This is a genomic window from Enterococcus sp. C102(2024) (genome assembly GCF_040888205.1).
Lineage (GTDB): Bacteria > Bacillota > Bacilli > Lactobacillales > Enterococcaceae > Enterococcus > Enterococcus faecalis.
Genome location: NZ_JBFOHH010000003.1, coordinates 115344 through 230686 on the forward strand (window position 1 = coordinate 115344; position 115343 = coordinate 230686).

Below are 115343 nucleotides of genomic sequence, written 5' to 3' on the forward strand. Positions count from 1 at the left end.
GGCTTGGTCCGCTCTTTTTTCTTCCAGCGATAGCTGTCGACTTTCGTCCCTCGTTTCGGTCTCCTCTTGAGCGATTAATGGTTCTGAATTGTAGTAACTGGCGCCCGCATAAGCCCCTAAGACTCCAAGACATACCAACTTCAAATATCTTGCCTTTCTTTTTTTCATCGCATTTCTCCTTCATTTACCTCTTTATTTCTGCTAATAATTGCTCTATCTGTTGGTACATTCCTGTTGATTCATTCTTGATTGTCAGCATTTGTTCACAATAAGCTTGGTACTCTCTTGCCACTTGCTTCATGCGTGTTAAAGTTGCTAAACGTTGTTCCATCTCTTCATGAACTGTTGCAACTTGTTGGTTAGCTTGGGCAATTGTTTCTTTTGCTTGACGTTTGGCTTCTAATAAGACTTCGCCAATTTCTTTTTGAGAAAGCGTAACGGCTGTGTCTAAATTCTCTTCACTGGTCTGTCTCTGTTGCATCTTTTCTTCAGACAATTGTTTCTGTAAAGAAGTGATAGTTGCTTCTTTATCACTTAACGTTTCTTTAACATCTTTAAGTTGAACATCTTTTTCGACTACTTGTTTTTGTAATGCTTCCACTTCATTGGTTTGCATTAATAATTGCTCCGTTAGTTTTTTTATGGATTGCTGATATAGTTGATTTTCTTCTTCTAGTTTTTCAGCAAAAGAAAACGATTCTTCCGACAGTTCAGTCGGCACTTCTTGCTTGACCTGCTTAACTTTTGCAGCTTGCTCTTTTGCATAAACGACCTCGTCATCAAAGATTGCTTCCTCTGTTACCTTTGGTTGTGCTTTCCCCGATTGTTCATTTTCAAAATCCGGCATCTTCTCATACTCCTCATCTTCATTGTTTTTAGTCAAAAATTGCCACATTTGTTTCTCCTCCTTCGTACCTTTTACACCGTTAACATATAGCCTTTTGAGCGAATTGTTTTGATATATTGTGGTTTGTTCACATCTTGTTCAATTTTTTTACGCAAATGGAAAATCACATTAGCGACACGATATTTTCGTTCATTCGCAGTATCTTTCCAGACATTTTTGTAGAGTTCTTCATATGTAATTGTTTGTCCTGCGTGTTTGTATAAATACTCTATTGTGAAAAATTCCAATTTTGTTAAAAGAATTTCTTCTCCATTTCCCAAGCAAACACTCAAATTTGGCGCAATTAAATACAATCTCTCAGAAAGATTCTTAGTAACTGTTTGTTCCTCGTTTGCACTAACTAATTTAGGATAAAAACGTCTTTTTACACGTTGCAATAAATTACTCATGCTTAACACGCATTCTTGGCGATCATAAGAATGATCAAAAACGCCATCTGCGCCTAATTGTAAATAAATAATTCGATTGACTTTACTAATTGCTTCTGTCCGAGAAAATAACCAAATTGGCAAGTCTGACTGCTTGCGAATTGTCATTAATAACTCACAACAAGTATTTACTTGCTGGTGATCAGTAACTTCAATCACTAATCCATCAATATGGTGCAAATGAAGAAGTATATTTGTTCCTTGGATGATCTGACATTCTACTTGATTACTAACAAACCAATTTTGACAGTATTCTTTTGTTTCAATTGTCAAAGGGACGACACCAATTGTATATTTTTCCATTTTTTTACCTCAATCTTCCTAATATTCTCCTTCAAAATATAATAATTTTTATTTATATTCTATTAATAAATAAAAATCACCAACTACTAATTTTTCAAAAAATGATTGTTATTACTAAATTTTATCGAATAAAAACAAGGCTGTCTAGCTAAAACGAGGCCTTTAAATTATCATCTTTTTTGTTAAATGAGTAAATATTTGAGAAAACACTACAAGTAAAGATATTATTTAGATTATTTATTCTTTATGTAAAAAAAGCTTACGATTTTTCAATCGTAAGCTTTTAGAATACTTTTTTATTTTTACATCATACCGCCCATGCCCATTGATGGATCCATCATAGGAGCTGGTGCAGCTGGTTCTGGTTTGTCTGCAACAACTGCTTCGGTTGTTAATAATAAAGCTGACACAGAAGCTGCATTTTGTAAGGCAGAACGAGTTACTTTTGTTGGGTCAACAATACCGGCTTCAACCATGTTTACCCATTCACCGTTAGCTGCATTGAATCCGATACCTAAGTCAACATTTTTTAGTTTGTCAACAATCACTGATCCTTCATAACCAGCATTTTCAGCGATTTGACGGATTGGTTCTTCTAATGCACGAACGACAATCTTGATCCCTGTTGCCACATCGCCTTCAGCTTCCAGCGCAGCGACTTTACCAATTACATTGACAAGTGCGGTACCACCACCAGAAACCATGCCTTCTTCTACAGCGGCACGTGTTGCGTTTAACGCATCTTCAATTCGTAATTTTAATTCTTTTAATTCTGTTTCAGTTGCAGCACCGACTTTAACGACAGCAACCCCGCCAGCTAATTTAGCTAAACGTTCTTGTAATTTTTCACGATCAAAATCAGACGTTGTTTCGCCGATTTGGTTTTTAATTAAATGAACGCGGGCATCAATGGCTTCTTTTGAACCAGCACCTTCAACAATTGTTGTGTTATCTTTGTCGACAACTACTTTGCTAGCATTTCCTAAGTTTTCAATGGTTGTGTCTTTTAACTCTAACCCTAAGTCGTCAGTGATTACTGTACCACCTGTTAAAATAGCAATATCTTCAAGCATCGCTTTGCGGCGGTCACCAAATCCTGGCGCTTTTACTGCGACAACATTAAATGTACCACGGATTTTGTTCAATACTAATGTTGGTAGAGCTTCTCCATCAACATCATCCGCAATGATCAATAGTGGACGGCTTTGTTGTAGAATTTGTTCTAATAAAGGTAAGATATCTTGAATATTTGAGATTTTTTTGTCGGTAATTAAGATATATGGATTTTCTAAAACAGCTTCCATTTTATCGTTGTCAGTAACCATGTATTGAGATAAATAACCGCGGTCGAATTGCATTCCTTCAACCACATCTAATTCTGTTTCAATCCCTTTTGATTCTTCAATGGTAATTACGCCGTCGTTACCAACTTTTTCCATTGCATCGGCAATTAATTGGCCGACTTTTTCAGAACCTGATGAAACAGCAGCGACTTGTGCAATCGCTTCTTTTGAATCAACTACAGATGAAATATTGTGTAATTCTTCTACTGCTGTTTTTGTTGCTAATTCAATCCCACGACGAATACCTAATGGGTTAGCTCCAGCAGTTACGTTTTTTAAGCCTTCACGAACAATGGCTTGTGTCAAAACAGTCGCTGTTGTTGTTCCGTCACCAGCAATATCATTCGTTTTAGAAGCAACTTCTGAAACTAATTTTGCGCCCATGTTTTCAAAATGATCTTCTAATTCAATTTCCTTAGCAATTGTTACCCCATCGTTAGTAATCAATGGTGAACCAAATGATTTTTCTAAAACAACGTTACGACCTTTAGGGCCTAATGTCACTTTCACTGTATCTGCTAATACATCTACTCCGCGTAGCATTGCTGCACGTGCATCTTCTGCAAATTTAATCTCTTTTGCCATGATTTCTTCACCTCATAATTTTTTTCTTCTATTATATTATTCTGTAAAAGTTGTTTATTATTCAACAGTGGCAATAATGTCTTTGGCTGATACAATTAAGTATTCTACGCCTTCGTATTTCACTTCTGTTCCTGAATATTTTTCAAACATTACTGTGTCACCAATTTTTACTTCCATCGGAACTTTTGTGCCATTTTCAAGCACACGACCTTCACCTACTGCGATAACTTCACCTGTTTGTGGTTTTTCTTTTGCAACGGATGCAAGAACAATTCCTCCAACAGTTTTTTCTTCTTCTTTCGCGACTCTAATTACGACGCGATCGCCTAATGGTTTTAACACAATAAATCCCTCCAAATAAAAAGTTTTCGCTTATTTTAGCACTCGGTACACAAGAGTGCTAACTCACACTATTTATAATACTCATTTCACTCTAAAAATGCAAGTCTTTTCTCTCTTTTTCTTGTCAATTATAAGATACGCATTTTTTATTGCGTATTCTTTTTTTCATGGAATGTTTTTCCAATCCTTTAATTCATGGTAAAATAAATTGACTACGATTGGAGGCGAATAAAATGAAACAACGTTTACTTACAGCACTAATAGCAACATTCGTTTATTTTGTGATAGCGAATTTAGGAAATCTTGTTTTCAGTGTCACAGAAGGAATTGTTTCGACACTTTGGGAATCTCTTTTCTTTTTCTTATTCGTTTTTCTTTTATTAGGATATCGCAATAATCGTAAAAAATAATTATAGAAAGGATTAACCATGACCTTAAGAAAATCAAGTTTATTTATTTTAGTCACATACATTATCGCTTTTTTCGGGCCGTTACTTTTTTCGGGTATTTCCCCCAATGCAGCGATTAATGTGACAACTGCTCTCTACATTATTGGCGCCCTTGTAATGATTGGCATCTTTTTAAAAACCACAGAACCTTCTCCTTTAGAGGAAACCGCAACCTTGAAATCACCTATTTTTATTTTTTTACTAGGTGTTAGTGGGATTTTCATTGCCATGCTGATTCAAGGGGTTACTTTTGCCATTGAAGTAGCCATCACAGGAGAACAAGCTACTTCTCAAAATACGCAAGCTATTGTAGCGGTAATTTTGGCAAATCCTTTATTTATTTTGGCAACTACTATCGGTGGTCCGATTATGGAAGAATTCGTCTTTCGTTATGCATTTATCCATTTAATCCAGCCTTTTACAAATTTCTGGATTGCGGCTACTGTTAGTTCGGCGATTTTTTCACTCGCACATGCCGATGGTCACTTTTTTGTTTATTTCTTTATGGGATTTTTCTTTGCTCTTTTGTACAAGCAAACTGGAAAAATTTGGACCTCAATTATTGCCCATTGTGGCATGAATACGATTGTGATTATTGTTCAACTACTTTTGCATAATGGTGCAATTCAATAAGAAAAGGGCCTTCGTCTAAACGACTAGGCCCTTTTCTTTTGCTTATTCTTCTTCGTCAATCAATTCGTTGTCATGATGTAAGAAATAAATTAATGTTTGTAATTCGTTGGTTAAGTCAACATTTTGAATTAATACTTCAGGTGGCGCTACTAAACGCGCAGCTGTAAAGTTTAGAATTCCTTTAACCCCTGCTTCGGCAAGTTTGTTTACAACTTCTTGCGCTTTGCGAGCTGGAATAGTTAAAATAGCTACTTCGATTTGTTGAACACGAATTTGTTCCATCATATCTTCCATTGGATAAACCGGAATACCGTCAACAATGCGTCCCACAATATCTTCATTCACATCAAATGCGCAACTTACACGAATACTGTTGCTTTGATGGAATTTGTACTTTAATAAAGCACTTCCTAAATTACCAACCCCGATTAATGCGACATTGGTTAACTCATCTTCATTCAATGTTTTTGCAAAAAAGTTCATTAAGTTTTCAACATCATAGCCGTACCCACGTTTACCTAATTCACCAAAATATGAAAAGTCACGACGAATAGTCGCACTGTCTACTTGTACCGCTTCACTTAATTCAGTTGATGAGACTTTATTTTTTCCTGTATCATGTAACATTCTTAAGTAGCGATAATATAAAGGAAGGCGTCGCGCCGTTGCTTTTGGAATAACTTGATCTTTCACAATTGGACCTCCAATACTTTCACTTAAATCTTATCCATTAACATAATAGCAGTTTTTCACAATAAAAAGCAATTCTATGGCTCAAAAATAGCATTTTTCTTCAAAAGTTTGTGATAAAAGGTATAAACCTTCACAAAGCATTTTTTGATACGTGCTATTTTAGCAGATTTTATGCTACACTAAGGGCAATGAATTTAGAAATGAGGACTACTGATGATTTTATTACAAGCAAATCAAGTTGCCCGGCATTTTGGCTCGGAAACATTGTTTGAAAACATACATTTAGAAATTGCAACAAAAAGTCGGATTGCCTTAGTTGGTCGTAATGGTGCTGGAAAATCGACTTTTTTAAAAATCATTGCAGGCATTGATGCTCCCGATAGCGGAACCATTGCCAAAAATAAAACTGCTACGTTAGGTTATTTAGCTCAAAATACCGGCTTAGAATCAGATAAAACCGTTTGGGAAGAAATGACAAAAGCCTTTGCTGACATCCTAGAAATGGAACGGCGTATGCGAGAATTAGAAACCAAAATTAGTGAAATGGAGCCAACCACTTCCGTTTATGAAGGAATTTTAAAAGAGTACGATCAATTGCAACATACGTTTTCTGAAAAAAATGGCTACGGCTATGAAAATGAAATTCGCTCAGTCCTTCACGGCTTTGGCTTTGATGAATCCTTTTACACGAAAGATATTCAAACCTTATCTGGTGGTCAAAAAACCCGGCTTGCATTAGCGAGAATGCTTTTACAAAAACCAGATATTTTAATTCTGGACGAGCCTACAAACCACTTAGATATCGAGACGCTTTCTTGGCTGGAATCTTATTTGCCAAGCTATGCCGGCGCCCTATTGATTGTTTCCCACGATCGTTATTTTTTAGATAAGGTAGTTAATGAAGTTTATGAACTGAGTCGCAAAAAAATGACTCACTACAAAGGAAACTATTCCAAATACTTAGAGTTAAAAGCAGAACAATTAGCCAGTGAATGGAAAGCGTATGAAAAGCAACAAGAAGAAATCAATAAGTTAGAAGATTTCGTTGCCAAAAATCTGGTTCGTGCATCTACAACAAAACGTGCACAAAGTCGCCGAAAAGTATTAGAAAAAATGGACCGTTTAGACCGACCTCAAGGAGATGAAAAATCGGCGCATTTTCTTTTCGATAGTGAAAAAGTCTCGGGAAATGTTGTTTTACAAGTCGAAGATGCCGCCATTGGTTACGACCCAGAACATATTTTATCCGAACCTATTCACTTGGATATTCGTCGCAAAGAAGCCATTGCCTTAGTCGGACCGAACGGAATTGGTAAATCCACTCTCTTGAAATCAATTATTGACCGCATTCCTTTCATTAAAGGAAGTAAAACTTTTGGCACCAATGTTTCTGTAGGTTACTATGACCAAGAGCAAGCCAATTTACATGGCAATAAAACGGTCTTAGCGGAATTATGGGATGAACACCCAACCACACCTGAAAAAGAGATTCGAAGTATTTTAGGCGGCTTTCTCTTCAGTGGAGATGATGTTGAAAAAACGATTCCTTTATTAAGCGGTGGCGAAAAAGCCCGTGTGGCATTAGCAAAATTAGCGATGGATCGTGACAATTTCTTGATTCTCGATGAGCCAACCAACCACTTGGATATCGATAATAAAGAAGTTTTAGAAAATGCGCTGATTGATTATGAAGGAACCATCCTCTTCGTTTCCCATGACCGTTACTTTATCAATCGAATTGCAACAAAAGTTGTTGAGCTTTCTGAAAAAGGCAGCAAACTTTATTTAGGCGACTATGATTATTATTTGGAAAAGAAACAAGAGGAAGAAGAAATCGCTGCCCTCTTAGCTAATGAAGAAGCGGCGAAAAAAACCGAACCAGTTACAGCCAAAAATACCTTTTATCAAAACAAGGAGCAACAAAAATTACTTCGTACTTTGCAGAGAAAAATAACACAAGTCGAAGAAAATCTTGCTCAGTTAGATACGACAATTGCACAATTAGAAGCACAAATGAGTCAACCAGACATTCTAGAAAATCATGTTGAATTGCTGGCTTTAAACCAACAATTAGATGACGCTCGTCAGCAACAAGATGAACTACTTGAGCAATGGGAAAATTTCAGTTTAGAATTAGAAGAAATGGAAAATAACAATTAACGGAGGGATTCACTATGGCTTCCAAAAAAATCAGTTTAACGAAGCCCAAATATCAACAAATCGCCGTTGATGTTGCGGAAAAAATTGCAGAAGGCAAATTACATGTCGGAGATAAAATCCATGCCCGTTCCACCCTAGCTAACCAATACCAAGTGTCGCCAGAAACAGCCCGCAAAGCCATTATCGTTTTAGTTGATTTAGAAATCGTTAAAGCCAAACACGGTAGCGGCTTCTATGTGGCATCAAAAGAAAAAGCGCAGGACTTTGTGACACAATATCAAGACGTTCAAACGATTGCTGAAATTAAAGAAGAATTGCTAGATAGCGTAGCGAAACAAAAAGAAGAACTTACTCATTTTTCTAGCATTCTAGATACTCTTGTTGAACAAACAAAGCGTTTTGATTCTTTCAATCCAATGAATCCTTATTCATTAGTTTTAACAGAAGACGCTGCTTATCTTGAGGCGACGATTAGCGAAATGAATTTCTGGCAAAACACTTCGGCAACGATTATCGCCATCAAACACAAAGAAGAGCTTCTGGTCTCACCTGGTCCATATGCAAAGATTTCTTTGAACGACACACTTTATTTTGTTGGACATGACGAATCAACCTTACAACGTGTCCAAAATTTCTTTTATCCTTAAACAAAAAAGTGACTACTTATCTTGCGGTAAATAGTCACTTTTTTTATTTATTATTTCTATTTTTCATAAAAAACCACTATAAAACCTAGTTAAAATACTGTTTTTCTTCATTTTTAGAAAGATTTTCATCTAATTTGACAAAGTGACAACTTTATAGTAATCTGATGTAGTCACTTTTTTTAATGAGGAGGAACAATGATTTGCCAAAAGTAAAAGTAAATCACCTTACCAAGATCTTTGGTAAGAAAACCAAACCGGCACTTGAAATGATTCGTGCCAACAAAAGCAAAACAGAAATTTTAGAAAAAACGGGTGCCACAGTCGGTGTTTATGATGTAAATTTCGAAGTTGAAGAAGGCGAAATTTTCGTTATTATGGGGTTATCAGGAAGTGGGAAATCAACATTAATTCGTTTATTAAATCGTTTGATTGAACCAACTTCAGGAAATATTTATATTGATGGACAAGATATTTCTTCTTTAGATAAAGAAGGATTACGTGAAGTACGTCGAAATAAAATGAGCATGGTTTTCCAAAACTTTGGTCTTTTCCCCCATCGAACTATCTTAGAAAATACGGAATATGGTTTAGAAATTCGTGGTGTTCCTAAAGAAGAACGCCAAGCAAAAGCTGAAAAAGCCTTAGAAAATTCTAGCTTAATTGCTTTTAAAGACCAATTACCAAGTCAATTATCTGGTGGGATGCAACAACGTGTCGGCCTTGCTCGTGCCTTGGCTAACGATCCGGAAATTTTATTAATGGACGAAGCATTCTCTGCTCTTGATCCGTTAATTCGTCGTGAAATGCAAGACGAACTATTAGATTTACAAGAAAATGTCAAAAAAACCATTATCTTTATCACACATGATTTGAATGAAGCTTTACGAATCGGCGACCGGATTGCCTTGATGAAAGATGGTCAAATTATGCAAATTGGGACTGGAGAAGAAATTTTAACCAACCCAGCCAACGAATATGTGCGAACCTTCGTGGAAGATGTGGATCGTTCAAAAGTCTTAACTGCCCAAAATATTATGGTACCTGCTTTAACTACTAACATTGAAATTGATGGCCCAACTGTTGCTTTAAAACGGATGCGTCAAGAAGAAGTGAGTATGTTACTTGCCGTGGATAAAAAACGCCAACTAAAAGGCGTTGTACGCGCAGAAAAAGCTTTAGAAGCGCGTAAAAACGGGACTTCTCTTGTAGAATGTGTGGATCCAGAAATTCAAACAATCGACAAAGATATGTTAGTGAATGATATTTTCCCACTGATTTATGATGCACAAACACCTCTTGCCGTGACTGATAACGGCAAACTATTAGGCGTGGTCATCCGTGGTAGCGTACTTGAAGCACTTGCAGAAACAGAGGTGAACGAACATGAATAAGTATCAATTACCTGTCGCATCTTGGGTTGAAAGTTTTACTGATTGGTTAACTTCAACATTTGCTGGATTATTCAGCTTTTTACAAACAATTGGTCAAAGTGTAATGGACAACATTACTGCATTACTAACAGCCGTACCACCACTTGTGCTGATTGTGCTATTAACGATTGCTGCTTTCTTTATTTCTAATAAAAAAATCGGCTTAAGTTTATTCACGTTTATCGGCTTAATGTTTATCTATAATCAAAACTTATGGAACGATTTAATGAGTACCGTTACGTTAGTTTTACTTTCTAGTGTTATTTCCATTATCATTGGTGTGCCACTAGGGATTTTAATGGCGAAAAGCGAAAAAGCCAAAAGTATCATTACACCGATTTTGGACTTCATGCAAACAATGCCTGGTTTCGTTTACTTGATTCCAGCCGTTGCATTCTTTGGAATTGGTATGGTTCCTGGGGTCTTCGCCTCTGTTATCTTCGCTTTACCACCAACCGTGCGCTTTACGAACTTAGGAATTCGACAAGTGCCAAATGAACTTGTTGAAGCAGCTGATTCTTACGGTAGTACTGGCTGGCAAAAATTATTCAAATTAGAATTACCTTTAGCCAAAAACACGATTATGGCTGGTGTTAACCAAACAACCATGCTAGCTCTATCAATGGTAGTTATTGCTTCAATGATTGGTGCGCCTGGATTAGGACGTGGCGTCCTTTCTGCTTTACAACGTGCGCAAGTCGGGAACGGTTTCGTAAATGGTGTGGCTTTAGTTATTTTAGCGATTATCATTGACCGTTTTACTCAACATTTAAATAATAAAAAAGCAGCCCCTAAAGCAGCTGGTGCCACCTCTAAAAAGAAAAAATACGGGATTATTGCAGCGGTTGTTGTAATTGTCGCTGGCTTAGTTGGTGCTTCAATTTTTACAACAACAAATGATAAGCAAATTTCCCTTTCTTATGTGGAATGGGATACCGAAGTAGCCTCCACACATGTGGTTGCCGAAGTCTTAAAAGATATGGGGTATGATGTTAAAACGACTCCTTTAGATAACGCAATTATGTGGGAATCTGTAGCTAAAGGTGAAACAGATGCCATGGTTGGTGCGTGGCTGCCAGGAACACACGCAGAGCAATATAAACAATATAAAGATAAATTAGACGACCTTGGTGAAAACCTTAAAGGTGCGAAGCTAGGAATTGTCGTCCCTTCTTATATGGATGTTGATTCTATCGAAGATTTATCTGATCAAGCTGGGAAAAAGATTACTGGAATTGAACCTGGGGCTGGTGTTGTTGCAGCAGCAGAGAAAACTAAAGAAGCTTATCCTAATTTGAAAGATTGGTCTGTTGAAACTTCTTCATCAGGTGCCATGACTGTCGCCTTAGGACAAGCAATTAAAAACAACGAAGACATCGTTATTACTGGCTGGTCTCCTCACTGGATGTTTGCAAAATATGATTTAAAATATTTAGCTGATCCAAAAGGCACTATGGGCGGCGAAGAAGCGATTCACACAATGGCTCGCCAAGGCCTAAAAGAAGATCAACCAGAAGCTTACAAAGTGTTAGATAATTTCCATTGGACCACTAAGGATATGGAATCTGTCATGTTAGAAATTAACGAAGGCAAAGACCCACAAGAAGCTGCACGTGATTGGGTTGATTCACATAAAGACCAAGTAGCAGAATGGAAAAAATAATTCTTAACAAATGACTTCCCCGTCTATTAAAAGAGGGCGTTGAACAAATTGTTCAACGCCCTCTTTTTTCGCAAAAAAAAACCACTCAGTTGGGTAGACTGAGTGGAAAGGAGTTATTTTTACTTGAGGAGTAAAAATGAAAAGTGTTTATGTTGGGTGTTTTGTTGGTATGCTTATATATTAACGAGAACCTGTGAATAATTTGTGACGAAAACCTTGGAAATTTGCTACGAATTACTTAAAAAAGTTTAAATGTGTCTCACCCTAGTTAATCAATACAGCGATTATTTCTTTTTAGCATTTTGGATGGCTTTAAATAATGTTGAAAATTGTCCTTTGAAAGACATCACATCATCAAAGATATCAACACCATCGTTTAACATTTTGACGGTAACCCAGCCAAGCGCTTCCGTAATTGCTACCGCAACTGAAGCATTGACCATGCCACCAGTCACAGTTCCGACAACAGGAATCACTTTTAGAATATTTCCGACTGCGCTCTTACCTAAACTAACCACTACTAATTCTTTGGTTAAACTTTTCCCTAAGCTTTCAGACCAAGACTGACCAAAAATTTTATGCAGCCGTGACATCATAGTTAATTGAACAGGTACCAGTAAAAAAGCATCCGAAAATGGAATTGGTGAAAACCCAATAATTGCTGCTGACAATGCAGCAAAATGAATCGTTTGATGACTTTTCTTTTTCACGTCAGGTGAAACACCAGCCAAAAATTCATCAAATACTTTGTCGAGTTGTGTTTGACTGTTCGTCACTAATTGTTCTGCTTTACCTTTAGAAGTTGCGAAAGCATTCATTATAGCCGTAGACGTTTTTTGTGGAAATTTTTTCAAGACATCTTGAAAAAAAGAACGAAATTCTGGGTCTTCGATTTCTTCATTCAATTGCTTAGTTTCTTGTTCTGCTAATTCTTGTTTTTCAATCTCTTCAAAAAGTTCTTGTTTCTTTTTGTTTTTATGTTTTTTTCTTCTCATCTCATTAACTCCCTTATCTATCAATATGTAGAAACAAAGTATAGCATAGCCCCTGATTGATTCTCTTTTAGATGATTTGAAAAGCCAGAACTTATCTGTTTTTTAAACAAATAGAAATGTTCCAGCTTTTCTCAAAAAATCAGCTATTTTGTTTGTTCTTCACCGCAATAGACCGTCAAGTGTTTAGGCAAAATTTCCAGCGTAATTGGCAAAGCAGCTCCTTCATCACCATCCACATTAGTGGTTAATTCTTCTTGGTTTTCTAAGGAGATTGTTCCTTCTTTAAAGGTTAGGTAAACTAAATTATCAGTGGACTGGTCGACGCCTTTTAACAAATCTGGGACTGCTTTTACTGCATCCCACAATGATTGATCTTTTAAATAAACTAAATGAAGTTTGCCATCATCCACTTGGGCCTCTGGTAATAATGTTTCAAACCCACCGATTGAATTCGTTAAGCCAACTAAAACGGTACTACTTTCAATGGTTTGTTCTTTTTGATCCAAGCTTAAATGAAAAGGATACGTTTGAGCATTCGCTAAATGTTTGGCACCTGAAATAAAATAAGCGAGTTTTCCTAACTTCGTTTTTTGTTCAACGTCCACGTCGTTAATTGACTCTGGAATCGTCCCAATCGCAACGACATTCATAAAGTAGTCGTCATTGATTTTCCCCACATCTAAAGCACTGGTTTTTTCTAAATTTAATTGTTGAATCGCTTCTTCAGGGTCCATCGGTAAATTCAAGGCTCGCGCTAAATCGTTCACCGTTCCTAAAGGAAAAAAGCCAAATTTTGGGCGGTAAGCTTGTTCTGCCAACCCGCTAATTCCTTCATTAACGGTTCCATCTCCCCCCATTACGAAAACACTGTCGAAGTGACTTTCCGCAGCTTCACGGGCAAATTGTTCTGCATCGCCGCCTTTTTCTGTTTGTTTCACTACAACTTCATCAAATAACTGCTTTAATTTTTCTTCTGCTAACGTTTCAAATTCTTTGGCTTTTTCACCACCAGAACTGGGGTTAACAATTAAAACTGCTTTTTTCACTGGCACCACTCCTCATTGATAACTAAATCGTTTGATTCCTTACAATTATTATAAAAGATATTTTTGATTCTGGCGAAAAATATGCTGACACTTGCTTAACAAACAAGCATTCCTGCTCCTCACTACTTTTCAAAACGTTCTTTAAAGCAATAGGCAAAATAATAGAACAATTTCCAAAAGTCTTGCCAAACTTTTGGATCCATCCCCGTCAATTCATGAATTCGTTTCAAACGGTAATTCAATGTATTTCGATGGATATGTAATACTTGTGATGTTTCATTGATGTTTAAGTTATGATTGGCGAAAAAAATAACGGTTTCATAGTATTCATCATAAATCGTCTGGATGGTTTCAAAAAAATCCAATTCAATATGAAAAGGAAAATTAAAAATTCCTTGAATGAAAAAATCTTCTGCTTGGTAAAACTTAGCCTTTTCTAATTGGAGAAACGATAGAAGTAAATACGTGTTTTGTGCCTCTTGGACCATTTGTTGAATCGTGGCTTTTTCCGAACTTATCACAAGGTATTCTGTTACTGGCTTTGTTATCTGAGGTTGTTCAGAAGTAATCACCAGATAACAATTTTCCCATTCAAATATTTCATGGCCAGGATAATAACTGGATAATAAGCGCTTGTCCTTGGTCAGTACACAATGATTCTGGTCATCTAATTGAAGGTTATATAGTTCCAACGCTTCAAATTTTAAGGCTTCTGAGTAAGCAGAATCAACATGCATTAAGTGCTGGATAAACTGATTTTTTTGTTTCTTCTTTTTTTCGCGTTCTTGTTGTGTATTTAATTCTTCTGTCAGTAAAAGAACAATCGAGCGCACAAGCTTGGTAAATTTGCGCACCTCGTCTGGTTCTCCTGAAATGCCTACGACACCTAAAATGTGATCATTCAAAATAATCGGTTCATTGGTGCCTTTTTTCTCTAAAGAAGTATCTTTATAAATTTCAATATTTTTTCGTTCATTGATGGCTCTTTCTGCACCACGATGGCGCTCCCCAATTCGAGCAGAATCTCCACTCGCAATAATTTTTCCTCGTTCATCCATAATATTGATGTTATAAGGAATATCTGCCATCAACTTTTCAACAATTTTATTTGCTTGGATTTTGTCTAATTTTAACATTGCTATCGCCAACTTTCTAAAAAGCGAGTAGCGTTTGGGACATAAGCCGCAATGACTTATGTCCCAAACGCTTAATTCTTCAGATCAACGACTGAACATTTTTATTTCAGCTTTCATTACTGATGATACCATGGTTAGTTCTTAGTCACAAGGCACCAGCTGTAATGTACGAGCAATATTTTCAACGGTTCTTTCTAAGTTAACTGGTCCATTTTTCAATGCTGCTTCCAATGGTTCGGCTTTGGCCAAAATTCCAAAAATAGCCGTCATCCCTTCTTCATAGAGGACATCCACATCTTTGCCGATATAGCCAGCACAAGCGAAAACCGGTTTTTGATACTTCTTGGCCAAACGTGAGACGCCATAAGGGGCTTTGCCGAATTTTGTTTGAAAATCCATCCCACCTTCACCAGTAAAGACATAATCAGCGGCTTTTATTTTTTCTTCTAATTGATTCACTTCTACGACAATATCAATCCCTGGGCGTAACTGAGCTTTTGTGAATGCTAGTAACCCTGCACCCAAACCACCAGCAGCTCCTGCGCCTGGCATCATCTCAATATCAATGCCGATTTCTTTTTTGATGATCGCTGCATAATGGGATAAGTTTTTATCTAATTGAGCCACCATTTCTTCTGTCGCACCTTTTTGCGGGCCAAAGACATGAGACGCCCCTGTTGGCCCTGTTAGTGGGTTATTCACATCACTTGCTACTAGAACTTCGGTAGCAAAAATACGTTGATCAAACTGTGTTAAATCGATCTGCGCCAGTTTATCTAATGCACCACCGCCACGTGTCAATTCTTGCCCTTCCTTGTCTAACAAACGCGCACCAAGTGCCTGAATCATACCTGCACCCCCATCATTTGTCACGCTACCGCCAATGCCGATAATGATTTTTTTTGCCCCATGATTGAGCGCATGTTGAATCATCTCTCCTGTACCATAAGTAGAAGTGATCAAGGGATTACGTTCTGCTGCTTTGACCAATTCAATTCCGTTGGCTTTCGCCATTTCAATGACCACCGTTTCTTGGTCACCTAATAAGCCGTAATAGGTTTCAACGATTTGATCAGGAAGCGGTCCTGCCACACGCACTGGTACTCTTGTGCCTCCTGTTGCATCCACTAAGGAATCCACCGTTCCTTCCCCGCCATCTGCCATCGGGACATGTTGAATGTCTGCATCTTTAAATACAGCTAAAATCCCTTTTTCCATTGCCAGACAGGCTTCTTTTGCACTCATACTTTCTTTAAATGAGTCTGGAGCCAAAACAAATTTTTTCGTCATCTTTTCGCGCCTACTTTCCAACTAGTTTAAAATAAAGCCATATAAAATGGTTGCAACAATCGTCATTACCCCACCGACACACATTTCATAAGGAATCACTCGAATTCTTTCTTTAATCGTCATATTCATACTTTGTGCCGTAATATGGAAATAATTGCCTTGAGGAACACTATCAATCACAGTTGCCCCAGTATGCACCATGACTGCTGCTGAAAGTGAAGATGTGCCCATATCTAAAATCGCTGGTCCAAAAGAACCTGTCGCTAAGATAACCGCTGTGGATGTTGAACCAACTGCTAAGCCCATTAAAATACCAGAAATCGGTGCCAAGAAGGTTCCAGAAATTCCCATAACAGAAATTAAGTGGACAATTTGTGTTGATAAATCAGAAACAGAAATTAATCCAGCAATTGCACCTGCACCAATTAAAATTAAAACGGTATCGGTTACTCTCTTCAAGCCAGAAGATGCATAAAAGGCCAGTTGTTTTGTTTGCCCAATCGCAATTGTCCCAACAACTGAAGCGAACGGCAAAATATACAGAGCATCAATATTCAAACTTTTGATGAAAGAAATATTTAAAACGGCGCCAATCGGATTAAGTAATAATAAGACAATCGCTAACACTGGCGCGATTAACGCCTTTTTCAAAGGTAATAATTCTTTTGTTTGTTCCTCTACAAGATCCGTTTCTTTGACCATTGATCCTTTGCTTCTCATGATATTTGCAAGAACAACAGCTGTAATTAAACCAAATACGGCTGGAATAAAGCCAGCAATCATAACGTCACTTAAAGGTAAATCAAAGCCGTTCGCCGCTGCAATAGTATTTGGATTAGGCGAAATAATATTGCCCGCTTTGCCACCACCAGATAAAGCAATCAATAATGATAACTTACTGATACCCGTACTTTTCCCAACGGATAGAGCAATCGGGGCAACAATCAACACTGCAACAGGAATGAATACGCCCACTGCTGTAATTACCATTGTGGATAATGCCAAAGATAAAATAGCTTTTTTCTCGCCAAGCTTTTGTACAATGGCGTTGGCAATTGATTCTGCCGCACCGGATTCCATCATCACACCCGCCAACATGCCGGCTGCTAAAACACGGATTGCGGTTCCCATAATACTTTGTGTTCCGTTTAATAGAACAGCGACTGTATCTGACAGGGAAGCGCCTCCAATAAGACAACCAACAATTGCACCAAAAAACAAGGAATACACAGGATTAAATTTTTTCAAAATTAATACTATCGCTACAACTAATCCTAAAATTGCAGCAACCCAAGATATTGTAATATCTGGCATTCAAAATCAGCTCCTTAAATTGTTTACGCTTTCATTCTATCAAAGTCCTTTCTTTTTAAAATTGTAAATTTAACAGGATTTATTGTTCAAATGCACAAAAAAACCGTTCTTAAAGAACAGTTTTTTGAAATCTTTTTCTATCTTTCTCAATAATGACCACCAATCCAACGAACAAAAGAACACTCACAATTAACAATACTGCCGTTTTATTATATCCATGAAATAGCGCTTCGCCTCCACATGCGTAAAGTATTGAGGAAGGAATTACACCAATGAATATAGCGGCTATTAAATTTTTTAATGGCAACTGCATAGTATCCGCAGCAAAATTAATCACAGAAGAAGGAATAATTGGAATCATGTAGCCCACCATAATCCCAATTTTTGGATGCTTCATCCGTCGAATGGACTGGACCCAATGATTGGTCTCCGTTTTTTTATCTAAAAATTTTATATGATGCATCAAAAAGATTGCAACTAAATTTCCCATACTATTCCCTAAAACGTTAATGAGTGTGCCGCTGAAGGGACCAAAACTCAATCCTGCAATCACACCAATTACTGAGGTTGGAATCCCTGGTACTGCACACATGATTGCGGTCAAAAAAACTAACAACAGCGCTGCTGAAAAACCATGTGAACGAATTCGCTCTAATAATTGTGTCTTACTGGCTTTAGGATTCAAAAATAATTGAATATCTGTTTGATATTCTAGATACAAACGGTAGCCAACCAGCAGGATTAAAATAAGCCCGCTACTGATTAGTAGTATTCGGATTGTTTTCCTCTTCATTTTCTTTGCTCCTTTTATGCTTTATACAAAGTGTAGCACAGGTTTCTTTGTGCCTCAATTAGAAGCTTGTATGAATAAAAGCCGCCCCTAAAAGTTAGACTAAAAATCTAACTTTTAGGGGCGATTCGAAAGTTACGAAGGTACTTTTTTATTTCCGATACATCTTGTTTAACAAACAATCTACAATTGATCTTAATTTAATAAGAGTTTCAATAACTATGGTCGAAATTTGGAAAATTAGTGTATTTAATTATTATTAACTTATTTTTATATATTGATAGTCAAAAAATTTTAGTCGATGTCAATATTATATAGGAAATTGTGTTTGCAAATAAATAAAATCTTTTTCTAACAAATAATTTTCAAGTATATTTAACAACCTTTTTATTCCATTAATCATATTTTTTTGACTTAGTCGGGTGAGAACATTAAACATACTCTCTATAAAAGCTTGACTAATAACAATATAATTTTTTCGTAATAAAATTTGAATCAAGTTAATAAGTATATCGAATTGCCATTCACAATATTCATCCATATGATGAATATAAGAGAACTCATATTCTCCTAATCTTATTCCATCGCTAGTTACTGCGCCTTCAAGGAAACCTAGATGTCTTGAAGCAATTTCCTTTCCACTACTCCCTAAGTTAAGTAATAAAAATGAAGTCGCTGTTTTTACAAATACATCTTTTTTAAGAAAATATTTAATCCAATTTTCTATTTCGCTCTTTTTCTCAAAATCTTCATTTTCAATTAAAATATTTAAAAATCTATAGAGAATTTTTTCTTTATACTCTATATTTTTATCTAGTGTAATTTTTGTGTCCTGTGGGTTTATCTTGTATATTAACATGATCAAAATATTATTTTGGCAAAATTCATCTGAAAATGCGTTGTCTTCAAGTAGTGAAATAGCTATTTCTTCAAAAAAATCCATTTTTTCATCTTGTTTCAAATTATATCTATGGCAGAATCCTATAAACATATTACTTGTCGGTTTTTCTATATTAAACTCAATTTGATTAATATTTCGTCCTATTAAATATTCTTTATATGGATTTTCCAAAGAATTTATTCCCTCTTCAATTGAGCTTGAATAAAATCTAAATACATACTCATCAATTTCCTCAACAATATTATAATACCTTCCTAATTCTGTATTAATAAAATCATTTAATTCTACAAAATCTGTTTTTTCTTTATTTAAGAAAATACTTTCCGTACTTAATAAATTAGGTTTAATGTCTTCAAACAATACACGGAAGACTGTATCATTAGTACTCTTATTATTTTTAGTCAAAACTTTTATAATTTTTTCCTGTTCGTAAGAAATATTAGTTATATCTTTAAAATTCATTTTTTCTAAAAAGGAGTCCGCTGTTTTTGTACTAATGTAATTGTTTTCTATTCCGGTCTCCAGCATTTTTGCTATAGAAGGAGTTAAATTAGTATACAATATCGGTTGGTTTATGACTTTTTCTAGAAAAATTTCATTAAATTGTTTATTTTCTTCCCAATTTGTTATTGGATTTAAAACTCTAATTATTTCTTCATTCTGTCCTTGTTTGCTTCGCTCGTTTAAAAAATTATCGTTAGATACCTGTGTTTCCCAATCAGGACAGTTATTCAATAAATCTACTAACACATCTACTTGAGATAAATTGGTTAATGGAGAAACTGGAATAAATGGATGAGTTTTTACCCATCCTCCTGTAACTGGTCCGATACCATCTATAAATTTTTGTTCTATATCTATGTTATGTTTCTTTACATAATCATTCATTTCTTTTCCATAAAGGTTATAATCCCAATCTATTAATTCATTTGTTTTTTTTATTAAACATTCAGGTATATCTTTTTCATCTAAATCAATATTTATAATTATTCTTTGAATAATCGTGATTTTCAAAAAATCATCAGGGTATCGGATCTCTCCATTAATCTTCAAAGATTGATCCTCAATAATTTTTGTTAGTAGCCCTACCGAAGTATGCTCTAACAAAAATGAAAAGTTATAAAATTTCCATGTTTCGCTTTGCTCTTTAATTATATTAATAAGTATCTTAAAAGTTTCTTGTGTATAATCAAAAGTTAAAGTCTGTCTTTTGTCAAAAAATGGTGACTTTTCTTTTGAGATTATCTCAAGTAAAAACGCACAATTAAAGAATCTATCTTTAATTCTATGATTAATATGTTGTGTATTCATAAATTTTTTCAAATAAGCACGATATTTTTGTATTTTTTCAACATCATCCATATTTTCAGTCATTTTGTTAATAATTGAAATAATCTCAATTTCTGTGCTAGAATTCCAAAAACTAATTTCTTTTATTTTTTCAAAAATTTTATTTCTTATCCTAATTTCTATGTCTTTAAATCTAAAGTTCAATATATGCCATAAATTACAGAATTTAATTGTGTTGCAAATATAATTATCTATAAATAATTGTGATTTGGTCAAATAGTCAAGTACAGTATTTAAATTTTTAACATTATATGTCCCATATTCTGAAAAAAATGAATCCAAAATATAAAAATCTCCGCGCTTTAAAGCTCTATTTACTTCGGTAATAAAAGTATCTTCATTGATCATTTATGGTTAACACCCTTCTTAATCTTTCTGGATCGCTTATAGAATTTTTTCTCTTATCTTTAAATTTTATTACGAATTTTTTTGTAAATTTTGCTAATCCTTCAAACTCTTTTCCAAACCATAGAATATCAACATTATGTTCATCCAAGTAGTAACTTTCTATAATCTTTTTCTTTCTATCATTTGCAACAGGAATAGAATGAATATCCTCTAACCTCATAAGAGCATAGGCTTTTAAACCTCCAACTCTAGATTCTTTTATTTTTTTCAACAACGCCAGTATTTCATCTTCCTCCATACTACAACCTACAAAAAGAAACACTGGAGATTCTTTTCCATCAAGTATTTCTAAAATTTTTTCTTGCTTATCACCTAGAAAATATATACCAGCGTATGATCGAGCAGAACTAACAAAATAATCTGGATTACATCCGGCATCAGGTACTCCATGAATATGTATTACAGTATTAGATTCAACAGCACCCTCAATTTCCTCGATACTATTTATTTTTTTTGGTTTTTTTGAAGTAGAACGTTCATAACTTTTTTCTATTTGATTATCATAATTAGTAGTAATAAAAATTGGTTCCAACTTAACTAATTCATCTAAAATGTCATTTTTAATTAATATAGGTTGGGTTTCAGTAAATATTTTTCTTTCAAAATCAAGAACATGTTCTTGGTATAATTCTAATGTTTTTTCACTTTCGCCAGTTTCACAATATTCTTTTAATAAAAAATTTACTAAATCAACTTTTCGTTTATTAGAGACGGGCATGCTGTGTAAAGACTCTAAAAATAAAGTGTCACTCATATCAACTTTATCTTTAACTGTTTCTTTTTTACTTGTTAATACATCTAAATGACCTTTCCAATAATCTATAAGTTGCTCTACATACTGATTCCAGTTCGGATATCCTTGTGATATTGAGACCCCCGCTCCAATAAAACAAATAAGCGAATTTTCATTTTTGGCCTCAACTAATTTTTCTATGAAAAATTGTTCTTTTTGAGCAGTGTTATATTTTGATATAATTATATTTTCTTCCATTTACTTCTCCATTTTTTATTTACATGTTATTCAACAATTTAATAATACTCTACAAACTAGAAAAAGTGAACTGTTTATCTATTTAAATTAGTTACAATAAAATAATTCTCCAATCACTTAAATTTGTTACCAATTTTATGATATTTTACTCAACTCTCCATATCAACTACAATTTTCGCTTGTTCATAAAATTTATATTTTTCCCAACATAAGAATATTTATTTCATTTTTTCTCTAATAGAGCAGGTCAAATAACAAAAAAAAGCGTCTTTTTAGACGCTTTTGGTAGAAAATTAGAAAACTGAACTTTCAAAAATACATAACAAAAGTTCTTTATCCATGAATTTTTCCCATTTTTGTGAGTTTTACCATTATTTCCGATACATCTTAAACTCCAAGAACAGATCGTTATAAATTCCTAAGTATTCTTGACCTAAATCTTGGTAAACTTCTAAATGTTTGATGGTTTCATCATCTGGATAAAATTGTTTATCTTCGGCAACTTCTTTTGGTAATAGTTTTTTAGCTTCTTTATTTGGTGTGGAATAACCAATATATTCTGCATTTTGTGCCGCATTTTCTGGTCGTAACATAAAATTCATAAATGCATAGGCGCCGTCTTTATTTTTGGCCGTCTTAGGCATCACAATGTTATCAAACCAGAGATTAGAGCCTTCACTGGGAATCACATAATGTAGATGTTCATTGTTTTCTAGCATTTCAGCAGCTTCACCAGAGAAAGTTACAGCAACTGCACTTTCTTCATTAGCCATGTACATTTTGATTTCATCGGCAACAATTGCTTTGACATTGTTCGTTAATCGGTTTAACTTATCGGTAGCCTGACGTAATTGTTGGTCGTTTTTACTGTTTAACGAATAGCCTAAACTGTTCAAAGATAATCCTAACACTTCGCGAGCGCCATCAATCAGCATGACATTATTTTTTAATTCCGGGCGCCATAAATCATCCCAATGTTGGATCTGACGGCCGTCAATAAATTTATCATTATAAATAATCCCCAACGTGCCCCAGAAGTATGGAACGGAAAACTTATTTTTGGGATCAAAGGATTGATCTAAAAAGCGTGCATCAATGTTTTCTAAGCCTTTTAATTTGCTGTGATCAAGTGGTAAAAGCATCTTCGCTTTCATCATTTTTTGAATCATATATTCAGAAGGAATGGCAATATCATAGGCTGTACCACCTTGCTGAATTTTTGTATACATAGCTTCATTAGAATCAAAGGTTTCGTAATTGACTTTATAGCCTGTTTCTTTTTCAAATTTCTTAATCAAGGCCGGATCTATATAGTCTCCCCAATTGTAAATGGTTAAGGTATCTGCTCCTGCCATGCCACTTGCTTTCTCCAATTGGCGCACGCCAAAAAACAAGATGACAATAATAGCGATAATTCCAATAAAAAGTGACTGTAATTTTTTCATTTTAACTTGGCCACCTCACTTTGTTCCCGACGCATTTTCTTTAAACGTTTTGGCGTATTGTCTTTACTGATAAAGTAATAACCGACAACTAGAATCATTGAGAATAGGAATACTAACGCACTTAAGGCATTGATTTCTAAACTAATTCCCTGACGTGCTCGTGAATAAATTTCAACAGATAATGTTGAAAAACCATTGCCTGTCACAAAGAATGTTACGGCAAAATCGTCCAACGAATAAGTAAAGGCCATAAAGTAGCCAGCAATAATTCCTGGCGCTAAAAAAGGCAATATAATATTTTTAATCACTTGAACATTATTGGCCCCTAAATCCCGTGCCGCATCTACCATAGAATCGTTCATCTCTTGTAGTTTTGGTAAAACCATTAAAACAACAATCGGAATACTAAAGGCAATATGCGACAATAATACACTTGTAAAACCTAAACTGATAAACCCTACTGCCGTGAAGAAAATTAAGAAACTGGCTCCAATAATAACATCTGGTGAAACGAGTAAAATGTTATTAAAGCTAAGCAACGTGTTCCGGTTTTTACGACGTTTTGTATAATAAATCCCCATCGCGCCAAATGTTCCAATGATGGTTGCTATTAAAGCCGATAAGAAAGCTAGCAAAAACGTATTTAGAACAATGGTTAACAAGCGTGTGTCTTCGAAAACGTTCCGATAATTATCTAACGTAAAACCAGTAAACTGATTCATCGTTTGCGTGTCGTTAAACGAATAAAAAATCAAATAAAAGATTGGTGCGTACAGTAGCGCAAAGACAACGAATAAATACACATAAGACCATTTAAACTTTTTCTTTTGCATTATTTGCCACGCCCTTTCTTCTTCTCACCCGTCAGCAACATCACAATAAACATGGCAACAATTAAAATCACACCAATTGTTGAACCCATGCCCCAGTTTTGCGTTACTAAGAAGTGCTCCTCAATCGCCGTCCCCAACGTAATCACCCGATTGCCGCCAATTAAACGTGTTAACATAAAGAGCGAGAGCGAAGGAATAAAGACAGCTTGAACACCACTTTTCACACCGTTCAGGGAGAGAGGAAAAATGACACGGCGGAACGTTTCCGCACTGCTAGCTCCTAAGTCCCGACTAGCACTAATCAATGAAGGATTCATCTCTTCTAAGGCATTAAAAATCGGCATAATCATAAATGGAATTTCAATATACGTTGCGACAAATAAAAAACTGAAATCTGTAAACAGAATTTGGTGCGTGCCCAAACCCATAAAACTCATAAACTGATTGATACTCCCATGAATACTGAAAATCCCAATAAAGGCATAAGCTTTTAATAATAAATTCACCCACGTTGGTAAAATAACAAGCATTAACCACAACTGTTTATGCTTGAGCTTTGTCAAAAAATAAGCCGTAGGATAACTTACCAATAACGTAAAAATGGTAATCAGAAAAGCATACCAAACCGAATTAATGGTCATACTTAAATACGTTCCTGATGTAAAATACGTTTGGTAATTCGCCAAGGTAAACTGGCCATTCATATCGAAAAATGATTGATAAATAATCATTAGCACTGGCGCAATGACGAATAAAAGTAACCACATTACATAGGGAATCGAATAAATTCGACGCATTGTTTTCATTTTATTTTCCCCTTTCGTTTACTCGTCGTAACTTTCTAAACGGGCATCAAAGTCTTCTTCTGATTCATTGAAGCGCATCACGTGAATATCTTCTGGCTCAAAAGAGAGCCCTACTTGAGCACCTTCTTTGGCTTTTCGAGTGGAATGGACCATCCATTCGTTTCCTTGTTCATCAAAACAAATAATTTCATAATGAACGCCGCGGAATAACTGCGTGTCCACCGTTACAGTTAGCTTGCCTTTTTCAAGCGTGGTAATCGTTAGGTCTTCTGGACGTAAAACGACTTCTACAGGTTCATTTTTCCGCATGCCGCCATCGACACATTCAAATTTTTTGCCCACAAATGAAACTAAATTATCTTCCAGCATCACGCCGTCCACAATATTACTTTCCCCCACAAAGTCAGCAACAAAGTGATTAATCGGTTCATCATAAATATCGACTGGTGTGCCACTTTGCACGATATGACCTTTATTCATGACAAAAATTTCATCACTCATCGCTAATGCTTCTTCTTGATCATGGGTCACAAAAATAAAAGTAATTCCTAAACGTTGTTGTAAATCACGTAGTTCATATTGCATCGCTGTGCGTAATTTCAAATCTAAAGCGGATAACGGCTCATCTAAAAGCAATACTTTTGGCTCATTGACAATCGCTCGTGCAATTGCGACCCGCTGACGTTGGCCCCCAGACATTTCACTAATTTCACGTGTTTCGTAGCCCGGTAATTGAACCAAACGTAATGCCTCTTTCACTTTTTTTTCAATTTCTGCTTTGGATAGTTTTTTGATTTTTAAACCAAATGCAACATTATCAAAAACATTCATGTGAGGAAACAAAGCATAATCCTGAAACACGGTATTGACTTGGCGTTTATTGGCAGGTACATCATTTATTCTTTTACCATCAAAATAAACATCGCCAGAAGTCACGTCATTGAATCCCGCAATAATACGCAAAATCGTTGTTTTACCACATCCTGAAGGTCCTAATAAGGTATAAAATTTTCCTTCTTCAATTTCAAAGCTGACATTTTTTAATACTGGTTCATCGTCAAATTGTTTGACAACATTTTCAAATGAAATCACATGGTTTCTCACTGGATAAACTCCTCCATTTCGTCCTTTATAAATACGATTCTGTCGCCACAATTAACGCACGACTTTTTCCTCGACCATTGTTGCTAATTTGGTGAGGTTCTGTTGCTTGGTAATACATGGTTTGACCTTTTTTAGCAATATACGTGGCTTCCCCTAATGTCAAACGAATGGAGCCATCAATCACATAAATAAATGTTTCTGATAGAGAAGGTTCAAACGTTTTGTATTCGCCATTTTTATCAAAAGTAATAATGACAGGTTCCATTTCTTTTTCATTTGAGGCTGGAATTAACCATTTTAGTTCATAGCCATGTTCTTCATCATAATAGAGGGTACTTTCTTCTTCATTGTAGACAATTTTCTGTTCAAGCGGTTGCTGACTAAAAAACTGCTCTGGCGTCACGCCTAGTACTTCTAAAATTGAGAAGAATGTTTCCATTGATGGTGAGCTTAAATCCCGTTCCAATTGGGAAATATAGCCTTTGGATAAATCCGTTCTTTCACCTAATTCTTCTTGTGTTAAATTTTTCTGAATGCGTAAATTTCTCAACTTCTCACCAATTTCCATGGCACACCTCGTTTCTATTTTCAGCTAATCTTTTCAACAAAAGTTTTGTAATACTAAACTTACAGTTTAGTTTTACCTTTTTTAGTATACGAACTTTTTGAAAAATTTCAACCATTTTTCTTTATTTTTCTAGTCTAATTGTCACACAATCTTTCTTTTCTGTATAACTTACTGTTTATAAGAAGAAAAATGATACGAAAAAATCAGAATATGATAAAATAAGACGAGTTGCTTTTTTACATAATTGGAAGGAGCGTTTTTATATGAATTCATTTCAAGCATTTACGTTAAGAGAACAAGATACATCTGTTATTGGTCAACTAGAAACCATTACTTTAGACGATTTATCAGAAGGCACTGTAGTAATCAAAGCAGCCTACTCCTCAGTTAACTTTAAAGACTCTTTAGCTTCAAAAAAAGACGGCGGTGTGATTCGCAATTATCCAATGATTCCAGGAATTGATGTCAGTGGCACTGTTGTCACATCGGAAGATCCTCGTTACAAAGAAGGCGATAAAGTGATCGTAACAGGCTATCAATTAGGGGTTAGTCATACTGGTGGTTATTCTGAATATGTGCGTGTTCCTGGCGATTGGGTAGTTCCACTTCCTGAAAAAATGAGTCTCAAAGAAGCAATGATTTTCGGAACTGCTGGCTTTACGGCCGGATTATCTGTCACAGCTTTAGAAGACGATGGCTTACGAGACGACAAAGAAGCCCCCATTATTGTAACTGGTGCGACAGGCGGTGTTGCGACATTGTCTATTGCGATGTTGCATCAATTAGGCTACACTTCAATCACTGCATTAACTAGAAAGCCAGATTCTTTTGAGCTTTTAAAAGAGTTAGGTGTTAGTGAATGCTTATTAGTAGAAGATTTCTTAGCAACTCCTGTTAAAGCATTGATGAAACAGCGTTTTGCTTTTGCAATTGATACCACTGGTGGGGAAATTACTTCTGCTGTTTTACCACAACTTCGTTATGATGGCCGTTCAGCCATTTGTGGCCGCGCTGCTGGAATTACATTAGAGACAACCGTTTTACCCTTTATTTTACGGGGCGTTCATTTATTGGGCATTGATTCGGTTAATGTTGGTATGGACAAACGAAAAATAGTCTGGCAACGTCTTGCCACTGATTTAGACATCACTGAAAAAGCTGTGTATCAAGAGATTACTTTAGAAGAACTTCCCCCTGTTTTTGAAGCATTACAAGCAGGCCAACATATTGGACGGACCATTGTCCGAATTTCTTAAGGAGGCGTTTTGATTATGGATGTTTTAGTTACTGCTGGCGGAACGTCAGAACCGATTGATAATGTTCGTTCGATTACCAATCATTCTTCTGGCGGACTAGGAAAAGCAATTGCTGAAAGTTTTTTAGCTGCTGGACACACCGTAACCTACGTAACAACCAAACATGCATTACGTCCAACCCAACAATTGGACTTATCAATTAAAGAAATAGAAACAACGGTTGAATTAGCCACTACGTTAGAACAACTCTTTGCTGAAAAGCAATTTGATGCGATTGTTCACGCAATGGCAGTCAGTGATTTTACGACGGAAACCGCGCAAACGGAAGAACAATTTATTGATTCTTTTGCTCAACAATTAAGCGAACAAACATTGCCAAAGACCAAAGAAGCCTTGGTAACTATCGTTCAAAACACATTGAATCAGATTGCTGATATTCCTCAAACAGCAACAAAAATTTCATCTGATACGGACCGATTATTAATTTTTCTAAAGAAAAATCCTAAAGTCATCCAAATGATTCGTGACAAGCAACCCCAAACTGTTTTAGTGGGCTTTAAATTACTTGTCAACGTTTCACAAGAAGAACTTGTCCAAGTTGCACAAGCCGCTTTGGTTAAAAATCGGTGTGACTTTGTCTTAGCCAATGACTTGATGAACGTTCATGAAACAGAACACGAAGGATTATTAATTAACGAAACGGGCATTGTCCAAGAAGCTTGTTCAAAACAAGGGATTGGTTCAATGATCGTTAAAAATGTTGAAAAGAAATGGAGAGAACAACAATGAAAACTATTTTATTAGGCGTCTCTGGCAGCATTTCTGCATATAAAGCAGCAGATATTACAAGTCAACTAGCTAAGCTTGGCTACAATGTGGAAATTTTAATGACTAAAAGTAGCACAGCGTTCATCACTCCGCTGACCTTACAATCACTTTCTAAGAATCCAGTGCATACGGATGTCATGATGGAAATTGATCCCAGTAAAATTAATCACATTGAGTTAGCTAAAAAAGCGGATTTATTTTTAGTAGCACCTGCTTCGGCCAATACAATTGGGAAATTAGCCCATGGGATTGCCGACGACTTATTATCAACAGTTGCTTTGGCGCTTTATCCTGAAACACCAAAAATTATTGCGCCCGCGATGAATACGTATATGTACCAAAACCCCATTGTCCAACGAAATATTGGCATTTTAAAAGAAGTCGGCTATCAAGAAATAATCCCACGTGAAGCTCTATTAGCTTGTGGCGATTATGGTCGTGGCGCACTTGCCACTGTTGAAGATATCATTCAAACAGTGATGAAAATTTTAGCATCTGATAACAAGGAGTAATTTATGAATAACACGAAAAAATTTACGTTAACAGCAATGTTCTTAGCTATCTTACTTTTACTGGCTTTAACCCCGCTAGGATTTATCACATTAGGTCCTTTAAATTCGACCACGATGCATATTCCTGTAATTATTGGTTCCATTGTTTTAGGGCCAAAAATCGGTAGTATGTTGGGCGGCACGTTTGGGATCATTAGCTTAATTAAAAATACGACAGCACCAACACCTTTGTCGTTTGTTTTTTCTCCATTTATTCCTGTGATCGGTACCGATCATGGTAGTTGGAAGGCACTTTTAATTGTGCTCATTCCGCGGATTTTAATTGGGGTCGTTCCTTATTTCGCTTACAAATGGCTAAATAAATTAACGAAGGAAAAAGCGCAACCTGTCTCCTTATTTGTGGCTGGTGTTTTAGGCTCAGCAACGAATACCATTTTAGTCATGAACATGATTTATTTTCTTTTTAATTCAGCTTATGCTGAAATTATTGGTAAAGCTGGAACTGCTGTTTACCTAGCTATTATTGCGACGATTTTCAGTTCTGGTGTGCCAGAAGCTCTTGTTGCTGGTGTAGCTGCTTCAGCAATTGCTAGCGTTTTGCTTCGCTTAATGAAACGGAATGCAACGCAAAAACTATAGAAAAAAACACAGGGACTAAAAATCAAGTTTGATTTTTAGTCCCTGTGTTTTTTATTTATTTTTTTTGTTTTCGTAATTTATAGGCATATTCACTGGCTTTAAATAATAATTTATTAACCGGTAAATCGAATTCCCCAATAAATTCATTAATCGTTGGGTTGAAGTTCGCTTTAAACTTAATTAAGCCATCATTTAAACTACCTTCTAAGCCGCCCATATTACAGCTTTCGCAGCCACGGTTAAAACATTCTTGAATGGCATCTCGCCAAGTCACATATGTTGGCATGTAGCGTTTATAACGATCATCTAAGCCAGCATAAAGGATTTCACTTGTTGGACCAAATGTCACAGCCAAAGCGCCAGCAACCGTGACGATTTCACCAGCTTCTGCGATATTTTCTTCTAATTCTTTTAGTTCCCGAGTCAAGGAAGCATCTAATTCTTCTAAATTATGGCGCTTTTTCACTTGATTTTCTTTCAAATTACTCAAGTCTTTTTGATTTTTATCATAGCGTTGTTGCGTGCTATCTAAACGTTCCTTTAAATTGACTTGCGCCAGCATAATAAAGGAGTCTTCTGGGTAAATGTTCAACAGCTTCTTAAAGTAATCACTATTCCGCAAAGAAATATGTTGGCGTTCCATGGTTGATTGAATGACTTTTTCAAATTCATCAACAAAGTCAACATGCCCTTGCTGCACAACGACCCCTTTTTTTTCAGCTGTTTTAATCATTTTCTTGGTACTTTTTGACAATTGTTCCTCACTAAAATCTTCACGATAAATATTCGCTTGGAAGCGGGGCTGGATGGTGGCCCCCATATCCATTGTCAGTCCTTGATATTTGGCCCCTGCTTCTTTCAAGGTCTCAATAATAGCTGTCGCTTCAGCATGCGGTTGATGTTCTTCTCCCAAATGAAAATCTTGATAGTGAACCGCTGGATCCATTTTTATAAATAAAGCTCGTTTTTTCTTGCCAAATTTTTTCAATTCAGCCATAAAGTAGCTGACCAAACGTTCATTTGTATAGTCCATTACTGGACCTCTTGGTGTATATAACATCGTAAAACCGGCTGGTAATGGTTTGATTAAAACTAAACTTGATGCGACTAATGTATCCTTTTCATAAACCCCAACAATTTCAGAACCCCAGTTATCCTTGACTTTTGCCCATGAAGATGACTGTAGTAAATTACATAATGGGTGATTTTTAACAAATGTATCGTGTACTTCTGCCGGAATACCGATTTTAAATGTGTACATGTTCAAACTCCTCTGCTGTGACTTTCCAATAGTCCGTTTATCTTACACTATCATAGTGTATTCCAACAGACTAGTAAAGTTTTACATGAAAATTTTTAGAAAAAATGTAGATCTTATTCTTTATGTAAAAAAGACGAGGTAGAAACAGTTCATTCTATCACTTAGCTCACTAATAGCAACGACACTTTTCTTCACTGCCATTCAAAGGATGAATCATTTCTATCCACATCTTTTCAATTAAATACGTGTTTCAAATTTTAATGACTTGTTGATAAAATACATGATTGGTGCTGAAATCGTCATAATAATCGCTTCACTTAATGCTAACCAACCATAAGTTGTCCAAAATGCTTGACCGCCACTTGGTACTAGCATAAAGGCAATAAAAAACATACTTACAGTAAAAAATAGACTATTTAGACACATTCTAACAGGAATACTTGGTACCTTTTTTTGTAAAAAAGCTGTTAAGCTCAACGCAAATAATGTTTGCGCTCCACCAAACAGAGCATCCATTACACCAAAACCAAAAAATAAGTTAAAAAAGATAACGCCGCCTAAAACACCCCACATCAATTTGCGATTGAAAACGACTAGGTGATTCAAACTTTCTGAAATTCTAAATTGAATCATACCAGAAGAAACTGGCCGAACCAATAAAGAGAGGACAATATATAAGCCCATAATGATACCATTGGCTAAGACTGTTCTTAGCTTTCGATTGGCTTGAAACGAATTTTGCATACTTTTTCCTTCTTTCTCCGAGTTTTTTTACAAGGGATGGTTGATGAACCTTGGTTACAATTGCAACAGTTCACATTCTAATATGGAAAGTCAAAATAGTCAATGAAAGCCCTGTTTTACTTTGCACTTATTTGCAGTTTTCACCTCTCATGCATTGTTTCGTGCCTTTTTCTAGTCATTTTTTACTTTTTTAAGCAATCTTTATTCGCAGAAGTTCCTCCCTCTGGTATAATGGACAATAGCGATTCAAAGGAGGAGCTCAATGAACATTCACTACTATCTTATTATCAACGAGCAGGCAAGTAGCGGCAATGGCCGAAAAGTCGCTAGAAAAGTGATTCAACAACTCAAGCAACAAGAACTTAAATATACGGCTCTTTACACTGATTACGCTGGACATGAAAAAGAATTGACGAAGGAACTTGCAGAAACAACTTTACTTCCTTGGTCTGAAGACTTAGACGTTTCAACTTTTCCAATCCTAGTCGTGCTAGGCGGCGATGGCACACTACATAATGTCATTAATTCATTACTTCCATATGATTCAGCTATTCCTTTAAGCTATATTCCATGCGGCTCTGGAAATGATTTTGCACGAGGGGTGGGATTATCAAGAAATATTGATAAAGCATTGCATCAAATCCTGCGCACCAGACGACCAAAAGAAATTCAAACGATTCATTATGTAGAAGCCAACCAAGAAGAAATCGGCTTAGCCACCAATAATGTTGGCTTAGGATTAGATGCGGCAATCGTGGAAAAAACCAACGAATCGTCATCAAAAAAAGCCTTAAATAAATTTAAGCTTGGCTCGCTTTCCTATATTTCTTCAATCATTCATGTCTTTTTTAAACAAAAAGGCTTTCCAATTTTAGTTGAAATGAATGGTAAACAATACACATTTAATCGTGCTTTCCTATGTACGGTCACAAATCATCCTTATTTTGGCGGGGGCGTATCAATTATGCCGACGGCCAATCCTCGCAAAGCAGTCGTGGACTTAGTTGTCGTGGAACGAATCAATATTTTTAAAATTTTGTGGCTTATTTTCCTATTGCTTCGTCAAAAACAAGGGAAATCTAAGCATTTTCATCATTTTCAATCAAGCAAAATTCGAATTGTTTCGACGATTCCACAAACCATTCACGCAGATGGCGAGATTTTAGGCAAACGAAGTATTGATATGGTTTATACCACACAAAAACGTTTGTTTTGGTTTTAACTGAGTCCCTTAAGGTTGAAAAAGAGTGCCATAAGTCAAAACGACTTATGGCACTCTTTCCTTTTCTCACATAAATTGATAAGGCGTCGTATCCTTCATTCCAATCATTGGATCAATAGCATTTGTTTGAATAATTTCGACTGTTAGTCGTGGTTCTTTTGGTAATGATTCTTCGACAACTTTTGTCGCTTTATTTGCTGTTTCTGGGGTTGACTCTTCCCCTTCATCAGCAAATAGTGAAACTTCTTGTACCGTTGTTTCAACTAATTGCTCGTCTGTTTCTTTTATCTGATCGGCTTTCGTTGATTGCTGTTCAGTTTCATAAGAGACAGCTTTTGTTTCCTTTTCAGTAAATGGATGATCTGCCGTTAAACCTTCTTCATAGGCTTCTAACTGGGTTCTAGTCGTTAAGGTCATTTGTTCTGCATTCACGATTCGTTCTTTTAGCATCGTCATGCGACTAGCCGATTCGTTTTTGACACATGTTTCAAAAGCAGAAACCTCACCTAGTAGAATTAATAATTCTTTACTACGTGTCACTGCTGTATACAGCAAATTTCGTTGCAGCATTCGGCTATACTGATGAACCATTGGCAGTAACACCATGCGGAATTCACTACCTTGCGCTTTATGAATCGAACAACAATACGATAGCGTAATTTTATTCCATTCATTTCTTTTATACGTTACTTCATTATTATCAAACTGTAAAACCAACTCGTCCACTTTGTCCTCTGAGTCTTTGGCTAAAGTAATTCCGACGATTTCTCCCATATCTCCATTGAACACATTTAATTCTGGCGTATTGACTAGTTGCAAAACTTTGTCCCCAATCCGATAGACGGTGTCATTCCATTTGACTTCTTTTTTCTTCCCCTCATTTGGATTGAAGATTTCTTGCATCATCTTATTCAAGGCATCAATGCCAGCTGCACCACGATACATTGGCGCTAAAACTTGGATATCTTGTGGCGTAAATCCTTTTGCTTTTGCCTTTGTGACAATTTGTCGAATGTATTCTTCGATATGACCAATATCACTTGCAAAGAACGAGCGATCCTTTTGATTTTTTTGAAAATCAGTAGGCAACTTTCCTTCTTTAATTTCATGGGCAAGAGGAATAATACTTGAACCGTCTCCTTGACGATAAATTTCGTTTAACTCACATTTGGGAATTTCGTTAATTTGCAATAAGTCATGTAAGACTTGACCTGGACCGACAGACGGTAGCTGATCCTTATCACCAACAAAAATCACTTGCATGTTTGTCGGAATAGCTTTTAATAACGTATTGGCTAACCAAGTATCCACCATTGACATTTCATCTACAATTAGCAAACCACCTTCTAATTCTTTGGCGGTTAAACTCGGATTTTTTTCACGACCTGTCAAGCCTAACAAACGGTGGATGGTACTTGCAGGTAAACCTGTCGTTTCGTTCATACGTTTCGCTGCTCGCCCAGTTGGCGCCGCTAGCAAGATTGGAAACATCTCCTGCGTATAGTCTTTGAGATCTAATGAAAGACCATTTAGTTCCGCAAACAACGAGACAATCCCATTGATAACAGTTGTTTTCCCTGTTCCGGGCCCTCCAGTTAAAATAAATAACGGCGATTTAATCGCTTCTTCAATCGCTGCTTGTTGCGAGTCGCCATACTGAATATTTAAACGTTTCTCAATCATGCGGATATTTTTTTGGACTTCTTCTTCCTCATAATGAATTTCTTTTTTACGAGAAAGTAAACGCTGAATCGAAGTACCAATGCCCCATTCAGAAAAATAGAGACTGTTCTCAAAAAGTTTAGTCTCTTCTTGTTGGATTTTTCCATGTTCGACTAACGTAATGATTTCATTGGCCACTTGATCAGGTGAGATTTCCACTGGGCGACTTGCTTCCAAGGTCCGAATCGCTTCTTCTAACAAAACATCTGCTTGAACATACGTATTGCCTGAGCGAATGGAGTGCTCAAACACTTCATGTAAAATCGCCGCTCGAATTCGAACAGCAGAATCCGCCTGAATGCCGATTTGTTCAGCAATATTGTCCGCTCGTTTAAATCCGACTCCCTCAATATCTTCAACTAACTGATAAGGATTTTCTTGAATCACAGAAAGGGTTTCTTCTTGATAGGTTTGATAAATTGAAAAAGCTAACTGACTACCGAAGCCGTATCGATTTAGTCCCACAATCACTTGCTCCATCCCGTGATTCAAGCGAATTGTTTCGACGATTACTTGACGTTTTTTTTCATTTAAAACAGTAACTTCTTCCAAAACACTAGGATCATCAATAATTCGGTCAATCGCACTTTCCCCTAATACTTCAACAATTTTTTCAGCTGTTCGTTTACCAATGCCAGGAAATTTGTCACTTGATAAATAGTTAACCACCCCACTAGCCGAAGTCGGTCTTTCTTGCTGATAACTATCCACCTGAAACTGTCTGCCATAACGAGGATGGTCCACAAAATGACCAAAGAAACGATAGGGTTCCTCTTCTTGAACTTGGCCAAAACTTCCAGTTACTACAATTTCTTTTTCTAAATAATCTGTATTTGTATCGGTCACATTTACAAGAACGACTTTATAAAAATTACTGGGATTTTCAAAAAAGATTGCTTGTACAGTCCCAACAATAAAGGCTTTTTCTTCGTCTTCACCAAAAAGTGTTACCACTACAAGCCCTCCTTTCTGTTGTGCGCTTATTGTACTTTTTCTTTAGCTAAAAAAGACGTATCATTCCATAACGTTAAGTCGTACGGCATATCCCTTGATGCCTCTTTGGTTTCAAGGATTGAGAGGCTATTGTTTAGCAGCCCGCCCATTGTCCGTAATTCTGATAATGGTTTACCAGCCATCGCTTGGATTGCCGCTGTCAAGGCTGCTCCGTGTCCGACAAATAGAACTGGACCTTCGTGTTGCTTCGCCGCTTCAGCAACTGTATCTGAAATCCGTTGAATCGCTTGCTCGATTGGTTCACCATCAAAAATTGTTGGATCATACAAATCTAAACGATGCCGTAAATGATCTAATTCTTCTCCATAAAAATTACGCATTTCTTCAATATATTGTCCTTCTAGACGACCTAAACCTAATTCTTTTAAGGTATCTGTATAAACAATTTCAACTGGATGAGTCAATTCTTGTTGAATTCCTCGCGCAGTATTTTTGGCACGTAATAGCGGACTAGAATAAATTTTTTCAAACGGAATATCTTGTAAATATTGGCCTAATTGTTTAATTTCGTCATAACTAGTTGGTAATAATGGCGAATCTCCTGTCATTCCTTGAAATCGTTTCTGTTGATTCCATTCAGTTTTTCCATGTCGTGTAAAATATAATTTCATGTAACTTCTCCAAACTTCTTTATCTCTTCATATGTCTTTCTAGTTTATCACTTCCCTGCGAAAATATCCATGGAAGTTTCTAGTAATCCAAGCAAAATAAGCCTAGAACAAAAATCTAAATTGTTTTTTGTTCTAGGCTTGGAAATTGGGCAACGGTAAAAATAAAACCACTTTCTTCTGACAATTTTGAAAAAAGCGCTACTGTCTTAACTTTTTTTAATCCAATTTATCATTTTCATAATGATGCGTCAGTTCTAGGTTCGGAAAATTTTGCTGACGTAAGGCTTCATAAACAATTAGTGCGGCAGTGTTAGAAAGATTCAACGAGCGCACATGTTCATCATTCATAGGAATTCGGATACACTTTTCTTCGTTTTCTCGCATAAATGTTTCTGGTAAGCCCGTTGTTTCTTTTCCAAAAAGGAAATAATGGTCTTCGCCATCATTATAATTGACCTCACTGTATGTTTGGTGAGCAAATTTGGTTACTAAATGCAAGTGTTTGCCTGCCACATGGGCTAAAAAGGCAGCCAAATCTTTATGATACGTAATATTTACATCATTCCAATAATCTAATCCGGCACGTTTTAAGTGTTTATCATCTGTTGAAAATCCTAAAGGTTCAATTAAATGCAACGGTGTATTCGTCGCTGCACATGTCCGTGCAATATTTCCAGTATTTGCTGGAATTTGTGGTTCAAATAAAACAATATGGTTCGTCAACTATCTTCAGCTCCTCAAATATCAATCGTGTTCATTTTAGCATAAATTCAAAATAAATAGCGCCCACAATACTTATTTTCAAAAAAAACCGCATGACGCGATGATGTCAGGCGGCAGCTATTTTAACCAATAAAAAAAACGTACCGTCTCGGTGTCTAGCACGGCGAGTCGTTACGTTAGTGAAGGTCTCTTCACTAACTTTTATCAGAACAGGACCCTGATAAAAACCAATGAAAAAACAACTTGTAAGTAATATAACACCAATGTCACTTTATTGCAAGACTTTTTTAGGATTTTCTTCACAAAAAAGTCTATCTTTTACGACCTACTAACAAGCGGACGTCAATCGTGATTTTTTCCAATGGTCGCTGTTGTAGTTTGGCTTTAACTTCTTGAGAAACTTGCCACTCTAATGGCGACATTTCTAATAAATCCAACCGTCTTTCCTCGGGAATGTCAAAGCAATAAGTTATTCGTTCATCTACTTCCACTGCTAATTCCTCGGCAAAACGTTGGACTACTTTTTGATTGGAATAACTTTGTTTCTTTTCGTCATTGGGATAAAAAGCCGCTCGTAATTCCTTTAAATAATTCTCTTCAGGAATAATTTTAATCACAGTCCCGTCAGCTTTTAGTACTCGCCGAAATTCTTGATAATGTGAAGGAGAAAAAATATTTAAAATCGTATCAAGCCCTTCATTCGCAAATGGCAAATTCGTTAAATCCGCCACACACCAAAACGCATCAATTGGCTGATTACTTGCTAAATAGATTCCTTCCTTTGATAAATCAAACCCGATTTTCAGTCCAGATAAGCCTGCTTGACTTAACTCAGCTAGAAAACTCCCTTCACCACAACCAACATCGACTACTATTTTATTTTGAGGAAGATAGTGCATAATTTTGTTTAAAACAGGCGCGTACATGCCACTTTGAATCATTTTTCCTCGGGAAGTAAACATTTTTTTATTATATTCTGTCTGGACGCCATGATTTAGAAAGTATAGCGTGCCTTTCTTGGATAAATCAAATTGATGCCTCTGTTGACAAATCAGACCAACCCCTTCTACATGCATTGGTTCATGACAAGTTGGACAGCGAAATACGGCTGCTTCTTTTTTCAATAATTGTTGTGCTCGTTCAATTTTCTTTAACATTTAAAACTCCTTACGTTCATCAAATGAACATTTTCTCTTATAAAAAGTTGCACTCTTTTTTTCAGGGCTATGGTAGTAAGCAGAATTATGGTACAATGCCTGTGAAGAAAAAGCAAGGAGCGATAAGAAATGATTAAAGAATTCTGTGCCGAAAATTTCACTAAGATTCCCCAAGCCATTCAAAAAGGTGCGAATCGCATCGAATTATGCGATAACTTAGCCGTAGGTGGAACGACGCCAAGTACTGGTGTTATTGAAGAAGTCTTAGCATACGCTGGCGAACATTCAGTACCAGTGATGACAATCATTCGTCCTCGTGGCGGCAATTTTGTCTATAATGATATTGAATTAAAAATTATGCATACCGATTTAATCGAAGCAAAGAAATTAGGAACCGACGGCATTGTTATTGGCTGTTTAACTGAGGACGGTTGGTTAGATGAAGAAGCTTTGGACTTATTCATTGAAACAGCTGAAGGCTTGCAAATCACTTTCCATATGGCTTTTGATGCCTTGTCGAAAGAAAACCAATTTAAGGCGATCGACTGGTTAGCTGAGCGTGGTGTGACGCGTATTTTAACTCATGGCGGGCCAGCTGGTACCCCTATCGAAGACAACTTTGATCATTTAAAAGAATTAATTGCCTACGCAGATCAACGGATTCTTATTTTACCAGGTGGCGGTATTTCCACAGAAAACGTTCAAACTGTGATGGACACTTTAAAAGTCACAGAAGTCCATGGCACAAAAATTGTTTAATTTCTTGTATCTAAAAAAGTGAGGTAGCCGTCGTATTAACGGCTATCTCACTTTTTTGATTTTAAGCAAACCAACGAAACCTTTTACCTTAGTCTCATGATAAATAAGTGCAATTTTTTAAACAAAATAACGCATAAACATGCTGGCAATATTGAAATAAATTAATACACTGGTTAAATCACTTAAGGTAGTAATAAACGGGCCACTGGCAACTGCGGGATCAAACCCTAATTTATCCATTAACATTGGGATTAAACTCCCTGCTAAATTCGCCACAGTAATTGCACAGAGCATTGCCATCCCAATCACAAATCCAAGTGGAAGATTATGTTGCCACACGCCAACCACAATCATAATGGTTAAACCTGTCACAGCCCCCGTCACTAGTCCCGTGAGCACTTCACTTAAGATTAAGCGTCCAAAATTACTATCCTTTTCATCTTTCATAGCCAAACGGCGTACCGCGACCGCCAATGATTGTGTCCCGGCATTGCCGGCTGTTCCGGTAATTAAAGAAATAAAAACGGCTAAAATACTCGCTTCGCTAACTAAAGACTCATAATTACTGATTAACGAGGCCGTAGACATCCCTAAAAACAGCAGCGTAATTAACCAAGGTAATCGTTTAGAAGCGGCTTTTAAAGGGTTCTCACTAACTTCTTCAACGTCGACCCCGGCTAAACCAGAGTAGTCGCTAGCGGCCTCATCATCGATAACATCAATAATATCATCAACTGTTACAATCCCCAACAAATGATCATCATAATCTGTAACTGGCACAGCTAAGAAGTCATAGTCACGAATTGTTTGCGCGACATCTTCTTGGTCATCGCCAACATGAACTGAAATAACCCGTTCATTCAAAATATCAGCAATCAAGGTATCATCATCATTAACAATTAAATCCCGCAACGAAATAACGCCGACTAAATGATTTTCTTGGTCGACTACGTAAACGTAATAGATTGTTTCCGCCATGTCCGCTTGATTCTTTAAGACGTACATCGCAGAACGCACTGTTTGATTCGCCACAATCGAAACAAATTCGGTGGTCATAATCGCCCCAGCAGTTTCATCTTCGTAATGAAGTAACTCTTTAATTTCGCCTGCTTCTTCACTACTTAACAAACTAAGATATTTCGCCTTTTGACTTTTATCTAACATATTTAGTAAATCCACCGCATTATCGGTATACATCTCAGCTAACATATCTGCTGCATAACTTGGGCGCATTTCAGCTAAATAATCTTTCATATTCTCATTATCTTCTTCGATAACATCAAACATATCCGCTAGTTCTTTCGGAGATAGGTAATTGTATAAATGTTGTCGGTCTTTTTCATCTAACGATTGGTAAAATTGTCCTTGTTCATAAATGTGTAACGCTAAAAATAGCTCACGAAATTCGTTCATTTGTTGATTTTTTAGCGTTTCTAAAAGAAGGGCAAATTGCTCTTCCATTTCTTGGCCTTCATTCATCTTACACTTTCCCCTCCTGCCTCTTTATTATTATAACGTATCATCTACACTTTTCATATCCTCCGCTAGTGGGGAAATCAGATGAACCGTTTCTTTGGTAAAAGGATGAGTAAAAATTAGTTCCATGCAATGCAACGCTTGCCGCTCAATTCCTTGATCCATCTCTCCATGATACATCTCATCCCCTAACAATGAACAGCCAATTGCTTCAAAATGTACCCGAATTTGGTGTGTTCGTCCTGTATGGAGCTGAATGCGCACAGCTGCTGCTTGGGCTCCTCTTTTTGCGAGCCAATATTCTGTGCTAGCAAATTGACCCGTTTCGATAACTTGACGTTTTAATAAAGAGGACAAGTCGCGCCCAATTGGCTTTTCAATCAATTGATGCTCGTTTAACTGCTCAATCGCACCACCAACAAGGGCATAATAAATTTTTGTCACCTTTTTTTCTCGTAATTCTTGATCAATTAAAGCATGAGCAAAGCCGTGTTTCGCAAATAACATCAGCCCAGAAGTATCTCGATCTAAACGAGTCACGACATGAATAACTTGATTCACGTAATTTTGACGCTTGTAATAGCCCTTAACACGATTCGCCATCGTTCCTGAAGGATGATACTGAGCAGGTATCGAGGCAATGCCAGCAGGCTTATTAACTACTAAAAAATGATCATCTTCAAACACAATTTCAATCGGTTCATCATCTGTTAATAATGTCTCATGTTCCGCTTCATCTGGAATCGTCATTTTAACGACATCGCCAGTTTGTAAAGGATAGATGGCATTTTGAACGGTCCCATTCACTTGAATTTTACCACCCTGAAATTTCACCTTAGCTAATAACCCTTTTGAAACGCCTTGTTCCTTTAAAAAATATTTCACTTGTTGTGTTGTTTCTTTGTCATATGTCCATTGAAATTCCATCGTTTAATTAATCCTCACCAATAAAGGCATCTTTCACTCGATGCCAGAAATGCATGTGCCGATAAGAGGCAAAATGAATCCGTTCGTCTGCAATTCGATAGCAGACAGAAGCGATATTTTCTTGATAAATATCTAATTGGTCCACCGTGACAAAATAATCATCACTTTCCTGTAATTTAATCTCCAGCCACTCCGTATGTGCGATTACAATCGGTGACCCCAATGTTCGAAAGACACGATTGTTTAAGGAGGCGATTTCGGTTAACTGAAACGCATTAATGCTGGGGTGTAAAACAGCTCCACCAATACTTTTATTATACGCAGTAGAGCCGGTTGGGGTCGAAATCGACAACCCATCACCACGAAATCGTTCAAACAGTTCGTCTTTAATAAACACATCGCCCACCATCGTCCGGTTTCCTCGTTTAATTGTCGATTCATTTAATGCTAAAAAATGTTTATCTGGTTTCCCATCTCTAAACCGAATCCGCACATCTAATAATGGATAACTCGTACTTTTTTCACGATGAATACACAAACTTTCAACTAGTTCTTTTAATTCATAATCACGCCAATCTGTATAGAAACCCAAGTGTCCGGTATGTACACCTAAGAAGCTTACTTCGTTTAACAGATGATTAAATCGATGAAAAGCGGAAAGAAGCGTACCATCTCCGCCGACTGAAATCACAAGTTCAGGTTGACGATTGTCTATTTGAATTTGGTTTTGCTCTAATAGTGTTGTCAGTTGTTTTGTGACTTGTTTCGATTTTTCTTCCGAGTTATGAACAATCGCCACTTTCATAAGCAGACTCCTTTACTGATTTTCTGGTGTTTCGTTTTTAATTTGCTTATAGTATTCGTTTTCTAGCAAGCCACGGCCATGAGAGAAATAATGTTGTGCTTCTTGAATTTCTTCACGAATAGATGACATTTCTTCATCTAATAAATAGGCTGCCTCTGCCGCTCGCTGAAGGCGTTCTTTCATTTCTTCAGGAAAAACACCTTGATATTTATAATTCAAAGAATGTTCAATCGTTGCCCAAAAATTCATGGAAAGTGTCCGAATTTGGATTTCGGCCAAAATAATCTTTTCCCCGGTGACTAATTGCACAGGATATTCCACCACCACATGGTACGAACGATAGCCACTTTCTTTTTTATTTTCAATGTAGTCACGTTCTTCCACAATTTTTAAGTCTTTACGATTTCTTAAAAGTGCGACTACCTGGTAAATGTCTTCCACAAATTGGCACATAATCCGCAAACCAGCAATGTCTTGCATTTCTTCTTCAATCCTATTTAAAGGAATATGCCGAATAGCCGTCTTTGTCAAAATACTATCTACTGGTTTCACACGTCCTGTAACGAATTCAATTGGTATGTGTTTATCTTGCTCCCGAAATTGTTTACGAATACCTCGTAGTTTTACTTTTAATTCGCTGACCGCCTGTTCATATGGCGCTAAAAACAGCTCCCACTCTCGTTCCATGGTAGATCCCTCAATTTCCTTGAATTTCATTCACTGATTATTTTACCACAGTCCTTCCTAAAATAGGGTGTTATTCGCTATTTGATTTCCAAACGCCTTTCATTAGAAAAATTTTTCACAGAGAAGACCACTTTTCTTGACGGAAACCTATATAATATGTGAAAATTGGAGTGATTTAAGAAAGAGAGAGAACCCCATGAGTGAGCACTTAGAAATTGAATTTAAAACATTAGTTAGTCCGCAAGATTTCAAACGATTAATCGACCATTTTGCTATTCAAAAAACGGACTTTTTTACGCAAACAAATCATTATTTTGATACGGACGATTTTCAATTAAAAGCACAACGAATGGGCTTAAGAATTCGCGTATTAGCAGATCGTGGTGAGTTAACCTTAAAAGTTCCTGCGCCAGAAGGATTATTAGAAATCAATGACCCTTTATCGCTTGAGTCGGCGAACCACTTTATCAAAAGGAATCACCTCCCTACTGAGGGGGCTGTGGCGAAGAAATTACAAGAATTAGGTATTGAAATCGCCTCGATCCATTTAATTGGTTCATTAAAAACAGCACGTGCAGAAAAACAAATTCCTCAAGGACTACTTGCGTTAGACGAAAGTTGGTATAACCAACAGCACGATTTTGAATTAGAGTTAGAAGTTACTGAAGCTGAAAGCGGCAAGCAAGCGTTTCAAACATTAATGGCTGATTTGAACATTCCCATTACGCTTGCACCTAACAAGATTCAACGCATGATGCGGACCACTGCCCCTTAGTATTCGAAGCACTGACGTTCTGGCACCTGTATTTGAAAAAGCATGGCATTGGAGGAAGTATGAATGGTTGAAATTTATTTGTTCGTCAATCCTTTAGGCGGCGTCTGTTTAGAAATTGAAAAAGAAATTATACAATTGTCTGTTAACGACAAGAAGAAAATACAATTGCGCTTTATCCCTTTATTAAACATGAAGACGATCAATGAATTTTTGAGTCGTCAACATATTCCGATTAATGACATTAAACGACGGAATCGAATTTTTGAAGATTTATACTCAGCCGCTCTTGACTATAAAGCAGCACAGTTACAAGGCCGAAAAAAAGGCCGACAATTGTTGATTGGCTTACAAAAAGCAGTAGCTGAAGACGGTCTAGCTTACTCTCCTGAGTTATCAGAAGAACTACTTCTAGCGGCCGGCGGGGATATTGATATGTATCGTAAAGACCGACAATCCGATTTTGTCAAAGAATCTTTCCAAACCGACCAAAAAGTTGCTCGAGAAATGGGGATTAAACAACATCCTACCGCAGTCGTTTACAACTATACTTGCGAGAACGATTTCGGCATTTTAGTCGAAAATTTTGAAAACATGGATGAAATTAAACAACTATGTCGTGTCCATCCACATAACGAACCGTTGCTGGACCAAGGTGACGCAACCTTTGAATTTAAACGTCGCTCCAATTATCATTTTCCAAATGGACATTTACATTTATTATAAAAAAGATGCTGCGACAAAAGCTGTTAACCAATTATCTTAAGAGTTAAAAAGTGGGATATAAGTCATTTGGACTTATATCCCACTTCTTTGTCTATAATTTTTCAACCAAAGCTTCTAATTCCGTTAAACGTTCTTCAAAAACTTTCATTGCATCTTCGATATACGCGGCTTGTGTCATATCCACGCCCGCTTTTTTCATCACTTCAATTGGGAAGTCACTACTTCCTGCTTTCAAGTAGTTAAGGTACTTCTCTAAAGCTCCTTCTTCTTCAGCTAAAATATGTTTAGACAATGCCGAAGCGGCTGAGAAGCCAGTTGCATATTGATAAACATAGTAATTGTAATAAAAATGTGGAATTCTCGCCCATTCGTAACTGATTTCTTCGTCTCTAACTACTTCTGGTCCATAATATTTAGCATTGAGCTCGCCATAATACTCACTCAAATATTCACTTGTTAATGGCGTGCCTTTAGCATCTTCCGTGTGAATAAAATGTTCAAATTCCGCAAATTGCGTTTGACGGAAAATGGTTCCCTTAAAGCCGTCTAAATAGTGATTTAAGACATACGCACGTACTTTAGGATCTGTTTCTGTTTGTAATAAATATTCTGTTAAAATATTTTCATTTGTGGTTGAAGCAATCTCAGCTAAGAAAATTGAATAGTCGCCATAAACATACGGCTGATTATTTCTTGTATAGTAACTATGAACACTATGGCCCATCTCATGGACTAATGTAAATAGTTGATCCAAACTATCATGCCAATTCATTAAAATGTATGGGGCTGTATCATAAGCTCCGGAAGAATATGCACCGCTTCGTTTTCCTTGATTTTCAATCACATCAATCCAACGACTTGAAAAAGCTTCTTTAACAATAGATAAATAGTCTTCACCTAGTGGTTTTAAAGCCTCAATTGCTTTTTCTTTTGCTTCTTCATAGCTGTAACGAATTGGTGCTTCACCTAGCAAAGGCGCATACAAGTCGTACATGTGTAATTCTTCTACGTTTAATAATTTTTTTCTTAATTTTACATAACGATGTAGCAAAGGTAAATGTTTATTTACTACAGCTACTAATGTTTCGTGAACACTTTCAGGGATATGATTACTTGCTAAAGATGCTGCCCGAGCAGAATCATAATTTCTAATTTTTGCTTTATAATTATGTGTTTTAACATGTGCACCTAAAGTTGAGGCTAATGTATTTCTAAATTGTTTGTATACTTTGTACAAACCTTTAAATGCTGCTTCACGAACAGATGGATCGACACTTTCCATTAATTGACCATAAACGCCATGAGAAAGTTGAATCGTTTCGCCTTCAGCATTTTGCACAGTTGGAAATTCTAAATCTGCATTATTTAAAATTGAAAATGTATTACTTGAGGCACCAAAAATTTCGCTAGCCCCCGCCAGTAAAGCTTCTTGTTCCATCGATAAAACATGGGGACGTTCATCTAAAATATTTTGAATATAGTGACGATAAACAGCTAATTTCGGCTGCTCTTCAAAATATCCCCAGATTTGTTCATCACTTAATGTTAAAACCTCTGGGTCAAACCAAGAAACAGCTTCACTAACTTGCGCATATAAAGAACTAGCTCTGGCATATAAAGCTTGGTAAGCTGTATTTGTAGTGTCTTGATCATTTTTTAAATGAGAATAGACATATAATGTTTCCACTTTTCGATAGACATCTAACACGTATTCTAACGCAGCTAGAAAAGCATCTGCGCCATTCCCTAAGGTACCTTTAAATGACTCTGCTTGATTTAGCTCCTCTGTCAACTGATTATACGCAGCATCAAAAGCAGCATCATCTTTAAAAATTTTGGTTAAATCCCAAGTTAATGAAGTTGGAACTTCATCACGTGTTGGTAATTGTTTAATTTCGCTCATAGTTTACTCTCCTTTAAGAAACGTTTTACTCATTATACTATCATAATTTATCACGTGTGACTAAAAAAATGTTGTTTTTTCACTTTTTTTAGCCAATGAATGAGCTTTTCAGGATCTTCTCTTAGGAAAATGCTAGTTATTAGGTACTTATTGTTTACTTTAATTAACACATAACATTCTTGTAACCAGCTCAATAACCTATTCCCCACGATTTTAAAAATCTTTTTTAAGTCAATATTCGGCAGTGGTTGCCAAATAAAGTTTCCTTCTTCCAAAAAACTAACTTCCAAGATACGCCATAGTTCCTGTTTGGTCACTAAATATCCTTCTTTGGTTTTTAGTGCTTCCCAAACAAGCATTTTTAAATGAATATCTTCTTCAGAAGAAGGTAATAGCTTCAATCCAGGATAGTAAAACCAAGGAGGTAACTGGAGAATGTGACAACCTTTCGTATATAAAAAGCTCTGTGTTCTAAGCAACTGAGCATTTCTGTAACCAAGTTGTTGAGTCAATTTTTGATAATAATCATACATCAATTGACCAGTGTGCCGTCTACCTGGCAGTAAATTTAAATTAGCAGTCGGTAGTTGGATGATTTCTAGTAATTTTTTTTCGTAAAAATCCCATGATTGTTTTCTTCTATAAAATTGTTGACATTGACTCTCTTCAATATGACAAAGTAACTCTATTCGTTCTTGTTTCTTATTGGCCGACCATAAATAAAATCCCAAGGACTCCGAAAAATAAAGGAATTGTTTCGTTAACTGCGTGAGCTTGTCTTTAGGCACTAATCGTTCACCTAAAATCCAAACAACTTGATAGCCATGAGTTTGATAAGTCTCCGTCCGTTCCACCAAACGTTTAATTGGCAATGGACTACATTGAATTTCAATGGCTATCTTCCCAATGAGTAAATCTGGGCGTTGCTTCAAGGTGGGTAAGTATGCCTCAACTTGAAAGGACAGCTTTTCGCGTAAACACTTTTCCGCAAAAAGCTGCTTCAAGCGGAGGTGTTCTTCTGTTTCAGCCTCTGCTTCGTACCAACAACTATTCTTTTTACGATGAGCAAAATGGGGTATTTTAATGGGGCCTGCCTTCAAAATGACCGATTGATGACACATTGGACACACAAAAGCTTGTTCGCTTCGTATCTGTGTTAATTCATCAATCGAGCAATCGATTAAAGAAAATAATTCTTGGTTGTCTGCCGTTAAAGCTGTTAACATGATTTTCACCTCTCATAAATAAACTACGCAAAGTTTCTTAATTTTCATCAAAAAAAAAAGCAAAAACCCGAAAGTTTTTGCTTTTTTGCTTAATCATTAAAGTAATAACGTGTTAATTCTAGCGCACTGCGTTCCATAATACAAGTGCCATATTCGACTAAAGTATCCTGAGTGACAGTTGTTTTATGAGCAAATTCTAAAATCTGTGCAATTTCATTGTCAACATTTGTTTTTTCTAATTCATCGGTTAAGAACAAAACTTGTAAGTAATAACAATCGTTGTACGTATATAAGTTAGTCAAAACAGATTGCATGAAGACTTCTTTGGATAATTGGATCATCGCTTCAAAATTATCTAATTCAAAGATTACATTTCTGTTTGTTTCATCTGTGGCTTCCATCTCGTCAAGTTCATCGGCGGCTGCTTTGTCTGCTTCAATTTGTTTGCGAATCAATTCGCTAACATCTGCATTGACTTCGCTCAGACCTTCTAAGGAAGACAAGTCGTCCATAGCGACATTTTTACTAATAAACAGTTCTAAACCATCATTTTTAGGCAAGACTTGGAAAGTGACTGCTTCACTGCCTTGGAATTCATCTTCGACATCAACTTCTTCTAAAATACTATAAAAGAAATTTTCAACATCTTTGTGGTTTCCTAGTAAGTCAAGAAAAGTAATCCCTCTATCCGCCAGGTCTTCGTTGCCAATTAACACACGAATCGTATTTTCATTAATATGTTCCATTTCCATAGCGCTACACCTCTCTTTGCTTCAATCAGGAAACTTCTTACGTTCATTGTAGCGAAAACTACACAAAAGTAAAGTGGAAAGTCTGTAAATCCTCGAAAACTAGCGAACATTTTATAAACTTTGAACTTTTTTAACGATTGGTTTTTCGCTCCTTCTACCTCTTCATCTTAACGCAGTCTCTCCAAAAAAGATACTATTTTTCCTTGACCACGTTCTGCCAAATCAAATGAATACAAGTTCTAAATATGTATTAAAAAGCCAGAGATAAAAATCCCTGGCCCTAAATTCATATGAATCGTTCTTTATTACAATTAACAAATAAAGAACAAAATTTTATATTTTTTATAAACCTGCCATTAATTGTGCTTGGCGCAATTCCAGTTGTCGAACATCTCTTGGTAAGAATCGACGAATTTCATCTTCGTTAAAACCGACTTGTAATCTTTTCTCATCAATCATAATTGGCCGACGCAACAATCCAGGGTTTTCTTGAACCAACTCTAATAAATCTTGAAGTGGAAGCTCGTCCAAATCCATATTTAATTTTTGGAAAACTTTAGAGCGAGTAGAGATAATCTCTTCTGTTCCATCTTCTGTCATGATTAAAATTGCTTTTAATTCCTCAATATTTAAAGGTTCAGAAAAAATATTTCTTTCTTTAAAAGGAATTTCGTGCTCTTGCAACCAGGCTCTAGCCTTACGACATGACGTGCAACTCGGGGAAGTATAAAGTGTCAACATTGTGCATCACTCCTTTTCGCGAATCATCGCGTTTCTGAAACAGGGAACTGTACTGTTCCTCTATTTAAAACCAGTATACCTAATTTCTAATAAAAATACTAGGGGTTTTTAAACATTTTTTATTAACTTTGTTTATTTTTCCTTCATTACATCCGTGTAAAATTAGGGTTAATTTTTATGAAATTTTATGGATGTTCGTTATGATTCTGTAAAAAAGTAATACAGTTTTCTATTTTTATAGTTGCTGTTATAATTTACTTCTCTTGGTGATTTTTCAAGAAGTTCCCATGTATTTTTTTCTAATAAAATGTATAATAGAACTATTCACTATCTTAAGTCTAAAGTCAGGTGGTTATTTAATGAAAACAATTTTTTCTGGTATTCAGCCCAGTGGTACTCCGACAATCGGAAATTACATTGGTGCAATGAAACAATTTATCGAATTACAAAATGAATACAATTGTTATTTTTGTATTGTGGATGAACATGCCATTACCGTTCCCCAAGAACCGCAAAAGCTACGCCAACAAATTCGTAGCTTAGCAGCTCTTTACCTAGCGGTTGGTTTAGACCCACAAAAAGCAACAATTTTCATACAGTCTGAAGTGAGTGCGCATGCAGAAGCTGGTTGGATCATTCAGTGCAATACTTCTATTGGTGAGTTAGAGCGAATGACACAATTTAAAGATAAATCGCAAAAAAATGGTCGTGCTGGCGTAAGCGCTGGTCTTTTAACATACCCTCCATTAATGGTTGGTGATATCGTGTTGTACAACGCTGACTTAGTGCCAGTCGGAGATGATCAAAAACAACACTTAGAATTAACACGTGATTTTGTGGAACGCTTCAACAAACGTTACGCTCAAAAAAATCAAGAAATTTTAACGATGCCTGAAGTAAAAATCGCTGAGCAAGGTAGTCGAATTATGAGCTTACAAGAACCAACGAAAAAGATGAGTAAGTCTGATACAAATGTGAAGGGCTTTATTTCAATGCTTGATGAGCCAGCAGTGATTCGCAAAAAAATCCGCTCTGCTGTAACTGATTCAACTGGTGTAATTGAATATAATAAAGAAGAAAAGCCTGGTATTACTAACTTACTAAATATTTATTCTGCTGCGACAGGTCAAACTGTTGAGGAACTTGTTCAAGCTTACGAAGGCAAAGGCTATGGAGACTTCAAAGCAGATTTAGCAGAAGCAGTAGTTGCCTTATTAGAACCTATTCAAGTGCGCTACCAAGAGCTTCTAGCTTCAGAAGAATTAGATATGATTTTAGATGAGGGTGCAGAAAACGCTCGCCAGGTAGCCAACAAAACACTTCAACGAATGAAAAATGCTGTTGGTTTGGGAAGAAAAGTTCGGCGCTAACTAAACATAAAAAAAAACCGCGAAGTTTTATTCGCGGTTTTTTTTATGTTCTAAATTGAGCATCGTACAGCCGACGATAGTGGCCTCTTTGCGCGTACAAAGTTTCATGTGTTCCATCTTCTAAAATTCCTTGGTCACTCACTACGATTATTCGATCAGCATGTTTAATCGTTGCCAGTCTGTGGGCAATAATTAATGTTGTTCGCCCGTCAGCTAACGAGTTTAATGACTCTTGAATCACTTGCTCTGTTTCTGTATCTAATGCAGAAGTCGCTTCATCTAGAATTAAAATTGGCGGGTTCTTCAAGAACATTCGCGCAATTGCCACTCGCTGCTTTTGACCGCCCGATAATTTCACGCCACGTTCGCCAATAATTGTGTCCAAGCCATCTGGCATTAGCTGAATTACATGTTCTAAATGTGCTAATTTCACCGCTTGTTGAATGTCTATTTCTGTAGCATTTAAATTCCCATAAGCAATATTTTCTCGTAATGTTCCAGGGAATAAAAACACATCTTGTTGAACAATTCCAATCTGCTTACGTAATGAAGCCAAGGTCATTTGCTGGATATTTCTACCGTCAATCGAAATTTCACCACTACTGACTTCATAAAAACGAGGCAACAGATTGCACAAGGTCGTTTTTCCTGAACCACTTTGGCCAACGAAAGCAACGGTTTCACCAGGTTGAATTTTTAAATTGATATGGTCTAAAACTTTTGTGCCATCTTCATAAGCAAATGAAACATCTTTATAGGCAATCGTTCCTTCTAAATGTGAAACAGCAACAGCTCCTGGCAAATCTTTGATGGACGGTTGTTTGTCCATTTCTTCCGTAAAACGTTTAAAGCCAGCAAATCCTTTGGGATAACTTTCAATCATATTATTGACTTTTTCAATCGGCCGAATAAAAATATTGGCTAATAAAATAAATCCTACAAACTGACCTTCTGTAATTTCTCCTTTAATTGTATAATACGCACCAAAAATTAATGAAAATAAATTTATCAGACGAATTAATAAGTAATTATAGGCGGAACTGACACCCATCACCTTATAAAAATATAATTTCGATTTTCGATACATTTGATTTAAATAATTAAACTGTTTTCGTTCAAATGGTTCATTTGCAAAAGATTGCGTGACACGTATCCCACTTACTGACGCTTCAATCCCAGCATTAAATTCACCTAAATTATCGTAAATATCCGTATTCGCTTTTGTCATTTTTTTATTAAAATAGCCTAGCGCAATCGTGATAAATGGCAATAAAATAAACGTAGCGATGGCTAATTTCACGTGAATGGTTAACATTAATAAAAAAGAACCTGCTAACGTCATAATCGTAATAAAGACGTCTTCTGGACCATGATGCGCCACTTCCGAAATTTCAAAAAGATCAGTGGTCAAACGGCTCATTAATTTCCCTGTTTTTTGATTATCATAATACTCAAACGGTTGTGTTTGAAGATGTTGATATAATTCTTCACGCATATCTGTTTCAATATTCACGCCTAACATATGACCAAAATAAACCACAATAAATTGTAAAAACGTATTGATTATATAAAATGCAAATAAGCCCGCACTAGCTAATGCAATGAGGCGAAAATCTCCTTTTGGCATAATCTTATCAATTACTTGGTTGACTGCTACTGGAAAAGCCAACTCTAACAGCCCCGCAAAAACGGCACACCCAAAATCCAAAATAAATAATCGACGATACGGCCGATAATACCCAAAAAAACGCTTTAACATAACTCCCTAACTCTCCCCCTTCATTCTCATTCATTATACGGAAAAAGACTGTCTCTTGCAAAATTCTAACCTCTATCAGAACGCGTGTTATTTAAGTAACTTTGACTCAAAATAATTTTCACAAACTTTTCATTATCAGAATATTTTTTCATTTACCGTTTCCATTTTTTCGGTAAAAATAACTATAATTGTCTTTTCCCGCAAGGCTTTGATTTCTGTTCAAAACCTTGAAATACAGTGAAAAATACTCTATTTATTTGTGAAAATATCGGCTACAATATAACATATGAAAAGTTTTGTAAAAAAGTTAAGAGGTGCACTTGTTAAATGAGAACCATTGTTTTTGATGTTGATGACACGCTGTACGATCAGCAACAACCCTTTCGAAATGCGATGACTAAAATTTTCCCGAACGTTGCGACAGAGGATATGCATGAATTGTATCTTCGTTTTAGACACCACAGCGATGAAACGTTTCCGAAAGTTTTAGCCAATGAATGGTCCCTAGATTTCATGCGGTTTTTCCGGATGAATGAAACATTAAAGGATCTAAACTATCCAGGAATTTCACAAGAAGAAGGAAAAATTTTTCAACAAGTTTATGAAGAAGAATTGGATAATATTACGATGCATCCAGAAGTTACTAAGCTTCTTGATACTTTACAAGAGAAAGAAATTCCGATGGGGATTATTACAAATGGTCCAACAGACCATCAATTTAAAAAAGTTAAACAATTGAATCTTGAAAAATGGGTTCCAAGCCAAAATATCATCATTTCTCAAAGTACGGGTTTCCAAAAACCTGAAAAGGAAATTTTTGATTTAGCCTGTAATCAATTTTGTATGGAACCTGAACATACTTTATATGTTGGTGATAGTTATGACAATGATATTGTAGGCGCTCGTAATGGTGGCTGGCATTCTCTTTGGTTTAACCACCGCTCTCGAGAACTACCAAGTTGCCAACCTGCATCACACCTTGCAGAAGTCACTTGTTTCACCGAACTTTGTCCGACTGTGGAGAAATTATTTAATCTTTAAAAAAAAGCCGCTCTTCAAATTGAAGAACGGCTTTTTTTATTTATTTTTTTGTTTTTTCAGACGTAAAATGATGAACAGGCAGATTATCAATAAAAGGATCAATAAACCGATTAAGAGATAAATAAGTTTAGATTCCGTTTTTTTGACGGTTACATCTTTCTCATTAAATGTTTTTGCTTCCTCTTTTGAGATCGTAAATTCTTTCGTAAATTGCCATTTTTTTCCTGAGCCTTCCACAGTCATTGCCAATACATACGTCCCAGCTTCCATTTCATTTTCTTCATAAGGAATAGGAAAATTAAAAATTGAATTGGGCGCCATTTGCATATCTTCTTGTTCTTTCTCTAAAATAACGTTATTTGTTTTCTTATTTTTAACATTTGCCGTTACTTTCATTGATTGAAGATAGGCTGCTTCATGGTTTAGCAGTGTTGCAGAAATAACACTGCGCGCATTTCTTTGCGTCGGTTCAACTTTCTCTAAAGACAATTCAGGTTGCACAACTGTTTCATTTTCTCGAAGTAAAACAGCTACTGTATAGGCATAGCGATTTTCAATTGCTAAGCCGTTTGTATTTTCTTTTTGCTTGTCTTTCGTTTCATCGACTTTTTCACTAAACGTGATCCCGCCCGCTAGTTGCCCTGAAAACTCTTCTTTAGGCATCTTCACTCGCAATTCAACTACTTTTTCACTTTTAGCAGGCAATTCAACACTCTCACCGCCGTCTTTCAGTTGAATGATTTCTGATAAATCTGCTGGTGCAGATTTATCTAATGCTGTCAACGACTCGCCATATTCAATCACTCCGTTGCTGTTTGTTGTGGCCGACTTCACACTAACATCAATCACTAAATTTTCATCTGTACTATTGGCCGCTCGAACTTTCAAAATTTGTTCTTGGTCTGGTTTCATCATTAAATCAAAATATGTTTTTGTTTTATCTATTTGGTTTTCTGGAATTTCTGTTTCAACACTAAATCGTAATTCTGCTGCTGAGGTTTCAATCCCAAAAGCAAAGAAATAAAAACTTAGAATCATCAGAATAAAATATCTATTTTTCATTTCGCTCTACACTCCATTTCTATGTAAAGGAGAAAGGCTGAGTTCCCCTCTTCCTTTCTCCCAAAAGGTTCTTTTTATACTGGCGTATTAGCTAATGTCCAAGTAATTGTTGTTTTGTAGGCATCGTTTAATTTAACTGATTTACCTGGCACTTTTAATTGAACATCTTTCATTACTTGACGGCCGTCAACTTCAGCAATTGAACTAGCATTGCCGTATAAGTATGACCATTTCCCAGCACCTTGATCTGTTACGGCTACCATCACGTTATGACTTTCACCCACTGTACCAAAAGTTACGCTCGCTAAACTTGTTGGTGCAGCACTTTGTCCTGCTGTCACAGCTGAAGCATTTTGAAAGACAATTTCAGTTCCTTCAAGTGTCTGACCTTTTGTAGCAGAAGTAAATGCAGAATTTTGTTTTGCAGATAAAGTCCAGCCTTCTAAAGTTCCACGATTATCTGTAATTTGAGCAAATAATGGGCCCGTTTTTTCAACATTATTTTTATCTTTTAAAACTTGTGCTGATGCAAAATAGGTTTCATCTTTTGTGCTGATGATATTTTCACCAAAGTTTAAACTTGAAGCATAGTCCAAGGTTAAGGGACCTGTAGAACCTTCATCAACTGGTTTGTCAGGATTTACTGGGTCGATAGGTGTCACAGGATCTTTGCCGTCTTTGTCTTCTGGATCCACTACAGGATTTTTGCTGTTGGGATCTTTTTCATCTGGTGCTTTAAATTTTACAATAGCATCTGTGTCGCGATTAGCCACTTCCTCTGCTTGAACTGGTAGTGTGCCTACCGCGATGGTTGCTAAAATTAAGCTGCTTGCGATGGTCATTTTTTTCATGTTAGTGCTCCTTCTCTTCTATTGTTATAGTTTCAATAATTATACGCTTGGTAAATCAGCGATTGTCCATGTTAAAACAGTTTTGTATTGAACAGCATCTTTTGGTGTTGCTCCTGGTACAGTTAATGTGATCGCTGTATTTTTATCTACGCTTTCACCGTCAACTTCCACTTTTTCAATCCCACCGAACGCACTAAGCCAAGTTCCAGAACCTTGACCTTCAGCGGCAGACATCACATTTGATGAATCGCCAGCTACTAAAGTTACTTCATGCGCAGTTGGTGTAACTGCTTTGGAATTTGACACTGCTTTGTTTTGACTTAATTTAATTTCTGAACCGTCTAAAACTTTATTTAATGTTTCTTTTGTCGCTGTTAATTGTGTTTCTTGTTTAACTGTTAAAGCCCAACCGGCATTCGTTCCGCGTTTGTCGGAAATTTGTACATAATTTGGTTTAGGATTAGTCAAATCAGGACCAGAACCGTCTGCCAAGAAAAAGTATTGTGGATTTGCATAATATTTTTCATCTTTATTTGAAATTTTATTTTTGCCAAAGTCTAAACTAGAAGCATAATCGATACTTAGTGGACCAGTTGTTCCTTCATTTGGCTTATTGCCTGTGTCTGGTGTCGTTGGATCAAAGGGTTCAACAGGTTTTTCGGTATCTGGATTCACTGGATCGACAGGTTTGTTGATAGAGGCATCCGGTGTAAATTCTACGATGGCATTTGATTCATAGTTTTTTTCTTCTGCATTCACTTCTGGTGCAATAGCCACGCCTAAAGTGATAGCGGGGATTGTTGATAAGATAATTTTTTTCATTTTATTGTTCCTTCTTTCTTTTTTTTAAAATAAAACTAGCCATAAAGATGACTATTATTCCGAGATAATTAAACATTTGTTGCTGTTTAGTACCAGTTCGAGGTAAGAAGCCTGAGCCTTTTTGATCAACCGTTTTACTTGTTGAATGCTTCAATGATTCTCCACTCACTGCTGGTATTGCTTCCGACTGCTTGGGGAAACGCTGTGGTATCTTACCATCTGGTTTTTCTTTGTTGGCTGGTGGCTCATACTCGCCATAAAAAGAAACTTCTGCATTTGTCGGATAGGCATTTGTTTCAGCAAATACATCAACTGATGAAATCAATCCTAATAGCAATACGCCGCTAACTATTTTTTTGATAAGACTCACCCCCTATTTTGCACTGCCATCAGGTACGTCCATCAAGTGCCAAGTTAGTTTTGCTTCGTATTCTTCTGCTTTGGCCGTCCCTCCAGGAACAGATAATAACAACTCTTGGTCATTTTCTTTCCATTGATCAGAAATATTTGTTTCTTGATGTCCATTGACTTGGTTGTGAACAAGAATCGATTGGCCTTCTGGAATGTCCTGTAAGCGATGGTTGGTTCTAAATTTTAAAATATTCGGCAACGTAGCACCTGATTCAGATTTGAAATCAGAAGTAACGGTTAGTGCAAGCGACCAATTATTCCCTGTTTGACGAGTATCCCGTATCACTAATGGTTGATCCATGGAAACAATTGGATATTGGGTCGTGCTACTAGCGATTTGCAGCTCATTCCCAAAGGAAATCGCTGTGGGTACCGTTTTGAACCTGACAGAGCCAACCACAGTGACTGTTAGCGCTAATTCATCAATCTTGTAGCCTTTATCATAGACTTCCACGACCAACTGCTGTTTTCCATAAGTTAGTTCTGGTAATAACAAGGCTTTTTCCTTAAATGTTTTAGAATTAGTGGTTGTTTCATCTGCTAATTTCTGGATTTCTTGGCCCTCTTTTTTGACAATAAATTGTAATCTATTCCCAGCATCGACATCTTGCCAATAAAAAGGCAGGGCTGTTTTTTGAAAGTCATCAATATCGATTGTTTTTTCCATCGACTTTTCTATACGCTCTTTTGACCAAGATAGTTTCGTTTCACTTAAGAAAACTTCTTTGACAGGTTGGACGACTGTTCCAGAAAAGTTCCCTAAGTATGCTTTATCTGTTGATTCCCAGATATAAGAAACGCCTTCATGAGCTTTGGGTAAATTCCATTCAAACAGTCCTTTTGTGGCATCGTAACTTCCATAAGGGCTAATCGTCAGCGGTGGAAATAGTTGACCATCACGAGATACCACCTTATTTTTTAATTGCAGTGGTTTCCCAGCAATATAATCGACAGAAGATAAGATAATCATTTGATTAGATACATCTAGCCCTGTAATGGCCGTTAAGCCTTTTAACGGACTGATATCTGAAATTTGATTTTCTCCCACATCTAAAACTGTTAGATTGAGTGTTTTCTCTAACGGTGCCAAGGAAGAAATTTGATTGTTTCTTGCATACAGTACACGCAGATTAGGAACAGTGCTTAAAGCTTCCAGACTAGCAATCGTTTGATTCATAATACTCAACTCTTCTAGACGTGGCTTATTCGCCAAGGGCGCAATTGTTTTTAATTGATTATTTTCCACATAAAGACGGAGTAGGCTATTTGCTTCCGTAAGCCCATCTAAAGTAGCAATCTGATTATTGGCAGCCCAAATGGTTTCTAAATTACGAAGAGAACGAAGCGGGTCGAAGGAAGTTACTCGATTATTCGGCGTGATTTTTGACGGATGATCTGTCGTATTTTGGATACTTAAATTTTTTAAAGCAGCCATTCCTTCAAGTCCATTTAATGTCGTTAATTGATTGTTCTCAACATACAAGCCTTCTAAATTAATTAATCCTGCTTGACCTAACGGACTAAGATCAGCTATTTTATTGTTTCTCATATATAAAAAACGTAATAGCTTAAATTCACCTTTAGCAAAAGGACTCAAATCTGTTACATTGAGTGAATCTTGAAAAGATAATTCTTCTAAGTTTCTTAGGTATTGAACTCCTTCCACATTAGAAACAACGACATTTTCTAAAATAACTTTATTCAGTTTATCCAATTCTGCTTGGGTGACAGTATTAGAGGTCCGAGATTTGCTTAACTGTTTTCTGATATTTTCCGCAAAGGCTGGATCAGGAAATAGTGTACTGATAGGCGTCGCTTTATCTAAGACAGCACCTGCGTATAATTGGGGCATCATCAGTTGTGCTTCCGTTATCGCTAGTGCTTCATTTGGCGGCTCTTCACTTGTTTCAACAGTCGTTAACTCTTCTGATTTGGGAATCTCCGAACTACTGGTTGCTGAATTTTGCTCTTCTGCCGATGAAGTTTCTGGAATCTTTTCTTCTGAAACAGATGAAACATTTTCTTCACTGGAGGATGCGATTGTTTCGGTCGTTTCGGCGAAAGTTGTTACAGGAAGTAATAAACTATTAGCCAAAAGTAAGGCACTAACTGCGGAGATGCACATTTTTTTCATAAACTTCACCTCCTGATATTTTCTTAATTATAGTGAATATCAACTGAAAATGGGTTCAATTACGACAAACTGTCCAAATTAATTTGTATAGACAAGACAAAGAGCGCCAAATAGGGTTTTCTACCCCTATTTGGCGCTCTTTGTCGCTAAACACAACCAGAATGTATTATGACAAATTCTCAATTATGCCTAGTTTTCTTTTATTTCTTTTAAACTATCCTCTATTTTTTCCAATTGCCCAGCAAAAAATTCTTGTTTGGCTTTTGGTAAAAACAATGTGATAGATAAGAGGATTTGTTCTTTAAAGATTGACCAATCTGCGAATATTTCTTCATTGGTTAAAATCATTTCTATTTTTTCTGCTATTTTTTTCCAGAGGATCATTCGCCAGTTATTTTCACCCACTTCATATTCTTTAAACATGCTTAATACATGAAGAATATGGGGAACATTTTGGCTGACAATCGCCGCAAATAAAAAATCAATAATTACTTGCTCGATAATTTCTAGCGAGCGAATATCAATAATTTCCCGCTCATTGACAGATTGTAGTACACGAAAAAGTAACGAAGTTGGAAACGGCTGCAAGCCAACGTTTTTTTGTAATGCTAAAAATTTCAAATTAAAAATAGTATACACATCGGCATTAATTAATCGTTCCAGAATCTGATTTTCTAATGCAATAATCTCTTCTTTTGTCACAACTGTTTGAGGGTTAAAAAGATATTCCAACGCCAACATCGAATACATTACTTCTTGCTTTCCTAAAGCAAAAGACGATTTCTCATAATACGCCCGATAATCTGCAACGATTCGACTACTTTCTTGAAAATTTTTACTAAAGATTGCTTGATTAAACTGCTCCTTAGCTAAAACTGTTTTGGACATTGGCGTTAATTTTTCTGTCATTTCCATCGGCGAAATAGACAAGATTTCGACAATAATGGCTAAATCCGAAATACGCAATTCACTATTTCCTTGGACAAAGCGTTGATAACTTCGACTAGAAACACCATTTTCATCAAAGACACGCAGAGGAATATTTTTTCCTTTACGAATCCGTTCAATTTCTTCACCTAGCGGCCGATATTCCATATATTCTTTTTGTTTCAAACGAATTACTCCATTTCTCTTTAAATAAGATAGCAACTAAGTTGAACGGTTATTCCCCAATGCTTAAAATTGTGCGAATATCTTCTTCCGTCATTTTCGCTAATTGCTCTTCATTTCCTTGAATCACTTTTTGGAACAGCTCGCGTTTTTCTTGCTGTAAGGAATTCATTTTTTCTTCAACCGTTCCTTCTGCAATCATCCGCCACACTTCAACAACCTTTTTTTGTCCCATGCGGTGTGCCCGACCAGCCGCTTGTTCTTCGACTGCGGGATTCCACCATAAATCGTATAAAATAACTGTATCTGCACCAGTTAAATTTAGTCCGGTTCCCCCTGCTTTCAATGAAATTAAGAAGACATCTTTTTCTCCTTCATTGAAGGCATTCGCCATCGTTAACCGATCTTGAGGCTTCGTACTTCCTCGTAAATAAAACGTCTCTAAGCCTAATTCATTCAATTCTTTTTCTAAGATAGAAAGCATGCTTGTGAACTGAGAAAATAATAGGACACGACGATTGTTTTCTTTGGCAGCCACTAAAAAGTCTTTGACTTGTTCCACTTTGCCAGAACCTCCCGTGTAATCCTCAATAAACAAACGCGGATCGCAACAGATTTGTCGTAAACGGGTCAAGCCTGCTAAAATACTCATGCGATTTTTCTTGAAGGTCGCCTGATCCATTTGACTGACATCTGCTTGCATTTGTTTTAGATAGGCCAAATAAACCGTTTTTTGTTCTTCTGTTAAGACACTGTACATATTATTTTCAATTTTTTCTGGTAAGTCTGCAAGCACCGTTTTCTTGTCTCGTCGTAAAATGAATGGTTGAATCATTTTGGCAATTTCTTCTGGCTTAATTTCTCGAAAGGCTTTTTTGCCTGGGAACAATCCCGGTAAGATCATTTGGAAAATTGACCACAGTTCATCTAAATTATTTTCAATTGGTGTGCCACTTAATGCAAAACGTTGCGGTACTTTTAAACTTTTTAAGGCTTGCGCCGTTTTAGTTCCACTATTTTTAACCATTTGGGCCTCATCTAGAATCAAATAGCCGACACGCATTTCCTGATAAAGCTGAACATCTTGTCGCATACTTGCATAAGAAGTAATCAGAATATCTTCGGTGCTATTTTGTAAAAGCGCTGCTCGTTCTTGGCGGTTGCCAGAAACCACTTGAACATTTAAGGTTGGCGCAAAACGTTTGACTTCGGCTAACCAGTTATAGGTTAAACTTGCAGGTGCGACAATCAAAGCTGTCCCTTTCAAGCGCTCTTCTTCTTTTTCCGAAAGTAAATAGGTAATGGTTTGCAGTGTCTTCCCTAAACCCATTTCATCAGCTAAAATACCGCCAAATTGATAATAGCTAAGCATTTTCAGCCATTTATACCCTGTTTCTTGGTAATGGCGTAACGTTGCTTGTAAGGATTTGGGGACTTGCGCTTCAAAGTTTTCTGGATGCGTTAAATCCGTGACCATTTTTTTAAAGGAATCTGAAAAATGTGCTCGCTCGTTGTCTTCTAATAAACTTTCGATCATGAGGCCTTGGTTTTTGGGCACATGAATGACATTGTCTTCTTGATGCATATTTTTTCGCAGCTTCGTTAAAATTGCACTTGTATGGAAAAATTCCTCTGAGTCAAAAGCAAGAATTTCACCACTTTTTAACGTATAAAAAGCATCATTACGTAGCAGACTAGTCAATACTGCATCGATTTCGGTTTCATCAATGCCAGTGACATCAAACCGAATATCTAACCAAGAATCCCCTTCCGCAACTTCAATCGTTGGTTGATGATGCTGGGCATCTAAATACAATTCCCGTAATTTCCGTCCCATCCGAACTTCTCCTAATTGACGGAAAGCTGGTACTTCGGCTTTAAAGAAATAATACAAGGACTCCCCAGCAGGTAAGATTTTTTCAAAGCCTGTGGTTGTTTGCTGATAGGCAAACTGTTGAAATTGTTGCTTAATTTCTGTTTCTTTTGCTTTATCTCGAACGATTTCTTGATTGTCTTCAGGTAATTGAGCATATTTCGGGTTTGTCGAGAAAATGACTTCTCCATAGTGATAGTCAATTCGAGCGTTAATCCGACCTTTAATTTTCTTAAAAATAAAGACTGCTTTTAAAGGATGATGGACGACTAATTCTTCAACTGATTCTTCAACAGACACTCGACCAATTTTTTCCAATAATGGTAACACTTCACTAAATAAATCAGAAACTGTTTCTTTTTCATAAATAATTGACGGCTCTTCCAAGCGTTTCATTAATTGGAGTAGCGTGGTGTAGATGGCTTCCTGCTCTTCTGTTAGTAAATAAACCGTTTGATCCGCAATCGCCCAGTGATAGTGGGCTAGAAACGTTGTAATAGGATTCTGAATAGTTAATTTGAAGCTTTGTTCCTCGGTTTTTTGCACTGTAAACGTAAGTGGCAAACTGGTTTCTTTGAACGTTAGATAGCGATACTTATGAGTTTGATTGGTCAATATAAACTGACCCGTTCGATTCATTTTTTCAACTAACGATTGACTGCGATCAATTGGTAATAATAGATAACGTTTGTCGATTTTCCCTTTAACTTGAATACCGTTTGCACCTAATAATTGGCTGGTATGATAAATTGCCGCAAGTTCTGTTAAAATTTCTTGAATCTCCATTGAAAAAGAATCATGTAGCAAGGTAAATTGGTGTTGTTTATTCACCATAAAGGTCATTTCTTTTTCATATGCTTGTAAAAAATCACCAATATTTTTCACAATATATGTTTTAGGTTTGGTGCCTTCCAAACCAATTTTTAAAGAAAGACCAATCGTTGATAATTCTGGATAGTAATTATTCGTTTCAATCACATCTAAATGAAATTCTAAACGTAAAGGCTGCAAGGGAACTTCGGCAGAAGCTTTGCTTAATTTGGCAAAGCCTTTGGTAAACATTTCAGCTGTTGATCGATTTGTTTTCTCAAAACTGACTGTTTGATTCGCTTGAATAATTCTTGACACGCCTCGTTGTTTCAGTGCCAGTTCAACTGCCACTGTATGCTTGCAATAGCCATGTTCCATCCAATATTGACATTCACAAACATCTTGTTCTTTGGCGGTACCATCCAATTCAACAAGATAAAGTTCTTCCCCTAAAACCTCAGACAACCAGATCCTTTTTTCTGGATTTTGAACGATAGATAAGACCCGGCCTTCTTGCATATATTCGCGTCCTTGTTCAACGATTCGCTCTGGAATACTCCATTTCATCGACTCACCTCCTCTTCTACTAAGCTAGCTGATAGTGAACGGTACTTTGACCATTCCCATTGCTTTTTATTTGTAATTGTTGTGGAATTCGTGCTTTTAATTCGCCAATATGACTAATAATCCCAATCATGCGGCCTTCATTTTCAATCGTTTCTAACGCCTCCATTGCCATTTCCAATGCTTCTTCATCTAAGGAACCAAAGCCTTCATCAATAAACAACGCATCAATTAAGACTCCGCCTGCTTGTTCTTGAATCACTTCTGCTAAAGAAAGTGCCAACGCTAACGCTGCTATAAAACTTTCCCCGCCTGATAACGTGTGAGCGCTGCGCACCGTCCCTGAATTGTCATCATAAATATTGATTTCTAGCCCCGTTTGATTCCGATAACTACCTGCTTCGTGATTCAATTCAAATTGATAACGACTATTGGTCAGGCGGTCTAAACGCTGATTAGCGACTGTCAGCACTCTTTCTAAATACGTTTGTAACATATACCGTTCAAAACTAATTTTTTTAGGATTATTGCCATTCACCGTATCTGCCAACTGTTGAAGTGCAGTAACTTCCTCAAACTTGTCTTCAATTGTTGTTCTTTGCGCATTAATTTCTTGAACCAACTGTTGATTATTCAGCATTTTTTCATGCAGTTGATAGTATTTTTTTTCTTGTTCTTCAATTTGTTGTGTTATTTGTTCAATTTCTGTGGTGATTAAAGATAATTCTGGGAACGTATCACTAGATAATTTTTTCTCAATTTCAGCGAGTTGGATAGTCAGTTGGGTTTGCTCTTGTTCAAATAAAGCAATTTGTTCTTGCTGACTTTCTAGTGTCGGTACCTCTTTCAACCACTCCGTCAATTGGTCCTCTGTCACGCCTTGTTCCGTTAAAACTGCCTTTAACTGACTCTCAAGTTGCGCGACTGTTTGTTGAAGTGTTTGTTGTTCTTTCTCCAAATGCGTCAACGTACTTTCAAGGATCATTTCTTCTTTCTTCAAGGTTTCTCCTTGTGTCGTCACGTTTTCTTTTTGACGTTCAAATGCAGAGAGTTCTTCTTGAAGCAAAGCTTGTTGTTTGGTCATTTCTTCGTATGTGACGGTTGCATCCAATAATTGGCTAGCAATCATTTGCTGCTGGATAGTGATTCTTTCCAGACTTTGTTGCATTGTTTCTACTTGTTGTCGGAGCACTTCAAAGCGTTGAGAATTTTCAGCTACTTGTTCTTCTAGTTCCGCCAGACGGTCCTTTTCGACTGAAATTTCCGTTAGTTTTTGTGCTATTTGTTGTTTTTCTTTAGCTAATTGCGACTCAACTTCCGCAATTTCTGCAGGTGTTACTTGTGAAAAAGTCAGTCCTGTTAACGGCAACTGCAAGTCAGCAAACTGCGCTGCTAATTGTTCTTGTTCCTCAGTATACGCAGCTTCCTGTTCTTGTAATTGGCTTTCTTTCTGTTGTTTTTCCGCCCCTAATGCAGAGAGCGTTTCAGTAAATCGTTGAACCGTTTTTTCAACTTCCGTTAATTCCCGTTCCGCTTGATCAATCTCTTCTAAGGAAACTTCTTGATGAGTTTGTTGCTTTGGATGTTCTAAAGAGCCACAAACTGGGCAAGGTTCCCCCTCTTCAAGTAACAAGCTTAATCGTTGGATTTGTAAAGAGGCCCATTGACTTTTCTTTGTCTGCAACTTCGCTTCTTCGGCGCTTTTTTGTTGCTGTTCAACAGCAAACCGTTGTGTCAACTCGTGCAATTCCACTTGGTTTTGACTAATTTTTTGCCAAGCTTTTTGATTTTTTTGCCAACGTTCTACAAAATTTTGCCAATGATCTGCTACACTAGAACATTCAAAATTTGCTTTTTCAAGTGTTCCTTCTTGTTCAATAAATTGTTTGGCTGTCGCCACTTTATCCGCTAATGTTGTTTTTTCCTGTTGGCAAGATTCATACTCTTTTTGAATGGCTTGATAATTGGCTTGTTCTGCTATTTGTTGTTGAGCTAACTGTTCATATTCTTGGTATTGTGGTAATTGACGTCGAATCGTTTGAAGACGTTCTTGTTTTTCAGCAATTAATGGTTGTTGTTCTTCCAACTCACTCAGGATTGCTTGCCAATCTGTCAATGCTTGTTGCGTTTCCATAAGAGCTTGTTGTTTGGACTTTGTTTCTTGCTCTTTTTGTTGTTTTTCGCTTCGTTTTTCAAAGACTTTTTCAGCTAAAGATTGCTGTTTTTGGCTCCATTTTAATTGCTGAATCTGTTCCTTTAGCCGCTCAATGACGGTTTCCTGTTCAGCTTGTTTTGTTTTCTTTTCCAGTAATTCTTCTTTTTGCTGTTGCAAGTTTTGCCGTTCTTCAATGGCATAACGAACTTGCTCTTTTGCTTGTTTGGCTTGTTTTAAGGTTGCAATTTGTTCTCTTTCAACTAATAATTGTTGCTGAGCCTCTTGTTGTTGGCTTTCTAATAATTGAAGTTTTTCAAAAAGTGTCATTGTCGGTTCAGGTTCTTCTGACCAATGCAACTGTTCTGTTTTCAGTTCAATTTTTTGCTGGGTTTCTTGAATCTCTTGATTGGCAATTTTTAAGCGTTCTTTTAAATTTTCGCTGAACAACTGATACAATTCTGTTCCGAATAAATTACGCAAAACCTTTTCTTTTTCATCACTTTTAGCAATTAAAAAAGTCCGAAACTCTCCTTGTGGTAACAATACAATTTGAGCAAATTGATTGGCATTCAAATGTAATAATTCTTGAATGAGTTCGTCCACTTCACGTCTTTTAGAATAGGCTCGTAGTTCTTTCCCTTGAGCATCTTTGACAATTAAAGAAATTTTGGCACTTTGTTTACGGACTCCTGTGCCACGTTTTTTAAAAAGTTCTTGTTCGGGAAGGCGGTTCAGTTCATAGAGATACTCGTTATGTTTAAAAAGCAAAGTAACTTCAGTGGCTTCTGAGGGGTCAGCAAATGTGGAACGCATTTCTTTGCCTAAACGTAATTTCCCAGAACTTTCACCAAACAAAGCATAGCTCATTCCATCAAAAATCGTTGTTTTCCCAGACCCTGTTTTTCCACTAATTAGAAAAAGTGAAGAATCTTCAAACTTCGTAAAATCAATGGTTTCATTAATATACGGTCCGAAGTTTTTCAATGTTAAAGATAATGGTTTCATCCTGTTACTTCCCTCTTTCTAATTGATTAAGTGTACTCAGTTCTTCTTGGACCCATTGTGCTTGTTGTTCTGTCAAGGCCTCTCCTGTCACATCGTTAAAAAAGTCATGCAGATGTTCTTCTGGTGAACGTTGTTCTATTTGTACCACTTTTTTCTGATTTCCGTTGCTTGTTTCTCGACCATTCAAACGTTCCAACCCAATAATTTTGGGGTAAATTTTTCGCAATTGATTCATCATGTTGGGAATGATCGCTCGGTCGGTTAATTGGACATGTAAATAATTTTCCCGATTCACTTCTTGATAAAAAGCGGGATCCGTTAACTGCTGAAACGAGCCCGTCAATTGTTGAATGTCTCGCAATGGTTTCAAAGCACGGAATTGAAAATGAACTTCAGTTTCTGTTTCAACAAGCCAAACACCTTTTTCTTGTGTCATTTCTGATAAAGAAAATTTTACAGGCGAGCCACTGTATCGAGCATTAGGTGCCTGCAACGCATTTTTTCCATGTAAGTGGCCCAACGCGACGTAATCAAAAGGCTCTAACAAAGCTGTCGGTACAACATCCAAACCACCCACTGTTAATTTTGTTTCAGAATCAGTTTTTTCACTGCCAGCGACGAAAAAATGACTAACTAACACCTGTTTTTTATTGGGGAGAAAAGATTCCTGCATTTTCGCGACAACTTTTTCCATCGCCGCCTGAATCGTTCGAATCGTTTCATCTTCAAAATATAAGCGAGCCGCAATCGGTTCAAAATAAGGCAACAAATAAAATTGGGTATTGTCGATTTCAATTGGTTGAAAGGCTTGTTCTAAACGCGTATTCAAATGAAATTGCGTTTGATTAAACCAAGGGCCTCCTGTTTCTAAACGAGTGCTGCTATCATGGTTTCCCGAAATAGCTAACACGGGGAAATGCTCTTTGAGATTCATTTGAATCATCATTTCATTAAAAATCTCGACTGCTTCAACCGCTGGAACAGAGCGATCATACAAATCTCCAGCGATCACAACAGCATCCACTTGCTCTTCTTTCGCAATTGCTAAGATTTGTTCAAAGGCTTCCCTTTGTTCTGCCAACAAATCAAAACCATGTAATTTTTTGCCAATATGCCAATCTGCTGTATGTAAAAATTTCATTTTTTCACCGCCTAAAAAAGTCCTTCTTATTATTATAACAAATTTCTGGTATTTTTTAAGAAAATCGGACAGAAGAATTAGATTTTTAACAAACTTTTTTCTTAACGAAAGAAAAAAGACAGGGAGCATCATCTTTTGATGAAACTACCTGCCAGTAACATTCCTATTCTGTAGCGGTTTGTTTTATTCTTTTTCTGTTGATTCATATTTAAAAGTTGGATCAATTTCTTTATCTAACTGATCAAATGCTTCTTGCATCCGACGTTCCACTTCAGCTAAACCGTCTTTATCCATTTTTTTAATATCGCTAATATCGATTGGCTCTCCAAAACGAACCGTTACTTTTTTACGTTTAAACAACTCTTTTAAAGTTAACGGACCTTGATAAACAGATGGCACGATAGGTACTCGCCCCATTTTAGCAATCAAGGCTACCCCACCTTTTAATTCTGAGGAATGACGCGTGCCACTGGGGAACATAATCAAACTTAAATCAGAATTTTTTAAAATTTTGACAGGTGTTTTAATCGCGCTGGGACCGGGCTTCTCACGATCCACTGGAAACGCATTCGCATGTTTTAAAATGAAACGTAAAACAGGATTTTTAAACAACTCTTTTTTTGCCATAAAACTAAACTTCTTAGGACTGCCAGCAACAGCTAAATACAACGGTTCCCACCATGTTCGATGCGGCGCAACTAAGACATAGTTTTGGTCTTTTGGTAATTTTTCTTTATTTTCATAATGTGCATTTCCATTAATCACAAATAAAATGACGCGAACCACGCCACGCATAAATGTAAAAAACATAATTTTCTTCCTTTCTTCTCTCCGCTTTCTAGTATGCCGAAAGCTCTACCTTTTGACAAGCTTTTTTTACGTCTATCAATCAGAGAAATAACATGTCCCCACTAATCTAGGGAACAGATTTTGTCATACGGGTTTAAAAGTAGTATAATACATGAACAATCAGATGAAAAGTTGGAGGTTCTTAATCTATGTTATTATCCGGCGAACGGATTGATCAATTATATGCGGATGATATTCAAATTATTCAAAGCAAAGAAGTCTTTTCTTTTTCCATTGATGCAGTCTTATTGGCTAATTTTCCGCAACTACCAAAAAAAGGCAAGATTGTCGATTTGTGTGCTGGCAATGGCGCGGTCGGCCTCTTCGTTAGTCGGAAAACAGCTGCAAAGATCGACCAAATCGAATTACAACCTCGTTTGGCAGATATGGGGCAACGAAGTATTCTATTAAATAAATTGGAAAAACAAGTAACGATGTATGAACGTGATTTAAAACAAGCGACAGAGGTCATCAAAAAAGATTCTGTCGATTTAGTACTATGTAATCCCCCATACTTTAAAGAACGACCAACTAGCCAAAAAAATCCAAACCCGCATTTAGCGATTGCCCGTCATGAAATTCACACGTCTCTTCAAGAAGTGGTCACTGTGTCGGCGGATTTATTAAAAACAAATGGTCGCCTCGCAATGGTTCATCGTCCTGATCGTTTCCTGGATATTTTACATGCCATGGAAAACGCCAATATTGCGCCGAAAAAAGCTCGGTTTGTTTATCCGAAGCCAGGCAAAGAAGCCAATGTTTTACTAATTGAAGGCATTAAACAAGGTAAAAAAGACGGTTTTCGTGTGTTACCACCTCTTTTTACATACAATGAAAAGAACGAATACGAAGCAGAAATGAAGGCTATGCTGTATGGAGAATAAGAAATCCCATTATTTTTATGTTTTACTTTGCCAAGATGGTTCCTTTTACGGTGGCTATACAACTGAACCAGAACGTCGATTAACCGAACATAATAGCGGAACTGGTGCAAAATATACACGGTTAGCCAAACGCCGCCCAGTCAAAATGATTCATACAAAGAAATTTGAAACACGTAGCGAGGCCACCAAAGCCGAAGCCGCCTTTAAAAAATTAACGCGCAAACAAAAAGAACAGTATTTAAAAACCTTCCATTAAATGACAATCAGCAAAAAGAAATAGCCATCATTTCATCAATGAAATGATGGCTATTTCTTTCTCTTTTTAAACTAAGTTCTCGACAAAATGAATAACCATTTCGGCTGATTTTTTCCCAGCTTCATCGATGAATTCGTCAAAGCTTTGAGTTGCTTCGCCATCTGCTGTATCACTCATTGCCCGTACAACTAAGAATGGAATATTGAACTGTGAAGCCGCTTGGCCAATTGCTGCGCCTTCCATTTCACAAGCTAAGGCTTCAGGAAACTCTTTCTTAATTTTGGCGATTTTCTCAGCGCTGTCCACAAAAGTATCTCCAGTAACAATCAATCCTTTACGAATAGCTAAACCAGTTTTTTCAGCAGCTTTCGCAACTTCCATCCGCAAGTATTCACTTGTTTCAAAATACAAAGGCACACCACCAGGCAATTGTCCATAGGCATAACCAAAACCAGTGACATCAACATCAAAGTAAGCTAATTTGTCTGCAATGACTAAATCGCCGACTTTTAGTCCTTCACCGATACCACCAGCAGAACCTGTATTAATCACCATATTTACGCCATATTGATGAATCAATAAAGTCGTGGTCACAGCTGAGGCCACTTTACCAATTCCTGAACGAACCACAATCACCTCGTGTCTTCCTAACGAACCAGAAACAAATAAAGCGCCTGCTCGTTCCCATGACATCGTGTCTGTCAATTTTTCTTTTAGAATTTTGACCTCTTGATCCATTGCTCCAATAATTCCAATTTTCATAGTGATTCCTCTTTTCTATAAATTCAAAACGATATATGCCACAACGGCTAATAAAATCGCTACAATAATAATTGCCTTGTTTAACCAAGTACTCCGTTCTCGACGCTTCGAGTATTCTCCTACTCGCGACTTGTTAATCGGTTTTTGTTTTTTCTTTTCTTTACGATAAAACGTCGAAATTTCTTTTTCTTTTCGCTTATACGCTTTTTCCGCCAGCTTCTGCTCTTCCTGCTGACGACGTTCCGCTTCTTTTTCTTCTGCTTCTCTGCGTTTGCGAAGTTCTGTCCGAGTGACTAACGGACCTTTGCTCATTGCGTGTCCTCCTTAAACTGTCTCTGCAGTAAATACAATTCCCAGTATTGTATAGCAAAAAGTGTTTTGGCATCACAAATCGTGCCCTTTGCCACTTCTGCTTTGGCTTCAGCTATTGTTAGCTCGTAAAGTTCCAAGATTTCATCTTCATCTTGAGGACGCGGATTTTCGACTTTCTGCAAATCCGTTGCCAAATAGAGAGCCAATTTTTCATTAGCAAATCCTGGTGACAGATACATTGAATTTATGTAGGTAAGCTGACCTGCACGATACCCAGTTTCTTCTTCTAATTCCCGCATAGCCGTCGTTTCCAGTTGATTTTCTTCTCCAGGATCAATTTTTCCCGCCGGAATTTCTAAAATTACTTGTTCCAAGGGTTTTCTAAATTGTTTAACTAAGACGATTTTTCCTTCTGCGGTTAACGGAATCATAGCTACTGCGCCTGAATGAAAAACCAATTCGCGTTTAGCTGTGCCGCCTGTCGGTAAAGCCACGTCATCCAAAAAAACATCAATAATCTTTCCTTTAAAAATTTCTCGACGTTGAAGTGTTTTTTCTTCGAAGTCCTCATAATTTAACATATCTTTCACCAACCTTTCTTGTTTATCATACCCTAAAATGATAAAAATCGCACCCCTTCTTCTCTAGTTAAACCCTTTTCAAAGAAAAAAATTTATTACTTTAGAAAAAAATTACATTTTCGAAAAAAAATAGACATAAAAAATTCACAACTTCCTTGTATTATTTAAGCATACCAACAAACAACCCTAACAAAACACTTTTTCATTTTTAACTCCTTTCCCGTCCTACCCCCAATTAGGACGGGTCTTTTTTTGCGTTTTATACTTTTTTTCTTAGGATTTCACTAAATCATAAAATACATCTTCCGCTGTATGTCTTTTCTCTCACAGAGTATGCTAAAATAACTATTGTAACGAGAGCTGACTCTTTCGAGGATTAGATAGATAGGAGGAACTATATAAATGAACAAATTAAATACAAAATTACTGATTGGCTATATTCTTTTAGGAGCCTTAATCATTGCTGTCGCTAGAGAATATGGCTTCTTCGCTTTTGTGATTCTGGTAGGCTTTTTAGTATTCGTTCTCTATCGAAAAAAGAAAAATGCCGCCGACAAGAGCGATCAAATGCCTTACTTAACGAAAGATAAAGAAGCCCATTATCGTGAGTTGGGGTTATCTCCACAAGAAATTGATTTTTTCAGAAGTACAATGAGCACAGCCAAAAAACAAATCATACAATTACAAGAAAACATGAATCGTTCAACTAAATTACGGGCGATTGACTTACGTAATGATACAACGAAGGTTTCTAAAGCTCTGTTTAAAGAGTTAGTGAAAGAACCTAAAAAGTTACACTTAGCCAATCACTTTCTCTATACACATTTACCAAATATCGTTGACTTAACAAGTAAGCATTTAGAAATCGAACAACATGAAGTAAAAAACAAACAAACGTATGAAAAATTAGAAGAAAGCGCACAAATCATTGACCAATTGTCAAAATTAGTTAAAAATGATTATGAGGAAATCGTTTCCGATGACTTAGACGATTTAGATGTCGAAATGTCGATCGCTAAAAGCAGCTTGTCGCAAAAAGCTGCAACTGAGGAATCACCTCAAGTAAACGAAGACCAGCAATAATCATTAGGGAGGAAAAAAAATGACTGAGCAACAACCCAAAGAAACAACATCTGTAACCAATACATTGGACGATTTATTAAGTAATCCATTTTCATCAATGGATGAACTAACACCAACGCAACAAAATGAACTATCTGAGTTAAAAGAACAGCAAGCAGCTCCTCGTTTAATTGATAAATTACCACAAGAACGTCAAGCCCAAGCAAAAGAATTAGCTTCAAAAATTGATGTCCAAGATTCACAAGCAGTAATTACCTATGGTTCAAATGCCCAAATCAAACTCGGCGAATTTTCGCAAGCGATGTTAAACCACGTTCAAGCACAAGACATTGGTCCTGTTGGTGATTCACTGACCGATCTAATGTTTCGTTTAAATGAAGCCAATCCCAATGAATTACGTGCTGGCGAAGGCAACTTTATTCAAAAAATGTTAGGTAAAGTCAAACAATCCGTTTACGAAATTACCGCCAAATATCAAAAAATTGGTGCGCAAATTGACAAAATTGCTGTCAAATTAACCCATGAAAAAGATGGTCTTTTAAAAGATAATGCCATGTTAGATCAATTGTATCAAAAAAATAAAGATTATTTTGATGCCTTAAACATCTATATTGCCGCTGGGGAATTAAAAGCAGAAGAACTACGGACGCAAATTATTCCTGAAGCCATGAAAAAAGCGGAAGAATCTGGGGATCAAATGGATGTCCAAATTGTTAATGATTATAACCAATTCCTAGACCGTTTAGAAAAAAGAACCCATGATTTACGCTTGGCTCGTCAAATTACGATTCAACAAGCCCCACAAATTCGTTTAATCCAAAATACTAACCAAGCTTTGGCTGAGAAAATTCAATCATCGGTAAATACAGCGATTCCGTTATGGAAAAACCAAGTAGTCATCGCCTTGACCTTACTCCGTCAAAAAGATGCTGTGACTGCTCAACGTCAAGTCTCTGAAACCACCAATGACTTACTGAAGAAAAATTCAGAAATGCTAAAAATTTCTGCAATTGAAACAGCAAAAGAAAACGAACGTGGCCTAGTCGATATTGAAACATTACAAAAAACACAAAATGATTTAATTGAAACTATCCAAGAAACATTGCGTATTCAACAAGAAGGAAAAGAAAAACGCCAAGCTGCCGAAATCGAACTTGGCCATATGGAAGAAGATTTGAAAAATAAATTATTAGAATTAACACAATAAACAACGTTTAGAACAAACTTCTTATAGTACAAGCCTGGGACAAAAATCCAAAGTGATTTTTGTCCCAGGCTTGCTTTTCTTTTTACGCTTGAATATTGTATTTCAGCCACTTAATGATACAATAAAAGAAAACCATGTTTCTTTTTGAAAGGAGGAGCAATTGTGCCACAATTTGCTTCTAAAGCCGAAGAAAAAAATTATTATGAACGCCAAGCTAGCTTAGCAGAGTTTCTAACTTGGTATCATCAACAAGAATTACCTGAATATGAAAAACCCTCTTTAACCGTTGATATGGTTCTTCTTTGCTACAACAAGGAAGCCGATCAATTGAAAGTCTTACTGATTCAACGTAAAGGTCACCCCTTTAGAAACTCATGGGCGCTTCCTGGCGGTTTTGTTAATCGCAACGAATCTACTGAAGATAGTGTTTTAAGAGAAACAAAAGAGGAAACTGGTGTGGTGATTTCTCAAGAAAATATTGAACAATTACACAGCTTTAGTCGCCCAGATCGAGATCCTCGTGGCTGGGTCGTGACAGTCAGCTATTTAGCCTTTATTGGTGAAGAACCTTTAATTGCTGGCGACGATGCCAAAGAGGTCCACTGGTTCAATCTTGAACGGCATGGTCAACACATCACGTTATCTCATGAAGATGTGGAAATTACTTTAGACTTGAAAACAGCGGCCTCTCTTGGTAAAGATACCTTAGCCTTCGACCATAGTGAAATTATAATTAAGGCGTTTAATCGTGTTGTTGATAAAATGGAACATGAACCGCAAGTGCTTCAAGTCTTAGGAAAAGATTTCACCATTACGGAAGCCCGTAAAGTTTTTGCGAAGTTCCTCGGCGTTGATTATCGTAGCATTGACCATTCAAATTTTAAAAAAGCCATGACACAATATTTTGAAGAGTTAGGTGAACGTCCCGTTGGCATTGGCCGCCCTTCAAAAATTTACCAATTGAAAACAACGACAGGGTTCTAAGAGGAGGGAATATTTTTTGACTGTTTATTTAAGAAAAGCAGAACCTTCTGATTTGCCTGATATCCTTGCTATCATTGAAGATGGACGCCGCACCTTACAAAAAAGTGGCATTCCCCAATGGCAAAACGGCGATGGCCCGAATCAAGAAATTTTAGCAAAAGATATCAACCAGCAAACTTGCTATATTTTAATGGTTGATGATGCCTTGGCAGGCGTTGGTGTTTTATGTTCGGAGATTGACCCTGCTTATGAAGCGCTTTTTAATGGGTCTTGGCAACCTCATTCTCAAGCTACGTATACGGCAATTCATCGTGTTGCTCTAAAAAGTTCCTTTCAAGGTCAAGGACTGGCTTTGGTGCTTTTGCGCTCACTGGTTACAGCCGCTCGTTTGCAAGGTGCTACTGATATTCGAATCGATACACATCCACAAAATCTCGCTATGCAGCACCTGATAAAAAAAGCTGGCTTTGTTTATCAAGGTGACGTGATTTTAGATGTTAACGATGGCGAACGTTATGCTTATCAGATGATATTGAAATAAAAAAGTTAGGTACGACTGTCAGATTGACAATCGTACCTAACTTTTTACATCTTATGAACACTATGAGCGCTTTGAATGCCCTCACAGGCTTCTTTACAAGCTTGATTAATTAATAAATAAGAGGATTCTTTTTGGCGGATTCCTAATTGATATTTCAATTCATCTGTCACTTGGCAAGATTCACTTAATGCCTCTAACCAGAAAAATACTCCTTCTTTATACGTATCTAATCCTTCTAGCAAGATTTTCGTTGCTTCTTTATCATAATACGGCTCTAAATTTTTACGAAACATCATTTCTTCTGTAAAAAAACGATTCACATTATTTCGGCAAAACATATAAGTGTCACGGCCTCTCCGATGTGCAGCCTGATTACAACCGTATTCTTGAACTTCTTTAGAGATGGCTTTGAAAATTTCGTTGTATACTTCAATTCTTTGCATAATTGACAAAATGGTATCTGTATAACTAAACATAACTCCTTGCTCCCTTCCCCTTCTAAGTAACAAAAATTTGCTTGTTACTCTCATTATAAAGGGAATGTTGGGTTTATATCAAATGATACGCTGTTTTCTTGCTAAAATCCTTCGTTTTTTCCTTAGAAGAATAATAAGTAAGCGGATTACTTAATCTGTTATGTTCGGATTTTCTACACTTGGAAAATAAATTATTTTATAAAGCCATTTTCCGTTTTAACTGATGGCAACGGGCCGGTCTGTGTATTGCCAGGAACACCAATATACGTATTGCCGTTGATGGAAGTCATTTCGTTTTCCTCAGCTGCTTCATCTTGAACGGTATAATCACTTTGATATAAAAATTCACCGTTCGTATGGAAGACATAGCCGTCTTGATCTCGTTCATCTGGCTTTTCTAAATTTAAAGACACACGTAATTGATGCCGGACATTTTCAATACTATCTGGATATAGTTCAACCATACTGCGCCCTTCATTACTAAAAGTGCGCCAGTCAAAAGAAAGCTGTTGTTTATCATAATTGGTCCAAGTCAAACCTTCTTTGACTAAATGAGTCAATTCATTGGAATCCACATCAGTTTGAATGTTTCCATTTAACGAATCAATAATGTCCATTATTTTCATGATTGATTGACCAGATTTCAACTTGTCTTCAACTGCTTGAATAATTTCTTGTTGTCGGAATCCACGCATAATATCGTTATCGCTATGTCTTTCACGGGCATAAGATAAAGCTTTCGTACCATCTAAATGCTGTTTCCCTGCATCAAAATGAATGGATCCTGGCCCGTCTTTGGTAACACCATCAAACGCCTGCTTGACATTGACATCTATGCCACCAACCGCATCAATTAACTTAATAAAAGATAAAAAGTTAAACACAACGTAATGATTGATTGGAATATTCAATAATTTCTCAACTGTGTTAACAGAAGCTGTTGGTCCATCGTAGGTATAGGCAGCTTCAATTCGCTGCATCCCTTGGTAATTTTTTGCATCAATTTGAACAAAACTATCCCGTGGCAAACTTAAATAGGTTATTTTCTTCGTCTTGTTATTCACGGTAATCACCATCATGGCATCAGTCCTAGTTGTGCCTAATTTCCGTTCAATTGTATTGTCTAGCCCCATAATCAAAAACGATTGACTATCTTTATTTTGCGCTTCATTATAATCATTTTTTATGGGAACATAGCCTTTATCAATTGTTTTCTTTAAATAGCTACCCGCTACAGCAAAGTATGCTGAGCCGACTGTGACAAAAAACAAAATGATGACTAAACTAATTAAGCTGATTTTTCGCTTCCTACTCATTGGCTGTACTTCCTCTCTCTTAAAAAGTCTCCACCATCATTACTACTCCTCTAAGCAGACAAGAGACAAGTCTATCTTACCAGTCCCCTTCAAAACTAAACATAGCAGAATTTATATAGGGGTATAACCTAGAGGGAACGAAAAAGAGAGGCTTATTTGTTTATAAGCCTCTCTTTTTTATTATTTGTTTTCGTGTTCTTTTTTGAACAATTCCACCATTTTTTGCTGTGGTTTTGGAAAAACATAGTCCGAAAATTGTTGTGCTGCTACCCATCGCTGCGACTCTAGTGTGGCTAATTCGCCTGTATTTCGGCCATAAAAGACTAAGATATGCCATTTTAAATGACTGAAAATATGAACGACTTCGCCTAAGGCACGTTTTTGCCAGACAACTGTTTCATAGTCCGTAAAAAAGCTGACAGGTTCTTCAGCGACCAAAGGCTCTGTTACAGGCTCTAACTCTAAAGTTAATTGTTTTTCCGTTTCTGCTGGTTGCGCCAGTTTTTGCAATTGTTGAAATTGTTTTTTGCTAATTTCTTCAATCGGAAACAGCCACATATTAGCTAACAAACCGGTTTCAGGTCGTTGTTCTAATAAAAATTCTTGCTTTTTATTTTCAATAATAGTGCCGACATAATACACATCTTTCGGCTTAACTTTTTTTGATTTGACTGGATAAGCGGTCATTTTATCTGCCTGATAGGCCGCACAATATTGCTGAAGCGGACAGCTTTCACACTTAGGTGAAGTTGGGGTGCAGACGGCTGAGCCTAGATCCATTAAGGCTTGATTAAAATCCCCTGGACGCTCACGATCGATGATTTTAAGCATCACCGCTTCAAATACTTTACGACTACTCGCTTTTGCAATATCTGCATCAATTTCAAATAAACGGCTCACTACCCGCATGACGTTACCGTCAATTGCTGGTTCGGGTAAATTAAAGGCAATACTGCCAATCGCACCAGCCGTATAGGGGCCGATTCCTTTTAAACTACGAATATCTTCGATTGTGTCAGGCATTTTCCCACCAAATTCTGAAACAATCTGTTGCGCTGCCACTTTTAAATTACGCGCTCGTGAATAGTAGCCTAACCCTTCCCAAGCTTTCAACAACTTATCATCTGGCGCTTCCGCTAAATCTTGAATCGTCGGAAACCATTCCATAAATCGATAAAAATAATCAATGACTGTATCTACGCGAGTTTGTTGTAGCATAATTTCAGAAATCCAAATACGATATGCATCTGTATTCGCTCGCCAAGGTAAATTGCGTTTTTCTCGTTCATACCAAGCTAAAAAATCTTCTTGGAATGAACTAACTTTTTCGGGACTCCACGCCTCCCAAGGCTCTTTATTCGTCATGTTCTACTTCCTTTTCGCTAATAAATTGCTGAATCAAATCATAGTCAAACCCTTTTTGGAATAAGCTTTGTTTGACTTTTTGAACTTTTTTAGAAAAATCAAATCGCTGATTAGCACGCCATAAACGTTCGCCTTCCTTGTTTAACGCTTGTTGTTCTTGTTCTTCGTCCTTTTCAAAAGCTAAAGATTCCAAAGCTAGATCAATGATTTCATTTGTAAAGCCCTTTTGCATCAGATGCAGACGCGTTTTCTGAAGTGCATCTTTAAAACTTTTAGTTCGATAGCGTTTCATGGCTTTTTCTGCAGTTGCTGTAGCAACATTAAGCTGTTCATCTAACGTATAAAAGGTCAAGCCATGCTGAATATCTTCTTCACTAATGCCTTTTTGCTTTAATTGTTGTGCCACATTTCGTGGTCCTTTATCACTGGTTCGCATAGCTGTCCGTACGTAACTTTCACTAAAAATTGCATCATCCAACAACCGCAGCTCTTCTAAACGTTGAACGATTTTTACTCGATCTTCAGGTACAATTTCTTTCTCTTTTAAATAAGTAAAAATCTCTTTCTTTGAACGTAATTGATAGCTTAAGTAATTCATCGCCATTTGTAACCCGACATCATAAGAACTGGCTTTTTTTATTTCTTCTATTAAAGTATCTGATAACTCTTGGCCTTTTAGCAGACGCTGCCGTACTAAAATATCTTCCGAGACACGCAGTTTTTCGCCTGAAGATAGCCAAAGTAGATAAAATTTACCTTTATCTTTACTAATTCGTGTGATTGTTGTCATCTTATTCTCCTGCCCCTCTAAATCAGAACATATATTCTACTATACCATAGAATCCTTGGAAGCCAAATAAATAAAAATGTGCTAAAATGGGAGGAAGTGAAAAATGTGAGATGACTAAAGGATGAAAGAATATGACCCAACAACTAGTAAAAAAAGGCCAACAAATTTCTTTAAAAATTAAACGATTAGGAATTAATGGCGAAGGTATCGGCTATTATAAAAAATTAATTATTTTCGTTCCTGGGGCGCTACCGAAAGAAGAAGTGACTGCCACGATCACAAATGTTACACCAAAATTTGCTGAAGGAACCCTTCAATCTGTCAAAAAAGCTGCTAAAGATCGCGTGGTCCCTCCTTGTCCTGTCTATGAAACATGTGGCGGCTGCCAACTACAACATTTAGCCTACAAAGCACAATTAGACTTTAAAAAAGATTTATTAAAGCAGGCGCTTAACAAATTTAAACCAGCCAATTATCAAAATTATGAACTACGAAAAACAATTGGGATGGAGAATCCTTGGAATTATCGAAATAAAGCCCAATTCCAATTACGCCAAATCGATGGCCAAGTAGAAGCTGGTCTCTATCAAGCTGATTCACATCAATTAGTACCGATTGATAACTGTTTGGTCCAACAGCCTGCGACAACCAAGGTGATGAATACATTAGTTGATTTATTGAATGACTTTCAATTACCAATTTATGATGAACGTAAAAATAGTGGTATCTTTCGAACATTAATGGTTCGAGTGGGCATCCAAACTGGCGAAGTCCAAGTAGTTTTCATTACACAATCGCAGAAATTTCCACAAAAAGAAAAAATGGTTCGCGCAATTAATGAACAATTACCAGAAGTTGTTTCTATTATGCAAAATGTCCAAAATAAAAAAACCTCTCTAGTAATGGGTGATGATACCCTTCACTTATGGGGCAAAGAAAGCATTGAAGAACACATTAACGACGTTGTCTTTGATTTATCGCCGCGAGCATTTTTCCAATTGAATCCAGAACAAACGGAAGTTTTATATAATGAAGGAATCAAGGCCTTAGATTTACAACCAAACGAAACTGTTGTTGATGCTTATTGTGGCGTCGGGACCATTGGCTTAAGTTTGGCGAAACAAGCGCATCAAGTTCGTGGTATGGATACCATTCCCGCCGCAATTGACGATGCTAGATTCAACGCAAAACGACTTAGTGTTACGAACACACATTATGCTGTTGGAACAGCTGAAGACTTATTACCTAAATGGTTCAAAGAAGGCTTTAAACCTGATGCCATTGTAGTTGATCCCCCACGGACTGGTTTGGATCGTAAATTATTAACGGCCCTTTTGAAACAACCACCTAAGAAAATGGTGTATATTTCTTGTAATGTATCCACGTTAGCACGTGATTTAGTTCAATTAGCCAAAGTATATCAAGTAGACTATTTACAATCTGTTGATATGTTTCCACAAACCGCTCGTTGTGAAGTTGTCGTAAAATTAACGAGAAAATAAAAAAAGGAGCGTGGGACAAAAATCACTTTGGATTTTTGCTCCACGCTCAAAAACTGATAAACGGCGGGAACAGAACCAACACTACGCGTTGCTCCGATCTCAACAACTTCTAAGAGATAAAGCTCTAAGAGTTGAAGGTCCTTCGGAAATAAGACGAAATTGTTGAGAATCACGAAGAACGTAGTGATTCGATGATGAACAATACCTACTTGGTCTCCAAAAATTAAAGAGCAATTTTCGGAAATTTCTTCTTATTTCTCGGAGCTAAACGGTTCTGTCCCGACCTCCTTTAACTAATTAAACAATTATTTACTTAATTAGCTATTTTTTCGTCCAAAGAAGAATGAAACCACAGCAACTAAAATTACTGCCCCAATAATTGATGGCACAATTGCCATACCTGCTACGTGAGGACCCCAGCTACCTAAGATTTTTTCTCCGATAAATGAACCAACTAAACCGGCAACGATATTCGCAATCCAACCCATTGATTGACCTTTGCTTGTAAGCGCGCCAGCGATAGCACCGATAACAGCACCAACGATTAAAACCCATAAAGTATGCATAAAATAATTCCTCCTAAATGCTTTATCTAGCGAATAATTCGCTATGTTACTATTATGGACTACTTTTATTAGATAACAAAATAGTTTGCTTGTTTCCATGAAAAAAAAGCAATAATTTCTGATAATTTCATTAAAAAAACTCAGAACAGGAGACCGAAGTGCACTGTTCTGAGCTTTTATTTAAGAAATTGTTGGGCGTTTTACTCGTTCATGTGCGACATCCGCTGCTTGAATCTCTTTATTATTAAAAGGTGTTAAGCGGAATGCCAATTGGAATTCTTCAAACGTAGTCCGGTATTTTTCTAATTGCCACTGGCCACAAGAGTAGCTACCTAGGGCGTTTTGTTTGTAATCGATATTTAAAACAACATACTCACTTTCTTGTAATTCATTGGTATGCTTAGCAACATCTAGCGCTTGTTCTTCAAAATAAGAAACACTAAAATTATATGAATCAGCCGCTGTTGCTACTACCCCTTGGCCGCGATCATCCGTGAATGCGGACCATTTAGTCGCCATGTGGTTACCATTGGCTTGTGGAACAACATAATTAGTGAACATTTCCGCCACTGTAGCATCATAAACGCCAAGTAAACCAGCTTCTTGTGAATCTACATAGTTTTCTCTCGGCCCTTTACCGAAATATTTTACTTCTGATAGAGACTTGTCTAAATGGAGAGTCACACCCAAACGTGGTAACATATCTGGCGCATTTTCAATTTTACCAGCAGGACTACCTTTTAAATCGAAGAAAATTTCGCCATTTGGTGCAATTAAATACTGATAGGTACATTGATAATGCCAAGCACTGTTAGTCGTTCCGTTAATTGTTTTTACGATGACTTGGATAAAATCATCAACTTTTTTCCACTCAAAAGAACGGACAATTTCATGCTCTAAATGTAAGAAATATTTCTTCTTCATTTCATCAATAATTTCCATATCATTACTGATCGGTGCCCGCCAAAATGTAAATTTCGGCCCTTTATGCAATAATTTTTTACCATCTCGTGTCACATTCGTTAAGGCGCCCTTCACTTTATCAAAATTAATTGAAAAGTTTGGTCCTTCAATGTATAAATGAGGGCCAATTTCCTTTGCCATCAACGTGCCAACTGGTGTAATCTCAATCCCTGGTGTTGCAATTGGCAATTCAAACTGTGCGGTAGCTAATTCATGACCAGCAGATGCATAGGCGGTCGTTTCTTTCAATTGATATGAAAGAGTTAAATAATAGGCGGCTCCTGCCTTTTTAGGAAAATCTAAATGATAAGGTAAGTGCAGTCTTCCTTCTGCTCTAGCAGCAATTGCTGGCACTGCTACTGTCCCTGATTGAATCACTGTTTGATCTTCAGTAATTGTATAAACCAGCTTAAAGATAGCCAAGTTTTCAAAGTCAAACCGACTCAATAATGAGAATTCACCTGACAGAACGTCAATAACGCTAGTTGTAATGGGTTCAATGACTTTTTTGTATTCATACAAGCTAGGAGATGGCGTACGGTCAGGCATCAACATCCCATCAATACAAAAATCTTTGTTACTTGGATCATCGCCGAAATCGCCGCCATAACGATAATAAACTTCACCGCTATCTGTCACCGATTCAATGCCATGGTCAAACCATTCCCAAATAAAGCCACCTTGTAATTTATCATGAGCATAAAATAGCTCTTGATATTCTTTTAAATTCCCAGGGCCATTCCCCATCGCATGACAATATTCACATAAAATATGCGGTTTTTTTGAATTTTCAATAATCGTATTCATCAGTAATTCTCTAGTTGGGTGTTCCAACCACGTATACATTGTAGAATAGACATCCGTGACCTCTGCCTCAAAATCACCTTCATAATGGACCAAACGTGTTGGATCCATTTCTTTGGCAATACGGGCCATTTCAATAAAGTTATGACCAAACGCAGATTCATTTCCTAACGACCAAAAGAGAATTGATGGATGGTTTTTATCCCGTTGAATCATCCGTACCATCCGAGAAACATAAGCCGTTTCCCATTCTGGATCGTTGCTAATCCAATCATATTCTCCGGTTAATTCAAAGCCATGACATTCCAAATCAGTTTCATCAATCACATACATTCCATATTCATCGCATAAATCATAGAAATAAGCAGATGCTGGATAATGACTGGTTCGAATGGCATTAATATTAAATTGTTTCATTAAACGAATATCTTTTTCAATTTCTTCACGACTAACCACTCGACCATTTTTCGGATTATAATCATGACGATTCATTCCTTTTAGTTTAATGGCCACACCATTGACTAAGAAAGTCTCACCAGATACATGAATATTTCTGAAACCAACTTTTTGCGGAATAACTTCGACGACTTCCCCTTCAGAAAAAACAGTGATAAATAGCTGATACAAGTATGGTTTTTCCGCTGACCAAGCAGTGACAGACGGTAAACTCGCTGAAAATTCAACCGTACCTTGATTTCCTGCGACAGTCTCTTTAAGAACCGTTTTTCCCTGCTGATCCATCAACTCCAATTGAACTTGTTGTCCTTTGTCTTGCCAAAATTTACCCGTAATTGCCAAGTGGCCATTTTGATACGAATCATCTAAATCGGAAATAATAAAGAAATCTTCCAGCCCATTTTCTGGTACACCGAGTAATTCAACATCACGAAAAATACCACTTAACCACCACATATCTTGATCCTCTAAATACGTACCATCTGACCATTGATAGACTCGCACCGTTAAATCATTTGTTTCACCAATTTTAGCGTAAGGCGTAATGTCAAATTCTGCTTCATTTCGTGCACCTTTACTGTAGCCAACTTCATGGCCGTTCACCCAAACATGATAAGCTGAATCTACGCCACAAAAACGTAAAATGATTTTTTTATCGTGAAATGTTTCATCTATAGCAAATGTTCGTTTGTAAATACCTGTTGGGTTTTCCGTTGGTACATACGGCGGATTAATGGGAAAATTGTACCATAAATCAGAGTAATGCATTTTGCCATATCCTTGGACTTGCCAATTTCCAGGAACAGTGATTTGATCCATTTGGCTTGTATCAAAGTCCGTCGCAAAAAAGTTTTCTGGGCTGTATTCTGGCGCTTCTAAAAAGAGAAAATGCCAGCGTCCGTTTAAATTTTTGTATGCTTGTGTATATTTATTTTCATTTAATAACGCTGTTTCTTTCGAGGGAAAGCTCGAAAAGTGTGCTCGTCCAGGCAACCGATTAATACTATCTACTTTATAATTTTCCCAAGTCTTCATAATCCATTTCTCCTTTACCAACTTCATTTTTTTCTTTTGTTTCATATCGTTTCCAACAAATCCAAGCAAAGCCCATAAAGACAATTAAACCAATGATGTTATACGCCAACATGCCCAGTGGACTAGCGGTTCCTTTCGGTAATGTGCCATTGATTTCTTCCATGATTAATTTTGGATCCGGCACAGTTGACATAAAGAATACAAAGATAAAAATGGCTAATAAGAAAATCCCCGCAATTAAGCCAAAGGTTCGATTACCAAAGCGGAAACTTCTCGGCATTGTTTCTTTTTTCCAACGAAGCCCAATATAGGCGATTAACAAGAACAAGACAGGCACTAATGACGTAGAAGCTGTCATATTAATTAACGTTTCTAAAAAGCTATCCATATTTCCAATTCCTAATGCTGGAATGGCAACTAAAATCGTCACAATAATTCCTTGAACTAACAAAGCATTGGTTGGATTTCCCTCTTCGTTGGTTTTCACTAGCCACTTACCGAAGACCCCATCAGGAATTTCTGAGAAAAATACTTTAACTGGTGCTGCCGTCCACAGAGCCAAAGAACCAAGACTTCCGACAAATAAGATAATTCCTACTAAGCGCACCATCATTGCTGCGGGAATATGGAAATACGTACCTAAAATTTTAAAGATATCAAAAATACCATTTGAAAAATTTCCTTTTAAGACGTCCGTTGGCACTACCAAACCTACAGCAACGGCACCAAGAATATACATGATGCCGACCGCAATCGTCGCACCAATCATCGTGCGGACAAACGTTTTATTGCCGCCTTTAACATCCTTAATGTATACGCCGATACTTTCACCACCGCCAACAGCTTGTAAAATCCACGCCATCGTCATGAAAAAAGTCCAATTAAAAGTTGGCATAATTGACGTCGTGGTAAACTCTTGTGCTGGCTCATTGCCAAAACCAAACACGACGACAAAGGCTAAAACCACAAAAGCTACGCCCATAAATAAACGAGCACCACCCGCTAAGCTAGTCACTTTCGAAATCCACGAAACCCCTTTAATACAAACCCATGTCATTAACCAAAATAACAGAATAGAAATCACTGCAATTATTTTAGTACTATGGTTTCCTTGAAAAACGTTTTGACCTAAAAAAGCGTATGAACCATAAATCAATGTATTCGGTAGTAATGAACAGAAGAAAAACAAGTTGACAAAGAAATATGACCAAGCGCCTAAAAATGCCCATTTAGGTCCTAACACAGATTCCAACCAACTGTGAACACCTGATTCATTTTCAGAATTAGCAGAAGCAAATTCTGCAATCATTAGAATAAATGGTAAAAAGTAAAAAATAGAGCCGAATAAATAGCCTGGAATAGTTGCTAGGCCAATCTGAATACTGTTGTTAACAATGCTGGGAAAGGCAAAAACCGCTGAAAAAGTCATGAGCATCAATGCGACAGAACCTAATCGTTCCCGTGAATGTGTTGCCATTTTACTACATCCTCTCTTTATCAAATTAATTAGTACTCACACATTGTAAAACGCTTACAGTTTTTTTGAAAATAAAAAATGTTGCCTATTTCTTGTAAAGATGTTGACTTTTAGAAAGCCTTTACATACTCTTATAAAGAGGTGATAGCATGCAAAATGTTTTTACAAATAATGTCAGCATCCTGATTAATGATCAACCTATTAGCCAAGAATTTCATCTTTATGAAGCTGGCTATGAAAAATGCCGCCCGACAAAACCAACTGAGTTTGCCCCTATTAATTATTGGGTTTTGCATTATTGTAGCGATGGTGAAGGCTATTTTTCAACACCCTTTATGGAAAAACAACACATTACCGCTGGCGATTTGTTTATGATTCCAGCCAATTGTCGCAATATTTATTATCCTAATCGGCAAAATCCTTGGACCTATCATTGGGTCGGTTTTGTTGGAGATCTTTCGTCTCAGTATTTAGAAAAAATAGGCCTGACTACCGAAAATTGTATTTTAAAAGGAACTGTTGATAAGAAATTAGAAAGTTTATTTAAAAATATTTACCAAGAAGCGAAGAAACATAATCATTTTGGCAGTTTAAGTGAAAGCTTTCAATTGTTGAATTATCTAGAGCATCATTCCGTTACACAGCACGAAAACCAAAGCCAACAATTATTTAACCAAATTAAAATGGCTATTCACGAAAATTTTTCAAACAATCTTTCAATTAGTCAATTAGCTTCTGAATATAACATTGATCGTAGCTATTTATTTAAGCTGTTTCAGCGTTATGAACAAACAAATCCTAGTATTTATGTACAAAACTTAAAATTGCAAAAAGCCTGTTCTCTGTTAAGAAAAAGTTCCTTAACCATCACGGAAATCAGTTTTGAAGCAGGTTTTTCTTCACCTTCTTATTTTTCAAAATTTTTCTTCCAGAAAAAAGAGATGACGCCTCGACAATATCGTCAACAGTTTTTGACTTAAAATAAATTGTTGCTTATCTGTAGTTAAAGAAAAAAACGATTTATTTAATAATTTTCAAATTTAGGTAGTTCTTATAATTTATCTATTTTATAATTAATTAGGGTTTTATTATAGGTGGGAGTGTGATATATAGACTAATCAAAATCAATAAATAATTTACAAGTTTTAGCAAATAAACAATATTGGAGAGAAAAATGAAACATTTTATTAAAGAAAACAAAGGTTTAGCCATCTACAGCTTTTTAATCGTCTTTGCTACTTATGGTATTAAACTATTTAACAATACTTACGCTATTGATACTATGCACTTAATGACTAACTACAGAGGCTACTTAAAACATTGGGTTTCGATTGGTAGACCAGGATTAGTAGCTTTAAAGCTTTTAACATACAACTATGTAAATGTTTATTTTTTAAATTTGTTAGCTATTATTTTCTTTGCTATCGCCACTATCTTGTTGTGCTATTATGTTGATCTTTCAACTAAGCAGATTTATAACAAAAAGTATTTATATATTATCCCAAGTATTTTTCCAACCAGTCAATTATTTAGCGAACAATTTTACTTCGTCCTACAAAATTTTGAATTTTCATTAGGTATCTGTTTGGTTATACTTTCTCTCATTGCTATTTACCATATTCCCAATAAAATTTTTAAATTATTCGGCTTTTTGTTGCTGACATTTACACTTACTATGTACCAATCATTCTTTGTATTTGCGTGTACCTTAATTTTATTCAAGATTTTAATGACATTGTATTTTGCTCAGTTGAATGACCTTAAAATTTCTTTTAAAGACTATGCCTTCAAAATTGGTCATTTTATTCTACTAGCTATTTCATCTCTCGTTCTATCTCAACTAATGACGGTGTTAGCGAAAAAAGTTTTAAACGTTGAAAGCTCCTATCTAGATAATATGATTCTTTGGGGTAAACGCCCCTTGATAGATTCTATCAACGATATTAAAGATTACGCCAAAGAACTATTCTTCCCTCCAGTCGGAGACACTTTTTTTACACCGCTATTTTTGATATGTGTTCTTTTACTGGTCATTGTATTAATTAATATGTCCTATCTGAAACGCAAAAATGTTTTCTTCATCTTTATTACCTTGTTAGGTATTCTAATCACTCCACTCATGTTTACAATTTTAGGTGGAAAACGTCCGGCAATTAGAGGTGAAGTGCCTAACTTTCCTGCTGTTTTAGCATTATTACTCATCTTTATTATGATTTACTGGGGATACAACTTTGTGCTTAAACATTTATTAGTTGGCATAGTAATTCTCTTTACTTTTATTCAAGTTCGGGAAACAACCAACCTAGAATATTCTGAGTATCTAACAGCGGAAGAAGATTTACGTACTGCGGAAATGATTACAAATAATATTTATTCAATGGAAATTGAGAATCCAGAATCCTATAAACTTTTAATGTATGGAAATCGTTCTCCTCGAAATGTTTCAAATATAAAAGGTGAAACAAACGGTGTCTCATTATTTGAATTCATGCCTAACTCGGTGCATACTAGTTTAAATACTTTACTCTATATGAAAACATTTGGATTAAATTTTAATGATCCTACACCAGAAGATTTTGAAAAACACAAAGCTTTACAAGCGGAAATGAATGTCTGGCCTAGCAAAGATTCTATCCGAGTGGTAGATGATTGTATTGTTGTTAATTTGTCAAAGTAGACAATTAAATTTTATAGATATTTTACTAACGGTAGTTGTTTTAGCAAAAGACAACTACCGTTTGCTATAAAAAAGAACCCTTGCCACACAAGGGTTCTCAAACATTCAAAAGTTGAATGAATTATTTTACTGTTACTGAAGCGCCAACTTCTTCTAAAGCAGCTTTTAAAGCTTCTGCTTCTTCTTTAGAAACGCCTTCTTTAACTGGTGCAGGAGCGCCATCAACTACAGCTTTAGCTTCTTTCAAGCCTAAGCCAGTTGCTTCACGAACTGCTTTGATAACTTTAACTTTTTGATCGCCAGCTGCTGTTAATTCAACAGTGAATTCAGTTTGTTCTTCTGCTGCTCCACCTGCTGCTGGTCCAGCTACTGCTACAGGAGCTGCTGCTGATACGTCAAATTTTTCTTCGATAGCTTTAACTAATTCGCTTAGTTCTAAGATAGTTGCTGTTTCTAACTCAGCAACGATGTTTTCAATGTTTAATGCCATTTTGAATTTCCTCCATTTAAATTAAAATTGTTTGTTTTTTATTTGTTTGAATTAGACTGCAATTAAGCAACTTCTTCGTTTTTCTCTGCCACTGCTTTGACAGCGTAAGCCACGTTGCGGACTGGCGCTTGTAATACAGATAATAGCATAGATAGTAAACCTTCGCGGTTTGGTAGTTTTGCCAACGCAGTAATTTGTTCCACTGAAGAAACTTTTCCTTCGATGACGCCACCTTTGATTTCTAATGCTTTTGCATCTTTAGCAAATTCGTCGATGATTTTAGCTGGTGCTACTACATCGTCGTTGCTGAATGCGACAGCAGTTGGGCCTGTAAAGACTTCGTCTAAGCCGTCTAAACCAACTTTTTTAGCTGCACGAGAAAGGATTGAGTTTTTGATGACTTTCATTTCTACGCCTGCATCACGTAATTGTTTACGTAAGTTAGTGACTTCTTCAACTGTTAAACCACGGTAGTCCACGATTACAACTGATGCTGCTGATTCAAATTTCTCAGCGGCTGCTTGAACTAGGGTTTCTTTTTTAGCGATTGCTGCTTCACTCATTTATTTCACCTCCTGATTTTGATGGTGGAGTTGGACTTGGTTTACGATATGTAAAGTAGAAGAATCAAATGAAACTTCGCTCACTTCGTTCGCCAAGTATTGTTTTACATCGGCTTTTTTTCAAAAAGTCGTGTAAAACAACAAAACTCCATGCCACCGTAGACATAGAGGGACCGAATTGTATATAACTCAACAATTGTCCTCGGTAGGAAATTAAGACTTGCGTCACCTACTGTCTTCGGTACAGTTAATTATTAACCTCACTCACTTTACCATAGGGTAAGTGAGTGAGTCAAGAATTTTTTAATTATTTTCTTTCAAATTAGAAAGAAGCTTGGTCAACGTGGATTCCAGGTCCAAATGTTGTTGTTACTGAAATGTTTTTGATGTATTGACCTTTAGCAGTTGATGGTTTAGCTTTCAATAATACGTCGTTAATTGTGTTGAAGTTTTCAACCAATTTTTCGTTATCAAATGAAACTTTACCGATTGGTACGTGGATGTTACCAGCTTTATCAACGCGGTAAGTTACTTTACCAGCTTTAACTTCTTCAACAGCTTTTGTAACGTCCATTGTTACAGTACCAGTTTTAGGGTTTGGCATTAAACCTTTTGGTCCTAAGACACGGCCTAATTTACCAACTGTAGCCATCATGTCAGGAGTCGCAACAACTACGTCAAAGTCGAACCATCCACCTTGGATTTTTGCAACCATGTCGTCGTCGCCTACGAAATCTGCACCAGCAGCTTCAGCTTCTTTAGCTTTTTCGCCTTTAGCGAATACTAAAACAGTTTGTGTTTTACCAGTTCCGTTTGGAAGCACAACTGCTCCACGGATTTGTTGGTCTGCTTTTTTAGGGTCAACGTTCAATTTGTAAGCAACTTCAACTGTTGCGTCAAATTTCGCGATGTTTGTATCTTTTGCTAAAGCTACTGCTTCTTCAACTGAGTAAGCTTTTGTAGCATCAACTTTTTTCAATGCTTCTTGCATTTTTTTGCTCTTTTTAGCCATTTTGTTTCCTCCTTGATTGTGGTTATAACGGTTGTACCTCCCACGTCTTTCATATCTTTAAATATGAAACGAACTGAGAAGCTACTTCTTTGAGTAAGTGTGGAATAAAAATTATTCTACGATGATACCCATGCTTCGTGCAGTTCCTGCAACCATGCGCATTGCTGCTTCAACGTCAGCGGCGTTTAGGTCTGCCATTTTAAGTTCAGCGATTTCTTTCACTTGATCGCTTGAAACTGTTGCAACTTTAGTTTTGTTTGGTTCACCTGAACCTTTTTCGATTTTTGCAGCTTTTTTCAATAAGACTGCAGCAGGTGGTGTTTTAGTAATGAATGTAAATGAACGATCTTCATATACAGAAATTACTACTGGAATAATCAAGCCTGCTTGGTCAGCTGTACGAGCATTGAATTCTTTAGTGAATCCCATGATGTTGATACCTGCTTGACCTAACGCTGGACCTACTGGTGGAGCTGGTGTTGCTTTCCCCGCAGGAATTTGTAATTTAACGATTTTTTCTACTTTTTTAGCCACGAAAATACCTCCTTAAGTTCTCGTGCGTGGTTAATGGGGTTGAGATTTCCCCTCCCACTCAACGTACATTTAAAACATACCCTATTACTATACAGGATTCCCTTTACTTTTTCAAGATATTTTTATGATTTCAAGGCAATTTTTTTATCTGTTATTTTCTTCATGAAATGTGCATCATGCTCAATCACTAGCATTGCAGGCTTCACAGATAAGATTAGCGCTTCTAATTGTTGATGATTAAACACATCCAAGTAATTAAGGGGTTCATCCCAAATATAAAGTTCAGCTGATTGAGACAATGATTTGGCTACTTCGACTTTTTTCCGTTGCCCCATACTCATTTGTTCAATTCGATTAGTGAAAACGGCGCGCTCCATCCCAAGTTTTCGTAAGTTATTTAAAAATTGGGTGTAATCTAACTGATTTTTCTCTGCAAATTCGGATAAAGTTCCTTGATTGTCTTCATAATCTTGGCGCACATAAGAAATGGTTAATTGGTGAGCCAAAGTGGCTTCGCCTTCTGAATCCCCAGAAAAATTATCCAATAAATACTGAATCAAGCTCGATTTTCCTGAGCCATTTTTTCCTGTTATTCCGACAATTTCTCCCGCGTTTATTGAAAAAGAAATTGGCGCAAACAGCCAATTTTTCTCGTAGCCTAGACGAAGCTCTTCCACCGTCAATAATGTTTTGTGATGCGTTGGCTGATAATCCATTGACAAAGAATCAATATACTCAAGATCTTTTAATAGTTTTTCTTTTTCTGCTAATTGTGTTTCGGCGCGTTGTTGAATATGTTTCGAGCGCTTCATTACGCGCGCTGCCCGGGCACCAATGGCTCCTGTATCAAAAATCGCCCCGCTCCCTTTTTCCTTAGCGTTGCCGTACTTATCACCTTCACGGTTCATCGACCATTCCGCTTTTTTACGAGCGGTTTCTTTCAAGCGATTGACTTCTTTTTTGATTTTTTCATTTTCTGCTAGTTCAAAAGCATCTCTTAATTTTTTTTGCTCTTCATAAATAGAAAAATTCCCTTGATACAGCGTCAATTGACTTTTTTCAATCGCCAAAATATGATCAACCACTTCATCAACAAATGCCCGATCGTGGCTGACTAAAATAAACCCGTGTTTCTTTTTCTTCAAATATTCAGCCACTTGTTGTCTGCCAGCTAGATCTAAGTGATTTGTTGGCTCGTCAATTAAAGGAAAGGCATTTTCTTCAATAAAAAGAAGACCTAATAAAACTTTCGTCTTTTCGCCGCCTGATAAAGAAGAAAAGGGCCGCCATAAAACTTCAGGATCAACGTTTAAAAGCGTTAATTCTCGTTCTAATTCCCACTGTTCAAAAGAAGTCACCTCTTGTAAGACATAATAAGTGAGCTGTTGTTCTTCTGCAACTGTTTGTGGAAAATAGACGAAATCGACTTGATGAAGAATCTCTCCTTGGTAATCCAACTGCTTTTGTAACAATCTTAATAAGGTTGTTTTCCCACGGCCATTGCGGCCAATCAATCCTAATTTCCAATTGGTATCCATCGTGATATTTGCCTGATCAAAAAGCAATACTTCTTGATTATCATAGGCAAAAGATAGTTGTTTTAGTTCAATTTTCGACATAAATATACCTCCATAAAGCAAAATTAATGCAGCTTTACGGAAATCAGCGGCATCAATCCAAGGTATACAAAAAGACCCGTGGCTGAATTCTTTAAGCTAATTTCCGAAAATCCGCACACTCCACCCGTTATATTCAGGCAAAGTTATACAGTTTCTCTAAAAAATTAACTTAAATTTTCAACGCACGAATCCCTCTTTTCGTCTTTTATTATCTAGAATTTAGCATCTCTTCACTGATTTGTCAACGAAGGCCCCTTGCTTTCATTCTGATAAAAATTTAAATTATTCGCTAAAACACAAGCGATTGCCTAGTTCCCCGCCATTTTTTGTGTTAGACTTCCAATGAAAACATATTCTAATGAAGAAGGTGCTGAAATGGAAGAGTTACGCTTTAATAGTGTTTTTGATATTATCGGACCTGTTATGATTGGTCCAAGCAGTTCTCATACAGCTGGAGCGGCAAGAATTGGAAAAGTGGTTCGCAGTATTTTTGGACAGCAACCTGATAGCGTTGACATTTATTTATATGAGTCTTTTGCTAAAACTTATCGTGGTCACGGAACAGATATCGCCTTAGTTGGCGGCCTTTTAGGTATGGAACCAGATGATGAGCAACTAGCCAATTCTTTGGAAATTGCTTATGAACAAGGAATGGAAGTTTGTTTTATTCCTAAAAGTGAAAAAGCAGACCACCCTAATTCCGTTAAAATTGTGGTTTCTTCTGGCGACCGAAAACTATCTGTGACAGGAATTTCAATTGGTGGTGGAAACATTCAAATTTCTGAATTAAATGGCTTCAAATTGTCTTTAAGTATGGGCACGCCAACATTTATCGTTGTTCATCAAGATGTTCCTGGCATGATTGCTAAGGTGACCAACATCCTTTCAGCTAGCGATATCAATATTAGTACAATGACCGTTACCCGAGAATCTAAAGGGGAAAAAGCGATTATGATTATTGAAGTTGATCAAGCCGAAGTCGGTGACATTGTCATGCAATTAGCTGAAATCCCTCATATATATAGCGTTAACTATTTTGACTAAATGAACGTAAAGGAGTAATACGATGTTTTATTCAATTGAAGATTTGGTAGCTCAAGCGAAAGATTACCCTTCTGTGAGCGAATTAATGATTGCAACAGAAATGGCTCATGGCGGGTATTCTCGTGAACGAATTATTGAAACAATGGAAAAAAATCTAGCCGTTATGAAACAATCCGTCGCTGAAGGAATCGCTGGTGTTACCTCAGTAACAGGGCTAACTGGTGGCGATGCAACCCGCTTAAATGATTACATACATTCAGGCAACTTTTTAAGTGGTGAGACCATTTTACAAGCCGTGCGAAATGCGATTGCTGTTAATGAAGTTAATGCAAAAATGGGCTTGATTTGTGCTACACCAACCGCAGGCAGTGCCGGGGTAGTTTCTGGCGTCTTGTTGGCAGTTATTGATCGCTTAAAGTTAACGCATCAGCAACAATTGGATTTTCTATTTACAGCTGGGGCTTTTGGCTTAGTGATTGCCAACAATGCCTCAATCAGCGGTGCCGAAGGTGGTTGTCAAGCTGAAGTCGGTTCTGCTAGTGCAATGGCAAGTGCCGCTTTAGTTGCGGCTTCTGGCGGTACGCCTGATCAATCTGCTCAAGCTGTGGCTATTACGATAAAAAATATGATGGGCCTCATTTGTGATCCTGTTGCGGGACTTGTTGAAGTCCCTTGCGTGAAGCGAAACGCATTAGGTTCTTCTCAAGCCTTCATCTCAGCTGACATGGCTTTAGCGGGGATTCGAAGTGTCATTCCGCCAGATGAAGTCATCCACGCAATGTACCAAGTGGGACGCCAAATGCCACAAATTTTCAAGGAAACCGCTGAAGGCGGTCTTGCGGTGACACCAACTGCACAACGTTTAAGCAAAGAAATTCTAGAGAAACAAAAATAGAAATAACTATAGCAAGAAGCTTACAGAAAAAAACGTCCATTCGTTTTTTCCGTAAGCTTCTTCTTTAATAACTTGTTCCGCCTAAACCAACCACAGCGACAATTCCATTCATGACATCTTTCATCGTTTCACCCACAAATGAAACGGTTCTACCATCAATGCGTTTAATCATTGGTAACATTTCAATACGATCTGCTTGTGCTGTCGTCACGCATTGCAATTTTACAGTTGCAGGTGTTTGCAAGGCATATAGGGGTAATTCAGACAACGCAAAGGAAGTTAACACTTGACTTGTAGTCGCTACGATAGCTTCCCGAACTTGTTGCATGGGTCTATTTTTGATTGCATAACGTCCCAGAGATTCTTTGGTGGAAACAAAGGGAACTTTGGACATCATTTTTTCTTGAAAAAGTTGTTCCTCTAAGCCTGATTCACCGATAATTAAACCAACAGGGACACCTAATTCGCTAGCGTAAGCTGCATTAATTGTCGTTTCATTCATCGCTAAGTCGTTTATTTTTAAATCATAAGCAACACTAGCGCTATACCCATGATCCATATTCCCTTTTTGTTTACCAATACCGGCATGATAACCTAAGAAAAAGACTACATCATAGCTACTATCCAAGCCACTCATCATATAATCCATGCGAGGAAAACCGCTCACTAAGGAAATTCGTTCATCCATTTCTGCCAAGCGCGCATAAGCTAAATTCAATCCACGGCTATGCGAATCGGCAATAGTAATTTCTGTAATTTGTTCATTTTTGGCACTCTTTTGAATCCCTTCAATCAACCAAGCCACATGTTGGTGATATAATTCTCGGAATAAAACGGTGTCTTCTTTTTCCATATCAAATGTCGCAATACCTGCTAATCCTTCAATATCGCATGACACATAAATTTTCATTTGTTTCACTCCTTTGACAATGGCTGAACCAGTGCTTGAATTTTGTCAGCATCTAAATTTTTGATCAATTGAATGACTAATTCTTTCGCCGCTTGGTAATCTTGAAAGTCCACATAGCAATGGGGTGTGTGAGCGTAACGGACAGGAATTCCTACAACAATCGTTGGGGCTCCTTGAACTTGTGTAATCGCCATGCCATTGGTTCCACCACCACTTCGAACAGAAACTTGAACAGGAATTTTGTGTATTTTAGCAATCTCTAGTGCATACTCTTGAAATTCCGGATTCGTAATCATAGAAACATCAAAATAACGTAACATCGGTCCTTTTCCCATTGCTGATTGAATCATCTCTGGCGTTTCTGCCGTATCATCAGCCGGGCAGCCTTCGAAAACAATAGCTAAATCAGGATTGACTTGCTTTGCGGCAATAAGTGCTCCTCTTTCGCCAACTTCTTCTTGTGCAGTTACTGTCGCAACTAACTTGAATGGAAGCGTCTCTTCTTTCAACTCCTCCATGACATCCACTAAGCAAGCACAGCCAATGCGACAATCAAAAGCTTTTCCTAAAAAAAGATCTGTCTGTTCGTTGTAACAGCACGTCACATCTGGAATGACCGGTGCACCAAGATCGATTTTGTACGTTTCAATTACTTCTTCTTTTGAGGTAGCACCAATGTCGATCGTCAAATCAACAATGGTTAATGGCCGCTGACGTTCCTCTGGTGTCATAAAATGAGGGGGCCGACTAGTAACTACGCCTGGCAGATAGGTACCTTCCCGGTTACGAATCCGAACTTTTTGTGCAGAAATCGTATTTGGGACCCAACCACCTAACGGAATAAAACGCAACAAGCCGTTTTCTTTAATTGCTTGAATCATAAAACCCACTTCGTCACTATGAGCATCAAAAAGCACTACTGGACCTTCACTTAGATTATTTTTCTTCTCAAGATATAAATTTTTAATGGCATCTAGCCGTTGAATAGTAAAATCCGCAGTTGCGTGTTGAAGGATTCTAACGACTTCTGTTTCAAAGCCTGAAACACCATTAGCATTTGAAAGTTCCTGAATTAATTGAACAGCTTGACTTTTTTTCATTTTTTCCCAACCTTTACTTGTCGCTGATAGAGACTGATTTGTAATAGCCTGAACCTAATGGACCATAGACTAAATTTTGGACAGAATCGGCCACTAAGCGTGCTTCTGTTAATTGATAAAGAGGAACTAGGGGTGCTTCTTCCGCAACCAATTGATCCGCTTTTTGTAATGTTTTCCAACGTTCTTCATATTTATTTGCATAAGTTACGTTTGCTTCTTGAAGCAACTGATCAAAGGTCTTATTAGACCATTTACCAAAATTATTGGAATTTTTTGATTGCAGTAAGTTTAAGAAATCGATTGGATCAGCATATACTGGCGTCCAGCCACCAACCACAATGTCGAAATCTCCGCTGCGACTTTTTTCTAAACGATTATTAAAAGGAACTGGCGAAACATTGACTGTTAAATTTTCTAAATTATCTGCTAAAGCTCCTTGAACATACTCACTGATTTTTTTAGCATTTTCTGTATCCGAACTTAAAATCGTTAGCTCCGCTTTTTCAATTCCTAATTCTTTTTTAGCCGTTTGCCATAACTCTTTCGCTTTTTCTGGTTCACTAGGATTTAAATCTCCTAATTCCTCTGCAAAATCTTTTTGCGTTTCTTGATTAGTGAAACCTGTTGGCACGAAGCCAAGTGCTTTTTTTGAGCCATCATTTAAAACATTTTTAGCTAAACGTTCAGAATTCAATGATAATGCTATCGCTCGACGTGCATTCTTATTTGCCAAAAGATCTTTTTGCGTATTTAATTGGATATAATACGTTCCAGGAATTTCACGAATTTTCAAAGCTGCATTGCCTTCTTCTTGTGCAACAATTTCTCCAGAAATTTTTACAACATCTAATTCTTTCCCTTCGAAAAGATTTTTCCCAGTATTGACTTCTTTAACGACTTGGACATCCACCTTATCTAGCGAAACATTCGCTTGATCCCAATAATTTTTGTTCTTCACATAGGACCAAGTATTATTCGTGCCATCCCAACCTTCTAATGTGAAGGCGCCATTGTAAAGTGTTGACTCAGCTGATGTACCATAGTTTTTGCCCGTTTTTTCAACAAATGCTTCATTTAAAGGATAAAAAGCTGGCACCGCCAATAACTGTTGAAAATAACTCATAGGATAGCTCAGCTCTACTTCCAAGGTATGGTCATCAATGGCTGTTACCCCTAGCTCTTCTTTAGATTTGCCACCGTCAACAATAGCACGATAATTTTTTAGCCCTTCAAAATAATACGCTTGCGGGGAAGCTGTTTTTGGGTCCACTGTGCGCTTCCAAGAGTATTCAAAATCATTGGCTGTGATTGGCTCGCCGTTACTCCATTTTGCATCTTTTCGAATCGTAAAAGTATAGCTTAAACCATCATTGGAGGGCTGTACTTTTTCAGTTGCCAATGCTGGTTTCGCTTCTCCTTTTTCGTCAAAGGAGAAAAGTCCCTCCCCTACTTGGCTCATTACATCTGCTGCTGTATTATCCATTGCCAACGACACGTCTGCCGTTGATAATTCCGAATCAATCCCGACCCGTAATACTTGTTGTTCTTGCTTTTTGGTTTCTTTCCCAACACTTCCACAGCCCGAGAGAAGTAGAACCATGATTGCTGCCAAAGACAGCCTTTGCTTTGTTGCCCTTTTCATAAAAACACCTCATTTTTTTATTTTTTGATACCTTTTTCCCACAAAATTATTTATAATCTGATAAAGGAGGTTTGCTCATGAACTTAGATTACTTAAAAGAAACGTACCATTTAACGAAAACAGAAAGTCAGATTTTGTATTATTTGGATCAACAAAGTACGAACGCGGCCGATTTGAGTATTCGAGAAGTTGCCAAACACTGCTTTTCTTCGCCTAGTTCCATCATTCGTTTAGCCAAAAAATTAAATTTATCAGGTTATAATGAACTTATTTACAAATTAAAAGAAGCCCATTTTTCTCAGCCAATCCCTTTTGAAACAGCGCCTTCATTTGAAACAACCAACGAGTTTTGTCAACTGCTTGCCAAACACAAGAGTCATTTATTTGTTATTTTAGGTCATGACTTTTCACGACATTTGGCGGCTTACATTAGTGAGGTTTTCAATTTTCATGGCATCCCCAGTATCACAACAGCCCATACTCATTCGATAAATAGTCAAAATAATCAGAATTTTCTTTTTATCATCCTTTCACATTCTGGTGAAGAAAAATACTTAAAAGAAACAGCTCTGCTTGCGAAAGAGAAAAAACATCCTATCATTTCTTTTGTTGGCGCCAAAAATTCAACTCTTGGTCGACTGGCAGATCTCGTTTTTTCAACTGACTCTTACAGCCCGTTTTCAACAAGTGTCGCTCAGCCACAAATGTTTTTTGGCCAAACATTAATCACCTTTGAAGCCTTGATTTGTGCTTATTTAAATCATGAGGATTCCATTCCAATATCTCATAAAAATAAATAATTTTATTTATTATAGCTGAAAAAAGCTATTTCGCTAGCCAAAGTATAGAAAAAGGCACATGTTCCATTTTTTATGGAACATGTGCCTTTTTGCTATTTTTTACTCGGCCATAAAAATTCGATTAACAATTGATCTACTTCAGGATTTTCATGTAATTGACTATGTTGTGCATTTTCTCCTTTAATAATCTGGCTAGTGACTTGAGTTCCTCGCTGTCTTAGCAAGGCGTTGACTGCTAAGGCACTAGATAACGGTACCGTTCCATCACTTAAATCTGTTGGACTTAATTGACCACCAATTAATAAAATGGGCAGTTTTTCTGGAACAACATTAATCATCTCTTGATAATCCAAATAGCGGCTACTTTTTTCTGTGGGGCCGTTTTCTAGTTCCGTTTCGATGGTTTGCTGTTGACTCGTATCAATAAAATCATTGAAAGGTGCTCCAATGCTGACGAATTTTTCAATTTTAGGTAACGATGCGTCTTGCCCATAGGTTCCTAAATAACGTAAACCACTAACACCACCCATAGAGTGCCCGACAATATTGGCTTTGTTCACTTGATAATTTTTTTGTAAATAGAGTAATGTGTTTTTTATCCATTCTGTTTGATTCCATTCATTGTTTTTATTATCTTCAAATAGAACTTGAACACTGGGATTCGTCGCTTTGCCACTTAAAGCTCCTCGCTCTTTAACCACGGTCCCATCAGGTTTAACGAGTAGCACTAATTCTTGAGTTGTGGCACCTTGTTTCTCCAAGCGATGCAGTAACGAGCCAAACGAATTTTTAGTTCCTGCGTAACCATGAAAAAAAAGTGTTGGTGTTGGTGTGCGGTTTAACTCAACAGTTGCTTCTTTTGTGGCGGCTTGGTTGTCATTCTTCGTGCTTGCCCCAATTTGGCAAGCACTTAATAATAGAACAAGACCTATTAGCAAAGAAAAATAACGATATTTTTGGGCATGTTTCATTTTTTCATTCCTTTCTGCGATGAACTAAAAAAGGGCTTGGAAAAGAAGTCAGTTGACTGCTTTTCCAGACCCTACAATCTGTATCAATCAGCTGAACAATAGTTTGTCAGCTTGCTTATTAATCAATGTTATCGACTTGTTCAAAGTCTAATTCTGTACTTGTTTCACGACCAAACATATCGATGTTTACTTTTAATTTTTGTTTTTCTTCATCGATTTCTGTCACAACACCTTCAAGACCAGAAAAGGCACCTTCGATAATTTTCACTGTATCGCCTAGCGCTACTTCTAAGTCTGATTGACGGGTGCTCATGCCAATTGAACGTAAAATGTGGTTAATTTCTTCTTGTAATAAAGGAGCGGGTTTACTACCAGCACCATGTGAGCCTACAAAACCAGTTACGCCTGGCGTGTTACGAACAATATACCAAGAATCATCGGTCATAATCATTTCCACTAACACATAACCAGGGAAAGTTTTATGAACGATTTCTTTTTCTTTACCATTTTTGACTTCTTTTTCTGTTTCTTCTGGTACAACGACACGAAAAATATAATCGCCCATTCCCATGCTTTGTGCACGTGATTCAATGTTTGCTTTTACTTTATTTTCATAGCCTGAATAGGTGTGCAATACGTACCAATTTCTTTCAAAAGTTTCCATTACTGATTCGGCTCCTTTAAATGTTTTAGTTTATTTTTTTCGAGCAAATAAAAAAAGCTCAGTTTCCCGAAGCTTTTTCTCGAATACTATTATAGCACCCCTCGTCGGGAAATACTAGAATTAATTATTTTAAAATCCAGCCAAATGCCGTTTGGATAACAGTATCCATGATAAAGAACAATGCTGCAAATAAAATAGATGTTTCAATTACAACTAATGTATCTTTACGCAATTGTTTTTTTGTTGGCCAAGTTACTTGCTTCATCTCATCAGCAACGCTGCGGAAAAATTTCATGTTGATACCCTCCTCTAAATCTATTTCGTTTCTTTATGTAACGTGTATTGATTACAATATTTACAGAATTTATTGATTTCTAAGCGTTCGCCACGTTTACCTTCACTAACGGATTTAGAATAGTTGCGAGAGCCACAAACGGAACAAGCAAGAGCTGCTTTCTTTGTTGCCATGTTCTTCGACCTCCTCTATTCACAAATTTACTTCTTAACAGTACCATTATTCGAAAAAGTTGTCAAAGTTTAATTTACTTTTTAAAGAAGCGCTGTGCCGATTCTTACGTAATTTTTTACCATTATCGCGAATACGTGCTTGATTTCTTTTATAAAATATCTGATTTTTCTTTATTTTCTATTTATTTTAACAAAATTGCTTTTATTCTGAGGTCTCAGCTATTGTTTTCTGCTAAGTTATGATATGATAAATTTATTAAAAATGAACCCTTAGGAGGCCTGTTTATGTTATTAAAATCTGTAGTTATTAAAAAAGATAATTTAACAACCGTCAATGAATCTTGTACTCTAGAAGAAGCTCTTTCTATTTTAGAAGACTCAGGTTACCGTTGTGTCCCAATTTTAGACGAATCTGGAAAAATTTTCCGAGGAAATATCTATAAAATGCATATTTACCGCCATAAAGCAAATGGTGGCGATATGAGTTTACCTGTTACCTATTTGTTAAAAAATGCCACAAAATTTATTTATGTCAACACTTCATTTTTCAAGGTATTTTTTACTATTAAAGAACTACCTTACATTGCTGTTTTAGATGAAAATAATTATTTTTATGGTATTTTAACACACAGCACCTTATTAAATATTTTAGCGCAATCTTGGAATGTAAAACAAGGGAGCTATGTTTTAACGATTGCTTCAGTTGGTCAACAAGGCGACTTAGCAGCCATTTCAAAAATCATTGCCAAATATAGCAGCATCGCCAGCTGTATTACATTGGATGTTGATAGTGAAGAATTTGTTCGTCGCACACTTATTACTTTGCCAGCCGGCACAACTGCCGAAACGTGTACAGCCATTGTAGAACATTTAGAGCGGAAAAACTTTAAAGTTGTAGAATTGGAAAATTTAGAAGACGAGTAAAATTTACGACCTTTATCTTAGGATTTAAAGCTAGGGAGGCAAGTCAAAATGACTTACCTCCCTAGCTTATTTTTTAGACTTCTTCACCAATAATTCGAACTTCTGTTTGCAATTCAACATCAAATTTTTCTTTAATCACTTCTTGGATATGTGCAATTAATTCCACATAATCTGTTGCGGTTGCATGATCGATGTTAACAATAAATCCCGCATGCTTTTCGGAAATTTGAGCACCGCCCCATTTCAAGCCTTGTAAGCCAGCGTCTTGGATTAATTTCCCTGTAAAATGACCAACAGGGCGTTTAAAAACACTGCCACAAGAGGGATACTCTAGCGGTTGCTTCAGTTCACGAAGTTCCGTTAATTCATCCATTTGGGCTTTAATTTCTGCATGGTTTCCTTTTTCTAAAGCAAACGTTGCTTGCAAGACAATGCAATGTAATTCTTGAATTTCACTATGACGATAACGGAAATTCAGGTCTTCTTTCGTCATGGTTTGGATAGTGCCATCTGCCAACAGCACTTCTGCAGATTGGAAAACATCTTTAATTTCCCCGCCGTATGCTCCAGCATTCATATAAACAGCACCGCCGACACTTCCTGGAATACCACAAGCAAATTCAAAACCAGTTAAATCAGCTGCTAAGGCTTCGTAGGTTGTATCAATCAGTTTGGCACCAGCATCCACAACCATGGTGGTACCGGCTACTTTGATTTCTTTCATTTCTGTTAGCATAATCACGACATCGCGAATACCGCCATCACGAACAATCAAGTTGCTAGCATTGCCTAATACTAACCATGAAAGCCCTTGTTCTCGGCAATACGCCACAATCTCTTCGACTTCTTTTTTTGTTTTGGGTAAGGCCAACACATCAGCTGGGCCGCCTGTTTTGGTAAAGGTTACGTTTTTTAATGGTTCATCTACTAATAAAGTAATTTCGTTTAATGTTTCTAACATAGCTTTAGTGTTCACGAAAGTTAGTCCTTTCTTTTCAAAATATCTGTCTTATTCTAGCATGATAGAAAGAAAGTTGCTAGTCCTCTTTAAAGGACATGTCGTTGTTGTTGGCGTAGCATTTCTTCACATAACGCATGACTTTCATAGACTTTTTCTTGTTTCAACTCTTGCTCTTGCGGTTTTTGAATGGCCTGGATGAAAGCAGTAACCATTTGGTAAAAACCTCTTTTTTCCAATGTTGGCGTCCAATCTCCCATCTCTTTTACTTGGTATTCTTCTTCTGTTTGGATGGTCAAATGCGTTAAATTTTCCAAGCGATAAGTACCTGTAGGGCTGGTGACTTCAAAAGTTTCTGTATTGGCCCCAGAGTGTAAATCCATAGAACAAACAATCGTTGTCTGTTCGGTTTCTAATTGTAAAATTGCTCGTTTTAAATGACCGTTTTCTTCCACTAATTTTGATTGCACCACGTGGAGCGGTCCTTCCGCTAAATAAACTGCGGTATCAACAACATGTAAAAATAAATCATACATCATAAAACTTGTTTCTCTCGTTGTATTGATGCGGTTCTTTTTAATAAAAATTGTTTGTTTTTCAGGAATATTTTTCAATACTTCCGTATAAGGGGCAAAACGACGATTGAATCCAACCATCAGGCGCAGATTTTTTGCTGCTGCCAATGCTTGTAATTCTTTGACTTCAGCAAGCTCTTCACTTAAAGGTTTGTCCACAAAGACGTGAATACCAGCCTGTAATAATTGGCGAACGACTGCACCATGCACTTTTGTGGCTACATGGACAAAACAAGCATCAATCTTCGCTTCAATCAATTCTTCTATGGTCCCAACAGTTTCTGTAAAGCCATACTGATCAGCGATTTCTTGTCGTGTTTCTGGGTTTCTAGTTGCCAATACAAACTCTGCCAAGTGGCGGCATTCACTATAAGTTGGCAAATACGCTTTTTGTGCAATGTTTCCTAAACCAATGACTCCTATTTTCATTCGTTGTCCTCATTTCTGCTCTTTTTACTATTTTATCATAGACTACTTCTTTCCAAAAATCAGTCATTTTCTCTTTTTCTTTTCAAGTATTTAAAACTTCTTTAAAAAGTATTAGAATAGAAGAAAGCACCAAGCGACCTTTTCTTTGGTTCTGGTTTGCACTGAAACGAGCAAAAGCGTTTCTTATTTGAAAGGAGTTTCAACAATGAAATGTATTTCTTGGAATGTCAACGGCTTACGAGCGGTTGTTAAAAAGAATTTTATGGATGTTTTTAATGAATTAGATGCAGATTTTTTCTGTTTACAAGAAACAAAATTACAAGCTGGGCAAATTGATTTAGAACTTCCTGGCTATCATCAGTATTGGAATTACGCCGAAAAAAAAGGCTATTCTGGCACAGCAATTTTCGCTAAAGAAGAAGCGTTAAGTGTTCGCTATGGCTTAGGTATCGAGGCTCACGATCAAGAAGGCCGCGTGATCACTTTAGAATATCCAGAATTTTTCATGGTCACTTGCTACACACCAAACTCACAAGCTGAACTAAAGCGTTTAGCTTATCGAATGACATGGGAAGATGCTTTTCGTGCCTATTTAAACGAATTAAATCAAGAAAAACCCGTAATTCTTTGCGGTGATTTAAACGTAGCTCATCAAAAGATTGATTTAAAAAATTGGAAAACCAATCAAAAAAATGCGGGGTTCACGCCTGAAGAACGGCAAAAATTTACTGAGTTATTAGACAGTGGCTTCACTGATACATTCCGTTATTTTTATCCAGAAGCTGAGGGCATCTACTCATGGTGGAGTTATCGCTTTAACGCACGAAAAAATAACGCAGGTTGGCGGATTGACTATTTCGTTGTGTCAGAATCCTTGAATGAACGTTTAGTCAGTGCTAAAATCCATACAGATATTCTTGGTAGTGATCATTGTCCAGTGGAAGTTGTACTTGATTTTTAAGTGTTACTCAACGCGTTGAAAGGAGTTTTTTTAATGAACTTTTACGCTTTTGACTTTGAAACGGCTAGTTATGATAAACATAGTGCCTGTTCCATTGCAATTGTTAAAGTAGAAAATAGTCGGATTGTGGATGAATTTTACACGTTAATCAAACCAGAAACACCTTTTTTCTGGCGGAATACGCAAATTCACGGCATTCATGAATCAGATGTTGTCAATGCGCCCAAATTCCCTGAAGTATGGCAACAAATTCAGCATTGTTTTCAACCAAATCGTTTAGTGGTTGCTCACAATGCAAGTTTTGATTGTAGTGTTTTGGCTGGCTGTTTAGATTACTATGGCTTAGAACAACCTAATTACCTTTCTTTATGTACAGTCAAAACGAGTCGCAAACTGTTTCCTGAATTTCCTAATCATAAATTAAATACTGTTTGTGAAAACCTCAATATCACTTTAAATAATCATCATGATGCTTTAGAAGATAGCCGCGCTTGTGCCGAAATTCTTTTACAGCAAGAACAACGATTTGGGGTTGAACCTTTAAAAAAATTAGTATTGGTGAAATAATCCAGTTCTTGTTTCCAGCGAAGGCGTTATCTCTTTCAGCAGCTAGTTGGCAGGAGATAACGTCTTTTTTTTACATAACTTTTCCGCTAAAACAAAAATTTTTCAGAAAGGACGCGATGATGTATTCGATTCTTTACTTATTCACAGACTCTCTCAAAAATGCGTGGCGCTCAAAAAACCAATTTAGTACGTTGATTCTTATCTTTATTATTAGTTTTCTGACTTTTTCTGCTCTATTATTGACTTTGTTGTTTTCTCGATGGCTTTCACAAATGATTCTTCTTGATAATTATGCAGTGATTCCTCCCTTGAAAATTTTCAGAGGTTTGGCTGGAATCAGCGCTGGAACACTTTTTTTCTTCCTGATTAGTTATATTTGCCGAGCTTTCTTCCTAACTTTTTTAGAGCAAAAAAACGACTTACTGATCTTAGCTCTTTTAGGTACGACAAAATTACAAATTTTAATTAGCTATGCCTTACAACCCATCTATTATTTGGTTTTTATTTTACCTTTAGCCGCTTTTCTAGCTAATAAGCTCATTCAACAGTTTATCCATGATTTTTTCAGCGAGGTACCTGGTTTAATGCATATCGATAGCTACATGCAAGGTATCTTTTTACCACTAACAGGAAGCCTATTGTTCATTTGCTGTTGTGTCTTTTTAATTCTTTTTAGGAAACTCAATCGCTTAATCAAAAAAGGTACTTGACTAACTATGCGAAAAAAGTGAGAAATACATCATCTCGACGTATTTCTCACTTTTTTAAATGACTTAGGTCTTTAGGCTAATTACTTTTTTCCGCCTCTTTTAAGCCAAGGCTTCAATAATTTCGGTCATTGTTTTTGAACCAAAAATCATTTGTTCGCCATCAATTAGCATTGCTGGAACGCTCATAATTTTCTTTTCTTTTTTCAACTCTGGAAATAGACTAATGTCCACCATTTCTGCTTCCACATGAGGATTAATTGATGCAATACGTTGGCAAGCCGCCACGACATCGGGACAAAAATGACATGTTAGTGAAACAAAGATTTCTATTTTTCTTTTTGGCAATGCAAGTATGTTCTTTTGCAGACTTGCTTCTAACGGCTGCCCCTCGCTGCCGACATTATAAACCGCCAAAACCAACGAGTTTACTTCATGGCCACTAGGAATACCACTAAATTTAATTCCTGTATAGTTTCCTGCCGCATCTAAGAGCACAACGCTAGGCATTTTTTCAATCCCATACAGCAATTCTTTGGCTGGCTCAGTATCTTTCAAAATCGTTTCTAAAGTAATCTTCTGATCCAGACTTGCAAATTCTGTTAAGAATGACTGAAGTTCCAATGATTTTTCATCACTTGCATCCAAAAACTGAAGTAATGTCACTTTTTTGGTTAGTTTAGCGAAAATACCGCTTAATTGTTGGCGCATACTTTCTGGGAACCACTGATGCTTACCAGTAACTTTCGCTGACTGTTTTTCTTTTGGTTGCTGACTGTTTGTTTCAGGGGCAGATTGATTAGCTAATCGTTCAGTCATTCGCTTCGTTACAATCGGTTGGCCCGCCTGTGTTTTTTGTTCTGTCACGTAACGTTGCGCATGAGTGGCGGCAATTGCACCGTCTGCAACCGCCGTCACAATTTGACGTAATTCTTTTATTCGTAAATCTCCTGCTGCATAAACTCCGGGAATATTGGTTTCCATATTCTCAGTTGTTGGCACATACCCACGGTCTAAGGCAATTTTCCCTTCAAAAATTTCTGTACTTGGTTTATTTCCAGCAAAAACAAACAGACCAAATGTACTGTCTTTTGGTGCTTCATAAACCGTTTCTTCTCCCGTCTGGTTATTGACAAACACAGCTTTCCGGACAAAATCATCGCCCATAATTTCTTTCACTTCTGTGTTATAAACAATCTTAATTTTCGGGTGATTTTTAGCCGCCTCCGCAGTTAATTTTGCACATGTAAAATCAGGTTCTCGGATAATCATCGTTACTGATTTACCGTAACGTGTCAAATAAACGGCCTCTTCCGCTGCTGCATAACCGCCACCAATCACAAAAATATCTAGGCCTTGGAAAAACTCCCCATCACAAGTAGAACAATAGGCCACGCCGCGTCCTGTAAATTCACTTTCACCAGGGAAACCAATTTTACGAGCAGAAGCTCCTGTCGCAATCAATACTGCATATGCTTGGTAGGTTTGACTCGCCGATTGAACAGTTTTTATCGTTTGACTAAAATCAACATCAATAATCTCGTCGTTTGTAAAAGCTACACCGAAGTCTTGTGCTTGAATGCGCATTTCTTCCATTAGTTCTGGACCTGTTGTGTGACGAATCGCTGGATAGTTCACAATTTCAGAAGTCGTCGTTACCTGTCCGCCAATTTTGTCTTTTTCAATAATTAAGGTATCCATCATTGCGCGACCTGCATAGATACCTGCAGATAAAGCAGCTGAGCCGCCACCAATAATAATCAAATCGTAGATTTCTTCTGTCACTTGCTTCTCCTCTTTCTTCTGTGTTTCAGAAAAAGAGCTGAACAAAACATTTTCTCTGTTTTATCCAACTCTTTGACCTCTATTTACAAAGCGAATTTAAATTTTACCAACTAAATCTAAGCTTGGCGCAATTGTTTCTTCTCCTGGTTGCCAATTGGCTGGACAAACTTTATCACCATGCTCTGCTACAAATTGAGAAGCTTCTAATTTACGAACAAGTTCTTCAGCATTACGACCAATACCCATGTCGTTGATTTCATAAGATTTGATGTCCCCTTCTGGACTCACAATAAACGAAGCACGGTAAGCCATTCCAGAAGCTTCATCTAAAACGCCAAAGAAACGAGCAAGTTGACCGTTGGGATCGGCTAACATTGGATATTTAATTTTTCCAATCGTTTCTGTAGCGTCAGCCCATGCTTTATGCACATAATGACTATCTTCTGAAACAGAGTAAACCTCACAATTTAATTCCTGTAAATGCGCATAATGCTCTTGCATATCCCCTAATTCCGTAGGACACACGAAAGAAAAATCAGCTGGATAAAAGAAGAAAATACTCCATTTTCCTAAAATATCTTCTGTTGATACTCGTGTAAATTCACCATCGTGATAGGCATCACATTCAAAGTCAAAAAGTTTTTGATTAATTAAATTCATTGTCGTTCCTCCTCTGTTTTTTTACTCTTTAAGGATAACAGTTTATAATTATTCCGTCAATAGAATAATTATAAACAAACGAGGTTTTATTAACGCATAATACTGTCCTATTGAGAATTTTCTGATTATCATTCTCAATTAGAAATAGCGAGATAACTTTTTAAATAACATAAAAAAGAAAGCGAATCATTAAAAGAACTTGCTTTTTAATGATTCGCTTTCTTTTTGTGAAGACATTCTTTAACTATCTAAAATAATCGTTTCTTTCTCTTTGGTAATTAAAATAACTCCATCACCAAGAGGAACTAAAGTAGAAGTTAAATCAGGGTGAGCCATGACTACATCTAAAAATTGGTTTAATTTACGATGAATCGCTCGATTTTTTTTCGGTACTTCCTCAGCAGGGTCTAAAATTGTCCCAGCTTGAAATACATCATCCACCATCAAAACGCCGCCAACTGGTAGCAACCGTAAACATTCAGGTAAAAATTCAATGTATTTTGATTTGGCACTATCCATAAAAATAAAGTCATAAGGTCCTTCCAACGTTGGTAGAATCTCAGCTGCTTGTCCTTCTAAAAGAGTGACCTTTTCTTCTAAGTCTAGGCGTTGGTAGGTTTTCTTCGCTTTTTTTATCATTACGTCAAAACGATCAATCGTGGTCACGTGACCATCTTCACCAACAAATTGGGCCATCAAGCTTGAAGAAAAACCAATTGCTGCCCCGATTTCTAAAATATTTTTGGGCTTTAGTTGTCCTAGCAAAAATTGTAGAAAAACTACTGTTTCGTGTGGAATAATCGGCACCCCTGCTTCATTGGCTTCCGCCTCCACTACACCTAATTCTCCGGGAAGTTTCTTTTGTTTTGTACGCATATACTCAACCAATTCTGGTTTAACGACTGGTCGATGCATCATTTCGTTTCTCATCACTTTCGCTCCTTTTCGTCCCTTTATTATACGAAGTCCTTGTTCCTCTGTAAAGGATTGAAATAGGATTCTTATTATTTGTTTGAGAATAACATGTACATTCTTAACTTCCTAGCTAAGTGCGGATTACTTTTTGTAAGCACATTTTTTCTTTGTTTCCGCTATTTTTTATTAAGTTTTATTCAGAAAACGTCAAAAAGTAGCCCTCAAGAACATACCTATTGATTTTTTCTCGTTATTTCTTATAAAAATACTTCTACATATGTTAATATTTCCCCTTAAATCACTCTCAATTCTTGCTATTTCAAGCCCCAAAACAAGCCTATAACCTTGCCAAAATAAGAAACGTCAAATTTTACTACTTTGTCTGTAAAAATTTGATATCACAAAAGAAAGGAAATCTTGTATACTCTTTACAGATAGTGATTTATAGTGAAGCACATAACCAAATTCCCGGACTTGACTTGGTTCAAGTACATATGCAGGCGAGCTATTTGATAGTTCCCTGATAAAAATCGTTTCGACGATTTTGCACATAGCACTACCTTTCTAAAAGCTAAAAATTATTTTTAGCTAGAAAAAAGACAACCGTTTGAAACGGCTGTCTTTTTTTTAATAAATTAACCCAAGCAAATCTTCTTTTTCGATGTTGCCAAAGTATTTTTTAACGTCAATTTGATCAATGGCTTCTTCTAAAGAAGCTTTATCATATTTCACGCCGGTTAAAATATCTTCAACATCTTTAATTTCACCAAGCCCAAAGAAGTCCCCAAAGATTTTAATTTCTTGAATGGCACCATCCGCCACATTCATTTTCATTTCAATTGAACCAATTGGAAAACGATGGCGACGTTCTAAGTTAAATGCTGGTGATTTACCATAATTCCAATCCCAATTGCGATAGTATTGCTCTGAAATTTTGTTAATAGCCGCCCAGTCTTGATCAGTTAATTCATACGTTTTAACTTGGTCGATCGAATCTACGCCGAAAATTTTCAAAAGAATTTCTTGGCGGAATTCTTCCGTTGTCATCTCTTGTTTATCTTCAGATAAAAATGGTTTAATGTTTGTTACCCGTGAACGAACAGACTTGATACCTTTAGATTCGATTTTATCTTTCCGTACTTTCAATGTATTTACAACTTCATCAATATCACTATCAAACATTAAGGTTCCATGTGCAAACATGCGGCCGTTGGTAGCGTACATCGCATTTCCTGAAAACTTCATATCATTAATCACTAGGTCATTGCGCCCTTTTAATTCGGCACCTTCAACGCCTAAGTCGTGCAATGCTTGAATAATTGGTTGGGTAACTTTCGCAAAATCACGGAAAGAGTTGCCGTCATCTGGCATAATAAAACTAAAATTCAAATTACCATGATCATGATAAACGGCGCCGCCGCCACTTAAGCGACGAACAACATGAATGCCGTGCTCATCTACATATTCTTTGTTAATTTCTTCAATTGTATTTTGGTTACGGCCAATAATGATTGACGGCTCGTTAATGTAAAATAAAAGAATGGGCTCATCTAAAGGCATTTCTGTTAACAAATATGTTTCAATTGCTAAGTTCACTCGTGGGTCTTTATTTTCATTCGGTACAAAAATCACAATCGGTTCTCTCCCTTGGTATAGTTACTTTTTTAAATCTCAACTGTTAAATCTGGTTGGGCTAATGTCACTGGAATTTCCGTTCCAGCATAGTTTTGCGCTTCTTCACGTAGTTGTTCCAATGACCCATGTTGTGGTAAATGGGTCAACATCAATTGTTTGACTTGTGCTGCTTTGGCAATTTCACCCGCTTCTCTTGACGTAAAGTGTGCATGATGTCGTTCATTACCTTCAAATAAGTACGTATCCGCTAAGAATAAATCCGCGTCTTTTGCAAAGTCTTCAAAACTTGCTAAGTAACCAGAGTCTCCTGTAAAGACAAAGACTTTGCCGGTCGCTTTTTCAACAATCCGCATCGCGTAACAAGTGACAGGATGAATCGTTTCCATGAAAGTAATCAAAAATGGTCCTACTGCCAACTCTTCTGCTTCAAAATACTCTTTCCCTTCGGAAACGTTAGGAAGCGTTAGTTCTTTGAAATGCATTTGATCTTGTGTATGGCCATATATTGGCAAAATAGGAGTCGGTTCCAGCGTTGGATAAAGCTGACGATAATATTGTAAAACGCCTAAATCTGCGATATGGTCATGATGATAATGCGACAGAATGACAGCATCTAATTTCAATGGATCTAGATAGTTTTCTAAACGCACTAATGTCGTACTGCCTGCATCAATAAGCAAATGAAAGCCTTCAGATTCTAACAAATAGGAACTCGTTCCTTCTCCTTTGTATGGATAAGCACCTAAACAGCCTAAGACAGTCAATTTCATGTGTGGACAACCTCCTTCAATACGATACTTCCATGTTACCATAAAATAACGGAAAAACGAGGTTAAAACGCTTAAATTTTCACAAAAATACCAAAGAAAAAACCTGAACCCTTTGTCGAGATGACGAAGGATTCAAGCTTCTATTTTATTCTTCGGCTAAACCTTTTTCTTCTAAGGCAGTTTGATAAAAACTAGCTAACGCTACATAGTTATAAGGAATCACCCATAATAGACCGATACCAATAGCTAAAAAGCCCACAATATACCAACCAATAAAAGAAAATTGTAAACATAAATATTGCCAAAAACGATTTTTCATTAAATATAACGCCTGTTTTAACGCCATCATAATTGGCAGTTCTGGATTATCAAAACGTAGCCACACAGCAAATTGAAAAACGCCACTCACAAATAAACCAATTAAAAAGATTAAGATAGAGGCGACGCCAAACGCTAGGAAAAAGGAAAAATCATTTAAGAAAAAGGCTTGGACTTCCTCTGGTGTAACTGTATTAAACATCAATTTGAAATACAAGGTTGTCCCTGCCCCAAATAGAATTGGTAACAAAAATAACAAACCAATTACACGTTCAAGTACTTTTTGAAGTAGGTTGACCACAAATAGCGGACCATAATATTTTCCTTGAAAAACACTCATTAAAATATTGACCCGCACCTTTTCACCACGCAACACCTTCAAGGCTGCGTAATATAGCGCATAACTTAACGCGAATAAAACAAAAATTTGCAGTAATACTGCGGCAAAACTACTTTGAAAAACTTGATTTTCACCAGAAAATAAATTTTGCACAATCGATGTTAAGAAGCTCTGTAAAACCACTCCTAAGAAAGTTAACCAAGCCATGATTCCCCATTGCCCATCAAGGGCTCTGCGAGCATTGGCACGATGTTGCGAATTTGTTACTAAACTTTTCATTCATTCCATCCTTTCTGAAACTAATAACTAGTCAATTTAGCGACTGTTTCTTTATCTAGACGTTTCACCACTTCTGTGACTAATTTGACTGTGTTGAAATAATCATCTTCATGAATAACTGAGGTATGTGAATGCAGATATCTAACAGGCACCGTGATGGCTAATGATGGAATCCCGTTGCGCGTTAAATGCATGCGGCCAGCATCCGTACCTCCCCCTGTAATCACTGTATATTGGAAGGGAATGTTATTTTCTTCCGCCACTTGAATAACAAAATCACGTAATTTTTTATGCGGAATCATCGATGCATCATAAATCAAAATTTGTGGGCCTTCACCTAAAACAGAGTCGGCTTCTTTAGGTGTCATTCCTGGTGTGTCACCAGCTGTTCCTGTGTCTAAAGCAAACGCTATGTCTGGATTCACAAGATGCGTACTTGTTTGTGCACCGCGTAGCCCAACTTCTTCTTGCACATCACTGCCTGCAAATAAAATATTGGGGTGCCCTTCTGTCGCTAAATTTTCTAAAACTTTTAATGAAACGGCCGTACCAATTCGGTTATCCCACGCTTTTGCCAATAAAAATTTTGTATCATTCATGCGACGATAGTCAATATATGGTGTCACCATATCCCCTGGATGAATCCCCCATTCTGCAACTTGTTGATCGCTACTTGCACCAATATCAATAAACATATCTGCAATCTCATAGGGTTTGTTACGAACTTCCGCTGTTAACACATGCGGTGGTTTAGACCCAATGACACCATGGTAAACCTTACCAGTCGTGGTTTTAATCTGAACTTGTTGGGCCAACATCACTTGCCCCCACCAACCGCCAACGGTTTGAAATTTTAAAAAGCCTTTTTCTGTGATTTGGGTAACCATGAAACCGACTTCATCCATATGCCCAGAAATGTAGACTTTTGGTCCTTCTTTATCACCAACATTTTTTGCAATAATACTGCCAAGGCCATCATATAAAAATTTATCCGCATACGGTGCTGCATACTTTTTAAATAACGAACGTACTTCGTCTTCATTCCCAGCAATCCCTTTAGCACTTGTTAAATCAATTAACATTTTTTCTTCTTTTGCATCCATAAAAATAACTCCCCTCAAAAACCAATTTTATCCATTATACCACGAACTAAAAAAATACTTACAAAAAATAAATTGAGCAACGTTCTCCACTAAAAATAAACGAAAAAACAGCCTGCACGCTCGTTATTCAACGGCAGGTACAGGCTATTTTTATTGTTACGAAGCGCTTCTAGTCCGCTTCAGATAATTGGTACTTGATCCATCTTGCCTTCTTAAAATTGAGGTAAGACCAATGGATTTTGTTGTTGCCAATCTGTCTGATAAAAACGATCATCAATTTGATACGCTAACTTTTTAGACGCCGGTTGTTTCATAAATTCATCTACTTGACGATCAACAGCGAGCCAACCACGCCAACCTAAATGAATCGTGTCCGCCATAAAGTAACGTTCATTACTACATGTTGAGAAGTCAGCAATGTTAGTAAAGCCTTGCTCTTGAAGTTGATATTTCAGCTTGCGTGCTACTTGTTGCAACATATCTTGTGACAAGCCCGTATAGTCCGACCAACGTTTGTTAACAGGTGGGATTACAAATAAAACATCGACATTTTTTTCTGCTAACTGTTCTAACGCAGCTTGGAAATCACCATATTCTGGAGAAAAACGATAATCCCATTTCTTTTGTGAATGAGCTAATTTCGGTAAAACTGGTTTAATCCGTTGGCGATAAAAACCGTTACTTATTTCAAATTTATTATTATTAATGGCTTTTGCCGCAATTTTTCCAGCTAGCTGATCTAATTCATTAAAATTATAAGTAGCAGGTAATTGTTTCATATCTTTTTCAACAATTGGTTCTCTGCTAACCATGCCAATTTGGCTAAACAATTCATCTTCACGATTCAAGAAACGGAGATTCATTATAAAATAATCTCGTTGAGAGCGTTGGGGAAGTTGCCCTGCCTGAAGATTTGCCAAGGTTTCCATTAAGACTTTGTCTTTTTGAACAACTGGAAATTTGATCAAACGTTGTGCTAGATATTGGTCACCGCTGGTTAATTCGGTTAAATTAGCTAACCATTGATAGGTTTGTAATTGTGAATAGTGTGCACCAAAACTATCATTAGGTACACCCTTTTTGACAAACCATTGCGGAGATAAAATAAAGACCGCTTTCTTATTGGCAATCGCATCGCCCATCGAATGAATGACCATTGCTTGGGTTAATGACTGTGTGCCCGCTTCTCCTAGTAAAAACGGTCGATAGTTCCGTTGATACTTTTCAGAGAGCACACTAGGGTGGAAAGCACTAAATCGACTTAATTCAGAAGAGCCAAAAAAAGGAACATATTTACCAGAAGCCACTGCTTTGTTTTTAATCACATTGCCTTTTAAAACGTTCGGTGCCATTGACGTTGATGCTTCCTTCAACGTTTTTTCGGAAGTTAAATTGATTCTGAACGGTGCAAAAAAGAACACTGCAACCAAGACCGCTGAACAAAGCACTGGACCTAAGATTCTGATTAGTCGTTTTTTTCTAGACATTATTGTAAAGCTTCCACTTGTTGAATGATTTGTTTTGGTGTTCCCCATACTTCACGGTCAAAGTCTGATACAGGAACTTGGATTCCTAATTGTCCTTCAATTTCTACTAATAATTGAACCGTTGCTAAAGAGTCCAATAATCCTTCTTCAAATAATTGAATGTCTTGATTGTTCACAACTTCGTCTGTTCCTGTAATATCT

Annotated in this window: 109 protein-coding genes and 1 other annotated feature (2 of these 110 cut by a window edge); of the genes, 32 read left to right on the forward strand and 77 right to left on the reverse strand. The window is 36.9% G+C overall.

Going from position 1 to position 115343, the window contains the following annotated elements; genetic code table 11:
- From AB3I34_RS08055 to groES, 5 genes are all read right to left on the reverse strand, one after another.
- A protein-coding gene (locus AB3I34_RS08055; RefSeq protein ID WP_010712728.1) for a glucosaminidase domain-containing protein crosses the window boundary here: on the reverse strand, nucleotides 1-168 show its 5' portion. It extends 1380 nt beyond the left edge of the window; only the first 168 of its 1548 coding nucleotides appear in the window; the start codon lies at nucleotides 166-168; its stop codon lies beyond the left edge, outside the window.
- 16 nt (nucleotides 169-184) lie between these two features.
- Nucleotides 185-895, reverse strand: coding sequence for a hypothetical protein (locus AB3I34_RS08060; protein WP_010712729.1), 711 nt, complete (start codon nucleotides 893-895; stop codon nucleotides 185-187).
- A 23-nt stretch (nucleotides 896-918) separates the two neighbouring features.
- Nucleotides 919-1638 carry a DNA-binding response regulator gene (locus AB3I34_RS08065; RefSeq protein WP_002382640.1) on the reverse strand — a complete coding sequence of 240 codons (720 nt, stop codon included), beginning with the start codon at nucleotides 1636-1638 and terminating at the stop codon, nucleotides 919-921.
- Nucleotides 1639-1940: 302 nt separating this feature from the next.
- Nucleotides 1941-3566, reverse strand: coding sequence for a chaperonin GroEL (gene groL / locus AB3I34_RS08070; RefSeq protein ID WP_002362559.1), 1626 nt, complete (start codon nucleotides 3564-3566; stop codon nucleotides 1941-1943).
- Between the two features lie 57 nt (nucleotides 3567-3623).
- Nucleotides 3624-3908, reverse strand: coding sequence for a co-chaperone GroES (gene groES / locus AB3I34_RS08075; protein ID WP_002356531.1), 285 nt, complete (start codon nucleotides 3906-3908; stop codon nucleotides 3624-3626).
- A 233-nt stretch (nucleotides 3909-4141) separates the two neighbouring features.
- Here groES and AB3I34_RS08080 point away from each other — a divergent pair, with 233 nt between their 5' ends.
- On the forward strand, nucleotides 4142-4318 hold the full coding sequence (locus AB3I34_RS08080) for a hypothetical protein (protein WP_002356530.1): 177 nt from the start codon (nucleotides 4142-4144) through the stop codon (nucleotides 4316-4318).
- A gap of 18 nt (nucleotides 4319-4336) precedes the next feature.
- A complete protein-coding gene (locus AB3I34_RS08085) occupies nucleotides 4337-4990 on the forward strand; it encodes a CPBP family intramembrane glutamic endopeptidase (RefSeq protein WP_002356529.1) in 654 nt (217 codons plus the stop codon).
- Nucleotides 4991-5032: 42 nt separating this feature from the next.
- On the opposite strand, the gene AB3I34_RS08090 is transcribed toward AB3I34_RS08085, so the two are convergent.
- Nucleotides 5033-5683 (reverse strand): redox-sensing transcriptional repressor Rex, encoded by a 651-nt coding sequence (locus AB3I34_RS08090; RefSeq protein ID WP_002356528.1) that lies wholly within the window; start codon nucleotides 5681-5683, stop codon nucleotides 5033-5035.
- 213 nt (nucleotides 5684-5896) lie between these two features.
- Between AB3I34_RS08090 and AB3I34_RS08095 the strand changes: the two genes are divergently transcribed.
- The 4 genes from AB3I34_RS08095 to AB3I34_RS08110 all read left to right on the forward strand — a co-directional run bounded on the left by AB3I34_RS08095 (nucleotide 5897) and on the right by AB3I34_RS08110 (nucleotide 11583).
- Nucleotides 5897-7843 carry an ABC-F family ATP-binding cassette domain-containing protein gene (locus AB3I34_RS08095; protein WP_085444095.1) on the forward strand — a complete coding sequence of 649 codons (1947 nt, stop codon included), beginning with the start codon at nucleotides 5897-5899 and terminating at the stop codon, nucleotides 7841-7843.
- A gap of 14 nt (nucleotides 7844-7857) precedes the next feature.
- Nucleotides 7858-8490, forward strand: coding sequence for a GntR family transcriptional regulator (locus AB3I34_RS08100; protein WP_085444096.1), 633 nt, complete (start codon nucleotides 7858-7860; stop codon nucleotides 8488-8490).
- Between the two features lie 200 nt (nucleotides 8491-8690).
- Nucleotides 8691-9881: a glycine betaine/L-proline ABC transporter ATP-binding protein gene (locus tag AB3I34_RS08105; protein ID WP_002388977.1), complete on the forward strand. Its 1191-nt coding sequence runs from the start codon at nucleotides 8691-8693 to the stop codon at nucleotides 9879-9881.
- Nucleotides 9874-11583 (forward strand): ABC transporter permease/substrate binding protein, encoded by a 1710-nt coding sequence (locus AB3I34_RS08110; RefSeq protein WP_002356521.1) that lies wholly within the window; start codon nucleotides 9874-9876, stop codon nucleotides 11581-11583. Before AB3I34_RS08105 ends, AB3I34_RS08110 begins: the two co-directional genes overlap by 8 nt.
- 284 nt (nucleotides 11584-11867) lie before the next feature.
- On the opposite strand, the gene AB3I34_RS08115 is transcribed toward AB3I34_RS08110, so the two are convergent.
- From AB3I34_RS08115 to AB3I34_RS08175, 13 genes are all read right to left on the reverse strand, one after another.
- Nucleotides 11868-12602 (reverse strand): YcjF family protein, encoded by a 735-nt coding sequence (locus tag AB3I34_RS08115; RefSeq protein WP_002384134.1) that lies wholly within the window; start codon nucleotides 12600-12602, stop codon nucleotides 11868-11870.
- Nucleotides 12603-12721: 119 nt separating this feature from the next.
- Nucleotides 12722-13624: a diacylglycerol kinase family protein gene (locus tag AB3I34_RS08120; RefSeq protein ID WP_010712731.1), complete on the reverse strand. Its 903-nt coding sequence runs from the start codon at nucleotides 13622-13624 to the stop codon at nucleotides 12722-12724.
- Between the two features lie 122 nt (nucleotides 13625-13746).
- The gene (locus AB3I34_RS08125; RefSeq protein WP_010712732.1) at nucleotides 13747-14760 is read right to left on the reverse strand and encodes a sugar diacid recognition domain-containing protein; all 1014 of its coding nucleotides are present in this window, start codon (nucleotides 14758-14760) and stop codon (nucleotides 13747-13749) included.
- Between the two features lie 141 nt (nucleotides 14761-14901).
- Nucleotides 14902-16050, reverse strand: coding sequence for a glycerate kinase (locus AB3I34_RS08130; protein WP_010712733.1), 1149 nt, complete (start codon nucleotides 16048-16050; stop codon nucleotides 14902-14904).
- A 21-nt stretch (nucleotides 16051-16071) separates the two neighbouring features.
- Complete coding sequence (locus AB3I34_RS08135) at nucleotides 16072-17364, reverse strand: GntP family permease (protein ID WP_002359581.1); 1293 nt, start codon at nucleotides 17362-17364, stop codon at nucleotides 16072-16074.
- A 109-nt stretch (nucleotides 17365-17473) separates the two neighbouring features.
- Nucleotides 17474-18157, reverse strand: a complete 684-nt coding sequence (locus AB3I34_RS08140; protein ID WP_002362276.1) for a TVP38/TMEM64 family protein — start codon at nucleotides 18155-18157, stop codon at nucleotides 17474-17476.
- A 307-nt stretch (nucleotides 18158-18464) separates the two neighbouring features.
- The gene (locus AB3I34_RS08145) at nucleotides 18465-20753 is read right to left on the reverse strand and encodes a hypothetical protein (RefSeq protein ID WP_010712734.1); all 2289 of its coding nucleotides are present in this window, start codon (nucleotides 20751-20753) and stop codon (nucleotides 18465-18467) included.
- Complete coding sequence (locus tag AB3I34_RS08150; RefSeq protein ID WP_033593958.1) at nucleotides 20743-21804, reverse strand: SIR2 family protein; 1062 nt, start codon at nucleotides 21802-21804, stop codon at nucleotides 20743-20745. The genes AB3I34_RS08145 and AB3I34_RS08150 overlap by 11 nt, the downstream gene beginning before the upstream one ends.
- Nucleotides 21805-22175: 371 nt before the next feature.
- Entirely contained in the window at nucleotides 22176-23249 is a 1074-nt protein-coding gene (locus AB3I34_RS08155) for a PotD/PotF family extracellular solute-binding protein (protein ID WP_002359578.1), read from the reverse strand.
- Complete coding sequence (locus AB3I34_RS08160; RefSeq protein ID WP_002356512.1) at nucleotides 23246-24082, reverse strand: ABC transporter permease; 837 nt, start codon at nucleotides 24080-24082, stop codon at nucleotides 23246-23248. Before AB3I34_RS08160 ends, AB3I34_RS08155 begins: the two co-directional genes overlap by 4 nt.
- Nucleotides 24082-24888: an ABC transporter permease gene (locus AB3I34_RS08165; protein ID WP_002356510.1), complete on the reverse strand. Its 807-nt coding sequence runs from the start codon at nucleotides 24886-24888 to the stop codon at nucleotides 24082-24084. The genes AB3I34_RS08160 and AB3I34_RS08165 overlap by 1 nt, the downstream gene beginning before the upstream one ends.
- 18 nt (nucleotides 24889-24906) lie before the next feature.
- Nucleotides 24907-25992 carry an ABC transporter ATP-binding protein gene (locus AB3I34_RS08170; protein ID WP_002356508.1) on the reverse strand — a complete coding sequence of 362 codons (1086 nt, stop codon included), beginning with the start codon at nucleotides 25990-25992 and terminating at the stop codon, nucleotides 24907-24909.
- A 25-nt stretch (nucleotides 25993-26017) separates the two neighbouring features.
- Nucleotides 26018-26560, reverse strand: a complete 543-nt coding sequence (locus tag AB3I34_RS08175; protein ID WP_002356507.1) for a helix-turn-helix domain-containing protein — start codon at nucleotides 26558-26560, stop codon at nucleotides 26018-26020.
- 263 nt (nucleotides 26561-26823) lie between these two features.
- On the opposite strand from AB3I34_RS08175, the gene AB3I34_RS08180 reads away from it, so the two are divergent.
- The 4 genes from AB3I34_RS08180 to AB3I34_RS08195 are packed head-to-tail and all read left to right on the forward strand — an operon-like array spanning nucleotide 26824 to nucleotide 29795.
- Nucleotides 26824-27816: a YhdH/YhfP family quinone oxidoreductase gene (locus tag AB3I34_RS08180; RefSeq protein WP_010712736.1), complete on the forward strand. Its 993-nt coding sequence runs from the start codon at nucleotides 26824-26826 to the stop codon at nucleotides 27814-27816.
- A 15-nt stretch (nucleotides 27817-27831) separates the two neighbouring features.
- Nucleotides 27832-28605, forward strand: a complete 774-nt coding sequence (coaB, locus tag AB3I34_RS08185) for a phosphopantothenate--cysteine ligase (protein ID WP_010712737.1) — start codon at nucleotides 27832-27834, stop codon at nucleotides 28603-28605.
- Nucleotides 28602-29156: a phosphopantothenoylcysteine decarboxylase gene (gene coaC, locus AB3I34_RS08190; protein WP_002384108.1), complete on the forward strand. Its 555-nt coding sequence runs from the start codon at nucleotides 28602-28604 to the stop codon at nucleotides 29154-29156. The genes coaB and coaC overlap by 4 nt, the downstream gene beginning before the upstream one ends.
- Nucleotides 29157-29159: 3 nt before the next feature.
- Nucleotides 29160-29795 (forward strand): ECF transporter S component, encoded by a 636-nt coding sequence (locus AB3I34_RS08195; RefSeq protein ID WP_002356501.1) that lies wholly within the window; start codon nucleotides 29160-29162, stop codon nucleotides 29793-29795.
- Nucleotides 29796-29850: 55 nt separating this feature from the next.
- Here the strand turns inward: AB3I34_RS08195 and AB3I34_RS08200 are convergent, their stop codons facing one another.
- Both AB3I34_RS08200 and AB3I34_RS08205 read right to left on the reverse strand, forming a co-directional pair.
- Nucleotides 29851-31056: an aminoacyltransferase gene (locus AB3I34_RS08200; protein WP_010712738.1), complete on the reverse strand. Its 1206-nt coding sequence runs from the start codon at nucleotides 31054-31056 to the stop codon at nucleotides 29851-29853.
- Between the two features lie 237 nt (nucleotides 31057-31293).
- Entirely contained in the window at nucleotides 31294-31800 is a 507-nt protein-coding gene (locus AB3I34_RS08205) for a QueT transporter family protein (protein ID WP_002356499.1), read from the reverse strand.
- Between the two features lie 262 nt (nucleotides 31801-32062).
- On the opposite strand from AB3I34_RS08205, the gene AB3I34_RS08210 reads away from it, so the two are divergent.
- Nucleotides 32063-33022 (forward strand): diacylglycerol kinase family protein, encoded by a 960-nt coding sequence (locus AB3I34_RS08210; protein ID WP_002356498.1) that lies wholly within the window; start codon nucleotides 32063-32065, stop codon nucleotides 33020-33022.
- Nucleotides 33023-33088: 66 nt separating this feature from the next.
- Here the strand turns inward: AB3I34_RS08210 and AB3I34_RS08215 are convergent, their stop codons facing one another.
- The 4 genes from AB3I34_RS08215 to AB3I34_RS08230 form a co-directional block, all read right to left on the reverse strand.
- Complete coding sequence (locus AB3I34_RS08215; RefSeq protein ID WP_010712739.1) at nucleotides 33089-35698, reverse strand: ATP-dependent RecD-like DNA helicase; 2610 nt, start codon at nucleotides 35696-35698, stop codon at nucleotides 33089-33091.
- Nucleotides 35699-35724: 26 nt separating this feature from the next.
- Complete coding sequence (locus AB3I34_RS08220; protein ID WP_010712740.1) at nucleotides 35725-36369, reverse strand: histidine phosphatase family protein; 645 nt, start codon at nucleotides 36367-36369, stop codon at nucleotides 35725-35727.
- A gap of 216 nt (nucleotides 36370-36585) precedes the next feature.
- Nucleotides 36586-37092: a tRNA (uridine(34)/cytosine(34)/5-carboxymethylaminomethyluridine(34)-2'-O)-methyltransferase TrmL gene (trmL, locus tag AB3I34_RS08225; protein ID WP_002356493.1), complete on the reverse strand. Its 507-nt coding sequence runs from the start codon at nucleotides 37090-37092 to the stop codon at nucleotides 36586-36588.
- A gap of 311 nt (nucleotides 37093-37403) precedes the next feature.
- Entirely contained in the window at nucleotides 37404-38249 is an 846-nt protein-coding gene (locus AB3I34_RS08230) for a methyltransferase domain-containing protein (RefSeq protein WP_010712741.1), read from the reverse strand.
- A gap of 129 nt (nucleotides 38250-38378) precedes the next feature.
- Here AB3I34_RS08230 and cutC point away from each other — a divergent pair, with 129 nt between their 5' ends.
- Complete coding sequence (cutC, locus tag AB3I34_RS08235; protein WP_002359565.1) at nucleotides 38379-39008, forward strand: copper homeostasis protein CutC; 630 nt, start codon at nucleotides 38379-38381, stop codon at nucleotides 39006-39008.
- Nucleotides 39009-39125: 117 nt separating this feature from the next.
- Here cutC and mgtE read toward each other — a convergent pair whose 3' ends face one another.
- The 4 genes from mgtE to AB3I34_RS08255 are packed head-to-tail and all read right to left on the reverse strand — an operon-like array spanning nucleotide 39126 to nucleotide 42903.
- Nucleotides 39126-40487 carry a magnesium transporter gene (gene mgtE, locus AB3I34_RS08240; RefSeq protein WP_002362548.1) on the reverse strand — a complete coding sequence of 454 codons (1362 nt, stop codon included), beginning with the start codon at nucleotides 40485-40487 and terminating at the stop codon, nucleotides 39126-39128.
- A gap of 30 nt (nucleotides 40488-40517) precedes the next feature.
- Nucleotides 40518-41411: an RluA family pseudouridine synthase gene (locus AB3I34_RS08245; protein ID WP_002362547.1), complete on the reverse strand. Its 894-nt coding sequence runs from the start codon at nucleotides 41409-41411 to the stop codon at nucleotides 40518-40520.
- 7 nt (nucleotides 41412-41418) lie between these two features.
- Nucleotides 41419-42216: an NAD kinase gene (locus AB3I34_RS08250; protein ID WP_002356486.1), complete on the reverse strand. Its 798-nt coding sequence runs from the start codon at nucleotides 42214-42216 to the stop codon at nucleotides 41419-41421.
- A gap of 12 nt (nucleotides 42217-42228) precedes the next feature.
- Nucleotides 42229-42903 (reverse strand): GTP pyrophosphokinase family protein, encoded by a 675-nt coding sequence (locus AB3I34_RS08255; RefSeq protein WP_002356484.1) that lies wholly within the window; start codon nucleotides 42901-42903, stop codon nucleotides 42229-42231.
- A 196-nt stretch (nucleotides 42904-43099) separates the two neighbouring features.
- Here AB3I34_RS08255 and AB3I34_RS08260 point away from each other — a divergent pair, with 196 nt between their 5' ends.
- Together AB3I34_RS08260 and AB3I34_RS08265 are read left to right on the forward strand one after the other, a co-directional pair.
- Nucleotides 43100-43678: a CYTH domain-containing protein gene (locus tag AB3I34_RS08260; protein WP_010712743.1), complete on the forward strand. Its 579-nt coding sequence runs from the start codon at nucleotides 43100-43102 to the stop codon at nucleotides 43676-43678.
- Nucleotides 43679-43741: 63 nt separating this feature from the next.
- The gene (locus AB3I34_RS08265) at nucleotides 43742-44401 is read left to right on the forward strand and encodes a ClpXP adapter SpxH family protein (protein ID WP_002356482.1); all 660 of its coding nucleotides are present in this window, start codon (nucleotides 43742-43744) and stop codon (nucleotides 44399-44401) included.
- Nucleotides 44402-44492: 91 nt separating this feature from the next.
- Here AB3I34_RS08265 and pepF read toward each other — a convergent pair whose 3' ends face one another.
- The 4 genes from pepF to spxA form a co-directional block, all read right to left on the reverse strand.
- Nucleotides 44493-46304 carry an oligoendopeptidase F gene (pepF, locus tag AB3I34_RS08270; RefSeq protein ID WP_010817567.1) on the reverse strand — a complete coding sequence of 604 codons (1812 nt, stop codon included), beginning with the start codon at nucleotides 46302-46304 and terminating at the stop codon, nucleotides 44493-44495.
- Between the two features lie 50 nt (nucleotides 46305-46354).
- Complete coding sequence (locus tag AB3I34_RS08275) at nucleotides 46355-47530, reverse strand: competence protein CoiA (RefSeq protein ID WP_010712745.1); 1176 nt, start codon at nucleotides 47528-47530, stop codon at nucleotides 46355-46357.
- Nucleotides 47531-47619: 89 nt separating this feature from the next.
- Nucleotides 47620-48282, reverse strand: a complete 663-nt coding sequence (locus AB3I34_RS08280; RefSeq protein WP_010712746.1) for an adaptor protein MecA — start codon at nucleotides 48280-48282, stop codon at nucleotides 47620-47622.
- 342 nt (nucleotides 48283-48624) lie between these two features.
- On the reverse strand, nucleotides 48625-49023 hold the full coding sequence (spxA, locus tag AB3I34_RS08285; RefSeq protein ID WP_002356477.1) for a transcriptional regulator SpxA: 399 nt from the start codon (nucleotides 49021-49023) through the stop codon (nucleotides 48625-48627).
- Between the two features lie 359 nt (nucleotides 49024-49382).
- Here spxA and trpS point away from each other — a divergent pair, with 359 nt between their 5' ends.
- Nucleotides 49383-50393, forward strand: a complete 1011-nt coding sequence (gene trpS, locus AB3I34_RS08290; protein WP_002359559.1) for a tryptophan--tRNA ligase — start codon at nucleotides 49383-49385, stop codon at nucleotides 50391-50393.
- Nucleotides 50394-50436: 43 nt separating this feature from the next.
- Here the strand turns inward: trpS and AB3I34_RS08295 are convergent, their stop codons facing one another.
- Nucleotides 50437-52152, reverse strand: a complete 1716-nt coding sequence (locus AB3I34_RS08295; RefSeq protein ID WP_010712747.1) for an ABC transporter ATP-binding protein — start codon at nucleotides 52150-52152, stop codon at nucleotides 50437-50439.
- Nucleotides 52153-52479: 327 nt separating this feature from the next.
- On the opposite strand from AB3I34_RS08295, the gene AB3I34_RS08300 reads away from it, so the two are divergent.
- Nucleotides 52480-53193, forward strand: a complete 714-nt coding sequence (locus tag AB3I34_RS08300) for an HAD family hydrolase (RefSeq protein ID WP_002356474.1) — start codon at nucleotides 52480-52482, stop codon at nucleotides 53191-53193.
- A gap of 36 nt (nucleotides 53194-53229) precedes the next feature.
- Here the strand turns inward: AB3I34_RS08300 and elrE are convergent, their stop codons facing one another.
- The 10 genes from elrE to AB3I34_RS08350 form a co-directional block, all read right to left on the reverse strand.
- Nucleotides 53230-54255 carry a transmembrane protein ElrE gene (elrE, locus tag AB3I34_RS08305; protein WP_002376547.1) on the reverse strand — a complete coding sequence of 342 codons (1026 nt, stop codon included), beginning with the start codon at nucleotides 54253-54255 and terminating at the stop codon, nucleotides 53230-53232.
- A gap of 74 nt (nucleotides 54256-54329) precedes the next feature.
- Nucleotides 54330-55106 (reverse strand): WxL domain-containing protein ElrD, encoded by a 777-nt coding sequence (gene elrD / locus AB3I34_RS08310; RefSeq protein ID WP_002376545.1) that lies wholly within the window; start codon nucleotides 55104-55106, stop codon nucleotides 54330-54332.
- 39 nt (nucleotides 55107-55145) lie between these two features.
- Nucleotides 55146-55928: a WxL domain-containing protein ElrC gene (gene elrC, locus AB3I34_RS08315; RefSeq protein ID WP_002384097.1), complete on the reverse strand. Its 783-nt coding sequence runs from the start codon at nucleotides 55926-55928 to the stop codon at nucleotides 55146-55148.
- 1 nt (nucleotide 55929) lies between these two features.
- The gene (elrB, locus tag AB3I34_RS08320; RefSeq protein ID WP_002356469.1) at nucleotides 55930-56298 is read right to left on the reverse strand and encodes an LPXTG anchor domain-containing protein ElrB; all 369 of its coding nucleotides are present in this window, start codon (nucleotides 56296-56298) and stop codon (nucleotides 55930-55932) included.
- 3 nt (nucleotides 56299-56301) lie between these two features.
- Entirely contained in the window at nucleotides 56302-58473 is a 2172-nt protein-coding gene (elrA, locus tag AB3I34_RS08325) for an enterococcal leucine-rich protein ElrA (RefSeq protein ID WP_085444274.1), read from the reverse strand.
- Between the two features lie 189 nt (nucleotides 58474-58662).
- The gene (elrR, locus tag AB3I34_RS08330) at nucleotides 58663-59568 is read right to left on the reverse strand and encodes an Rgg family transcriptional regulator ElrR (RefSeq protein WP_002385708.1); all 906 of its coding nucleotides are present in this window, start codon (nucleotides 59566-59568) and stop codon (nucleotides 58663-58665) included.
- A gap of 67 nt (nucleotides 59569-59635) precedes the next feature.
- On the reverse strand, nucleotides 59636-62833 hold the full coding sequence (locus AB3I34_RS08335) for an SNF2 helicase associated domain-containing protein (RefSeq protein ID WP_368027841.1): 3198 nt from the start codon (nucleotides 62831-62833) through the stop codon (nucleotides 59636-59638).
- Between the two features lie 19 nt (nucleotides 62834-62852).
- A complete protein-coding gene (locus AB3I34_RS08340; protein ID WP_010712750.1) occupies nucleotides 62853-65990 on the reverse strand; it encodes an SbcC/MukB-like Walker B domain-containing protein in 3138 nt (1045 codons plus the stop codon).
- Between the two features lie 4 nt (nucleotides 65991-65994).
- The gene (locus AB3I34_RS08345; protein ID WP_010712751.1) at nucleotides 65995-67131 is read right to left on the reverse strand and encodes an exonuclease SbcCD subunit D; all 1137 of its coding nucleotides are present in this window, start codon (nucleotides 67129-67131) and stop codon (nucleotides 65995-65997) included.
- A gap of 183 nt (nucleotides 67132-67314) precedes the next feature.
- The gene (locus AB3I34_RS08350; protein ID WP_002356461.1) at nucleotides 67315-67941 is read right to left on the reverse strand and encodes a 1-acyl-sn-glycerol-3-phosphate acyltransferase; all 627 of its coding nucleotides are present in this window, start codon (nucleotides 67939-67941) and stop codon (nucleotides 67315-67317) included.
- 188 nt (nucleotides 67942-68129) lie between these two features.
- On the opposite strand from AB3I34_RS08350, the gene AB3I34_RS08355 reads away from it, so the two are divergent.
- Both AB3I34_RS08355 and AB3I34_RS08360 read left to right on the forward strand, forming a co-directional pair.
- Complete coding sequence (locus tag AB3I34_RS08355; RefSeq protein ID WP_002356457.1) at nucleotides 68130-68864, forward strand: tRNA1(Val) (adenine(37)-N6)-methyltransferase; 735 nt, start codon at nucleotides 68130-68132, stop codon at nucleotides 68862-68864.
- Complete coding sequence (locus AB3I34_RS08360; RefSeq protein WP_010712752.1) at nucleotides 68854-69120, forward strand: GIY-YIG nuclease family protein; 267 nt, start codon at nucleotides 68854-68856, stop codon at nucleotides 69118-69120. The genes AB3I34_RS08355 and AB3I34_RS08360 overlap by 11 nt, the downstream gene beginning before the upstream one ends.
- 66 nt (nucleotides 69121-69186) lie before the next feature.
- Here AB3I34_RS08360 and AB3I34_RS08365 read toward each other — a convergent pair whose 3' ends face one another.
- From AB3I34_RS08365 to AB3I34_RS08375, 3 genes are read right to left on the reverse strand one after another with little or no spacing between them, the layout of a single operon-like run.
- Nucleotides 69187-69882, reverse strand: coding sequence for a 5'-methylthioadenosine/adenosylhomocysteine nucleosidase (locus tag AB3I34_RS08365; protein WP_085444210.1), 696 nt, complete (start codon nucleotides 69880-69882; stop codon nucleotides 69187-69189).
- A 15-nt stretch (nucleotides 69883-69897) separates the two neighbouring features.
- Nucleotides 69898-70194, reverse strand: coding sequence for a cell wall synthase accessory phosphoprotein MacP (macP, locus tag AB3I34_RS08370; RefSeq protein ID WP_002356451.1), 297 nt, complete (start codon nucleotides 70192-70194; stop codon nucleotides 69898-69900).
- Nucleotides 70191-70775 carry an NUDIX hydrolase gene (locus tag AB3I34_RS08375; RefSeq protein WP_002356449.1) on the reverse strand — a complete coding sequence of 195 codons (585 nt, stop codon included), beginning with the start codon at nucleotides 70773-70775 and terminating at the stop codon, nucleotides 70191-70193. The genes macP and AB3I34_RS08375 overlap by 4 nt, the downstream gene beginning before the upstream one ends.
- Nucleotides 70776-71177: 402 nt before the next feature.
- On the opposite strand from AB3I34_RS08375, the gene AB3I34_RS08380 reads away from it, so the two are divergent.
- The 4 genes from AB3I34_RS08380 (at nucleotide 71178) to AB3I34_RS08395 (ending at nucleotide 74590) form a co-directional block, all read left to right on the forward strand.
- A complete protein-coding gene (locus AB3I34_RS08380) occupies nucleotides 71178-71858 on the forward strand; it encodes a 5-bromo-4-chloroindolyl phosphate hydrolysis family protein (RefSeq protein WP_002356448.1) in 681 nt (226 codons plus the stop codon).
- Between the two features lie 19 nt (nucleotides 71859-71877).
- Nucleotides 71878-73065: a toxic anion resistance protein gene (locus tag AB3I34_RS08385; RefSeq protein WP_002356447.1), complete on the forward strand. Its 1188-nt coding sequence runs from the start codon at nucleotides 71878-71880 to the stop codon at nucleotides 73063-73065.
- Between the two features lie 144 nt (nucleotides 73066-73209).
- Nucleotides 73210-74049: an NUDIX hydrolase gene (locus AB3I34_RS08390; RefSeq protein WP_002384084.1), complete on the forward strand. Its 840-nt coding sequence runs from the start codon at nucleotides 73210-73212 to the stop codon at nucleotides 74047-74049.
- Between the two features lie 16 nt (nucleotides 74050-74065).
- Nucleotides 74066-74590 (forward strand): GNAT family N-acetyltransferase, encoded by a 525-nt coding sequence (locus AB3I34_RS08395; protein WP_010712753.1) that lies wholly within the window; start codon nucleotides 74066-74068, stop codon nucleotides 74588-74590.
- 44 nt (nucleotides 74591-74634) lie between these two features.
- On the opposite strand, the gene AB3I34_RS08400 is transcribed toward AB3I34_RS08395, so the two are convergent.
- The 4 genes from AB3I34_RS08400 to recX form a co-directional block, all read right to left on the reverse strand.
- On the reverse strand, nucleotides 74635-75120 hold the full coding sequence (locus AB3I34_RS08400; RefSeq protein WP_002407245.1) for a hypothetical protein: 486 nt from the start codon (nucleotides 75118-75120) through the stop codon (nucleotides 74635-74637).
- Nucleotides 75121-75257: 137 nt separating this feature from the next.
- Nucleotides 75258-76382: an LCP family protein gene (locus AB3I34_RS08405; protein WP_002374081.1), complete on the reverse strand. Its 1125-nt coding sequence runs from the start codon at nucleotides 76380-76382 to the stop codon at nucleotides 75258-75260.
- Between the two features lie 180 nt (nucleotides 76383-76562).
- Nucleotides 76563-77747, reverse strand: a complete 1185-nt coding sequence (gene mutY, locus AB3I34_RS08410; RefSeq protein WP_010712754.1) for an A/G-specific adenine glycosylase — start codon at nucleotides 77745-77747, stop codon at nucleotides 76563-76565.
- On the reverse strand, nucleotides 77737-78537 hold the full coding sequence (recX, locus tag AB3I34_RS08415) for a recombination regulator RecX (protein WP_085444211.1): 801 nt from the start codon (nucleotides 78535-78537) through the stop codon (nucleotides 77737-77739). Before recX ends, mutY begins: the two co-directional genes overlap by 11 nt.
- 131 nt (nucleotides 78538-78668) lie before the next feature.
- On the opposite strand from recX, the gene rlmD reads away from it, so the two are divergent.
- Nucleotides 78669-80039, forward strand: coding sequence for a 23S rRNA (uracil(1939)-C(5))-methyltransferase RlmD (rlmD, locus tag AB3I34_RS08420; protein WP_010712755.1), 1371 nt, complete (start codon nucleotides 78669-78671; stop codon nucleotides 80037-80039).
- Nucleotides 80040-80356: 317 nt separating this feature from the next.
- Here rlmD and AB3I34_RS08425 read toward each other — a convergent pair whose 3' ends face one another.
- The 3 genes from AB3I34_RS08425 to AB3I34_RS08435 all read right to left on the reverse strand — a co-directional run bounded on the left by AB3I34_RS08425 (nucleotide 80357) and on the right by AB3I34_RS08435 (nucleotide 85340).
- The gene (locus AB3I34_RS08425) at nucleotides 80357-80605 is read right to left on the reverse strand and encodes a GlsB/YeaQ/YmgE family stress response membrane protein (protein ID WP_002356434.1); all 249 of its coding nucleotides are present in this window, start codon (nucleotides 80603-80605) and stop codon (nucleotides 80357-80359) included.
- 180 nt (nucleotides 80606-80785) lie between these two features.
- The gene (ebgA, locus tag AB3I34_RS08430; protein WP_029656003.1) at nucleotides 80786-83908 is read right to left on the reverse strand and encodes a beta-galactosidase subunit alpha; all 3123 of its coding nucleotides are present in this window, start codon (nucleotides 83906-83908) and stop codon (nucleotides 80786-80788) included.
- Entirely contained in the window at nucleotides 83841-85340 is a 1500-nt protein-coding gene (locus AB3I34_RS08435; protein WP_002359464.1) for an amino acid permease, read from the reverse strand. Before AB3I34_RS08435 ends, ebgA begins: the two co-directional genes overlap by 68 nt.
- A 149-nt stretch (nucleotides 85341-85489) precedes the next feature.
- Between AB3I34_RS08435 and AB3I34_RS08440 the strand changes: the two genes are divergently transcribed.
- Together AB3I34_RS08440 and AB3I34_RS08445 are read left to right on the forward strand one after the other, a co-directional pair.
- A complete protein-coding gene (locus tag AB3I34_RS08440) occupies nucleotides 85490-86320 on the forward strand; it encodes an AraC family transcriptional regulator (RefSeq protein WP_002356429.1) in 831 nt (276 codons plus the stop codon).
- A 194-nt stretch (nucleotides 86321-86514) separates the two neighbouring features.
- A complete protein-coding gene (locus AB3I34_RS08445) occupies nucleotides 86515-88017 on the forward strand; it encodes a glucosyltransferase domain-containing protein (protein WP_010712757.1) in 1503 nt (500 codons plus the stop codon).
- Nucleotides 88018-88138: 121 nt separating this feature from the next.
- Here the strand turns inward: AB3I34_RS08445 and rplL are convergent, their stop codons facing one another.
- From rplL to lsa(A), 5 genes are all read right to left on the reverse strand, one after another.
- Complete coding sequence (rplL, locus tag AB3I34_RS08450; RefSeq protein ID WP_002382519.1) at nucleotides 88139-88507, reverse strand: 50S ribosomal protein L7/L12; 369 nt, start codon at nucleotides 88505-88507, stop codon at nucleotides 88139-88141.
- 62 nt (nucleotides 88508-88569) lie between these two features.
- Nucleotides 88570-89070 carry a 50S ribosomal protein L10 gene (gene rplJ, locus AB3I34_RS08455; RefSeq protein WP_002356426.1) on the reverse strand — a complete coding sequence of 167 codons (501 nt, stop codon included), beginning with the start codon at nucleotides 89068-89070 and terminating at the stop codon, nucleotides 88570-88572.
- A 130-nt stretch (nucleotides 89071-89200) separates the two neighbouring features.
- Nucleotides 89201-89330: a sequence feature (ribosomal protein L10 leader region), on the reverse strand.
- 62 nt (nucleotides 89331-89392) lie between these two features.
- A complete protein-coding gene (rplA, locus tag AB3I34_RS08460; RefSeq protein ID WP_002356425.1) occupies nucleotides 89393-90082 on the reverse strand; it encodes a 50S ribosomal protein L1 in 690 nt (229 codons plus the stop codon).
- 111 nt (nucleotides 90083-90193) lie between these two features.
- Nucleotides 90194-90616, reverse strand: a complete 423-nt coding sequence (gene rplK, locus AB3I34_RS08465; RefSeq protein ID WP_002356424.1) for a 50S ribosomal protein L11 — start codon at nucleotides 90614-90616, stop codon at nucleotides 90194-90196.
- Between the two features lie 122 nt (nucleotides 90617-90738).
- On the reverse strand, nucleotides 90739-92235 hold the full coding sequence (gene lsa(A) / locus AB3I34_RS08470) for an ABC-F type ribosomal protection protein Lsa(A) (protein ID WP_085444212.1): 1497 nt from the start codon (nucleotides 92233-92235) through the stop codon (nucleotides 90739-90741).
- A 375-nt stretch (nucleotides 92236-92610) separates the two neighbouring features.
- On the opposite strand from lsa(A), the gene sdaAB reads away from it, so the two are divergent.
- Both sdaAB and sdaAA read left to right on the forward strand, forming a co-directional pair.
- On the forward strand, nucleotides 92611-93279 hold the full coding sequence (sdaAB, locus tag AB3I34_RS08475) for an L-serine ammonia-lyase, iron-sulfur-dependent subunit beta (RefSeq protein ID WP_002414070.1): 669 nt from the start codon (nucleotides 92611-92613) through the stop codon (nucleotides 93277-93279).
- Between the two features lie 22 nt (nucleotides 93280-93301).
- Complete coding sequence (gene sdaAA / locus AB3I34_RS08480) at nucleotides 93302-94174, forward strand: L-serine ammonia-lyase, iron-sulfur-dependent, subunit alpha (RefSeq protein WP_002362308.1); 873 nt, start codon at nucleotides 93302-93304, stop codon at nucleotides 94172-94174.
- Nucleotides 94175-94238: 64 nt separating this feature from the next.
- Here the strand turns inward: sdaAA and AB3I34_RS08485 are convergent, their stop codons facing one another.
- From AB3I34_RS08485 to AB3I34_RS08495, 3 genes are read right to left on the reverse strand one after another with little or no spacing between them, the layout of a single operon-like run.
- Nucleotides 94239-95084: a M55 family metallopeptidase gene (locus tag AB3I34_RS08485; protein WP_085444213.1), complete on the reverse strand. Its 846-nt coding sequence runs from the start codon at nucleotides 95082-95084 to the stop codon at nucleotides 94239-94241.
- Between the two features lie 5 nt (nucleotides 95085-95089).
- Entirely contained in the window at nucleotides 95090-96184 is a 1095-nt protein-coding gene (locus AB3I34_RS08490; RefSeq protein WP_085444214.1) for a M42 family metallopeptidase, read from the reverse strand.
- Between the two features lie 13 nt (nucleotides 96185-96197).
- On the reverse strand, nucleotides 96198-97826 hold the full coding sequence (locus AB3I34_RS08495) for a peptide ABC transporter substrate-binding protein (protein ID WP_085444215.1): 1629 nt from the start codon (nucleotides 97824-97826) through the stop codon (nucleotides 96198-96200).
- 77 nt (nucleotides 97827-97903) lie between these two features.
- On the opposite strand from AB3I34_RS08495, the gene AB3I34_RS08500 reads away from it, so the two are divergent.
- Nucleotides 97904-98626 carry a MurR/RpiR family transcriptional regulator gene (locus AB3I34_RS08500; protein ID WP_010712762.1) on the forward strand — a complete coding sequence of 241 codons (723 nt, stop codon included), beginning with the start codon at nucleotides 97904-97906 and terminating at the stop codon, nucleotides 98624-98626.
- A 92-nt stretch (nucleotides 98627-98718) separates the two neighbouring features.
- Here the strand turns inward: AB3I34_RS08500 and AB3I34_RS08505 are convergent, their stop codons facing one another.
- The 4 genes from AB3I34_RS08505 to rpmG all read right to left on the reverse strand — a co-directional run bounded on the left by AB3I34_RS08505 (nucleotide 98719) and on the right by rpmG (nucleotide 100729).
- Nucleotides 98719-99597, reverse strand: a complete 879-nt coding sequence (locus AB3I34_RS08505; protein ID WP_010712763.1) for an alpha/beta hydrolase — start codon at nucleotides 99595-99597, stop codon at nucleotides 98719-98721.
- 118 nt (nucleotides 99598-99715) lie between these two features.
- Entirely contained in the window at nucleotides 99716-100261 is a 546-nt protein-coding gene (gene nusG / locus AB3I34_RS08510) for a transcription termination/antitermination protein NusG (RefSeq protein WP_002384070.1), read from the reverse strand.
- A gap of 124 nt (nucleotides 100262-100385) precedes the next feature.
- The gene (gene secE, locus AB3I34_RS08515) at nucleotides 100386-100556 is read right to left on the reverse strand and encodes a preprotein translocase subunit SecE (protein WP_002356409.1); all 171 of its coding nucleotides are present in this window, start codon (nucleotides 100554-100556) and stop codon (nucleotides 100386-100388) included.
- 20 nt (nucleotides 100557-100576) lie between these two features.
- Nucleotides 100577-100729 carry a 50S ribosomal protein L33 gene (gene rpmG, locus AB3I34_RS08520; RefSeq protein ID WP_002356408.1) on the reverse strand — a complete coding sequence of 51 codons (153 nt, stop codon included), beginning with the start codon at nucleotides 100727-100729 and terminating at the stop codon, nucleotides 100577-100579.
- 285 nt (nucleotides 100730-101014) lie between these two features.
- Between rpmG and cbpA the strand changes: the two genes are divergently transcribed.
- Nucleotides 101015-101653 carry a cyclic di-AMP binding protein CbpA gene (gene cbpA, locus AB3I34_RS08525; RefSeq protein WP_002365057.1) on the forward strand — a complete coding sequence of 213 codons (639 nt, stop codon included), beginning with the start codon at nucleotides 101015-101017 and terminating at the stop codon, nucleotides 101651-101653.
- A gap of 73 nt (nucleotides 101654-101726) precedes the next feature.
- Here the strand turns inward: cbpA and murB are convergent, their stop codons facing one another.
- Entirely contained in the window at nucleotides 101727-102629 is a 903-nt protein-coding gene (gene murB, locus AB3I34_RS08530) for a UDP-N-acetylmuramate dehydrogenase (RefSeq protein WP_002376510.1), read from the reverse strand.
- A 71-nt stretch (nucleotides 102630-102700) separates the two neighbouring features.
- Nucleotides 102701-103615: a Gfo/Idh/MocA family protein gene (locus tag AB3I34_RS08535; RefSeq protein ID WP_002376508.1), complete on the reverse strand. Its 915-nt coding sequence runs from the start codon at nucleotides 103613-103615 to the stop codon at nucleotides 102701-102703.
- 205 nt (nucleotides 103616-103820) lie between these two features.
- On the opposite strand from AB3I34_RS08535, the gene AB3I34_RS08540 reads away from it, so the two are divergent.
- The 3 genes from AB3I34_RS08540 to AB3I34_RS08550 all read left to right on the forward strand — a co-directional run bounded on the left by AB3I34_RS08540 (nucleotide 103821) and on the right by AB3I34_RS08550 (nucleotide 105853).
- Complete coding sequence (locus AB3I34_RS08540; RefSeq protein WP_002367205.1) at nucleotides 103821-104576, forward strand: exodeoxyribonuclease III; 756 nt, start codon at nucleotides 103821-103823, stop codon at nucleotides 104574-104576.
- A gap of 33 nt (nucleotides 104577-104609) precedes the next feature.
- Complete coding sequence (locus tag AB3I34_RS08545) at nucleotides 104610-105143, forward strand: 3'-5' exonuclease (protein ID WP_002356400.1); 534 nt, start codon at nucleotides 104610-104612, stop codon at nucleotides 105141-105143.
- Between the two features lie 119 nt (nucleotides 105144-105262).
- Nucleotides 105263-105853 (forward strand): hypothetical protein, encoded by a 591-nt coding sequence (locus AB3I34_RS08550; RefSeq protein ID WP_002376506.1) that lies wholly within the window; start codon nucleotides 105263-105265, stop codon nucleotides 105851-105853.
- A 99-nt stretch (nucleotides 105854-105952) separates the two neighbouring features.
- Here the strand turns inward: AB3I34_RS08550 and AB3I34_RS08555 are convergent, their stop codons facing one another.
- The 9 genes from AB3I34_RS08555 to dltC form a co-directional block, all read right to left on the reverse strand.
- Nucleotides 105953-107635, reverse strand: a complete 1683-nt coding sequence (locus AB3I34_RS08555) for an FAD-dependent oxidoreductase (protein WP_010712764.1) — start codon at nucleotides 107633-107635, stop codon at nucleotides 105953-105955.
- Between the two features lie 96 nt (nucleotides 107636-107731).
- A complete protein-coding gene (gene ahpC / locus AB3I34_RS08560; RefSeq protein WP_002367212.1) occupies nucleotides 107732-108295 on the reverse strand; it encodes an alkyl hydroperoxide reductase subunit C in 564 nt (187 codons plus the stop codon).
- 240 nt (nucleotides 108296-108535) lie between these two features.
- On the reverse strand, nucleotides 108536-109225 hold the full coding sequence (locus AB3I34_RS08565) for an O-methyltransferase (protein ID WP_010712765.1): 690 nt from the start codon (nucleotides 109223-109225) through the stop codon (nucleotides 108536-108538).
- 612 nt (nucleotides 109226-109837) lie between these two features.
- Complete coding sequence (locus tag AB3I34_RS08570; protein WP_085444169.1) at nucleotides 109838-110842, reverse strand: lipoate--protein ligase; 1005 nt, start codon at nucleotides 110840-110842, stop codon at nucleotides 109838-109840.
- 32 nt (nucleotides 110843-110874) lie between these two features.
- The gene (locus AB3I34_RS08575; protein ID WP_002356393.1) at nucleotides 110875-111615 is read right to left on the reverse strand and encodes an MBL fold metallo-hydrolase; all 741 of its coding nucleotides are present in this window, start codon (nucleotides 111613-111615) and stop codon (nucleotides 110875-110877) included.
- A gap of 145 nt (nucleotides 111616-111760) precedes the next feature.
- On the reverse strand, nucleotides 111761-112552 hold the full coding sequence (locus AB3I34_RS08580; protein WP_002376501.1) for a DUF975 family protein: 792 nt from the start codon (nucleotides 112550-112552) through the stop codon (nucleotides 111761-111763).
- Between the two features lie 20 nt (nucleotides 112553-112572).
- On the reverse strand, nucleotides 112573-113655 hold the full coding sequence (locus tag AB3I34_RS08585; protein ID WP_002367214.1) for a M42 family metallopeptidase: 1083 nt from the start codon (nucleotides 113653-113655) through the stop codon (nucleotides 112573-112575).
- A 212-nt stretch (nucleotides 113656-113867) separates the two neighbouring features.
- Nucleotides 113868-115142, reverse strand: coding sequence for a D-alanyl-lipoteichoic acid biosynthesis protein DltD (dltD, locus tag AB3I34_RS08590; RefSeq protein WP_002376500.1), 1275 nt, complete (start codon nucleotides 115140-115142; stop codon nucleotides 113868-113870).
- A protein-coding gene (gene dltC / locus AB3I34_RS08595) for a D-alanine--poly(phosphoribitol) ligase subunit DltC (RefSeq protein ID WP_002356389.1) crosses the window boundary here: on the reverse strand, nucleotides 115142-115343 show its 3' portion. It continues 35 nt past the right edge of the window; the window shows 202 of its 237 coding nt (coding positions 36-237); its start codon lies off the right edge, out of view; it ends in the stop codon at nucleotides 115142-115144. The genes dltD and dltC overlap by 1 nt, the downstream gene beginning before the upstream one ends.

Excerpts from the sequence above, each read along its gene's own strand:
- AB3I34_RS08060 (WP_010712729.1), bottom strand. The coding sequence starts at position 895 with ATGTGGCAATTTTTGACTAAAAACAATGAAGATGAGGAGTATGAGAAG.
- AB3I34_RS08065 (WP_002382640.1), bottom strand. The coding sequence starts at position 1,638 with ATGGAAAAATATACAATTGGTGTCGTCCCTTTGACAATTGAAACAAAA.
- groL (WP_002362559.1), bottom strand. The coding sequence starts at position 3,566 with ATGGCAAAAGAGATTAAATTTGCAGAAGATGCACGTGCAGCAATGCTA.
- AB3I34_RS08080 (WP_002356530.1), top strand. The coding sequence starts at position 4,142 with ATGAAACAACGTTTACTTACAGCACTAATAGCAACATTCGTTTATTTT.
- AB3I34_RS08085 (WP_002356529.1), top strand. The coding sequence starts at position 4,337 with ATGACCTTAAGAAAATCAAGTTTATTTATTTTAGTCACATACATTATC.
- AB3I34_RS08095 (WP_085444095.1), top strand. The coding sequence starts at position 5,897 with ATGATTTTATTACAAGCAAATCAAGTTGCCCGGCATTTTGGCTCGGAA.
- AB3I34_RS08100 (WP_085444096.1), top strand. The coding sequence starts at position 7,858 with ATGGCTTCCAAAAAAATCAGTTTAACGAAGCCCAAATATCAACAAATC.
- AB3I34_RS08110 (WP_002356521.1), top strand. The coding sequence starts at position 9,874 with ATGAATAAGTATCAATTACCTGTCGCATCTTGGGTTGAAAGTTTTACT.
- AB3I34_RS08125 (WP_010712732.1), bottom strand. The coding sequence starts at position 14,760 with ATGTTAAAATTAGACAAAATCCAAGCAAATAAAATTGTTGAAAAGTTG.
- AB3I34_RS08130 (WP_010712733.1), bottom strand. The coding sequence starts at position 16,050 with ATGACGAAAAAATTTGTTTTGGCTCCAGACTCATTTAAAGAAAGTATG.
- AB3I34_RS08135 (WP_002359581.1), bottom strand. The coding sequence starts at position 17,364 with ATGCCAGATATTACAATATCTTGGGTTGCTGCAATTTTAGGATTAGTT.
- AB3I34_RS08140 (WP_002362276.1), bottom strand. The coding sequence starts at position 18,157 with ATGAAGAGGAAAACAATCCGAATACTACTAATCAGTAGCGGGCTTATT.
- AB3I34_RS08145 (WP_010712734.1), bottom strand. The coding sequence starts at position 20,753 with ATGATCAATGAAGATACTTTTATTACCGAAGTAAATAGAGCTTTAAAG.
- AB3I34_RS08150 (WP_033593958.1), bottom strand. The coding sequence starts at position 21,804 with ATGGAAGAAAATATAATTATATCAAAATATAACACTGCTCAAAAAGAA.
- AB3I34_RS08155 (WP_002359578.1), bottom strand. The coding sequence starts at position 23,249 with ATGAAAAAATTACAGTCACTTTTTATTGGAATTATCGCTATTATTGTC.
- AB3I34_RS08160 (WP_002356512.1), bottom strand. The coding sequence starts at position 24,082 with ATGCAAAAGAAAAAGTTTAAATGGTCTTATGTGTATTTATTCGTTGTC.
- AB3I34_RS08165 (WP_002356510.1), bottom strand. The coding sequence starts at position 24,888 with ATGAAAACAATGCGTCGAATTTATTCGATTCCCTATGTAATGTGGTTA.
- AB3I34_RS08175 (WP_002356507.1), bottom strand. The coding sequence starts at position 26,560 with ATGGAAATTGGTGAGAAGTTGAGAAATTTACGCATTCAGAAAAATTTA.
- AB3I34_RS08180 (WP_010712736.1), top strand. The coding sequence starts at position 26,824 with ATGAATTCATTTCAAGCATTTACGTTAAGAGAACAAGATACATCTGTT.
- coaB (WP_010712737.1), top strand. The coding sequence starts at position 27,832 with ATGGATGTTTTAGTTACTGCTGGCGGAACGTCAGAACCGATTGATAAT.
- coaC (WP_002384108.1), top strand. The coding sequence starts at position 28,602 with ATGAAAACTATTTTATTAGGCGTCTCTGGCAGCATTTCTGCATATAAA.
- AB3I34_RS08195 (WP_002356501.1), top strand. The coding sequence starts at position 29,160 with ATGAATAACACGAAAAAATTTACGTTAACAGCAATGTTCTTAGCTATC.
- AB3I34_RS08200 (WP_010712738.1), bottom strand. The coding sequence starts at position 31,056 with ATGTACACATTTAAAATCGGTATTCCGGCAGAAGTACACGATACATTT.
- AB3I34_RS08205 (WP_002356499.1), bottom strand. The coding sequence starts at position 31,800 with ATGCAAAATTCGTTTCAAGCCAATCGAAAGCTAAGAACAGTCTTAGCC.
- AB3I34_RS08210 (WP_002356498.1), top strand. The coding sequence starts at position 32,063 with ATGAACATTCACTACTATCTTATTATCAACGAGCAGGCAAGTAGCGGC.
- AB3I34_RS08220 (WP_010712740.1), bottom strand. The coding sequence starts at position 36,369 with ATGAAATTATATTTTACACGACATGGAAAAACTGAATGGAATCAACAG.
- AB3I34_RS08230 (WP_010712741.1), bottom strand. The coding sequence starts at position 38,249 with ATGTTAAAGAAAATTGAACGAGCACAACAATTATTGAAAAAAGAAGCA.
- cutC (WP_002359565.1), top strand. The coding sequence starts at position 38,379 with ATGATTAAAGAATTCTGTGCCGAAAATTTCACTAAGATTCCCCAAGCC.
- mgtE (WP_002362548.1), bottom strand. The coding sequence starts at position 40,487 with ATGAATGAAGGCCAAGAAATGGAAGAGCAATTTGCCCTTCTTTTAGAA.
- AB3I34_RS08245 (WP_002362547.1), bottom strand. The coding sequence starts at position 41,411 with ATGGAATTTCAATGGACATATGACAAAGAAACAACACAACAAGTGAAA.
- AB3I34_RS08250 (WP_002356486.1), bottom strand. The coding sequence starts at position 42,216 with ATGAAAGTGGCGATTGTTCATAACTCGGAAGAAAAATCGAAACAAGTC.
- AB3I34_RS08255 (WP_002356484.1), bottom strand. The coding sequence starts at position 42,903 with ATGGAACGAGAGTGGGAGCTGTTTTTAGCGCCATATGAACAGGCGGTC.
- AB3I34_RS08260 (WP_010712743.1), top strand. The coding sequence starts at position 43,100 with ATGAGTGAGCACTTAGAAATTGAATTTAAAACATTAGTTAGTCCGCAA.
- AB3I34_RS08265 (WP_002356482.1), top strand. The coding sequence starts at position 43,742 with ATGGTTGAAATTTATTTGTTCGTCAATCCTTTAGGCGGCGTCTGTTTA.
- pepF (WP_010817567.1), bottom strand. The coding sequence starts at position 46,304 with ATGAGCGAAATTAAACAATTACCAACACGTGATGAAGTTCCAACTTCA.
- AB3I34_RS08275 (WP_010712745.1), bottom strand. The coding sequence starts at position 47,530 with ATGTTAACAGCTTTAACGGCAGACAACCAAGAATTATTTTCTTTAATC.
- AB3I34_RS08280 (WP_010712746.1), bottom strand. The coding sequence starts at position 48,282 with ATGGAAATGGAACATATTAATGAAAATACGATTCGTGTGTTAATTGGC.
- spxA (WP_002356477.1), bottom strand. The coding sequence starts at position 49,023 with ATGTTGACACTTTATACTTCCCCGAGTTGCACGTCATGTCGTAAGGCT.
- trpS (WP_002359559.1), top strand. The coding sequence starts at position 49,383 with ATGAAAACAATTTTTTCTGGTATTCAGCCCAGTGGTACTCCGACAATC.
- AB3I34_RS08295 (WP_010712747.1), bottom strand. The coding sequence starts at position 52,152 with ATGTTAAAGCGTTTTTTTGGGTATTATCGGCCGTATCGTCGATTATTT.
- AB3I34_RS08300 (WP_002356474.1), top strand. The coding sequence starts at position 52,480 with ATGAGAACCATTGTTTTTGATGTTGATGACACGCTGTACGATCAGCAA.
- elrE (WP_002376547.1), bottom strand. The coding sequence starts at position 54,255 with ATGAAAAATAGATATTTTATTCTGATGATTCTAAGTTTTTATTTCTTT.
- elrD (WP_002376545.1), bottom strand. The coding sequence starts at position 55,106 with ATGAAAAAAATGACCATCGCAAGCAGCTTAATTTTAGCAACCATCGCG.
- elrC (WP_002384097.1), bottom strand. The coding sequence starts at position 55,928 with ATGAAAAAAATTATCTTATCAACAATCCCCGCTATCACTTTAGGCGTG.
- elrA (WP_085444274.1), bottom strand. The coding sequence starts at position 58,473 with ATGAAAAAAATGTGCATCTCCGCAGTTAGTGCCTTACTTTTGGCTAAT.
- elrR (WP_002385708.1), bottom strand. The coding sequence starts at position 59,568 with ATGGAATATCGGCCGCTAGGTGAAGAAATTGAACGGATTCGTAAAGGA.
- AB3I34_RS08335 (WP_368027841.1), bottom strand. The coding sequence starts at position 62,833 with ATGAAATGGAGTATTCCAGAGCGAATCGTTGAACAAGGACGCGAATAT.
- AB3I34_RS08340 (WP_010712750.1), bottom strand. The coding sequence starts at position 65,990 with ATGAAACCATTATCTTTAACATTGAAAAACTTCGGACCGTATATTAAT.
- AB3I34_RS08345 (WP_010712751.1), bottom strand. The coding sequence starts at position 67,131 with ATGAAATTTTTACATACAGCAGATTGGCATATTGGCAAAAAATTACAT.
- AB3I34_RS08350 (WP_002356461.1), bottom strand. The coding sequence starts at position 67,941 with ATGTTTTTTACATTTATGCGTGGCGTGGTTCGCGTCATTTTATTTGTG.
- AB3I34_RS08355 (WP_002356457.1), top strand. The coding sequence starts at position 68,130 with ATGTTATTATCCGGCGAACGGATTGATCAATTATATGCGGATGATATT.
- AB3I34_RS08360 (WP_010712752.1), top strand. The coding sequence starts at position 68,854 with ATGGAGAATAAGAAATCCCATTATTTTTATGTTTTACTTTGCCAAGAT.
- AB3I34_RS08365 (WP_085444210.1), bottom strand. The coding sequence starts at position 69,882 with ATGAAAATTGGAATTATTGGAGCAATGGATCAAGAGGTCAAAATTCTA.
- macP (WP_002356451.1), bottom strand. The coding sequence starts at position 70,194 with ATGAGCAAAGGTCCGTTAGTCACTCGGACAGAACTTCGCAAACGCAGA.
- AB3I34_RS08375 (WP_002356449.1), bottom strand. The coding sequence starts at position 70,775 with ATGTTAAATTATGAGGACTTCGAAGAAAAAACACTTCAACGTCGAGAA.
- AB3I34_RS08380 (WP_002356448.1), top strand. The coding sequence starts at position 71,178 with ATGAACAAATTAAATACAAAATTACTGATTGGCTATATTCTTTTAGGA.
- AB3I34_RS08385 (WP_002356447.1), top strand. The coding sequence starts at position 71,878 with ATGACTGAGCAACAACCCAAAGAAACAACATCTGTAACCAATACATTG.
- AB3I34_RS08400 (WP_002407245.1), bottom strand. The coding sequence starts at position 75,120 with ATGAGAGTAACAAGCAAATTTTTGTTACTTAGAAGGGGAAGGGAGCAA.
- AB3I34_RS08405 (WP_002374081.1), bottom strand. The coding sequence starts at position 76,382 with ATGAGTAGGAAGCGAAAAATCAGCTTAATTAGTTTAGTCATCATTTTG.
- mutY (WP_010712754.1), bottom strand. The coding sequence starts at position 77,747 with ATGACGAATAAAGAGCCTTGGGAGGCGTGGAGTCCCGAAAAAGTTAGT.
- recX (WP_085444211.1), bottom strand. The coding sequence starts at position 78,537 with ATGACAACAATCACACGAATTAGTAAAGATAAAGGTAAATTTTATCTA.
- rlmD (WP_010712755.1), top strand. The coding sequence starts at position 78,669 with ATGACCCAACAACTAGTAAAAAAAGGCCAACAAATTTCTTTAAAAATT.
- AB3I34_RS08425 (WP_002356434.1), bottom strand. The coding sequence starts at position 80,605 with ATGCATACTTTATGGGTTTTAATCGTTGGTGCTGTTATCGGTGCTATC.
- ebgA (WP_029656003.1), bottom strand. The coding sequence starts at position 83,908 with ATGAAACAAAAGAAAAAAATGAAGTTGGTAAAGGAGAAATGGATTATG.
- AB3I34_RS08435 (WP_002359464.1), bottom strand. The coding sequence starts at position 85,340 with ATGGCAACACATTCACGGGAACGATTAGGTTCTGTCGCATTGATGCTC.
- AB3I34_RS08440 (WP_002356429.1), top strand. The coding sequence starts at position 85,490 with ATGCAAAATGTTTTTACAAATAATGTCAGCATCCTGATTAATGATCAA.
- AB3I34_RS08445 (WP_010712757.1), top strand. The coding sequence starts at position 86,515 with ATGAAACATTTTATTAAAGAAAACAAAGGTTTAGCCATCTACAGCTTT.
- rplL (WP_002382519.1), bottom strand. The coding sequence starts at position 88,507 with ATGGCATTAAACATTGAAAACATCGTTGCTGAGTTAGAAACAGCAACT.
- rplJ (WP_002356426.1), bottom strand. The coding sequence starts at position 89,070 with ATGAGTGAAGCAGCAATCGCTAAAAAAGAAACCCTAGTTCAAGCAGCC.
- rplA (WP_002356425.1), bottom strand. The coding sequence starts at position 90,082 with ATGGCTAAAAAGAGCAAAAAAATGCAAGAAGCATTGAAAAAAGTTGAT.
- sdaAB (WP_002414070.1), top strand. The coding sequence starts at position 92,611 with ATGGAAGAGTTACGCTTTAATAGTGTTTTTGATATTATCGGACCTGTT.
- sdaAA (WP_002362308.1), top strand. The coding sequence starts at position 93,302 with ATGTTTTATTCAATTGAAGATTTGGTAGCTCAAGCGAAAGATTACCCT.
- AB3I34_RS08485 (WP_085444213.1), bottom strand. The coding sequence starts at position 95,084 with ATGAAAATTTATGTGTCATGCGATATTGAAGGATTAGCAGGTATTGCG.
- AB3I34_RS08490 (WP_085444214.1), bottom strand. The coding sequence starts at position 96,184 with ATGAAAAAAAGTCAAGCTGTTCAATTAATTCAGGAACTTTCAAATGCT.
- AB3I34_RS08495 (WP_085444215.1), bottom strand. The coding sequence starts at position 97,826 with ATGAAAAGGGCAACAAAGCAAAGGCTGTCTTTGGCAGCAATCATGGTT.
- AB3I34_RS08500 (WP_010712762.1), top strand. The coding sequence starts at position 97,904 with ATGAACTTAGATTACTTAAAAGAAACGTACCATTTAACGAAAACAGAA.
- AB3I34_RS08505 (WP_010712763.1), bottom strand. The coding sequence starts at position 99,597 with ATGAAACATGCCCAAAAATATCGTTATTTTTCTTTGCTAATAGGTCTT.
- nusG (WP_002384070.1), bottom strand. The coding sequence starts at position 100,261 with ATGGAAACTTTTGAAAGAAATTGGTACGTATTGCACACCTATTCAGGC.
- secE (WP_002356409.1), bottom strand. The coding sequence starts at position 100,556 with ATGAAATTTTTCCGCAGCGTTGCTGATGAGATGAAGCAAGTAACTTGG.
- rpmG (WP_002356408.1), bottom strand. The coding sequence starts at position 100,729 with ATGGCAACAAAGAAAGCAGCTCTTGCTTGTTCCGTTTGTGGCTCTCGC.
- cbpA (WP_002365057.1), top strand. The coding sequence starts at position 101,015 with ATGTTATTAAAATCTGTAGTTATTAAAAAAGATAATTTAACAACCGTC.
- AB3I34_RS08535 (WP_002376508.1), bottom strand. The coding sequence starts at position 103,615 with ATGAAAATAGGAGTCATTGGTTTAGGAAACATTGCACAAAAAGCGTAT.
- AB3I34_RS08540 (WP_002367205.1), top strand. The coding sequence starts at position 103,821 with ATGAAATGTATTTCTTGGAATGTCAACGGCTTACGAGCGGTTGTTAAA.
- AB3I34_RS08545 (WP_002356400.1), top strand. The coding sequence starts at position 104,610 with ATGAACTTTTACGCTTTTGACTTTGAAACGGCTAGTTATGATAAACAT.
- AB3I34_RS08550 (WP_002376506.1), top strand. The coding sequence starts at position 105,263 with ATGTATTCGATTCTTTACTTATTCACAGACTCTCTCAAAAATGCGTGG.
- ahpC (WP_002367212.1), bottom strand. The coding sequence starts at position 108,295 with ATGAATTTAATTAATCAAAAACTTTTTGACTTTGAATGTGATGCCTAT.
- AB3I34_RS08565 (WP_010712765.1), bottom strand. The coding sequence starts at position 109,225 with ATGAGAAACGAAATGATGCATCGACCAGTCGTTAAACCAGAATTGGTT.
- AB3I34_RS08575 (WP_002356393.1), bottom strand. The coding sequence starts at position 111,615 with ATGAAATTGACTGTCTTAGGCTGTTTAGGTGCTTATCCATACAAAGGA.
- AB3I34_RS08580 (WP_002376501.1), bottom strand. The coding sequence starts at position 112,552 with ATGAAAAGTTTAGTAACAAATTCGCAACATCGTGCCAATGCTCGCAGA.
- AB3I34_RS08585 (WP_002367214.1), bottom strand. The coding sequence starts at position 113,655 with ATGGATGCAAAAGAAGAAAAAATGTTAATTGATTTAACAAGTGCTAAA.
- dltD (WP_002376500.1), bottom strand. The coding sequence starts at position 115,142 with ATGTCTAGAAAAAAACGACTAATCAGAATCTTAGGTCCAGTGCTTTGT.